General features: G+C 74.3%; 94 protein-coding genes (2 of these 94 cut by a window edge). 50 read left to right on the top strand and 44 right to left on the bottom strand.

Annotated elements, in window-relative coordinates; translation table 11 throughout:
- The 3 genes from H7H31_RS31685 to H7H31_RS31695 all read right to left on the bottom strand — a co-directional run.
- Positions 1-445, bottom strand: the 5' portion of a protein-coding gene (locus H7H31_RS31685) for an Lrp/AsnC family transcriptional regulator (RefSeq protein ID WP_176160271.1). The gene continues 38 nt to the left of window position 1, outside the view; 445 of the gene's 483 nt are visible here — the first part of the coding sequence; the start codon lies at positions 443-445; its stop codon lies off the left edge, out of view.
- A gap of 130 nt (positions 446-575) precedes the next feature.
- On the bottom strand, positions 576-1229 hold the full coding sequence (locus tag H7H31_RS31690) for a phosphoribosyltransferase (RefSeq protein WP_187062091.1): 654 nt from the start codon (positions 1227-1229) through the stop codon (positions 576-578).
- A 58-nt stretch (positions 1230-1287) separates the two neighbouring features.
- Positions 1288-1959 carry a dienelactone hydrolase family protein gene (locus H7H31_RS31695; RefSeq protein ID WP_187062092.1) on the bottom strand — a complete coding sequence of 224 codons (672 nt, stop codon included), beginning with the start codon at positions 1957-1959 and terminating at the stop codon, positions 1288-1290.
- A 675-nt stretch (positions 1960-2634) separates the two neighbouring features.
- On the opposite strand from H7H31_RS31695, the gene H7H31_RS31700 reads away from it, so the two are divergent.
- Positions 2635-4149 (top strand): FUSC family protein, encoded by a 1515-nt coding sequence (locus H7H31_RS31700; protein ID WP_187062093.1) that lies wholly within the window; start codon positions 2635-2637, stop codon positions 4147-4149.
- A gap of 101 nt (positions 4150-4250) precedes the next feature.
- Here H7H31_RS31700 and H7H31_RS31705 read toward each other — a convergent pair whose 3' ends face one another.
- Entirely contained in the window at positions 4251-4640 is a 390-nt protein-coding gene (locus H7H31_RS31705) for a YciI family protein (RefSeq protein ID WP_232110179.1), read from the bottom strand.
- 188 nt (positions 4641-4828) lie between these two features.
- On the opposite strand from H7H31_RS31705, the gene H7H31_RS31710 reads away from it, so the two are divergent.
- Entirely contained in the window at positions 4829-5944 is a 1116-nt protein-coding gene (locus H7H31_RS31710) for a lactonase family protein (RefSeq protein WP_187062094.1), read from the top strand.
- A 358-nt stretch (positions 5945-6302) separates the two neighbouring features.
- Here H7H31_RS31710 and H7H31_RS31715 read toward each other — a convergent pair whose 3' ends face one another.
- The 12 genes from H7H31_RS31715 to H7H31_RS31770 all read right to left on the bottom strand — a co-directional run bounded on the left by H7H31_RS31715 (position 6303) and on the right by H7H31_RS31770 (position 20785).
- Positions 6303-7292 carry a sirohydrochlorin chelatase gene (locus H7H31_RS31715; protein WP_187062095.1) on the bottom strand — a complete coding sequence of 330 codons (990 nt, stop codon included), beginning with the start codon at positions 7290-7292 and terminating at the stop codon, positions 6303-6305.
- Between the two features lie 181 nt (positions 7293-7473).
- Complete coding sequence (locus tag H7H31_RS31720) at positions 7474-8574, bottom strand: N-acetylglucosamine kinase (protein WP_187118184.1); 1101 nt, start codon at positions 8572-8574, stop codon at positions 7474-7476.
- 4 nt (positions 8575-8578) lie between these two features.
- Positions 8579-9397 carry a phospholipid scramblase-related protein gene (locus H7H31_RS31725; RefSeq protein ID WP_176160262.1) on the bottom strand — a complete coding sequence of 273 codons (819 nt, stop codon included), beginning with the start codon at positions 9395-9397 and terminating at the stop codon, positions 8579-8581.
- Between the two features lie 80 nt (positions 9398-9477).
- Positions 9478-10155 (bottom strand): uracil-DNA glycosylase, encoded by a 678-nt coding sequence (locus tag H7H31_RS31730; RefSeq protein WP_187059922.1) that lies wholly within the window; start codon positions 10153-10155, stop codon positions 9478-9480.
- A 346-nt stretch (positions 10156-10501) separates the two neighbouring features.
- Positions 10502-11620, bottom strand: a complete 1119-nt coding sequence (locus tag H7H31_RS31735) for an NADH:flavin oxidoreductase/NADH oxidase (RefSeq protein ID WP_187059921.1) — start codon at positions 11618-11620, stop codon at positions 10502-10504.
- A gap of 156 nt (positions 11621-11776) precedes the next feature.
- Positions 11777-12880, bottom strand: coding sequence for a lysophospholipid acyltransferase family protein (locus tag H7H31_RS31740; protein ID WP_187062685.1), 1104 nt, complete (start codon positions 12878-12880; stop codon positions 11777-11779).
- Entirely contained in the window at positions 12877-14454 is a 1578-nt protein-coding gene (locus H7H31_RS31745) for a lactate racemase domain-containing protein (protein WP_187062686.1), read from the bottom strand. The genes H7H31_RS31740 and H7H31_RS31745 overlap by 4 nt, the downstream gene beginning before the upstream one ends.
- Positions 14451-16766, bottom strand: coding sequence for an HAD-IB family hydrolase (locus tag H7H31_RS31750; protein WP_187062687.1), 2316 nt, complete (start codon positions 16764-16766; stop codon positions 14451-14453). Before H7H31_RS31750 ends, H7H31_RS31745 begins: the two co-directional genes overlap by 4 nt.
- Before the next feature lie 251 nt (positions 16767-17017).
- Complete coding sequence (gene larC / locus H7H31_RS31755) at positions 17018-18643, bottom strand: nickel pincer cofactor biosynthesis protein LarC (protein ID WP_232110180.1); 1626 nt, start codon at positions 18641-18643, stop codon at positions 17018-17020.
- Positions 18636-19325 (bottom strand): nickel pincer cofactor biosynthesis protein LarB, encoded by a 690-nt coding sequence (gene larB / locus H7H31_RS31760; protein WP_187062688.1) that lies wholly within the window; start codon positions 19323-19325, stop codon positions 18636-18638. Before larB ends, larC begins: the two co-directional genes overlap by 8 nt.
- Positions 19322-20341, bottom strand: coding sequence for an asparagine synthase-related protein (locus tag H7H31_RS31765; RefSeq protein WP_187062689.1), 1020 nt, complete (start codon positions 20339-20341; stop codon positions 19322-19324). Before H7H31_RS31765 ends, larB begins: the two co-directional genes overlap by 4 nt.
- Positions 20342-20527: 186 nt before the next feature.
- The gene (locus H7H31_RS31770; protein WP_176160256.1) at positions 20528-20785 is read right to left on the bottom strand and encodes an acyl carrier protein; all 258 of its coding nucleotides are present in this window, start codon (positions 20783-20785) and stop codon (positions 20528-20530) included.
- Between the two features lie 335 nt (positions 20786-21120).
- Between H7H31_RS31770 and H7H31_RS31775 the strand changes: the two genes are divergently transcribed.
- Complete coding sequence (locus H7H31_RS31775; RefSeq protein WP_232110181.1) at positions 21121-21483, top strand: ArsR/SmtB family transcription factor; 363 nt, start codon at positions 21121-21123, stop codon at positions 21481-21483.
- Positions 21484-21535: 52 nt separating this feature from the next.
- Here H7H31_RS31775 and H7H31_RS31780 read toward each other — a convergent pair whose 3' ends face one another.
- Together H7H31_RS31780 and H7H31_RS31785 are read right to left on the bottom strand one after the other, a co-directional pair.
- Positions 21536-22942: an FAD-dependent oxidoreductase gene (locus tag H7H31_RS31780; protein ID WP_187062690.1), complete on the bottom strand. Its 1407-nt coding sequence runs from the start codon at positions 22940-22942 to the stop codon at positions 21536-21538.
- 192 nt (positions 22943-23134) lie between these two features.
- A complete protein-coding gene (locus H7H31_RS31785) occupies positions 23135-23893 on the bottom strand; it encodes a TetR/AcrR family transcriptional regulator (RefSeq protein ID WP_187062691.1) in 759 nt (252 codons plus the stop codon).
- A 413-nt stretch (positions 23894-24306) separates the two neighbouring features.
- Between H7H31_RS31785 and H7H31_RS31790 the strand changes: the two genes are divergently transcribed.
- Positions 24307-24564, top strand: coding sequence for a hypothetical protein (locus H7H31_RS31790; RefSeq protein ID WP_187062692.1), 258 nt, complete (start codon positions 24307-24309; stop codon positions 24562-24564).
- 150 nt (positions 24565-24714) lie between these two features.
- Here H7H31_RS31790 and H7H31_RS31795 read toward each other — a convergent pair whose 3' ends face one another.
- Complete coding sequence (locus tag H7H31_RS31795) at positions 24715-25410, bottom strand: HAD family hydrolase (RefSeq protein WP_187062693.1); 696 nt, start codon at positions 25408-25410, stop codon at positions 24715-24717.
- Positions 25411-25585: 175 nt separating this feature from the next.
- Between H7H31_RS31795 and H7H31_RS31800 the strand changes: the two genes are divergently transcribed.
- The gene (locus tag H7H31_RS31800; protein WP_187062694.1) at positions 25586-26224 is read left to right on the top strand and encodes a TetR/AcrR family transcriptional regulator; all 639 of its coding nucleotides are present in this window, start codon (positions 25586-25588) and stop codon (positions 26222-26224) included.
- 119 nt (positions 26225-26343) lie between these two features.
- Complete coding sequence (locus H7H31_RS31805; RefSeq protein WP_187062695.1) at positions 26344-27579, top strand: FAD-dependent oxidoreductase; 1236 nt, start codon at positions 26344-26346, stop codon at positions 27577-27579.
- Positions 27580-27708: 129 nt separating this feature from the next.
- Here H7H31_RS31805 and H7H31_RS31810 read toward each other — a convergent pair whose 3' ends face one another.
- Entirely contained in the window at positions 27709-28509 is an 801-nt protein-coding gene (locus H7H31_RS31810) for an SAM-dependent methyltransferase (protein WP_187062696.1), read from the bottom strand.
- Positions 28510-29444: 935 nt separating this feature from the next.
- Positions 29445-29741, bottom strand: coding sequence for a hypothetical protein (locus H7H31_RS31815; protein WP_187118185.1), 297 nt, complete (start codon positions 29739-29741; stop codon positions 29445-29447).
- Between the two features lie 615 nt (positions 29742-30356).
- On the opposite strand from H7H31_RS31815, the gene H7H31_RS31820 reads away from it, so the two are divergent.
- Together H7H31_RS31820 and H7H31_RS31825 are read left to right on the top strand one after the other, a co-directional pair.
- Positions 30357-31223 carry a helix-turn-helix domain-containing protein gene (locus tag H7H31_RS31820; RefSeq protein ID WP_232110182.1) on the top strand — a complete coding sequence of 289 codons (867 nt, stop codon included), beginning with the start codon at positions 30357-30359 and terminating at the stop codon, positions 31221-31223.
- Complete coding sequence (locus H7H31_RS31825) at positions 31220-32062, top strand: SAM-dependent methyltransferase (RefSeq protein ID WP_187063430.1); 843 nt, start codon at positions 31220-31222, stop codon at positions 32060-32062. The genes H7H31_RS31820 and H7H31_RS31825 overlap by 4 nt, the downstream gene beginning before the upstream one ends.
- Before the next feature lie 64 nt (positions 32063-32126).
- Here the strand turns inward: H7H31_RS31825 and H7H31_RS31830 are convergent, their stop codons facing one another.
- Together H7H31_RS31830 and H7H31_RS31835 are read right to left on the bottom strand one after the other, a co-directional pair.
- Positions 32127-32780 carry a response regulator transcription factor gene (locus H7H31_RS31830; protein WP_187063431.1) on the bottom strand — a complete coding sequence of 218 codons (654 nt, stop codon included), beginning with the start codon at positions 32778-32780 and terminating at the stop codon, positions 32127-32129.
- Positions 32781-32929: 149 nt separating this feature from the next.
- Complete coding sequence (locus H7H31_RS31835) at positions 32930-34594, bottom strand: sensor histidine kinase (protein ID WP_187063443.1); 1665 nt, start codon at positions 34592-34594, stop codon at positions 32930-32932.
- Positions 34595-35662: 1068 nt separating this feature from the next.
- Between H7H31_RS31835 and H7H31_RS31840 the strand changes: the two genes are divergently transcribed.
- The 7 genes from H7H31_RS31840 (at position 35663) to H7H31_RS31870 (ending at position 43067) form a co-directional block, all read left to right on the top strand.
- The gene (locus tag H7H31_RS31840) at positions 35663-36361 is read left to right on the top strand and encodes a helix-turn-helix transcriptional regulator (RefSeq protein ID WP_187063432.1); all 699 of its coding nucleotides are present in this window, start codon (positions 35663-35665) and stop codon (positions 36359-36361) included.
- Positions 36362-37212: 851 nt separating this feature from the next.
- Positions 37213-38715 (top strand): MFS transporter, encoded by a 1503-nt coding sequence (locus H7H31_RS31845; RefSeq protein ID WP_197995980.1) that lies wholly within the window; start codon positions 37213-37215, stop codon positions 38713-38715.
- Positions 38712-39905: a ferritin-like domain-containing protein gene (locus tag H7H31_RS31850; protein ID WP_187063433.1), complete on the top strand. Its 1194-nt coding sequence runs from the start codon at positions 38712-38714 to the stop codon at positions 39903-39905. Before H7H31_RS31845 ends, H7H31_RS31850 begins: the two co-directional genes overlap by 4 nt.
- Before the next feature lie 132 nt (positions 39906-40037).
- On the top strand, positions 40038-40544 hold the full coding sequence (locus tag H7H31_RS31855) for a PaaI family thioesterase (protein ID WP_187063434.1): 507 nt from the start codon (positions 40038-40040) through the stop codon (positions 40542-40544).
- Positions 40541-40798: an acyl carrier protein gene (locus H7H31_RS31860; protein WP_187063435.1), complete on the top strand. Its 258-nt coding sequence runs from the start codon at positions 40541-40543 to the stop codon at positions 40796-40798. The genes H7H31_RS31855 and H7H31_RS31860 overlap by 4 nt, the downstream gene beginning before the upstream one ends.
- On the top strand, positions 40795-42510 hold the full coding sequence (locus tag H7H31_RS31865) for a fatty acyl-AMP ligase (RefSeq protein WP_187063436.1): 1716 nt from the start codon (positions 40795-40797) through the stop codon (positions 42508-42510). Before H7H31_RS31860 ends, H7H31_RS31865 begins: the two co-directional genes overlap by 4 nt.
- A gap of 29 nt (positions 42511-42539) precedes the next feature.
- Positions 42540-43067 (top strand): DUF6125 family protein, encoded by a 528-nt coding sequence (locus H7H31_RS31870; protein WP_187063437.1) that lies wholly within the window; start codon positions 42540-42542, stop codon positions 43065-43067.
- 146 nt (positions 43068-43213) lie between these two features.
- On the opposite strand, the gene H7H31_RS31875 is transcribed toward H7H31_RS31870, so the two are convergent.
- Positions 43214-43876, bottom strand: a complete 663-nt coding sequence (locus H7H31_RS31875) for a response regulator transcription factor (RefSeq protein WP_187063438.1) — start codon at positions 43874-43876, stop codon at positions 43214-43216.
- A gap of 3 nt (positions 43877-43879) precedes the next feature.
- A complete protein-coding gene (locus H7H31_RS31880) occupies positions 43880-44965 on the bottom strand; it encodes a sensor histidine kinase (protein WP_187063439.1) in 1086 nt (361 codons plus the stop codon).
- A gap of 423 nt (positions 44966-45388) precedes the next feature.
- Between H7H31_RS31880 and H7H31_RS31885 the strand changes: the two genes are divergently transcribed.
- Together H7H31_RS31885 and H7H31_RS31890 are read left to right on the top strand one after the other, a co-directional pair.
- A complete protein-coding gene (locus H7H31_RS31885; RefSeq protein ID WP_187063440.1) occupies positions 45389-45793 on the top strand; it encodes a type II toxin-antitoxin system PemK/MazF family toxin in 405 nt (134 codons plus the stop codon).
- A gap of 292 nt (positions 45794-46085) precedes the next feature.
- Positions 46086-49838 (top strand): nSTAND1 domain-containing NTPase, encoded by a 3753-nt coding sequence (locus H7H31_RS31890; protein ID WP_187063441.1) that lies wholly within the window; start codon positions 46086-46088, stop codon positions 49836-49838.
- Between the two features lie 58 nt (positions 49839-49896).
- Here the strand turns inward: H7H31_RS31890 and H7H31_RS31895 are convergent, their stop codons facing one another.
- Positions 49897-50904, bottom strand: a complete 1008-nt coding sequence (locus H7H31_RS31895; RefSeq protein ID WP_187063442.1) for a glycoside hydrolase family 16 protein — start codon at positions 50902-50904, stop codon at positions 49897-49899.
- 453 nt (positions 50905-51357) lie between these two features.
- On the opposite strand from H7H31_RS31895, the gene H7H31_RS31900 reads away from it, so the two are divergent.
- From H7H31_RS31900 to H7H31_RS31925, 6 genes are all read left to right on the top strand, one after another.
- Positions 51358-52743 (top strand): MFS transporter, encoded by a 1386-nt coding sequence (locus tag H7H31_RS31900; RefSeq protein ID WP_187060043.1) that lies wholly within the window; start codon positions 51358-51360, stop codon positions 52741-52743.
- 501 nt (positions 52744-53244) lie between these two features.
- Positions 53245-53634: a GntR family transcriptional regulator gene (locus H7H31_RS31905; protein WP_187060044.1), complete on the top strand. Its 390-nt coding sequence runs from the start codon at positions 53245-53247 to the stop codon at positions 53632-53634.
- Between the two features lie 354 nt (positions 53635-53988).
- On the top strand, positions 53989-54975 hold the full coding sequence (locus tag H7H31_RS31910) for an abortive phage infection protein (protein ID WP_232110183.1): 987 nt from the start codon (positions 53989-53991) through the stop codon (positions 54973-54975).
- A gap of 445 nt (positions 54976-55420) precedes the next feature.
- Complete coding sequence (locus H7H31_RS31915; RefSeq protein ID WP_187064637.1) at positions 55421-59119, top strand: hypothetical protein; 3699 nt, start codon at positions 55421-55423, stop codon at positions 59117-59119.
- Between the two features lie 3 nt (positions 59120-59122).
- The gene (locus H7H31_RS31920) at positions 59123-63364 is read left to right on the top strand and encodes a hypothetical protein (protein ID WP_187064638.1); all 4242 of its coding nucleotides are present in this window, start codon (positions 59123-59125) and stop codon (positions 63362-63364) included.
- A gap of 681 nt (positions 63365-64045) precedes the next feature.
- Entirely contained in the window at positions 64046-65263 is a 1218-nt protein-coding gene (locus H7H31_RS31925) for a S8 family peptidase (protein WP_232110184.1), read from the top strand.
- A 350-nt stretch (positions 65264-65613) separates the two neighbouring features.
- On the opposite strand, the gene H7H31_RS31930 is transcribed toward H7H31_RS31925, so the two are convergent.
- Positions 65614-66189 carry a zinc ribbon domain-containing protein gene (locus H7H31_RS31930; RefSeq protein WP_187064660.1) on the bottom strand — a complete coding sequence of 192 codons (576 nt, stop codon included), beginning with the start codon at positions 66187-66189 and terminating at the stop codon, positions 65614-65616.
- Positions 66190-66812: 623 nt separating this feature from the next.
- Here H7H31_RS31930 and H7H31_RS34710 point away from each other — a divergent pair.
- Together H7H31_RS34710 and H7H31_RS31935 are read left to right on the top strand one after the other, a co-directional pair.
- Complete coding sequence (locus tag H7H31_RS34710; protein ID WP_261905869.1) at positions 66813-66944, top strand: hypothetical protein; 132 nt, start codon at positions 66813-66815, stop codon at positions 66942-66944.
- Positions 66937-68277 carry an SGNH/GDSL hydrolase family protein gene (locus H7H31_RS31935; RefSeq protein WP_232110185.1) on the top strand — a complete coding sequence of 447 codons (1341 nt, stop codon included), beginning with the start codon at positions 66937-66939 and terminating at the stop codon, positions 68275-68277. The genes H7H31_RS34710 and H7H31_RS31935 overlap by 8 nt, the downstream gene beginning before the upstream one ends.
- Before the next feature lie 405 nt (positions 68278-68682).
- Here H7H31_RS31935 and H7H31_RS31940 read toward each other — a convergent pair whose 3' ends face one another.
- Both H7H31_RS31940 and H7H31_RS31945 read right to left on the bottom strand, forming a co-directional pair.
- A complete protein-coding gene (locus tag H7H31_RS31940) occupies positions 68683-69330 on the bottom strand; it encodes a phosphoribosyltransferase (RefSeq protein ID WP_187064639.1) in 648 nt (215 codons plus the stop codon).
- A gap of 286 nt (positions 69331-69616) precedes the next feature.
- Positions 69617-69991: an RNA-binding S4 domain-containing protein gene (locus H7H31_RS31945; protein WP_187064640.1), complete on the bottom strand. Its 375-nt coding sequence runs from the start codon at positions 69989-69991 to the stop codon at positions 69617-69619.
- Positions 69992-70254: 263 nt separating this feature from the next.
- Here H7H31_RS31945 and H7H31_RS31950 point away from each other — a divergent pair, with 263 nt between their 5' ends.
- Positions 70255-70845: an Rv1733c family protein gene (locus tag H7H31_RS31950; RefSeq protein ID WP_187064641.1), complete on the top strand. Its 591-nt coding sequence runs from the start codon at positions 70255-70257 to the stop codon at positions 70843-70845.
- Positions 70846-70959: 114 nt separating this feature from the next.
- Here H7H31_RS31950 and H7H31_RS31955 read toward each other — a convergent pair whose 3' ends face one another.
- The gene (locus tag H7H31_RS31955; protein ID WP_187064642.1) at positions 70960-72207 is read right to left on the bottom strand and encodes a multidrug effflux MFS transporter; all 1248 of its coding nucleotides are present in this window, start codon (positions 72205-72207) and stop codon (positions 70960-70962) included.
- A 72-nt stretch (positions 72208-72279) separates the two neighbouring features.
- Here H7H31_RS31955 and H7H31_RS31960 point away from each other — a divergent pair, with 72 nt between their 5' ends.
- On the top strand, positions 72280-72768 hold the full coding sequence (locus H7H31_RS31960) for a MarR family winged helix-turn-helix transcriptional regulator (RefSeq protein WP_187064643.1): 489 nt from the start codon (positions 72280-72282) through the stop codon (positions 72766-72768).
- A gap of 233 nt (positions 72769-73001) precedes the next feature.
- Here the strand turns inward: H7H31_RS31960 and H7H31_RS31965 are convergent, their stop codons facing one another.
- Positions 73002-74381 (bottom strand): CAP domain-containing protein, encoded by a 1380-nt coding sequence (locus H7H31_RS31965; protein WP_187064644.1) that lies wholly within the window; start codon positions 74379-74381, stop codon positions 73002-73004.
- A gap of 296 nt (positions 74382-74677) precedes the next feature.
- On the opposite strand from H7H31_RS31965, the gene H7H31_RS31970 reads away from it, so the two are divergent.
- From H7H31_RS31970 to H7H31_RS31980, 3 genes are all read left to right on the top strand, one after another.
- The gene (locus H7H31_RS31970; RefSeq protein WP_187064662.1) at positions 74678-77002 is read left to right on the top strand and encodes a glycoside hydrolase family 3 N-terminal domain-containing protein; all 2325 of its coding nucleotides are present in this window, start codon (positions 74678-74680) and stop codon (positions 77000-77002) included.
- 190 nt (positions 77003-77192) lie between these two features.
- A complete protein-coding gene (locus H7H31_RS31975; RefSeq protein ID WP_187064645.1) occupies positions 77193-77423 on the top strand; it encodes a hypothetical protein in 231 nt (76 codons plus the stop codon).
- 600 nt (positions 77424-78023) lie between these two features.
- Positions 78024-78998 carry a TIGR03557 family F420-dependent LLM class oxidoreductase gene (locus H7H31_RS31980; protein ID WP_187064646.1) on the top strand — a complete coding sequence of 325 codons (975 nt, stop codon included), beginning with the start codon at positions 78024-78026 and terminating at the stop codon, positions 78996-78998.
- Between the two features lie 25 nt (positions 78999-79023).
- Here H7H31_RS31980 and H7H31_RS31985 read toward each other — a convergent pair whose 3' ends face one another.
- The 3 genes from H7H31_RS31985 to H7H31_RS31995 all read right to left on the bottom strand — a co-directional run bounded on the left by H7H31_RS31985 (position 79024) and on the right by H7H31_RS31995 (position 82509).
- On the bottom strand, positions 79024-79905 hold the full coding sequence (locus H7H31_RS31985) for a GNAT family N-acetyltransferase (protein WP_187064647.1): 882 nt from the start codon (positions 79903-79905) through the stop codon (positions 79024-79026).
- 73 nt (positions 79906-79978) lie between these two features.
- Positions 79979-81037: a 2-dehydropantoate 2-reductase gene (locus tag H7H31_RS31990; RefSeq protein WP_187064648.1), complete on the bottom strand. Its 1059-nt coding sequence runs from the start codon at positions 81035-81037 to the stop codon at positions 79979-79981.
- A 443-nt stretch (positions 81038-81480) separates the two neighbouring features.
- On the bottom strand, positions 81481-82509 hold the full coding sequence (locus tag H7H31_RS31995; protein ID WP_187064649.1) for a sulfotransferase family protein: 1029 nt from the start codon (positions 82507-82509) through the stop codon (positions 81481-81483).
- A 409-nt stretch (positions 82510-82918) separates the two neighbouring features.
- Between H7H31_RS31995 and H7H31_RS32000 the strand changes: the two genes are divergently transcribed.
- Positions 82919-83122 (top strand): cold-shock protein, encoded by a 204-nt coding sequence (locus H7H31_RS32000; protein WP_176160216.1) that lies wholly within the window; start codon positions 82919-82921, stop codon positions 83120-83122.
- Between the two features lie 342 nt (positions 83123-83464).
- A complete protein-coding gene (locus H7H31_RS32005) occupies positions 83465-85075 on the top strand; it encodes a DEAD/DEAH box helicase (protein WP_187064650.1) in 1611 nt (536 codons plus the stop codon).
- 170 nt (positions 85076-85245) lie between these two features.
- Here the strand turns inward: H7H31_RS32005 and H7H31_RS32010 are convergent, their stop codons facing one another.
- Together H7H31_RS32010 and H7H31_RS32015 are read right to left on the bottom strand one after the other, a co-directional pair.
- Complete coding sequence (locus H7H31_RS32010) at positions 85246-85734, bottom strand: RrF2 family transcriptional regulator (RefSeq protein WP_187064651.1); 489 nt, start codon at positions 85732-85734, stop codon at positions 85246-85248.
- A gap of 102 nt (positions 85735-85836) precedes the next feature.
- The gene (locus H7H31_RS32015) at positions 85837-86586 is read right to left on the bottom strand and encodes an AraC family transcriptional regulator (RefSeq protein WP_187064652.1); all 750 of its coding nucleotides are present in this window, start codon (positions 86584-86586) and stop codon (positions 85837-85839) included.
- Between the two features lie 53 nt (positions 86587-86639).
- Here H7H31_RS32015 and H7H31_RS32020 point away from each other — a divergent pair, with 53 nt between their 5' ends.
- Both H7H31_RS32020 and snpA read left to right on the top strand, forming a co-directional pair.
- Positions 86640-87839 (top strand): MFS transporter, encoded by a 1200-nt coding sequence (locus H7H31_RS32020; RefSeq protein ID WP_187064653.1) that lies wholly within the window; start codon positions 86640-86642, stop codon positions 87837-87839.
- Positions 87840-88098: 259 nt separating this feature from the next.
- Positions 88099-88776 (top strand): snapalysin, encoded by a 678-nt coding sequence (gene snpA, locus H7H31_RS32025; protein ID WP_187064654.1) that lies wholly within the window; start codon positions 88099-88101, stop codon positions 88774-88776.
- A gap of 136 nt (positions 88777-88912) precedes the next feature.
- Here snpA and H7H31_RS32030 read toward each other — a convergent pair whose 3' ends face one another.
- Positions 88913-91426 carry a heavy metal translocating P-type ATPase gene (locus H7H31_RS32030; protein ID WP_187064655.1) on the bottom strand — a complete coding sequence of 838 codons (2514 nt, stop codon included), beginning with the start codon at positions 91424-91426 and terminating at the stop codon, positions 88913-88915.
- 95 nt (positions 91427-91521) lie between these two features.
- Here H7H31_RS32030 and H7H31_RS32035 point away from each other — a divergent pair, with 95 nt between their 5' ends.
- From H7H31_RS32035 to H7H31_RS32055, 5 genes are all read left to right on the top strand, one after another.
- Positions 91522-91875 carry an ArsR/SmtB family transcription factor gene (locus H7H31_RS32035; protein WP_187064656.1) on the top strand — a complete coding sequence of 118 codons (354 nt, stop codon included), beginning with the start codon at positions 91522-91524 and terminating at the stop codon, positions 91873-91875.
- 727 nt (positions 91876-92602) lie between these two features.
- Entirely contained in the window at positions 92603-93631 is a 1029-nt protein-coding gene (locus H7H31_RS32040) for an SGNH/GDSL hydrolase family protein (protein ID WP_217202160.1), read from the top strand.
- 320 nt (positions 93632-93951) lie between these two features.
- Positions 93952-95115, top strand: coding sequence for an isoaspartyl peptidase/L-asparaginase family protein (locus tag H7H31_RS32045; RefSeq protein ID WP_232110186.1), 1164 nt, complete (start codon positions 93952-93954; stop codon positions 95113-95115).
- Between the two features lie 452 nt (positions 95116-95567).
- Positions 95568-96326: a GNAT family N-acetyltransferase gene (locus tag H7H31_RS32050; RefSeq protein WP_176160206.1), complete on the top strand. Its 759-nt coding sequence runs from the start codon at positions 95568-95570 to the stop codon at positions 96324-96326.
- Positions 96323-97405, top strand: coding sequence for a lysophospholipid acyltransferase family protein (locus H7H31_RS32055; protein ID WP_232110187.1), 1083 nt, complete (start codon positions 96323-96325; stop codon positions 97403-97405). Before H7H31_RS32050 ends, H7H31_RS32055 begins: the two co-directional genes overlap by 4 nt.
- A gap of 112 nt (positions 97406-97517) precedes the next feature.
- On the opposite strand, the gene H7H31_RS32060 is transcribed toward H7H31_RS32055, so the two are convergent.
- Complete coding sequence (locus H7H31_RS32060; protein WP_187064658.1) at positions 97518-98096, bottom strand: TetR/AcrR family transcriptional regulator; 579 nt, start codon at positions 98094-98096, stop codon at positions 97518-97520.
- A gap of 298 nt (positions 98097-98394) precedes the next feature.
- Between H7H31_RS32060 and H7H31_RS32065 the strand changes: the two genes are divergently transcribed.
- From H7H31_RS32065 to H7H31_RS32075, 3 genes are all read left to right on the top strand, one after another.
- The gene (locus H7H31_RS32065; protein ID WP_187060809.1) at positions 98395-99222 is read left to right on the top strand and encodes an alpha/beta fold hydrolase; all 828 of its coding nucleotides are present in this window, start codon (positions 98395-98397) and stop codon (positions 99220-99222) included.
- A 36-nt stretch (positions 99223-99258) separates the two neighbouring features.
- Positions 99259-99498 (top strand): DUF2277 domain-containing protein, encoded by a 240-nt coding sequence (locus H7H31_RS32070; protein ID WP_187060810.1) that lies wholly within the window; start codon positions 99259-99261, stop codon positions 99496-99498.
- Between the two features lie 111 nt (positions 99499-99609).
- On the top strand, positions 99610-100197 hold the full coding sequence (locus H7H31_RS32075; protein ID WP_187060811.1) for a TetR family transcriptional regulator: 588 nt from the start codon (positions 99610-99612) through the stop codon (positions 100195-100197).
- A gap of 76 nt (positions 100198-100273) precedes the next feature.
- On the opposite strand, the gene H7H31_RS32080 is transcribed toward H7H31_RS32075, so the two are convergent.
- The 4 genes from H7H31_RS32080 to H7H31_RS32095 form a co-directional block, all read right to left on the bottom strand.
- Entirely contained in the window at positions 100274-100825 is a 552-nt protein-coding gene (locus H7H31_RS32080) for a thioesterase family protein (RefSeq protein WP_187060812.1), read from the bottom strand.
- A complete protein-coding gene (locus H7H31_RS32085) occupies positions 100822-101787 on the bottom strand; it encodes a 3-hydroxyacyl-CoA dehydrogenase NAD-binding domain-containing protein (protein WP_187060813.1) in 966 nt (321 codons plus the stop codon). The genes H7H31_RS32080 and H7H31_RS32085 overlap by 4 nt, the downstream gene beginning before the upstream one ends.
- Positions 101788-101842: 55 nt before the next feature.
- The gene (locus H7H31_RS32090) at positions 101843-102730 is read right to left on the bottom strand and encodes a BKACE family enzyme (protein WP_187060814.1); all 888 of its coding nucleotides are present in this window, start codon (positions 102728-102730) and stop codon (positions 101843-101845) included.
- 178 nt (positions 102731-102908) lie between these two features.
- Positions 102909-103862: a TetR/AcrR family transcriptional regulator gene (locus tag H7H31_RS32095; protein ID WP_187060815.1), complete on the bottom strand. Its 954-nt coding sequence runs from the start codon at positions 103860-103862 to the stop codon at positions 102909-102911.
- 481 nt (positions 103863-104343) lie between these two features.
- On the opposite strand from H7H31_RS32095, the gene H7H31_RS32100 reads away from it, so the two are divergent.
- From H7H31_RS32100 to H7H31_RS32125, 6 genes are all read left to right on the top strand, one after another.
- A complete protein-coding gene (locus H7H31_RS32100; RefSeq protein ID WP_187060816.1) occupies positions 104344-105468 on the top strand; it encodes a Gfo/Idh/MocA family protein in 1125 nt (374 codons plus the stop codon).
- Between the two features lie 160 nt (positions 105469-105628).
- Positions 105629-106843: a dihydrodipicolinate synthase family protein gene (locus H7H31_RS32105; RefSeq protein WP_187063059.1), complete on the top strand. Its 1215-nt coding sequence runs from the start codon at positions 105629-105631 to the stop codon at positions 106841-106843.
- Entirely contained in the window at positions 106840-107763 is a 924-nt protein-coding gene (locus H7H31_RS32110; RefSeq protein WP_187063060.1) for a sugar phosphate isomerase/epimerase family protein, read from the top strand. Before H7H31_RS32105 ends, H7H31_RS32110 begins: the two co-directional genes overlap by 4 nt.
- Before the next feature lie 236 nt (positions 107764-107999).
- The gene (locus H7H31_RS32115) at positions 108000-109589 is read left to right on the top strand and encodes a DNA-3-methyladenine glycosylase 2 family protein (RefSeq protein ID WP_187063061.1); all 1590 of its coding nucleotides are present in this window, start codon (positions 108000-108002) and stop codon (positions 109587-109589) included.
- Positions 109590-109795: 206 nt separating this feature from the next.
- The gene (locus H7H31_RS32120) at positions 109796-110515 is read left to right on the top strand and encodes a 2OG-Fe(II) oxygenase (protein WP_187063062.1); all 720 of its coding nucleotides are present in this window, start codon (positions 109796-109798) and stop codon (positions 110513-110515) included.
- 4 nt (positions 110516-110519) lie between these two features.
- The gene (locus tag H7H31_RS32125; RefSeq protein WP_187063063.1) at positions 110520-111254 is read left to right on the top strand and encodes a histone deacetylase; all 735 of its coding nucleotides are present in this window, start codon (positions 110520-110522) and stop codon (positions 111252-111254) included.
- Between the two features lie 179 nt (positions 111255-111433).
- Here the strand turns inward: H7H31_RS32125 and H7H31_RS32130 are convergent, their stop codons facing one another.
- The gene (locus H7H31_RS32130) at positions 111434-112759 is read right to left on the bottom strand and encodes a 6-phospho-beta-glucosidase (protein WP_187063064.1); all 1326 of its coding nucleotides are present in this window, start codon (positions 112757-112759) and stop codon (positions 111434-111436) included.
- Positions 112756-113517 (bottom strand): DeoR/GlpR family DNA-binding transcription regulator, encoded by a 762-nt coding sequence (locus H7H31_RS32135; RefSeq protein WP_187063072.1) that lies wholly within the window; start codon positions 113515-113517, stop codon positions 112756-112758. Before H7H31_RS32135 ends, H7H31_RS32130 begins: the two co-directional genes overlap by 4 nt.
- Positions 113518-113923: 406 nt before the next feature.
- Between H7H31_RS32135 and H7H31_RS32140 the strand changes: the two genes are divergently transcribed.
- Entirely contained in the window at positions 113924-114985 is a 1062-nt protein-coding gene (locus H7H31_RS32140) for a carbohydrate kinase family protein (protein WP_232110398.1), read from the top strand.
- 74 nt (positions 114986-115059) lie between these two features.
- A protein-coding gene (locus H7H31_RS32145; protein WP_232110188.1) for an extracellular solute-binding protein crosses the window boundary here: on the top strand, positions 115060-115343 show its 5' portion. It continues 1156 nt past the right edge of the window; the window shows 284 of its 1440 coding nt (coding positions 1-284); its start codon is at positions 115060-115062; its stop codon lies off the right edge, out of view.

Here is a 115343-nt window from a genome sequence, read left to right on the forward strand (position 1 = left end):
CCAGCGGCAACATCCGGTACGGCACCCGCTGGCGCAACGCGATCTCGGTGCGGGTGCGGACCACGCCGGGAAGCTGGATCAGGCGCTGGACGACGTCCTCCAGGTGGCCCGCGTCTCGCGCCACCACCCGCGTCATGAGGTCGCCGCCGCCGGTGATCGAGAACGCCTCGATGATCTCCGGCACCTCGGCGAGCGCATCCCCCACGTCGTCCAGGTGGCCCTGGGTGACCTCGACGTGCACGAAGGCCAGCACCGGGTGGCCCAGGGCGGCGGCCGACAGGCGCGGCCCGGTGCCGGTGATCACGCCGTCGCGCTCCAGCCGGTCGAGCCGCGCCTGCAGGGTGCCACGGGCGACGCCGAGCAGCCGGGCGTACTCCCGCACGCTGGTGCGCGGCTGCTCCAGGAGCAGCCGCAGGATCTTCGCGTCGAGGGCGTCCACGGCCACGGGCCACCGGCTCCTGTTCGTCGTTGCTCGTCCCGCTCGTCCGCACGGGCCCAGAAGGTCCCGTATGCGGCCTGGTGACTGTACCAACGGCCCGGCGTCCGCCCTCGGCCCGCGCGGGGTCAGCCGCCCGTCACCCGGGGGCGTGGGCGGCCCGCAGGGTGTCGATCACCTCGTCGTCGCTGACCTGCTCGAAGTCCGCGTACCACTGGCCGACCGAACCGAAGGGCCGCGGCCGGTGCGCGCACACCACGTCGTCGGCCTCGGCGCCGAGCGCGGTGGCGGCCTCCACGGAGCAGACCGGGGCCGCGAGCACCACCCGGGCCGGCTCCCCGCGGCGCACCGCCCGCAGCGCGGCGTGGGCCGTGACACCGGTGGCGAGCCCGTCGTCCACCAGGACGACCGTCCGGCCGCGCAGGTCGGGCGCCGGACGCCCGCCCCGGTACAGGTCCTCCCGGCGGTGCAGCTCGGTGCGCGCCCGCGCGACCTGCGGGCCCAGCCGGTCCGCCGTCAGGTCCAGCATGGCCAACGCCCGCTCGTCGAACAGCGGCGGGTCCTCACCGGTCAGGGCCCCGACGCCGAGTTCGGGGTTGAACGGTGGGCCGATCTTGCGGACCACCAGGACGTCCAGCGGCGCGTGCAGCACCCTGGCCACCTCGTCGGCCACCGGCACCCCACCGCGCGGCAGGGCCAGCACGAAGGGGCTGGCGACCTCGGAGTGGAGTGCGCGGTCGGCGAGCTGAGCGGCCAGTCCACGGCCGGCCGCCCGGCGATCGGAGAAGAGCATGGCGGTTTCTCCCTTCCGCCCGCACGGTGCCCGGCTGTCCGGCGCCGCACGGGCACGGTCATCGGTCGTCCTCGCGGCGCATGCCGAGGAACCAGTCCCGGGCGGCGTGCGCGACGGCCTCCAACGCCCCCGGCTCCGCGAAGAGGTGCCCGGCGCCCGGCACGACGCGCAGGCTCCACGGGGCGGTCAGACGCTCGGCCGCCTCCTCGTTCAGGCGCAGCACCCGGGGGTCCCCGCCGCCGACGACGAGCAGCACCGGCGCCCGCACGGCGGTCAACGCCGGGCCCGCCAGGTCCGGGCGCCCGCCACGGGAGACCACGGCGGCCACCCGGTCGGCCCGCTCGGCCGCCGCGACGAGCGCCGCCGCGGCCCCGGTGCTGGCGCCGAAGAGGCCCACCGGGACCTCGCGCGTCGCGGGCCGGCGGTCGAGCCAGTCCACGACCGCCGCGACGCGTCGGGCCAGCATCGGAATGTCGAACCGCGGCTCGGCCGTCACCTGGTCGACGCGCTCCTCCTCCGGGTCGAGCAGGTCGATGAGTACGGTGCCGAGCCCGGCCTCGTGCAGCGTCTCGGCCACCGCACGGTTGCGCGGGCTGTGCCGCGAGCTGCCGCTGCCGTGGGCGAAGGCGACCACGCCGAGCGGTTCGGCGGGCAGCGTGAGGTCGCCCGGCAGCGTGACGTCGTCGACGTCCACGCTGATGGCCTGTGTCCTGGTGGCTGTCGTCCCCATGCTGGGTGCCTCCCACCCCGCCCGACCGCCCGCCGGGAGAGACCTCCGGACGGTCCGGCGTGTGCTGCTGTCGCGTCTGGCTCCGTGGCTACCGACCCCCGCCCGTACCGGCTGGCCGGTGCGGTCTCGGATGCCTCATGTCGGTTCTTCGCTGTCGGGTACGGGATGTCGCCGGCCGACCCGCGACGGGTCGGCGTCCGACGCCGGGCCCGCGACCCGGCCGGCCACGCCCCCGACCGGCGCCAGGGCCGGCGCGCCCGCTGGCGCCGGGGCGTGCCCGCTGGCCGGGTACCCCCGCTCGCCGGGTGCACCACCCCTCGGCCCGGCGAATCCGCCGGGCCCGCGCGGGCAGCCAGCCCAGTGGTGCGGCGCGGGCGGCGTGGGCCGGTCGCGCGAGGGAGTGCCGATGGTGCGCGCCGGGGCGCACCCGGTGCGAGCGTGGCCCGGTGGGGTGGTCCGTTGGCCCGCCCCTGGCCCGGTCGGAGCGGTCGCGGGTGGGCCAATGGCCCAGTCATGACGGGGTGTGTTGAGCCAACGGGGACGTCAATGCTGTGATGGTCCTGTCGATGGCGCTGCGGAACCCTCCGCGGCGTCATTTTTCGTGTCGACGCGCGCGGATCGTGGGGATGCGCGCCGTCCGCTGTTCGTACTGGACGACAGAAGGGGTGGGAAACCGTGCTCAAGAGGATGTTCGTGGCTCCGGACCCGGGGCGGCTGCGCCTGCGCAGCGCGGCCCGGTCCGTCCTCGGCATCGGTTTGGCGGTCGCCGTGTGCGGCCTCGCCGGCCACTCGCTCGTGGCCGCCATCACCGGCGGGCTCGCCGCCCTGCTCGCACTCTTCACGGTCCTCGACACCACGGTGCGCGGGCAGGCCATCACCACCGCGCTGCTGCCCGCGGCCGGCTTCCCCGTGCTGGCCCTCGCCGCCGGGCTGCACGACTATCCGCTGGCCCGCGACGCCGCCTTCCTGGCCGTCGTCGGGGCGGGCGTGTACGCGCGCCGCTGGGGCCCGCGCGGCCACTCCCTCGGCGTGTTCGCGTTCATGACCTTCTTCGCGACGCAGTTCCTGCACACGGTGCCGGGACAACTGCCGGAGCTGTACGCGGCGGTCACACTGTCCCTGCTCTCCGCCTCCCTCGTCCGCTTCGGCCTGTGGTGCTACGAGCGGCGCCTGCCGCCCGCCGCCCCCGCCCCCGCGCCGCCCGAGGGCCGGGGCCTGGCCCGGGTCACCACCCGGCAGGCGATCCAGGCGACCGCCGGCGGGGCGTTCGCGCTCATCGTGGGCCAGGTCCTCTCGCACGAACGCTGGTACTGGGCCGTCGGCGCCACCTGGTGGGTGTTCGTGAACACCGCCTCGCGGGGCGAGACCCTGGTCCGCGGCTTCCGCCGGGCGCTCGGCACCGTCATCGGCGTCGCCCTCGGCCTGGTGATCGCCGTCCCGCTGGACGGAGCCCCCGTCCCCACCGCGATCCTGGTCGCCGTCTGCGTGTTCGGCATCTTCTACACGGCCGCCGTCTCCTACACCTGGATGATGCTCGCGGTGACGCTCATGGCGGGGCTCCTCTACGGGTCGCTGGGCGTGCTGGACCCGGGGCTGCTCGGGCTGCGGGTGACCGAGACCGCCGTGGGCGCGCTCGGCGCCGCGCTGGCCGTGCTGTTCGTGCTGCCCGTCACCACGCACGCCACCACCGACGCCTGGGTCCAGCGGGCCCTGCGCTGCGTACACGCCTGCACCGCCGAGGCGGCGGCGCGGCTGGCCGGCTCCGCCACCGCCGACCCCGCGCCGCGCGTCGCCGAGCTGGAGGTGCTGCTCGGCAGGGTGCGGCTGTCGCTCGCCCCGCTGGTGCACCCGCTGAGCCCGCTGCGCGCCCGCAAGGCGCGCGCCCGACAGGTGCTCGCTCTGCTCGACGACTGCGCCCGCGAGGTGCGCGGGCTCGCCTCCATCGCCGCCGACCCGGAGGCGTCCCACGACGCCCGGCTCACCGCCGCCTGCCAGCGCGTCGAGGCCGCCGTCGAGTCGCTGACCACCCCGGACCGGGTCCGCGAGGTCGCGTCGGCGGCCCCGGCCACCGCGGCGCAACCGGCCGCGACGGAGCCCGCGCTGGCCCACCTGCACGGCCTGGAGCGGGCACTGACCGAGCTGGCCGCCCCGTTGCGCAGCTCCCCGCGCGCGCCCCTGGCCGACGCCTGACCGGCTGCTCCGGCGCGCGCCGGCCGCCCCTCGCGGGCCGCGGGCCCGTACTCGGCAGGTACCGAGTACGGGCCCGTGCGCGTACGTGCCGCCCGGCGCCGTCAGCGCGGCAGGTCCGTGGGCAGTTCGTGCACCTCCACGGGGAAGTTGTGCGAGTCGCCGGGGCCGGGCGCGGCGGACGCCCGGGCGGCGATCTCGATCGCCCGGTCGAGGCCGGCCACGTCCACCACCCAGTAGCCGGCCAGCAGCTTCTCCCGCCCGTCGTGCGTGCCGTCGCTCACCCGTGGGGGCCCGTCGTCCCTGGCCCACACGCTGGTCACCAGCGCCGGACCGCCGAGGCCGCGCGCCTCCACCAACTCGCCGGAGGCGGCCAGCTCCTCGTTGAGCCGCCCCATGTGCTCGACCATCGCCTGGAACTCCTCGGGCGAGTACGCGGCGATCTCCTCGTCCCACCGCGTGGCACTGCCGAACAACTGCACCATGTACAGCATCGTTGACGCCTCCTCGGGTCTCAGCAGACCTCCCCCCGAGGCTTTTCCGCCCATCCGCCGCTCCCCTCCGTGCTACCCGATGTCCGTCGTGGTCGCATGCATCTAGAGCCGTGCGGGTGAACCGGGCATCCTGGTCCGGACCTACGGCTACGGCCCGCCCTCACCCGGCGGATCGAGAAAGGTGCGACATGGCGAGCGCCACGAGCGATGAGAGCAAGACCGGCGACGGGGCGACCCACGGTGACCAGCGGGCGTACATCGGCTCGTTCACCTCGGCGGGAGGCTGGGGCGTCAGCGTCGCCACGGTCGAACCGGACAGCGGGGCCCTGACCGTCAAGTACTCGACCGACATCGTGGAGAACCCCTCCTACCTGGCCTTCTCACGAGAGCAGGGGGTGTTGTACGCGGTGAGCGAGACGCCCGACGGCTATGGCGCGGCCTTCTCCCTGGGCGACCCCGACCGGCCGGCCCCCCTCGGCCTGCCGGCGGCCGTCGGCGGCGACGATCCCACGCACCTGTCGCTGACCGAGGGCCACGTGCTGACCGCCCACTACTCGTCGGGCACCATCAGCGTCCTGCCCTACCTCCTGGACCCGGAGGGGCACGGCACCTGGTGTGGCCTGGCCCGGCCCACCGACGTACGACAGCACGAGGGGTCGGGCCCCGACCCGGAGCGGCAGCGCGGACCGCACGCGCACGCCGTGCTGCCCGACCCGTCCGGGCGCTGGGTGCTCGCCGTGGACCTGGGCACGGACACGGTCCACTGCTACGAGATGGACGCCGAGCGGGGCACCCTGCGCCCGCACCACGCCGCCCACCTCACCCCGGGCGCCGGCCCGCGCAGCCTGGCCTTCCATCCGGGCGGGGAGTGGGCCTACGTCACCAACGAACTGGACTCCACGGTCACCGTCTGCCGCTGGGACGCCGCCACGGGCGAGCTGACCCCCGGCGCGACGGTCAGCGTGCTGCCCCCACGGGAGGGCGACGACCTGCCGCGCAACTACCCGTCCGAGCTGGTCGTCGCGCCCGACGGGCGGTTCGTGTGGGTCGCCAACCGTGGCCACGACAGCATCGCCGTCCTCGCGCTCAACACCACGGGCGACCAGCTTGAGCTGCGCACCACGGTGGACTGCGGCGGCCACTGGCCCCGGCACCTCGCGCTGTCCGCGACGGGGGAGCGGCTGTACGTGGCCAACGAACGCTCCGGCGGCGTCGCCTGGTTCACCCTCGACGCCGAGACGGGAGTCCCGACCTGGTCGGGCTCGGTCGACGCCCCCGCGGCGTCCTGCGTGGTCCTCGCCTGACACCGACCGCGCGCCGACCGCCGACGTGCACCACGCCCCCGACGTGGGGTGTGGCGCCCGTCCGCCGCCAGCACGCGTCCGGCGGGAGGACAGCGAAGGACCCGGCTCGTACCGCCCCCACCGGGGCATCGAGCCGGGTCCTTCCACGCGCCCTGAGGCCCGGGCCGTGTTCGGGCGAGCCGCGCGCGGCCGGGCGTACGAACAGCGCCCGGTGAGGCGCCGTCATCCGTGCTGCCACGCCCACGCTGCCACGCCCGCTACCGCTGGCGGCAGGGGCCGTGGGGCCCTCCGCGTCGGCCCGCCGTTCGGGCCCGGGCGCCGCCCGGGGGCGCCGGCCACGGCCTGGGCGGCCGGCGGGCTAACGGTTGGGCGCGCCGGGGAGCGTGAGGCCCAGCGCCGCGGCGTACGCGGACAGCACCAGGCGGCCCACGGCCGGGTAGGCGCCCAGCGGCTCGGCCGCCGCGCAACCCGCCTCGTTGGCCGCCGTCTCGATCAGCTCGGCGGACACCTCGGGGCCGATCAGGTACGGGGCCAGCGCGAGGCGCTGCGACCCGGCGCCGAGCAACTGCTCGGCGGTGCGGGCCACGGCGCCCTTCTCGTCGAGCGGCGCGGCCAGCACCGGCACGGCGAGGCGCGCCGAGAGCAGCATGCCGGTGATGCCCGCCGCCTGCACGGCCTCCGGTCCGCCGACGGTGGCCAGGATGATGCCGTCGGCCGCGGTGGCCACCGTGAAGAGGCGGGCGCGGTCGGCGCGGGCGAGCCCGGCCTCCGAGAGCCGCACGTGCAGCGCCTCGGCGAGCAGCGGGTGCGGGCCGAGCGGGTCGGTGAACAGGGCGGCGCAGCCGCTGCCCTCGACGGCCTGCCGCGCGCGGGCCAGCAACTCGCTGTCGGGGCCGGCGAGGAGCGGCACCACCACGGCCGCCGGTCCGTCCGCGTCGATCACGGCCTGCTGCCGCGCGGCGTACGCGGCCTCCTGGGCCGCGGCGTCGGGCGCGTCCCCCGCCGCGTCGCCCGGCTGGCCGGCGGCGTCGGCCCGCGCGGCGGCGAGCAGGGCCGCGCGGTCGCGCGCGGCCTGAGCCAGCGTGTCCTCCAGGGCCGGGGCCTGCTCGTCGGCGCCGCCGACGTAGCCGACCCGGGCGTCGAGGCCGGGCAGCTCGGAGCGCGCGATGCTCAGCACCTCGTCGACCACCGCGCGCGTCACGGGATCGGGAGCCCCGGGCACGGCGAGCACCAGCGGCGGCGCGCCGACGGGAGCCGCGGCGGGCTCGGGCCGCCGGTGCCGTCCGGACTGGCGAGGTCGTGGCATTCGTACAGGCAGGCCGGACGCGGGCCCGGTGGGGGAACTCATGGCGCCGCATGTTAGCCGTTTGACGAGCAGCGCTGTTCAGGTGGGTATAACTAGGCCGAATCCGTCCCGTTTTATCCGGCGTTTTGGGCCGTGTGTGACGCGCTACCCGATATGCAGCGGTGACTACGGGCCGACCCCCGGGCGGCCGTGGCCCTCGCGCCCCGGCCGCCGCGCGGGGCGCCTAGAGCACCTGGAGCAGTTCCCCGTCCACCGGTAGCCGCAGGGCGTCCGCCGCGAGCGCCGATGCCACGCGCAGCGCCCCCGCCAGCGGATCGCCGGCCGCCTCGGTGACCGGCACCCCGGGCAGCCGGCGGGCCAGCTCCCGCCGTACCGGGTCCACCAGCGGCGGCCCCATCCGGAAGAGCCCGCCGGTCAGCGCCAGCGCCCCGGCGTCGTCGCCGTGTGCCGCCTGGCCCGTGGTGGGCGGGTGGGGGAAGGCCGCCTGCGCGGCGCGTGCGATGTGGTCCGCCGCCTCGTGCAGGATGGCGGCGGCCACCGGGTCGGTGGCCGCGCACCGGCCGACCTCGGGGGCGAAGGAGGCCAGTACGGCCGGCCGGTCGGAGCGCGGGTAGAGCAGTCCCGGCAGGTGTTCCGGCGGCCCGAACGTCGCCTCAAGTCGGGACAGCAGCGGCTGCGAGCCGCCCGTCCGCCCGTCGTGGGCGCGCATGGCCGCCTCAAGCCCGGCCCGGCCGATCCAGGCGCCGCCGCCGCAGTCGCCCAGCAGGTGGCCCCAGCCGTCCACGCGTCGCCAGCCACCGTGCGGATCGTCGCCGGGGCCGGTGCCAAGGCCGGTGCCGAGGGCGATCATGCCGGTGCCCGCCGCCACGACGGCGCCCGGGCGCTGGCCGAGCGCCCCCACGTACGCCGTGACGCCGTCGGCCGCCAGGGCCAGCCGTCGCGGGCCGAGGGCGTCGGCGAGCGCGGTGGGCAGGTGGGCCCGCAGGTCGTCGCCGAGGCTGGCCATGCCGGCCGCACCCACGCACACGGCGGCCACCCGCTCGGTGCCCGCCTGGCGCAGCAGGCGCTGGGCCGCCGGCAGCACCTGGCCGAGCAGCCCGGCCGCGTCGATGCCGCGCTCTCCGACGAGGGCGGGAGTGGGGGAGTGCCAGGTCAGCGGCTCGGCGGCGGGGGCGCCTCGCGGTCCGACGGGGCCTAGGGCGATGCGTACGCCCGAGCCGCCGGAGTCGATGCCCAGCGCGTAGTGGACGGCGGGGGCGCGCGGGTCGGGCTCGGGGGCGCGGCTGGCGGCGGGCGGGGCCGGCTGGGGGTCGGGGGCGCTCATCGGCTCATCCGAACCCGCGGGCGTCCTGCTTCAGCGCCGTGTCCACGGTCAGCGCCGTCGCCACCACGAGGCTGAGCAGCGGCTCGGGGAGCTGCTGGTGGATCTGCAGCACGTAGTTGTCCGCGGTGGTGAACATGGTCTTGGCGAGGCCCTCCCAGGTCTTGGTGATACGGGCGATCTCGCGGTCGGTGTGGTCGACGATGGCGAAGTTCCAGGCGCGCCAGTTCTCCGCCTTGATGGCGCCGACCTGCTGCCCCTGCGCCATGATCGCGAAGTTGATCTTGCCGATGACGTTCTGCTGGTGGATCTCGCCGACCGGCTGGCCGTCCGGGCGGGTGACCAAAACCTTGGACTTCATGAACTTCGCCGGCCTGGTCATCACCAGGTGCGGCTGCCCGTGGGCGTCCCGGATCTCCAGCCGGTGGGTCATGAACTGGTCAAAGCTGGCGACGAAGCGCGCCACCTTCTTCAGCGCGCTCTGGCCCACCTGGACCACCGAGCCGATGGTCCGGCCGTGCTGGTCGAAGACGCTGTACTCGTTGGTCAGCTCGATGAGCTTGGCCTTCTGGTTCACCACCAGCACCGGCTCGGTGAACAGTGTCCCGCCGCCCTGCGGGGTCGAGGTGCCGAGCCCGGCCTGCTGCTGGACCTGGCGCTGGATCTTCTCCGGCGGCGGTCCGGCGGCCGGCTGCTGGGCGGCCTGGCCGGGCTGCCCCGGGTGCGTGTGCTGGGTCCACTGAGCGCCGTCCCACCAGCGCAGCAGGTGAGGGGTGCCCTGGGGGTCGGCGTACCAGCCAGCGGGCGTGGCGTTGTGCGTTGTCATGCCCCGACACTATCGCTCGTACTTCCGAACGCCGCCGGTCAGGCGGCAGGCGGTACGGCGCGCGGGCGGGCGGGCCGGGCTCAGGGCAGTCGCCACTCCACCGGCTGCGCCCCCTGCCGCTCCAGCAGGTCGTTGGCCCGGCTGAACGGGCGCGAGCCGAAGAATCCGCGGTCGGCCGACATGGGCGAGGGGTGGGCTGACTCGACGGCGGGCAGGCTGCCGAGCAGCGGGCGCAGGTTGCGCGCGTCACGCCCCCACAGGATCGACACCAGCGGCTTGCCGCGCCCGACCAGCGCCCGGATGGCCTGCTCGGTGACCTCTTCCCAGCCCTTGCCCCGGTGCGCCGCCGGCTTGCGTGGGGCGGTGGTGAGCGCCCTGTTGAGCAGCAGCACGCCCTGCTCGGTCCAGGGGGTCAAGTCCCCGTTGGAGGGCCGGGGATGGCCGAGGTCGGTGTGCAACTCCTGGAAGATGTTCTGCAGGCTGCCGGGCAGCGGACGCACCTCGGGGGCGACCGCGAAGCTGAGCCCCACGGCATGTCCCGGGGTGGGGTACGGGTCCTGTCCGACGATCAGCACCCGGACGTCGTCGAAGGGTTGTTGGAAGGCGCGTAGTACGTGCTGCCCCGCCGGGAGGTACGTACGTCCTGCCGCGATCTCGGCGCGCAGGAAGGTCCCCATCGCCGTGATGCGTTCGGCTACGGGCTCAAGTGCCTTGGCCCAGCCGGGTTCCACGATTTCGTTCAACGGTCGTCCAGCCACGGCCGTCACTCTACTGGCCCACGAGGGGCCCCCTCGCCCGACCGTGACCGCCCGTACGCACAGCACGTCCGGCAGGTGGCGGGCGCGCTGGCGCCAGGCGTCGCCGTCCGTGGCCCGTAAGACCCCGGCGGTCGAGACGGCGACCGTCACCCCGGCCGCCACCGCGCCCGCGGCCCGGAACAGGCCCTCGCGGGTGCCCACGGCCAGCAGCGCTTCCGTCATGCCGATCACCTCCCGGGACGCCGTTGTCCCAGCCGTCGCTTACTGTCGCCAGTGTGCGGCCGGCCACTGACAACGGCGTCCCCGGAGCGTGTTCGCGCAGGTCGGCGTGGTCGCGGGGTGGAGGTCAGGCGGCCCAGGAGTACGGGTTGGGGTAGTCCGGGGTGCGTCCGAGGGCGCGCGCCGCGCGGTGCGCCCAGTACGGGTCGCGCAGCAGCTCCCGGCCGAGCAGCACCGCGTCCGCCTCGCCGGACTGGAGGATCTTCTCGGCCTGCTCCGGCTCGGTGATCTTGCCGACGGCCGCGACCGGAAGGTCGGTCTCCGTCTTCACCCGGGCCGCGAAGGGGACCTGGTAGCCGGGGCCGGTGGGGATGCGGACGCCGGTGGCGTTGCCGCCGGTGGAGACGTCGAGCAGGTCCACGCCGTGGGCGTGCAGGTCGCGCGCGAAGCGCACCGTGTCGTCGGCCGTCCAGCCGAGCGGGCCGTCGGCCGCCGAGTCGTCCGCCCGCGCGGTCTCCTGCAACCAGTCGGTCGCCGAGATCCGGAAGAAGACCGGCAACTCCCGTGGCCACACCGCGCGTACCGCGTCCACGACCCGGAGCGCGAAGCGGGTGCGGTTCTCGTACGAGCCGCCGTACGCGTCCGTGCGGTGGTTGCTGTGCGGGGAGAGGAACTCGCCGATCAGGTACCCGTGCGCGCCGTGCACCTCGATGACCTCGAAGCCGGCGGCGAGCGCGCGCCGGGCCGCGTCCGCGAACTGGCCGACGATCTCGTCTATCCGCTCCTCCGTCAGCTCGTCGGGGACCGGGTGGTCGGCGTCGAAGGCGATCGGGCTCGGCCCGACCGGCTGCCAGCCGTGCTGCGCGGGGTCGGTGATCGGGGCGCCGCCGCGCCAGGGGCGGTCGGTGCTCGCCTTGCGCCCGGCGTGGGCGATCTGGATTCCCGGGACGGTGCCGTGCTCCTTGAGTGACGTGGTGATCCGGCGCAGCGCCTCGACCTGGGTGTCGTTCCAGATGCCCAGGTCGGCGGGGCTGATCCGGCCCTCGGGGGAGACGGCGGTGGCCTCGACCAGGATGAGGCCGGCGCCGCCGACGGCCCGCGAGGTGTAGTGCGTGTGGTGCCAGTCGCCCGCCACACCGGCGTTCGGCCCGAAGACCTCGGCGGAGTACTGGCACATCGGGGCCATCCAGATGCGGTTCGGGATGGTCAGCGTCCGCAGGGTGTACGGCTCGAACAGGGCGCTCACGACTACTCCACTTCGCGGGGCGATGGGGTGCGGGTTTGTACGGTGCTGATCGTAGTACGTCGCTCATCAAATTACGAGACCCCTCGTACAAACGCTGCGGGGCGGGGCGGCGGCCCCACGCCTCCACCCCGCCCCGCCCGCCCCGGGCGCGCGCCACTACGACCGCCGCGCCCCGCCCCGCGCCCCGTCGGCCGCGCCGCTGCCCGCACCCCGCTGCCGGGGCCAGGTCGGCGCCGGGCCGCCCCACACGCGGCGCCGCCCCGGCCGCTCCGTGGGGCGCGTGGACTCCCAGACCCGCCGCCACCGCGCCGCCCGCCGGACCCCGTCCGCCGGCGGCGCCGCGGCCGGGGTGGGCGGCGTGTCGGCGGCCTCCACCGCTCCGCGCAGCGCCCCGTACCAGCCCACGTCCGACTCCGCCCACAACGCGTTGACCTCGCGCATCATGCGATCGCGGAACGCCGGCGCCGTCTCGTCCGGGCGCGCCACGACCGGCCGGCCGAAGCGCACGCTGATCGGAGCGGGGTCGCGCCGGGGCAGCGCGTCGCCCGGCGGCAACGCCGCGAACGTGCCCCGCACCGCCACCGGCACGGCCGGCACCCCGGCATCCAGGCACAGCCGCGCGGCGCCCAGCCGGAACCAACCCATCCAGCCGTCACGGGAGCGCGACCCCTCGGGGAACAGCAACACGCTCCAACCGCTGTCGATCAACCGCGTCGCCAACCCGGCACCGTGGCCGCGCCGCCCGGTCTCGCGGTCGCCGCGCCGGTCCACCGGGAAGGCGTTGAACAGCAACGCCGTCGTCACCCCGGTCAGCCGCGAGGCGAAGAAGTGGTCGGCCGCCGCGCCCACCGTCGTCCGGGCCGCGACGGGCCCCGGCAGCGCCCCCAGGATCAACGGCGTGTCGAGGTGGCTGGCGTGGTTGGCCACGAACACCACCGGGCCCCGCAGCCCCGCCAGGTGCTCGCGCCCCGTCACCACGGGCCGGGCGTGCGCCCACAGCAGCGGCTTCAGCACGCCGGTACGCAGCGCGTCGCGGGCCAGCGCGGCCGGTGCCGACCGGGCCCAGGCGGTACGGAACGGTGCCCGCGCCGCGTCCTGCTCGGCCGGCAGTCCGCGCGGCGGTCTGGCCCGCCCCCGCCAGTCGCGTCCCTGGCGCACCAGGGCCAGGTCGCGACGGAGGCTCCCACCGCTCCCGCGCGCCGCGCCGCCGAGCCACCGGGCGGCCCGGTTGCCGGGTCCGCTGTCCTGGCCGCCCGTCACGAGACGTCCGCCAGGGTCAGCGGCGGGGCGTGCAGGTAGGTGATCTCCGGGCTGCCGCCCACCGTGTGTGACGCCAACTGGAGGGCGTCGGCCAGCGTGCTGGCCGCGCGGAACCCGAGGCGGGAGGCGACCGCCGGATCGGCGCCGACGAAGATGACGTCGCCCAGGTGCTCCCTGGCGTGCGCGCACCAGTACCACATGTAGAACGGGTGCACCCCGTGGTACGCGTAGCTCCTGCGGTACAGGTGGACGTACCACGGGTCGGTCGCGAACTGCTCCTCGAACTTGCTCTCCACCACGGCCGGGTCGGTCGACTGCGTCAGCACGTCCTCGTAGAAGTCGAGGTAGCTCGGGTGGTGCACGGTGTGGAACTCGTTCGGCAGCGGGTGGTAGAAGATGCCCACGCCGCCGCGCCGGACGATGGGCTTGTTCAGGTACATGTTGAACAGGTAGCCGAGCCCCATCGAGGCGACCAGGATCGGGTTCATCACCGAGTTGACGTTGTACGGGCACAGGTACGGCACCCCGAACACCCCCACGTCCGCCTGCCCCGACACCGGCGTGACCTGCTGCCGGTGCACGTGCCGCAGCGTGATGGGGTGCACCGCGCTCGGCGCGCCCGCGGCGACGCTGGTCACGCCCCAGGGCGCGGCCACCCGGTGGAAGGCGCGCCGGCGCAGCGCGGGCGACAGCAGCCGGGAGCCGCGCCGCGCCCCGATGAACGCCGCCTGGTCCGCCGCGTTCCACTCCCACTCGCGCTTGCTGAGGAAGCCCAGTGGCTGGGGGAAGGCGTCGTTGTTCAGCGCGGTCTCGATCGTGAACACCCTGACCTGACCGCCGATCAGGTCCTGCATGCGGTCGTAGGAGTGGTGCATGGCCGAGCGGGCCGGGTCGTTGAAGGAGCGCGAGCCGCGCAGGGTGTCCACGTTGTGGTGGTGGCGCAGGCTGCGGTAGCTGGCCAGGCCCACCGACACCGACTTGGACCCGCCGTTCATCGCCACCAGCGTGATGTTCACGTACACGATCAGGTCGCTCTCCGCCGCCCGGCGGTTGATCTCCACGTCCTCGCCGTGTCCGGTCTGGCCGAGGTGGAGCAGGTTCTCCTGGTCCTCCGCGTCGTGGTTGCGCAGGTGCCGGGGGAAGAACGAGCGGAAGACCCGGTCGCCCACCACGTGCCGCAGTTCGGCCGGCGTCATGCGGCGGTGCAGCGCGTTGGCCGCGATCAGCTCCACGTCGTCCACCCGGTGCGCGGCGGCCAGCTCCAGCACGTGCTCGATGATCCGCTGCCGGATGTCCGGGCTGCGCATGGGCGGCAGTGGCAGCGACAGGTCGTCGAAGACGATGGTCAGCCGCATGCCGGGGCGCAGCAGCGCGGGCAGCGGATCGCTGCCGTGCGGCTGGTGCAGCGCCCGGGTGATCGCCGCGTCCAGGTCCCGGATGCCGGGCAGGCACGCGGGCGGGTAGACGACCCGGGCGCCGTGCGGCAACTGCTCGAGTCGGAAGCCCTCCCCCTCGCACACCAGCAACGGCGGTGTCCGCTCGTCGACTTCGAGGACCAGTCCGGGTCTGCTCACGCGTAGCTCCTTGTCGCTGTGCTGGCATCGCCGGCCCGCACCGTCTCGGTCAGCGCCTCCCACCGGGTGCCCGCGTGCGCGCCCCAGCGCACGACGGGCCAGTGCCGGCGCGCGGCGTACCGGTAGAGCCGCAGGTCGGGGTTGACCGCGCAGGGCCGGCCGACCGAGGCCAGGAAGGGCCGGTCGGAGTAGCTGTCGGCGTACGCGTACGAACGTCGCAGGGACAGCCCGTGCTCGCGCGCGTACTCGCGCAGCCACGCGGCGCGCGCCTCGCCGACCACCGGCGGGGCGACCAGCCGGCCGGAGAGCACGCCGCCCCGGCTCTCCATCCGGCAGGCCACGATGTCGTCGAAGAGCGGGCGCAGCGGCTCGACCAGCAGGTCCAGGCTGCCGGTGACCAGGACGGTGCGGTGCCCGGCGGCGCGGTGCTCGCGCGCCCGGCGCACCGCCTCCGGCAGCACCCGCCGCAGCAGCGCGTCCGCCAGCGCGTCCCGCACCAGGTTCCGCAGCGCGGCGGCGTCGGCGCCCTGGTAGCGGCGCAGGAAGGCGCGGACGAACGCCGCCCGGTCGGCGCGCTCCGCGCGCAGGTAGCGGGGCACCGCGCGGGCCAGATCGAGCAGCTCGGCCGCGTGGCCGGGCAGCGAGCCGGAGCCGAGGCGGGCCCACAGGTAGGACTCGACCATGTCGGCGGCCACGACGGTGCCGTCGAGGTCGAACACGGCGGCGACGTCGCCCGCCGGCGGCAGCGCGCGGGGCGCCGCGCGCCCCCGACCGGCCGCCGCCCCGCGCGACCCCATGGCGTCGCGCAGCCGCCGGGTGACCGCCGGGCAGTGCACCTCCTCCAGGTAGCCGCGCCAGTCAAGGCCGCGCGCATCGAAGCCGCGCTCGGCCGCCAGCTCCGGCGGCAGCGAGCGGTGCAGGGCCATCAACTCCCGGTCGTCGTAGCGGCCCTGCGCGCCGGTGTACGGCTGATACACCTCGAAGTAGTGCCGCTGGCGGGCGAGTTCGCCGCGCCGGTGGCGCAGCGCGCGATCCCGCTCCTGGACCCGCTCGCCGCCGGGCAGCCACTCCAGCGCGCTCCCGGCCGCCGCGACGACCCGGTCGGCGAGGTCGAGCGCCGTCCGCACCCGCGCCGGGCTCTGGAACCGCCACCGGGCGTGCCGCAGATGGCCGCGCCCGGACGGATCGGGCAGCGGATGCCGGGTGAAGTACGCGTCCAGGTGGTCGTGGAACGCCCCGTAGGTCAGCGGGTTGCCGGCCCCGGAGCCGACGTGGAAGTAGTGCGGGGCGTCCGCCGGCGGTGTCGCCGCGGCAGCGGCCAGGATCGCGTTGACCACCAGGTCCGCCGGGATGACGTCCAGGACGGCGTCCGGATCGCCCGGCAGGTCCCACATGGCCCCCGTCCCGTAGTCGATGATCAGCGGGTCGAGCATCTTGTGCCCGTCGATCCAGCCCGGGTACGGGTGGTGCAGCGCGCTCTCGACGATGGCCGGCCGCAGCACGGTCAGGGGCCGCCCGGCCCAGCTCTCCTCGGTGGCGCGTTCGGCCAGCGCCTTGGTGCAGGTGTACACGTCCGTCCACCCCAGCGCGTTGGCCCGGGCCCGCCCGTAGGCGACCAGCCGCCGCGCCACCCACGCCCGCCTGGCCTCCTCGGCGTGCCCGGCCACCACCTGGTTGCCGCACGGCGCGTGCGCCCGGTCCGCCTCCCGCAGCAGCCGGCGCAGCACCTCCGGGCGCCGCGAGTCCCGCTCGACCTCCGCGCGTACGGTCTGGCTGGCGGCCAACTCCTGCCGCCAGTCCACCGTGTGCCGCAGCGGCTCCTCGCGCACCGTGCCGTGGCCGGGTGCCGACACGTAGGCGGTGGAGACGTAGACCAGGTGCGGCGGGACGGGCTGGCGGGCCAACTGCTCGCACAGTCGGACGGCCCCGGCGACGTTGGAGCCGAACGCCTCGTCGATGGGCGGGTCGAAGGTGACCGCCGACGCGCAGTGGATGACCGTGTCCAGGTCGTCCGGCAGCCCCGTCACACTCTCCAGATCGCCCTCGACGACCTGGACACGGCGCGCCGCGTCGGCCAACTCGTCGTCGCCGCCCGGCCGTTCGTGCCACCGCCGAAACACGTCCTTGCGCAGCAGCCGCACCAGACGGTCACGGCCCCCACACCCGCCCCGGCCGCGCAACAGGAGGCTGACGCGGGTGTCGGGGTGATCGGCGAGCAGCCGCTCCAGCACGGCCTGCCCGATGAATCCGGTGGCCCCGGTGAGGAGGACGTGCGCCCCCTTCAGGCTGGTGACGGCGTAGGTGCGCGGCATGGCTTCCTCTGGGTCGGCGACGACGGGGGACGGGGGAGGGGGATGGAGGCACGGCACGGTGAGCGGGCGGACGGATGGGCGCCACGGTGGCGGCGCGAGCGCCGGCCGCAGGCTGCCGGGCCGCCGGGCCGCCGACGGGAGGCGGTCGTGGGGGAGCGGTCCGACGGCGGTGGTCGCGTGCCGCCGCCGGGCCGGCGGGCCGGCCGGCGGCGTACGCCCCGGTGCGGGGGAGACGAGGGAGCGGCGGGCGATCAGGTGTGGCCCGGGGGCTGGCGCGGGACCGCGCGGGCGGGGGGCTCGCGCAGGTAGTTGCTGATGGCCGCCGCGCAGACCTGCCGGACCGGCCACCCCAGGGCCCGCGCGGCACGCTCCGCGTCGGCCAGCTCCGGCTGCACCGTGACCTCACCGCCCGGCACGTCGGCGATCTTGACCGGCACGTACTGCTCCCGCCCGGGCGGGCCGACGGCCACCGTCACCACCCGGCGCGGCAGCGTAGTGCGCCGCTGTACGGACCAGCGCACGCCCAACGTCGTGGTGTGCCGCAGCAGTACGTCGGTGACGGCGGGCCGCACCTCGGCCGCGCACAGTGCCGTGACCAGCCGACCCGGCCGACCACGGCGGCCGACGGTACCGATCGTCCAGCAGTCCCACGCCCCGGCCGCGCGCAGCGCGTCGAGCACCGACGGCCACAACCGGGGGTCCAGGTCGTCCACGGTGCTCTCGACCACCACGACCTCGCCCGAGACCGCGGCCGACGGCACGTCAAGGGCCTCGCCCAGCACGACGCGCGTGATGTTGGGCCCCTCAGCGGTGTCCCGGCTGCCCCCGCCGACACCGACCGCGCGCACCGTCATCGCGGCCATGGGCCCCGGCGTGGCGACCGCCGCCACCAGCGCGGCCCCGGTCGGCGTCGTACGCTCCCCGGTCAGCTCGCCCGCGACCAGCGCGAGCCCGTGCCGCGCGGCGATGCGGAGCACGGCGGGCACCGGCACCGGCAGTCGGCCGTGGGCGCTGTCGACGTGCCCGCTGCCCGCGGCCAGCGCGGAACAGGTGACCTGGGCGCCCGCGGCCAGCAACCCCAGGTCGGCCAGAGCCGCCGCGCAACCCACCACGTCCGCCAGCGCGTCGTGCGCCCCGACCTCGTGGAAGTGCACCTGCTCCGGCGCCGTGCCGTGCACCAGCGCCTCGGCCTCGGCGAGCAGCTCGAAGACCCGGCGCGCGAAGCGGGCGACGTCAGGCGCCAGGCGCGCGGCGGCGAGCAGCGCGAGCACCTGCGGCAGGCGCCGGGCGTGGTCGGGGACGGACGGCCGCTCCACGTGGGCCCGTAGGCAGGCGAACCCACCGCGCCGCGCGGGCCGGGTGCGCACCGCGAGGCCGGGCACGTCGAGGGCGGCCACCGCGTCGGCCACCACGCGCGGGTCGGCCCCCGCGTCCACCAGCGCGGCCAGCAGCATGTCGCCCGCGACGCCGGCGGTGCAGTCCAGGTGGGCCGCCCGCACCGGCGCGCCGCCCACGCCCGCCGGCGCCGGCGCGCCCGGGGCCGCCTGGCTGCCCGACGGTCCCTGCGGCTCGGCCGTGTCGCAGGGCTCCGGGGCGGCGGGCACGGCCGGCGGCGCGGCGCCCTGCCGGGGCTCGGCCACCGGACGGGACCCGGCGTGCGGGGAAGGCGGCTGCGGCGCGGCGGGGGCCGGTCGCTCCGTGGGCGTGGTCGAGGCCGGCCCCGCCTCGGGGGGTTCGCTCATCGCGTGCGTCTCCATGTCGTGTCGCGGCCCGCTCTCCATGCGGGCCAGTGGCGCCTGGTACGCCTCGTCCGTCCCGGGCCGAGCGGGCGCCGCACCCGGCGGCTGCGCGCCGCTGAGCGGCTTCGGCTCAGTCACCGTGCACCGCGTTGATCACCTTCGCCGCGTGGACCGCGGCCCCGAAGCCGTTGTCGATGTTGACGACCGTCAGGCCGGGCGCGCAGGCGGCGAGCATCGAGCCCAGGGCGGTGACGCCACCCGACGCCACCCCGTACCCCACGCTCGTGGGCACCCCGACCACCGGCGCGCGCAACAGGCCGGCCACCACGCTGGGCAGGGCGCCGTCCATGCCGGCCACGACGAGCGCGCAGTCGACGTCGTGCAACCGCGGCAACTGCGCGAACAGCCGGCCGATGCCCGCGACGCCCACGTCGTCCACCAGCGTCGCTCCCACCCCCAGCGCCGCCAGCGTGGCCAGGCACTCGCGTGCCACCGGCAGGTCGCAGGTCCCGGCCGTCAGCACGCCGACCCTCCCGCGCGGCGGTGGCAGCGGGCCCACCGTGACCGTCCGCGCCACCTCGTCGACGCACACGGGGTCGGTGCCGAACGCGGTGGGCGCGGCGGCCAGCACCTCATCCGGGCACCGGGTCGCCAGGGCCGGCGCGCCCGGGTCGCCCGCGCGCAGCTCGGCCAGCAGCCGCAGCGTCTGGGCCACCGTCTTGGCCTGCGCGAACACCACCTCCGGCACCCCGGTCCGGTCGCGTCGCGCGATGTCGAGCCGGGCGTAGTCGGCCACCCGCAGGGCCTCGGTCTCGCTCACGAGGCGCCCTCGACCACCGCGCGCGAGGCGCCGTCCCCTCGCGGGCCAACGGGCCGCGGCACGAGGGGGCCAGCGCGCCCCGTACGACACTGTCCACGACCCGGACCCGGACCAGGACCAGCGGCCGGCCCGGGCCCCGTGCTCACGGCTCCGGAGCGGTAGCGGGCCACCGTCCCCGGGCCGAGCCGCGTCGCCGCCGCCACGCGGCGCAGCAACGCGCCGGCCCGCTCCGGCCGCCCGCCGAGCCAGTCGTACGCGGGCGGCCCCAGCTCGATGCGGAAGTCTGCCGCCAGGAGCCGCACCCGTACGTCGGTGACCGGGACGCGGCCCGCCGCCGGCTCCGCGCGAACCAACTCCTCGGCCCGCTCCACCAGTGCGAGCCGCTCCCGCGTCACCGGCACCCCGACCGCCACCCGCGACGAGAGGCAGGGCGTGCCCGGCTTCTCCGCGACCGACAGCCCCCACGCGGCGGCCACGGCGCGCACCTCGCGCTTGCCCAGGCCGGCGTCGGCCAGCGGCTCGGCGACGCCGAGTTCCGCCGCCGCGCGCAGCCCCGGCCGGTGCGCGGCCCGTCGGTCGTCGCGGTGCGTGCCCGTCGCGACGCCGTGGAACCCGCGCTCGGCCGCCACCTCGGCCACCCGCGCCAGCACGGTGCGCTTGCAGAAGTAGCAGCGGTCCCCGGAATTCTCCCGGTAGCCGGGGACCGTCCATTCGTCGGTAGCCACCACGACCAGCTCGGCGCCGATCTCCGCCGCCGTGCGCCGTGCACCGTACAGTTCGTCTCTGGCCAACGCCGGGGAATCCGCGACGACCGCGAGTGTGCCCGTACGGCCCCACGTCCGTACCGCGGCGGCGAGGACCACGGCGGAATCGACACCGCCGGAGAACGCGACGGCCAGGGGCGCGTGTGCGGACAGGGTCGAAAGCAGGGCGGACGAATCGGGAACGCGCCCGGTTCGCTGCTCGCTTTCGCTTTCGTTTTCTCTCTCGCCGAGCGTCGTGCTCTTGCGCGCCAAGAATCCGCGCCTTTCTCCTCAGGAGTGATCGGTGGCACGTTCGGCGGCGACTCGGGCCGCGTGGGGCGCACCGTGCGGGACGGGTGTCGACGCGGGCCGCGCGCCCGCCGCCGGGCGGCCACGCGGCTCAGCTACGTGGCGCGCCCGCCGTGCGCCGCCCGCCGGCCGTCGATCGTGCGCGTCCCGTCAGGTCCGCAGCCCGGCCTCGGCGAGGTCGCGGCCGGTCTCGATCCATTCCGCGATCTGCCGCAGGGTGAGGTCGCGGGTGACGTCCTCGTCACTGACCCGCAGGCCGGTGCGTTCCGCGAGCACCAGGGAGAATTCCAGGAGGGCGAGCGAGTCCAGCTCCAACTCCTCGAGCGTGGTTTCCGGGCGCAGTACGGCCTGGTCGACCTCGAACTGTTCGGCCAGAATTTCCGTGATGACGCCAAGGGCATCGCTCATCGATGTGCACTCCTCGCCTGGTGGTGCCGCGCATTTTCAGGGCGCTGTGCGCGCGGCCTCAAGTGTCGCGACAGGCGCGGGACATGAACAAACCGGCCGGCGATGTTTCACTCATTTGCAGTCGCGGCCCGGGGCCGCGAAAAAGAAAAGCATATCGAGCGACTTTCCCACGCGACCGTCGGTGGCGGCGAGCGGCGCGGACGCCCGTATCGGACACGGAAGGCCCTTCGCGTTTCCGGGCCCGTGTTGTACGATTTCCGTCGTAGTACGGTGGATGGCAGAATTCGGCGCGCCCCTGCCGTGCCCCGCCGTTCGGAGCAGCGTGAGGAGCAGCCGTGGCAACTCAGCAGGCCCCCGCCCCGTCGGGCCGGGTACTCGACCATCCGGACACCGACGACATCCGCCTCGAACACGTGCTGCACGCGCTGTCCGACCCCATGCGACTGCGCATCGTGTGCCGGCTCGCCACCGACGGCGGCGAACTGGCCTGCTCCGTCTTCGACCTGCCGGTGAGCAAGTCCACCTGTACCCACCACTTCCGCGTGCTGCGCGAGAGCGGCGTCATCCAGCAGATCTACCGTGGCACCGCCAAGATGAGCCTGCTGCGCACGGAGGAGTTGGAGCGCCTGTTCCCCGGCTTGTTGGACAGCGTGCTGACCGCCGCCCACCACCAGGAACAACGCCTGGCCGGGCAGTGATCCGCCAGCCCCCGCCGCGGCCGGCCGAGCCGGCGGCGGGGGCCCCGTGGCCTCAGGGCCGGGCGCGGGCCGCGTCCAACAGCCCCTCCCAGTCGGGGATCTTGACCTGCGTACGCCCCAACTCCCGTCCCAGCGCGGCCTCCGCCTCCTCGATCCGCAACCAGCCGGGCCACTCCACCGGCTCCTGACCCAGCCCGCGCAGCGCCGCCAGCGGATCGGCGGCCACCTCCCGCGAGGCGAGCCGTGGCGCGTCGGCGAGCAGCGAGTTGACGGTCTCCTTCGCGCAGGGCCGGTTGGTGCCGATCACGCCCGTGGGCCCGCGCTTGATCCAGCCCGCCACGTACTCGCCCGGTGCCGGCGCCCCCTCCCGCAGCACCCGGCCCGCCCGGTGGGGCACCGTGCCGCGCTCCGCGTCGAACGGCAGGCCCGGCAGCGGCACCCCGCGGTACCCGACCGAGCGCAGCACCAGGCGCGCGTCGATGTCCTCATACCTACCGGTGCCCACCACGCCGCCGCGCCCGTCGGACGCCGTGCGCTCGAAGCGCACCGCCCGCACCCCGACGCCGGCCGCCCCGGGCCAGGCGGCCTGACCCGCCGCGCCGGCGTCAGCGGGCGGCGCGCTCCCATGGCCGAGGAGTGCCACGGGGCGCAGGAAGAAGCGCAGGTGGATGCGGCGTGGCCGGTCGGCCGGCGGCTGCGCGGCCCACGTACGCAGCACGTCCACGTTGCGCCGGTTCACGGCGGGCAGGCCGGACGGGTCGACGAACCCCGGGTCGAGCGTCAACTCCTCGGGGCGCACCCGCACGCTCGCCCCGGGCAGCGCGCCCAGCTCGCGCAACTCCTTGGTGGTGAACTTGGCCTGCGAGGGGCCGCGCCGGCCCACCATGTGGATGTCGCGCACCCGGCTGCGGCCGAGCGCGGTGAGCGCGCCCGCGGGCACGTCGGTGGAACGCAGCTCCGCCGCGTCCTTGGCGAGCACGCGGGCCACGTCCACCGCCACGTTGCCGACCCCGATCACCACGGCGGACGGGGTGGCGAGCGCGAAGTCGTCCGCCTCGGCGTCCGGGTGGGCGCTGTACCAGGAGACGAAGTCGGTGGCCGAACGGCTCCCCGGTAGCTCCTCGCCCGGCACTCCGAGGTGGCGGTCGGCGGCGGCCCCCACGCAGTACACCACCGCGTGGTAGAGCTCGCGCAGCCGCTGCGGCGAGAGGCCGGTATCACCGACGCGCACGTTGCCGAGGAAGGTGACCCGGGGGTCCTCAAGGACGGTGCGCAGGTTGCCCTGGAGCGACTTGATCTTCTCGTGGTCGGGAGCCACCCCGTATCGGACCAGCCCGAAGGGGCAGGGCAGTCGGTCGAGGACGTGCACGACGACGTCGGGCACGAGGGACTGTTGGAGGAGGGCCTGCGCGGTGTACACACCGCTGGGACCCGAACCGACGACGGCGACGCGGAGCACGGCGGAACTCCTTCCCGCTGGGCCTCCAGCATGGCACCGGCGCGGGCCCGGCGGGAGGCGTGCGCCGACAGTCGCCGACACCCCCCGCCGCCGGCCCGACCGTGGCTCGGGCGGAGACCGACCCCGCCGCCGGGCCCACCCGGACCCACGGGGCGTCGCTCGGAGCGCGCGCCGGCGCGCGCTCCCCGGCGGTCAGGTGCGGGAGACGGCGGGTCCGTCGGTATCGGCGTCGGCGTCTTCATCGGGTACGGGCTCTGACCCCGCCCGACCGGCCGGCGGGGCCGACGCCGGCGGGGCGGGCGTCGGTCGCGGGGCGCCGGCGGTGGGCGGCTCCGGCGCGTCCTCCGAACTCGGCGGCGGGTCGCCCAGCTCCCAGTCGAGGCCGTAGCGGTGGAAGAGTTCCGCGCGCAGCCGCGCGGTCGGCATCGGCGCACCGGGCAGCAGGACGGCCACGACGGCGCCCATCAGGAGGGCGCGCAGCAGCCGGTAGTCGGTGTCGGGGTCGTCGCTGCCGTACGCGACCACCGTCTCCCGGAGCAGCTCGGCCAGCCGTTGCTGCTCGGCGCACTGGATGAAGCCCTCCGCCTGCAGGATGCCCGCCATGTGCGTACGCATCAGCCGGGGCCGGTCCCGGGCGAGGCCGAGGATCGCGTCGATGGCCCGGGCCAGCAGCTCGCGCCCGGCGTCGTCGCCGGTCGGCACGGGTTCGCGGGCCAGCGCCGCCGCCAGTTCGGTGTGCATCAGGCGGTGCACGGCGGACTGGAGGAGCTGGCGCTTCCCGGGAAAGTAGTACGACACCAGGCCGCGTGCGGCGCCCGCGCGATCGGCGATGCTCGCGAGCGTCGTGGCCTCGTAGCCGTACTCATCGACAAGATCGACGGTCGCCTGGAGCAGACGCTGTTGGGAGCGTCGGCGCAACTCCTCATTGACCGATGCGCTGCGCGGGGACATGCTGTAACTCCTGCGTTGACTGGCTCGAAGCCAATATACTCAGTGGGTCTCCGGTTGTCCGCCCCTTCTGAACAGGGCGAACACCGGTTTGGCCGCCGATTTCGGGCGACGCGGGGGATCGTCCGAAATCGGTGGTCGCAACGGGGGTGAGACGGCCAGCGACCGCGGTCGCCGGCGTGCGCGGAAGCGGGCTCGCGGTCGGCCCGGGGCTCTCGACCGGGCCACGGCGGCGGTGCCCGCCGGCCGGCGACCGGGTCGACATGACCGCGCTGTCGCACCGGCCCCGGTGGCCCCACTCCCGCGCACGCGCGCCCATCACGCACCTCCGCCACACGGCACTCACTCGCCCCGGGGAGCCCGGTTTACCCGCGGGTAGGCGTTCTGGCCCCGTGGGCCGCGGGAAGGCTGACCGCGTGAACGCATACGAGTGGGATCGCACGACGATGGCCATGATCGCTTGCGCACTCGCCAACGACAGCGACGGCGCGGGCGCCCTACTGGAGCCCCTGGACGAGCGTGATCTGCGCCACGTCGTCGTCCGGCTGGCCGCGATGGCCGCCGAGGCGCTCGTCACCGAGGCCGACCACGCGGGCTCCGACCGCGAGGAGGTCATCGCGCGCTGGCGGGCCAGCATCCTCGCCCACGAGGCCCGCCACGACGCCGCCGGCTGACCGCCCGTCGCCTCGGCTCCGTCGCGGCCGGCCCGGGTGCCGCCCCGGCCCGGCCGCCGCCCCGGGCCCGTACGCCCGGCGCGCGCCCGCGCGCCCCCGTCGGCGGCCACCTGGCCTGGGCCCGGGCGCCCGCCGTGACCGGCTCCGGCCTCAACCGGCGAGGTCGAGCACGGGCCGCAGGCCGTCGGGGCGCTGGTCCACCGGCAGGTGGTCCACGAAGTGCACCCGACAGCCGATCGCCGCCGCGCCGCCGTCCGCCCGCCGGCTGTCGCCGACCATGACCGTCTCGGGCGCGCTCGTCCCGAGGGTGGCGCAGGCCAGTTGGAACAGGGCGGGGTTCGGCTTCGTGATGCCGTGCTCGAAGGAGAGCAGGTAGGCGTCCACGAACCGGTCGAGCCCGTGCCGGTGGAAGACCGGGCGCAGGTCCCACCCGATGTTGCTCACCACGGCTATCCGCACCCCGCGCTCCCGCAGCCCGGCCAGCACCTCGGCGGCGTCCGGGTACGGCTCCCAGGCCACCGGGTCCTTGTGCCGCTCGTACAGCGCCTCGTGGAGTCCCGCGTACGGCAGGCTGACCTGGCGGGCCTGTGCGAGGTACGCGGCGCGGTGCTGGCTGCCGCTCAGGTCGCGCACGCGCCAACCGGCGGCCAGGTGGGCGGGCACCTCGCGCGGCGCGGTGCCCCCGGGTTGGGCGCCCACGGCCTGCAACTCCTCCAGCACGCGGGCGAACTCCGGTGGCGCCAGGTCGAGCCCCACCGCGTCCAGTCCGGCGCGCAGCCAGCGCTGGGCCGGCTCGGCGCGGAAGAGGGTTCCGGAGAAGTCGAAGAGTGTGCCCTTGGCCGTCATGGCGGCATGATGCCCGCCCGCGACGCTCCCGTGTTCCGTCTCCCGAACACGGCCGGATTCCGCTCGCCAAGCCGCGCCGCCGCGCCACGCCCCCGCACCACCCCGCGCGCCGGCGCGAGCCCGCCGTGGGGACCGCCGTTCGACAACGACTGAACAAGCGTTTAACGTATTGAACATGCGTTCAGCTTCGGAGGACAGGACCGCCCGGGCGACCATTCGGGACGAGGCGCTGCGGTTGTTCGCCGCACACGGCCCGGACAAGGTCACGGTGCGCCAGATCGCCACCGCGGCCGAGGTCTCGCCGGGCCTGGTCGTGCACCACTTCGGTTCCAAGGACGGGCTGCGCGCGGAGTGCGACCGCTGGGCGGTGGAGACCTTCGAGAACCTGCTCGGCGAGCTCACCCGCGAGGAGGGTGGGGCGACGTGGGCCCCGGAGCCGACCGGCTCGCTGCACGAGGCGCTCGTGCGCCACCTGCCCGCCGACTCGCCCCTGCCCGGGTACCTGCGCAGGTTGCTGCTGTCCGACGAGGAGGCCGGGCGGCTGCTGTTCCGGCGGCTGTACGAGGTGAGCCGGGCCGCCCTCGACGACCTGGCCCGCGCCGGGCGGGCCGAGCCGGGCCCCGATCCGGCGGTCCGCGCCGCGCTCCTCCTCGCCAACGACCTCGCCGTCCTGCTGTTGCGCGAGCACCTCGCCGACGTGCTGGGCGTCGATCCGCTGACGCGCGAGGGCATGGCCCGCTGGGCGCCGGAGGTGCTCGACCTCTACGCCGTCGGCCTGGGCGCGACGCCCCGCGCCCCGGAGGAGGGCGCCTGAGCTGTCTCCATCCCCGCACACCCCGGCGCGTCGACGGGGCGCCCGCCGGGCGCACGCGCGCCGTGGCGTGCCGAACCCCGCCGGCCGGGCCGTCGGCCGGAGCCCATCGGAGGTACACCATGCTTGAACACACGTCTCTGGAACGGCAGTTGGATGCCGTCGCGAGCGACCGGCTGCGCGTGCTGGTGGTCGGCGCCGGCGCCGCGGGGCTGACGCTGGCACAGCTCCTGCGCCGGCAGGGACTGCACCCCGTCCTGGTGGAGAAGGCCGCCCCGGACGCCGCCGCCGGCTACATGCTGGCCCTGATGCCGCTGGCCGACCCCGTACTCGACGCGCTCGGCGCCATGGACGCGTACCTGAGTCGCAGCACCCCGATGCGCCGCTACCGCATCCGTGGGCGGCACGGCCAGCCCCTGCGCGAGTACCCCATGGACCGCCTGCTGAGCGAGGCCGGCCACTACCGCGGCATCAGCCGGGGCGCGCTCATGGACGTGCTCGCCTCCCCGGGCGGCGCCGTCACCCACCACACCACCGTCACCGCCATCGAACAGACGCCGACCACGGCGCACGTCACCCTGGACGCGCGCGGGCAGTCGTACGCCGGCGCCTTCGACCTCGTCGTCGCCGCCGACGGCCTGCACTCCACCACGCGCCAACTCCTCCTCGCGCCCACGGAGGTGAGCACCTACGACACCGGCTGGGGCGGCTGGGTCGGCTGGGCGGAAGCGGACGCGGAGCCCGACCTGGGGTGGGAGATCTGGGGGACGGGGGCGTTCATCGGTACGTATCCGGTCAAGGGCCGGGTCGGCGTCATCGTGTGCGGGCCGCGCGACGCCACCCGGCACGGCCCCCGCCCCTTCGTCGCGCGCGCACGCGCCGGCCTCGACGGGGTGGACGCCCGCCTGGAGCGGGCCCTGCACCAGGTGGCGTACGGCGACGAGACCTACTTCTGGCCGCTGACCGACTGCCGCGCGGCCCGCTGGACGGACGGCAGGGTGATGCTGCTCGGCGACGCGGCGGCCGGGTTCCTGCCCACCGCGGGCATCGGGGCCTGCATGGCGATGGAGTCCGCCGGCGTGCTCGGCGCCCACCTCGCCGGCGCCACCCCCGACGAGGTGCCGCGCCGACTGCGCGGCTACGAGCGGGCCCAGCGCCCCCGCGTGGAGGCCGCGCAGACCAACTCGCGTGGCCTGGCCAAGCTCATGTTCCGCGGCAGCCACGCCTATTCCGTGGCCCGCGACCTCGCCTTCCGCCGCGTCCCCCTGGAGGTCGCGATCCGCCCGATCCGCCGGCTGCTGCGCACCCGGCCCAGCATCACGCCCGGCGTGCGCCAGGGCGACCGTACGCCTGGCTGACGCCCGCCCGCGCAACCCGCGCGCCCGCGCCGCGACCGGCCCAGGCCGGCGCGGCCCCCACTGGAACTGGCCCCGGCGCGCGGGGCCGGCGACCCACCCGCCGAGCGTCGTCGTGACCGCTGCGGCGCCCTACGGCTTGCGCCCGACGCCCGCGTACATGTTCACGGCCGCCGCCTCCGCCAACTCCTCGCCCGGCTCGGGCCGCCAGTGGTGCATGGGCACGACACCGGGGGACAGGAGTTCCAACCCCGCCCCCGCGAACAACTCCTCGACCTCGGAACGGGTACGGAGGTACATGGGGATGCCACGGCGCGTGTAGGTGGCGGCCAAGGCGGCGGACTCCGGGGCCAGTTCGGCGGTCGCGAGGGTGAGCGCGAGGTAGCTGCCGGACGCCAACGGCTCCAGCAGGCGTTGGATGAGCCCGTCGGCGTCCTCCACGAACTGCAACACGGCGATGATGGTGAGCGCGACCGGCCGGCTCAGGTCCAGCGTCTCGTGCAGCTCGGGGGCGGAGAGGATGTTGTCCGGCTCGCGCATGTCGGCCTCGATGTAGGCCGTGCGGCCCTCGGGCGTGCCGGTCAGCAGGGCGCGCGCGTGGGCCAGCACGATCGGGTCGTTGTCCACGTACACGACCCGCGCGTCGGGCGTCACACCCTGCACCACCTGGTGCAGGTTGGGAGCGGTGGGAATGCCCGTGCCGATGTCCAGGAACTGGTCGACCTTCGCCTCGGACGCCAGCCAGTTGGCCATCCGGTGCATCACCGCGCGGTTGATGTGCATGCTGGTCCGGAGCCCGGGCCAGGCTTCGAGCGCCGCGGCTGCCGCCGCCCGGTCGGCCTCGTAGTTGTCCTTGCCGCCCAGGATGAAGTCGTACACCCGCGCCGAATGTGCCCTGGAGAGGTCGATGCGCTCGGCGTTGTTGCCCGTCATGTCCGTCTGCCTTCCGATGTCTTCCGTGTTCCGTGGTGGGTGACCGACCCTGGGCACCCGGGGCTCTACCCCTTCGTCGGTTAGCTGATCCTCTTTTACCTTTCATATCTTTATACTTATTTTTAATTTATTACTATACTTATTTCTTTTTTAATTATTCTCTATTACTACTTTTTCCCCATTACAAAAATCCCTTTAATACATTATATTATACCCAAACACAAACACCTACTAACAAACACCAACAAAAACCATAAAAAAAATCACTAAAAAAACAAACACTCTATTCTTTCCTAACCCCTTCCTTCTTCCCATCACCCCATACAATACTTACTCCAAATTATCAAATTCCCCAAATTACCATCCCCCCCCTCTTATAGATATAGATATAGACTCCTATTACCCCTTCCCCCTTTTACTCTCCCCTTCTCCTTCTCCTTCTCCTCACTCCTCTTCTTATTCCTTTCCTCCCCCAGAATTTACCACTTACCTTCTCAATATTAACTATGCCCTCTTCCTTATCAATCAACCCAATCCCCCTCCCCCACCTCTCTCTCACCCTCCCCCACAACTCTCTCCCTTTCTCTTATCCCAGAACCCCCCACTGCTATCCTCCTAACTCTGCCTTTTTAGTTCCCTAAAACCTCCCACTCTCCCCCATTTCCACCAAATACTTATAAAAATAAAATAAATAATCTTTTATTCTCTTTTTAATCATAATTTGTGTGTTATGAGTGTGTATAGATATAATTATTTAGATAAAAAAAAAAAATAAATTTAAAAATATAAAATAATTTAAATAAAATAAATAATTATTTTATTTGTATGTTATTATTCAATAAGTGAAGTAGAGAAAATCTAAAGAAGATTTATTAATAACTAAAAAGAAAAGTGCTCTAACAATAAAATTACAACCATATAAAACAAAGGATATATTAAAGAAATTCTAATTTATATTTTTCCGGCGGGGTCCAGGCGTGTGGCCAGCGTACCCAGAGTCCCGGTTCGTGCGCGTCCGCGCTGGGTGGGGACCAGATCAGCGCCTCGCCGGGCAGCAGGACACCCATCTCGCCCCAACCGCCGATGGCGGGGGAGGGGGCACACCCGGTGGGGTCGCCGACCGGGTACGGGGCCTGGCCCAGGGCCTCCAGGCGGGAGAGCGCGTCCTGAAGGTCGCGTACGGCGCGCTCGATCTCGGCGGCGTGCACGTCGTGCCTGGGGTCGGGCGGCATGGGCGCTCCTCTTCGCGGCGGGTGGGGTGACAACTCGGCCCAGACCAGACGGTTGACGCGCACCGTCCGGGTCCCCCAGGCACGGGACATGGCCGCCACGATCAGCAGCCCGCGGCCGGACTCCGGCAACGCCCAGACCCCGCCCGTGGCGCCCTTGCAGGAGCGTCGAGATCTTGGGACGGTGGTGCCAGGTGGTCCCCACGCGCTCAACCACACCGTGCCGGACGCGCGTTGAATGTGGCACCGCACCATGCGCGGTGGGCTGTCCCGGTGGCGTCCGCCGTGCACGACCGCGTTGGCGACCAGATCGCTGACCGACAGGGACGCCCGCTCCACGCCGCGTGCTCGTCAAGCTGCCGGCGTCGCAGGGCACTTCGCGCGTGGTCGCGCGCGCTCGACGCTCCCCGGGCACGGCCGGAACCCAGCGCGAACAGCCGCCACCCTCGCCCCCGCGACGCCGTTGTCGGGCGCGGGGGGAGTCGGGAGTGGACGCCTCGTCAGCCATAGGCACCACCATGCGTGTGAATCACACGCCATGCAATTCACGCAGTACGATTCGCGATGATCGGTTTCCGTGGGGTGCGGACACCGGTCCGGCGAGCGTGGAGGAGTGACGTGAGCAGGCCACGGTCGGGGCCGACGGTGGAGCATCGGGTGCTCGCCGCACGGCTGCGGCTGCTGCGTGAGGTGGCCGGCAAGTCACTGGCCGACGCCGCCGCTGAACTGGGCAAGCACACCATGACCGTGCGACGCATCGAGGCCGCCGAAACCGCCCTGGACATCGGCCAGATCGAGACCCTGCTGCGGCTGTACCGCGTGCCACCCCGCGAGATCGACGCGACGCTGACGCAGGTCGCGGCGGCGAGCAGGGCGGGCTGGTGGCACCGCCACCGCGCGGCCCTGTCACCCGGCCAACACCGGTGGATCGGCGTCGAGTCCTCGGCCTCCCTCATCCGCGTCTGGCATCCCACCCTGGTGCCCGACGTGCTGCGCACCCCCCGCTACGCCGCCGCCCTGCACGCGCTGTGCCCCGGGCCCAGCACGGCGTCGACCGACGAGGTCGTCGCGTTCCTGCTGGCACGGCAGCGGCGGCTGCGCGAGCGCGGCGTACGCGTGTGGGCGCTGCTCGGCGAGGCGGCCCTGCATGCCGTGGTCGGCGACGCGGAGGTGATGGCCGAGCAGCGCCAGGCGTTGCGCGAGGCGGTCCGGTGCGCGGATAGCGCGGTGCAGGTCATGCCGCTGGCCGCGCCGCCCCACCCGCTCAGCGAGGCGCCGCCACTGCGGCTGTTGCGCATCCCGGCGCCCGAGATCGACGACCACGCGGTGTGGCAGGCACCCGGCGGGAACGAGGAGGTCACCGACGCGCCGAGCATCGTGGGCGCGTTGCGCCAGCGCCTGGACGCCGCCTGTGCCGCGGCCCCGCCCCCCACGACCCAGCTTCCCACCCTCGAAGGATTCGAAGGAAAGGCTGCACAGCGATGACACCCGTCGCCCCGGCCCAGCCGGCCGAGCCGCACCAGCCAGCGCCCTCCGACCGTCACGTGCCCACCGGCGTGGACCCCTCCGTACCGCACTCGGCACGCGTCTGGGACTGCCTGTTGGGCGGCAAGAACCACTACGCCGCCGACCGGCGGGCAGCCGCCGCCTTCGAGGCGGCGATACCCAAGGTCCGCGCCTACGCCAGGTCCGGGCGCGCGTTCCTCACGCGCAGCGTGCGCTACCTCGCGGCGGAAGCGGGGGTGCGCCAGTTCCTCGACGTCGGCGCCGGCCTGCCCACCGCGTACAACACGCACGAGATCGCGCAGAGCCTCGCCCCACAGTCCCGCGTCGTCTACGTCGATCACGACCCGATGGTCCTGCTGCACGTCGGCGCGCTGCTGACCAGCACCCCCGAGGGCGCCACGGCGTACGTCGAGGCCGACATGCGCGACACCACCACCGTCATCGAGGCCGCGGGCCGCACCCTCGACCTGAGCCGCCCCGTCGCCCTGGTCCTCTCCGACGTGCTCGGCCACATCGTCGCGGACGACGAGGCACGCGCCGTCGTACGCCGCCTCGCCACCGCCCTGCCCACCGGCAGCTACCTCGCCCTCAGTCACGCCGCGCCCGGCGACCCCGCCGCCGTCGCGGCCCAGGAGGCGTACAACGAGAGCGGCGCGATCCCCTACGTCCTGCGGGACCGGGAGACCATCGCGCGCTTCTTCGAGGGGTGGGAACTGGTCGAACCCGGGCTGGTCACCTGGCCCCGGTGGCGCCCCGACGCCGCGACCGAACAGCACGAGCACGTCCCCGGCTACGCCGCCGTCGCCCGCGTTTCCTGAGGCGCCGCTGCCCGCGGCGGGCGCGTCGAGCCCGTGGGCCGGGCGCGCCCGTCGTGGGTGAACGTCACACGCCCAGGCCCGCGTCCCGGGCCAGCAGCGCGGCCTGTACCCGGTTCTCGCAGCCCAGCTTGGCCAGGATGCGGCTCACGTACGTCTTCACCGTCGCCTCGCTCATGTGCAGCCGCTGTCCGGCGTCCGCGTTCGACAGGCCCTCGCCGAGCAGCGCGAGGACTTCGCCCTCGCGGGCGGACAGCGCCTCCAGACGGCGGCGGGCCTGCTCGGCGCGGAGCACGTTCTGACCCGAGGCCAGCGAGTTCACGACGTGCCGGGTGGCGGCGGGGGACAGGTAGGCGTCGCCGGCCGCCGCGGCCCGTACCGCGCCGATGAGCTCGGCCGGCGCCGAGTCCTTCAGCAGGAACCCCGCGCTGCCCTCCGCCAGCGTACGCAGCACGTTCCGCTGCTCGCCGAACGTGGTGAGGACCAGCACGTTCGTCTCCGGCACGGTCCGTCGCAGCTCGGCCAGGGCGGTCAGGCCGTCCATCACCGGCATCTGGAGGTCGAGCAGGACGACGTCCACGCGACCGGACTGGGCCCGCTGGACGGCCTCGCGCCCGTTCGCCGCCTCGCCGACGACGTCGATGTCGTCCGCCGAAGCCAGGATCATCCTGATGCCCGCCCGTATGAGCGGCTCGTCATCCGTGACGAGAACCTTGATCACGACTCTCCCGGGCTGTCTCGAAGCGATCATCCGTCTGACCAGGGGACATCATCCCCGATCAGGGCACCGGGCCGGTCAGGCGCCCGGCGAAGCCCCCGTACGTACCGGCACCCGGGCACCGACACCCGGGCACCGACACCCGCACCGACTCACGTCTCGACGTCGAAGGACTTCTTCTCGATCAGCTTGCCGTCCCTGAAACAGAACCGGAACACCGGCTCGGTGTCCCAGCCGCCGATCTCCGTGGACATCAGGGTCAGGCACGTCGAGCCGGCCGGCTCGGGCGGCGCGCCCTTGGTCAGGTCCCCGGCCAGGAACGACTCCCCGTCGGGCAACCGGTCACGGACCTCGGCCTCGGACTGGCCCACCCGTACCGCGTCGAACTCCCCGCGATCGATCATGGCCTTCTCGGCCTCCTGCGCCAGGAACCACAAGCCCACTCCCGCGGCGACCATGAGCAGCAGTCCGACCCCGACCGCCACCCCGCAGCCGACCGCCAGGCCACTGCGTCGCCTGCTCTCCCTCATCGCCTGCACCAGCTCCTTCGGCAGTCCGTCCCCGTCGATGACCGGACCACCTTCACCGCCAGGGCCGGCCGGGAACTGCCGCCGAACGTCGTCCGACGCGTCGACGAAGGTCGCCGTCGCACCCCGCGCCGCGCGCACCGGGGCGGCGCTCTCCGCCGGGGTGTACGGCAGGACCCCGGCCAGCCGGAATCCGCCGCTCGCCGTCGGGCCCGCGTGCACCATGCCGCCGACCAGCCGCGTGCGTTCGCCGAGCCCGGTGAGCCCCTGCCCGCCGCTGACCACGCCGTGAGCGGCCTGTGTCGTCGCGGGGCCGTTGGCGACCTCGACGATCAGGGAGTCCGGCTCGTAGCGCAGGGCCACGGTGATCGCGGCGCCCGGGGCGTGCTTGTGCGCGTTGGTCAGCCCCTCCTGGGCCACCCGGTACGCCGCGTGGTCGACGGCCGGCGCCAGCGGGCGGGGCTTGCCGGAGCTCCGCAGCTCCACCGTGGTGCCGGCCCGCCGGGACGCGGCCACCAGGTCCTCGACGCCGGCCACACCGCGCGTCGCCGCCTCGGTCTCCTCCGGCGACTCGGGGACCGGCGTGCCGTCCCGGAGCAGCCCGACCACCTCGCGCAGCTCCCGCATCGCCGCCACCGACGCCTCGCGCAGCACGCGCACGGCCTCGCGCTGCCGGCCCGTCAGCTCCCGGTCCACCTCGAGCGCGCCGCTGTGCACGGACATCAACACGAGTTGGTGGCCGAGGCTGTCGTGCATGTCCTGGGCGATGCGCTGGCGTTCGCGCAGCCGCGCCTGCTCCGCGGTCATCTCGCGTTCGCGCAGCAACTGGGCGTTGTACTCCCGGAAGGTGTCCACCAGCGCGCGGCGCTGTGCGGAGTAACGGCCGACGAGGCCGGGCAGCACGACGAAGACCAGCAGCAGGAGGGCCGCGAACAGCCAGGCCGCCGGCGACCGGGGCAGGTCGGTCACCAGCATCGGGACGAGGCCGGTGAGGTAGGCGGCGGCGAAGGTGCCGACGGCCGCGCCGATACCGGCGATCCGCCGCCCCGCCGACCACGCGAGCACGGGCACCAGCAGGGCCAGCCCGGAGAACTCGGCCGAGGCCGCGACGACCACCAGCAGGACCGTCGCGGGCAGCACCCGGCGCAACGGCGCGACGACCGCCGTGGCCAGCGTCACCGCGGCCACCCGCGGGACGCCGCTGTGCACCGCCATCTCCGTACCGGCCACCAGCGGCGTCACCACCACCGTCAGCAGGATCTCGCCGACCACGCGTCGGGGCGGCCACATGCCCCGGGTGAACAGCCGCCGCACGGGCCCGGCCAGCCACCTGGCCGCCCCGCTCCATCCTGTCGCCCCAGCTTGTCGGGCCTGCGCCACACCCTGCACACGAGTCACCCGGTCACGTTAGACACACCCCCGTGCCGGCCACGATCGCCGTTCGGCGTGCCGCCGCACGACGAAAGTCGTAGGGCGGGAGCCGAGCGCGCCGGCCGGTCGGCGCACCGTGGCTCGAATCAGCCCGCTGCGACCCACGGGGATCGTGGGGCTCGGATGCTCGTGAGTACGGGCGGCTATCGCGGGCACTCGCGGCGGGGGAGCGGTACGACGGGGTGGCGGGGCGGCCGGTGCCGGCCGAGTGCCCGGCGTGCCCGACCGCCGCACCCGATCGCGACCGCGGGGGGCGCGAGCGGGCCCAGTCGTGGTCGCCGCACACCCGTGCGCTGGGGTATATCCAGCCAAGTTGTCTTGTTCGCATAGGGTGAGTGAGCGCTCGTGGAGTGAGGGACATCTCACATGATCACCGAAGAAACTCGATGGTCAGGCCGCTGATCAGCTACGGAGCAAGTTGCTCCGGTAGGTGTGGACGGCTCGGAGGGCGTCTTCGCGGGGTATGGGAGGAGACGTGACCGAAGCGGTCACGGATCGGGCACAGATAGACGAGAAACGGGCACGATATATCGTTGACGTACCCACGCGCCCCATGCTGGGGGCGAGGTCGCGATATGACGAATTGATTGAATTGCTTATGCAATCTATGCGGCACTTCGCCAGGTAGCGGCCACATGCATGCTTTGCTCTAGTGAATAGTTGGACATTCGCGCCATAGTGTCTCGCCGCATAACACACCCCTTGTGAATCCTCTGGCAAAACGGCAAATGCCCACAGCAGGTCGGGGTGGAACGGGCCTTGCGGCTGGGGCTAACGTCGGACCGAATCGAACAACGCAGTACCGCAATCCCCAGCCCACTTGATATGTCCGCGTCGGAATAGGCCATTCCGGGCGTCGCTCCATCGGCTTTACGGCCGATCCGCATGGCACTGCTCAGAGGCCACGCGAAGGGATGACAAAGGCTAGTGACACAAGAGGTAAGTTTCCGCACTTCCGAGCTGACGCACTCGGCGAACAGAGGGGGGTCGAGCAGGGCCGTCGACTACGCCCAGGTCGGGCACGCCATCCTGCAGTACTCCGGCCTATGCATCGCGAACCTGGACCCCGAGTTGCGGCTCCTGGAGGCCAACCGGGAATTCATCTACCACTTCTCTGGTGCCGCCACCAGCTATTCCGGGAAGAGTTTTCTCGCATTTCTCAACCCTGGCACGCAGGAGCGGGCCCGCCGTCACTTCGGTCGGCTCGCCAGTGGTCACCGCTCCGCCTTCACCGACTACCTGGTGGGCATCGATCCCGAAGGTGGCCAGTTCACCGGCCATCTGACCGCCATAGCCACACACTCCGACACCGGCACGATGAGCGGTGTGACCGTCATCGTGCGGCCGGACGCCGTCACCACGCAGCCCACCAGGCCGGTGCGTGAGACTCGGGCACTCGCCCCGCTCGACGCTCGGATACTGGAAGGCATCGCGGCCGGTGCATCCACCATTCAGCTCGCGGCCAGACTGCATTTGAGTCGTCAGGGAATCGAGTACCGCGTCTCGTCGCTGTTGCGCAAACACCGCGTCCCCAACCGCGCGGCTCTCGTTTCGCGCGCCTACTCCACCGGTGTTCTCACCATCGGCGCCTGGCCCCCCGTGGTGCGGCCGGAGCTGATCGAGTAACCCCGTGACCGGCTCGCCGGTCGGCAGGCATCGACGCATTCTCCGACACGCGTTCGATGTCGTCGGCCGGCGGGCCGACCGTGTTCCCGCCTCCGCTGGCCACGTGCCACCGCGGGGGCGCACGCATCGCGTTAACGGCGCGTAAGAAAAAGCAATCCACTGGAACCGGCGCCCTGAAATTCGACTCTTCCAGCATTGCGGCGCGGCCACCGTCCCTCCACAATGCCCGAGTCTGCCCGTTCAGGGCCCCTGCCTGCCCGGTCTCGACGCGTGTTCGGGTGTCCCGCCGAGGCTCTGCACACCGTACGCACGCGACGCCGCCGCCGCCACGATTCCCGCCTCGACCAGCGGAAGACTAGTAATTTCCGCACTTCCCAGTCGATGGAAATGTCCTGTTAGGCCAGGAATCTGCGTGTGGCTCGGCTGGTGACGAATCCAGGCCAACCGCCGTACGGACGGGACGCGGAAGGCTGTGGGGCACCACGCGCGACGACGCGGGGTCATCGTCGGACTCGCCCGCCGACTGCCGGGGTCGCCGATCCGGCGAGCTTCTGGCGGCTCCCGGCGGACCGAGCTCACGGGCTCGACCCGGCGCCTGACGACCGCTGGGACCCGGCCGACTCCGGCGACGACCTGCCGCCCGGCCGGCCAGCGAGGCTGGCCTGACGTGGAGCGGGGACTACTACCAAGGTGGTAAGCCCCGCTCCCACCAAGGGCGCTTTCGGGTGGCGGTAGGGACCGACCCTGTCGCGGGCCGTTGCGGGAGACGTCCGCCTCGCATGGGCTGGGGGCGCACGCGGCGGGTGGCGTAGGGGCCCGCCGACCACCCCGCGCCCCGGGAGCCGCTCGTCGTGTCGACCCAGACCGGTCCAGAACAGCCGAGGCCGCCCGAGGCGCGCTCGCTGCCGCGGGCGCGGTCGCTGGCGGTCGCGCCGCAGCGGCTCGGCCTGTCGCTGACCGTGCTGTCGGTGGCGGCCTTCGTGGCCGGGCTCGACCTGTTCATCGTCAACGTGGCCTTCGACGCCATCAGTCAGGACTTCGGCGGTGCCGCGTTGGCGGACCTCTCCTGGGTGCTCAACGGATACGCGATCGTCTTCGCCGCCCTGTTGGTCCCCCTCGGCCGGCTGTCGGACCGCCTGGGTCGCAAGCGCGTCTTCGTGCTGGGCCTCGCGCTGTTCACCGCCGCGTCGGCCGCCTGTGCCCTGGCGGGCGGGCTGTGGACCCTGGTCGTCTGCCGGGTGCTCCAGGCCGTGGGCGCCGCCGCCCTGACCCCCGCCAGCCTCGGCCTGCTGCTGTCGGTCTTCCCGGCGGAGCGGCGGCAGGCGGCGGTGCGCGTCTGGTCGGCCAGCGCGGCGTTGGCCGCCGCTGCCGGTCCCGTCTTCGGGGGCCTGTTGGTCAGCGCGTCCTGGCGGTGGGTGTTCCTGGTCAACATTCCCGTTGGCGTGCTGGCCCTGCTGGTGGCCGTACGGGTGTTGCCCGAATCGCGCGAGGCCACCGCGCGCCACCTGCCCGACCTGGCCGGGACCTGCCTGCTGACCGGCTCGATCGGGCTGCTGGCCCTGGGCCTCGTCAAGGTCAACGACTGGTCCGCCGGCCTCACCTCGACGCTGGTGGTCGCCGCCGCCGCCGGCGGCGCGGCGTTCTGGCGGCGCTCGCTCCGCCATCCCGCGCCCGTCATCGAGCCGGCCCTGTTGCGCGTACGGGCCTTCGCCTGGTCGAACGTCACGGCGCTGGTCTTCACCGCGGCCTTCGCGGCCAACCTGCTGACCGCCATCCTGTGGATGCAGCAGGTCTGGGACTACTCGGCCCTGCGCACCGGGCTCGGCGTCGCGCCGGGCCCGCTGATGGTGCCCGTCGCGGCGCTCGTCGCCGGCAGGCTGGCGCCGCGGTTCACGCCCGGGGCGCTGACGGCGGTGGGCTGCCTCCTGTGCGCCGTCGGCGCCGCGACGCTGGCGCTCAGCATCGGGCGCACCCCGCACTACGCCACCGAACTGCTGCCCGGCTGGCTGATCGGCGGCGCGGGCGGGGGGCTCGCGCTTCCCACGATCCTGGCTTCGGCCACCGCGGACCTGCCCGAAGCCCGGTTCTCCACGGGCAGCGCGGTGGTCAACATGAGCCGGCAGATCGGCAGCGTGCTCGGCATCAGCCTGTTGATCGCGATCCTCGGCACCCCGCACACCTACGACGCGACGCACCGGGCCTTCGTCCACGCCTGGGTCGCCATCGGGGCGCTCATGCTGCTCGGTGCCGTGGCCGCCCTCGGCATGGCACCGCGTCCCACCGCCGCCGGGCGACTGCCCGCCGGGCCCGTCGAGGAGCGCCCAGCACATCCACTCCGAAGGGAAAACCCATGAGCACGACACGCATCGTCTTCGTCGACTGCCTGCCCGGCACCACGCTCGCCGAGCAGCTCTCCCTGGCCCGCTTCGGCGAGATCGGTCTCGACCGCTCACAGCCGGACACCTTCGAGCGCTACCTGCACGAGCTGGAGCCGGGCACCGAACTCGCCGTGGCGTACGTCGGCGGCAACGGCACCTCCATACCGTCGGCGGTACGCACGCTGCGCGGCAAGGCGGAGTTCACCAAGACCCGGGTGTTCGTCGTCGGCGAGGCCGCGGGCGGGCCCGTGCCCGGCTGGGCCGAGGCGTTGGACGTCGAGGACATCGTGGCCCCCTCCGCCCTGGAGGGGTTCGGGTTCACCGACACGGTCGAGATCGGCCTGCGGGCGTACAACTCGCTGGTCCTGGACCCGCTGTTCACCGACTTCTACCTCGACATGACGTGGAACAAGATCTTCGACTGGTTCGAGACCACCCGCTGGGACTGGCGCGAGCTCGACCTCGACCGGCTCGACCCGCGCCTGATGAGCCCGGAGGAGGTCGACTTCCTCACCGAGGCCGCCATCATCGAGTTCGGCACCCTGCCCGGCGCGCACAACTTCCTGCGCGAGTGGCAGGGCGAGACCAGCTTCTCGTCCTGGGCGCTGAGCTGGGGCGCGGAGGAGGCCAGGCACTCCCTGGTGCAGGCCCGCTGCCTGGACAAGCTGGGCATCAAGGTGCGCTCCAAGCACGCGCTGTACAAGCGCGAGCCGTACCCGATCGGCGACACCCGCACCGGCACCCTCATGATGAACATCATCTCCGAGGCCCGCGCGGCCGAGCTGTACCGGTGCCTCGCCGCCGAGACCAAGGAACCCGTGGTCCGCAACATCTGGAAGCTGCTCGGGCGGGACGAGTCGCGGCACGCCCGCGCCTTCTTCGTCTTCGCCCAGGAGCTGTGCGACGACAACCGCGCGAGCCAGATCGCCGCGCTCAAGATGGCGTACGTCTGGCTGGCCGACCGCAGCGAGGGGCTCAAGCACCCGGCCGGCCACTTCTACCCGCACTCCACCTCGGCCAAGGGCATCCGACGCATCGAGTCGGTCAAGCAGGAGGCCACCGACTCCGCCGACGGCAAGGTGCTGCAGATGTTGCGGCGCCTGGTCGAGGACGACTCGATCGAATCGTCGCGGGACATCAAGCGCAAGCTGCGCTCGCTCATCTGACCCCACCGGCCCACGCCGGCCCACCCCACAGGCCGGCGCACCCGCTGACCCGGGCCCCGGGCCGGCCGGGCACAGGCCGGGGCCACGCCCCGGGCCGGCCCGTACCACCCACCCTGACGAGGAGTGAGTCGCTTGCCGGAGTCAGCCTCCTTCGACCCACGGACCGACAACCCGTCCAACTGCTTCGGCTGTGCCCAGCACAACCCCATCGGCCTACGACTCCTCTTCGACGCCGACGGCGACGGCTTCAGCACCCGGTTCACGCTCGGCTCCGACTACGAGTCCTTCCCCGGCGTCATCCACGGCGGCATCGTCGCCACCATCCTGGACGAGACCCTGGCGCAGGCCGTCTACCGGGCCGGCTGGATCTCGGCGTTCACCACCGGCCTGCGCGTGCGCTACGGCAAGCCCATGGAGACCGGCGTCGAGTACACCGCACGCGCCGAGATCACCCGGCGCGACGAGCACGCCGTACGGGCCAGCGGCGAACTGCTGCACGGCCGGGACCTCGTCGCCGCGGCCGACGGCACCTTCCGCCTGCTCACCGAACAGGTCCTGACCGAACAGGGCCGGCACCTGCCGAGCCGGCTCGTCACCGCGCTACGTACCGCCAACCAACCAGCCAACCAGGGGGAATGAACCAGATGGACGTCCACGAGAAGGTCCTTGAGATCATCGCCCAGGAGATCGACGTGCCGGTCACCGACCTGTCGGGCGACCAGCACTTCCGGGCTCTGCCCAACGTCGACTCGATGCGAGTGCTCCAGGTCATCCTGAAGACGGAGAAAGCCTTCGACATCGAGATCGAGGACGACGTCACCTTCCGCATCCAGACCGTCGGCGAGTTCCAGAAGCTGGTCGCCGAGCTGTACCGGCAGCGAGCCGCCGCGTGAGCCTGGTCCGAGCGCTGGCCGAGGTGGCGGGCCGGGACACCGGGCACGGCATCCGACTCTTCCGAGGCGACACGGAAGCCGAGCACGTCACCTACGACCAGTTGTACGAGGAGGCGGGGCGGCTGGCCCAGGGGCTGCTGGAGCGCGGGGTGCGGCGGGGCGAGCGGGTGGCCATCGCCCTGCCCACCTCGGTCGACTTCGCCCGGGCCCTGTTCGGCGTGTGGGCCGCGGGCGCGGTGGCCGTCCCGCTGCCGCCGCCCGTACGGTTCGCGTCGCTGGACATCCACCTGCGCCGGATCGCCCTGGCCATGCGGCAGTCTCAGGTGCGCGTGGTGCTCTCCGACGCCACGCTGGGCCGACTGATCGGTCCCGAACTCGGCGGCCCGGGCGGCGAGTTCGAGGTGCTCGACGTGGCGCGTACCGCAGCCGCCACGGCCCACCACCTGGAGGTGTCCGACCAGGAGCCCGGGCTCGTCCAGTACACCTCCGGGACCAGCGCGCACCCCAAGGGCGTGGTGCTCAGCCACGCCAACCTGCTGGCCAACGTCACGGCCATCGGCAAGGCGCTCGGCGTCACCGAGGCAGAGGTGTCCTGTAGCTGGCTGCCCCTCTTCCACGACATGGGGCTGATCGGCATGCTGCTCACCCCCGCGCTGCACGGCGCGCAGACCCTGCTGCTGCCACCCGAGGACTTCCTGCGCGACCCCGGCCGCTGGCTGCGCCTGATCAGCCGCCACCGGGCGACCGCCGCCACCGCCCCCAACTCCGGCTACCTGTACGCGATGCGCAAGGTGCCCCCGTCCGAGGTGCGCGGGCTCGACCTGTCGTCCTGGCGGGTCGCCCTGAACGGGGCGGAGGCCATCGACCCGGACATGCTCCGCCGGTTCTCCGCGCACTTCGCCCCGGCCGGCTTCCGCCCCACGGCCTTCCTGCCGGTGTACGGCCTGGCCGAGGGCAGCCTCGCGGTCACCTTCCCGCCGCTGGGACGCCCGGTGCGCAGCCTGTGGGTACGCCGCGGGCCGCTCGCCGACGGAGTGGTGGAGCCGGTGCCCGAGCAGACCGCTGCGAACGCCGGTACCGGTGGGGTGGATGTGGGCGGCGTGGGCGCCGGCGGTGCCGCGACGGCCAGGGAACTGGTCTCGGTCGGGCATCCGGTGGCCGACACGGAGGTACGGCTCGTCGCCGGCCCGGGGGGCGAACCCGCCGGTGAGGGGCGGGTTGGTGAGGTCCAGATCCGGGGCGCCGCGGTGATGAGCACGTACGAGGCGGGCGAGGCCGCCAACCGCGGCGTGGTGCACGCGGACGGGTGGGTGTCCACCGGGGACCTCGGGCTGCGGCACGACGGCGAACTCTTCATCGTGGGCCGCACGAAGGAAGTGATCATCGTCTTCGGGCAGAACTACCACGCCAGCGACATCGAGTCGGTCGCCGGCCGGGTACCCGGGGTGGCGAACCACGCGGTTCTGGCCACGTCCCTCGCCACGCCCGACGGCGAGGGGCTTGCACTGGTGGCCGAGACCAAGGAGTCTGATCCGGCGGTACGGGCCGAACTCGTCAGCCAGCTCAGGCACGCCGTCTCCGACGCGGTCGGCATCTCGCCGCGGAAGGTCGTCCTGGCTCGCAGGGGCGCCCTGCCGCGTACCTCCAGCGGAAAGCTGCAACGACACGGCATCGGGGCCCTGTTGGATGCCGAGGAGCGGGCCGGCGAGTGACGCGGGCCCACGGACCGGAGGAAGAGATCATGACCGACGCGGCACAGTCACCGGAGCACCTCACGGCCACGGAGCGCGAGGAACTCCTGCGCCGCTCGTGGATGGCCACCGACGGACTCTGGTACTACCAGACCGCCACCCAGCGCGGCATCGACGGGGCCAACGAGGCGAACATCCAGGTGGTGCGCGAGTTCGGGCGCCAGGAGATGGTGCGGCTGATGCGCAGCCTCGGCGTCGAGAAGGTCGAGACCGTCGAGCAGTACCGCCGCCTGTTCCAGACGGCGGTGGAGCTCTATCTGGGCTCGCTGTTCGCGGCGCGGGAGTCGTACGCCGACGGCGTCCAACACCTGGAGGTGTCCACCTGCTTCGCGTACAAGGGGGTCAAGCGCGCCGGGATCGAGAAGGTCTACCACTGCGGCCCGGGCGAGCGCCTCACCGGCTGGTTGCAGGCCATGGACCTGCCCGCCGAGATCGACCCCGGCGTCGGCCTGTGCCAACTGGCCCACACCGGCGCGTGCAACTACCGGCTCACCGTCGCCCTCCCGCACGGGTCCTGAGCGTGGCGGCCGGAACCCGGTCCGCGGCGCGCGGCGCGGCTCGGCGCCCCGCGGACCACGGCGGCGCGGCGCGCCAGGCCCCGCGCCGCCCCGGCGACCGTGGGGGAGCGAGGCTTCTCCGCGCCGCCGGGCGGGCGCGGGGGTGGTTACGGGTAGGGCTCCAGGATCCCCGCCTCGTGGGCGCGGCGAATGGCGTCGACCCGCGAGGTGGCCCCCAACTTGCGGTAGATGTTGGTCAGGTGCCGCTTGACGGTCGTCTCGGCCAGGAACAGCGCCGCCGCGACCTCCGCGTTGCTGTGCGCCTGGGCGACGTGGCGCAGGATCTCCGTCTCCCGTGGGGACAGCGGCGAGGTGCCGCCGCCCGGCGAGTCGAACGCCTTGATCATGGCGCGCGAGATGGAGAGGTGGATGCGGTCCGGTGCGGTGATCACCGAGCGGATGGAGGCGAGCAACTCCCGGCTGGAGACGGACTTCAACAAGTAGGCGGCGGCACCGGCGTCGATCAGGCTCCTGAGGAGCGCCGGGTCGTCGCGCATCGTCAGCACGACGCAGTGGGTCTGCGGGCAGTGCCGGTGGATCTCCAGGACGGTGGTGCGAATGCCAGGGCCCGGCATCTGCACGTCCAGCAGCGCGATGTCCGGCCGGTGCTGCCGGGCCAGGGCCACGGCGGCCGGGCCGCTGTCCCCCTGGGCCACCACGTCGAGCCAGGGTTCCTGGGCGAGGAGGCCGGCCAGCAACTCCCGGAAGAGCGTGTGGTCGTCGACCACGATGGCCCTCGTCCGGTCGGTGGGGTCCGTGGATGCGGTCATCGGTCACCAGTTGACCAGGGGAATGGACACGCCGACGGTGGTGCCGCGCCCCACCGAGCTGTGCACCCGCGCCTTTCCGCCGAGCAGTTCGCTCCGTTCGCGGATGGAGGTGAGTCCGTCGTGCCGCGCCCGCGAGGCCGTCCGTACGTCGAATCCCCTGCCGTCGTCGGAGACCAGGGCCCGCACGAGCAATCCGGACACGCGCAGCGTGATCCGGATGTGGCGCGGGGCGGAATGTCGCAGCGCGTTTCTGATCGCCTCGCGCAGCATGTAGTACAACTCTTCCGCCACCGGTGCGGGCAGTCCGCCAATGTCTCCGGTCGCCGCGAAATCGACCCGCACGTCCTGCGGAATCGCGGATTCGAGAAATTGCTTGAGCGAGCGTTCCAAGTCCGTGTTCGTCATCGAATCGCGGAGCTCACCGGAGAGTTCGCTGATCACTTGCAGCGCCTCGCGGAGCGCCTGTTCGGTCGATTTGAGTCGGGTGCGGGCGAGTTCCGGATCGCGGGTCAGCGCCCCGTCGCACAGTTCGGTGCTGAGCAGCGCCACCAGGATCTCGTGCGAGACCCGGTCGTGCAGGTCCCGGGCGATGCGACGCCGCTCGTCGCGGTGCGAGCTGTGGATCTTCTCGCGCAGGAACGTGATGTACCCGACGCAGCCGAGCGCGATCTGCGTCATCACCGCGTCGTGCAGGTCCAGTGCCAGGTCGAGCACCGCGTCGGGCGTGGCCCCCTCGCCCAGCGTCTCGCGGATCAGCACGGGCAGCGTCAGCTCGTAGAAGAGGCCGGCGGCGCGTACGGTCTCGGTCGGGTGGATCTCGAGAGAGGCGCGTCTTCGGCTGAATTCGGCCGCACCCCGCAGCGATTCCTCGCTCGGCTGTGAACGGCGCCCGTTCCCGGTCGCGTCACCGCGACCGAGATCGTTCAGGAGTAGCTGGACCTGCCTGCTCAGCAATTCGCTGAGTGACGCCTCGCTGACCAGGGGGCTGCCGACGCTCCCCAGTCGTCGAAAGAATTGCTCCGCCACTTCGGCCCGGGCCGCCGGCGATAACTCGGCCCTCGTCTTCCAGTCCGCCGCGTTGGACACCATAGTCATTCCCCCGCCTTCGTAACCCTGCAGCGTACTCGTGGTGCCGTAGTCCCCGCGCTTTATGCGGCCCAGGCTACCGCCGCCGGGCCGAAACTCGACAGAGCGAGGAACTGCGTCCGATCTTGCGGGAGTTGGTACTCCGGCCGTAGATGGTGGTTCTTGTGGGTGAAGGGCGGCTTGGTGGCGGTGGTGACGGCGGCGGGCGCGAGCTGGGCCGAGCCTGGTGCCGGGCGTCGGGGGTGAGCCCGCGCGAAGCGGGCCCGCTATCCGCTGCGTCAGGCCCTCCCATGACTCCCGCCAACGGACGCGGCCTACGCTGTGACCTGCGGCCACCGCGTGCTCTCCAGCCCGCACACCGATGGTCAACGGTGGCCGCACCCGTTTTCACCGGCGCCCGCACCGCAGAACGTGCCAGGAGGACCCATGCGACACGGTGAAGTCTGGTGGGTCGAGTTCGACGAGCGACGGCCGGTCGTGCTGCTGCCGGGAGGTGAGGCGTCCGGGCTCCGGGCGATGCAGGTCGTCCCTCCGGCGGGCGTCGACATCAGCGGTCTGGGCGTGGAAGTGGCCGTGGGCGCCACGGAAGGACTGCCCTTCGAAGGCGTGTTGCGGTTCGCGTTCCCGCGCCCGGGCCTCACCCCGTGCACGTGGCTGACCACCGTGTCCCGCGACGACCTGGTCGAGCGGGTTGGTGTGCTCTCCCGCGCGAAGCTCGGCGAGATCGAGGACGCCCTCCGTGTTGCTGGACAGCCACGGGAGTGGACCGAGACGGCAGCCGCGAAGCTCAGCGAGATGAAGGACACCCTCCGCCTCGGTGGACCGGAGTGAACGGGCAGGGGGCGGACGCCACCGACGGTGTGGGCGATCTCGTCCAGGTGACCAGTGCTGGCCGTCTCCGCGGCGTCCCACACCGGGAGCGCGCGCACGCGCTCGCGCCAGGGCGCGGCCGTGGACCAGGGCCCGACGCCCGCCCGAAACCCCTCGGTCCGGGGGCGCTCGGAGCGTGAGTGCTCGGTTGCACAGCGCGCTGGCGGCTGCCTACCGTAAGAGCCGTCCGGTGCGTCCGCGCGGCACAAACGGCGGACGTGCGTGCGGAGTTGGCAGCGGTGGGGCGGGCAGCGTGGGACGTCGTGAGATTCCGTTGGACCCCGGTGCCGGCCCGGTGCAGGGGTTCGCGCACGCGCTGCGCGAGCTGCGGCGCGGGGCGGGGAACCCCACCTACCGGACCATGGCGCAGCGCGCCGGCTACTCGGTCACCGCCCTGTCGCAGGCCGCCGCGGGGGAGAAGCTGCCGTCGCTGGCGGTCACGCTCGCCTACGTACGGGCCTGTGCGGCGGACCCCGCCGAGTGGGAGGAGCGCTGGCGCCGGGTCGACCAGGCCGTGCCGCGCCCGGCGGAGCAGGGCGAGAGCGTCGCACCGTACCGGGGGCTCGCCCGCTTCGACGTGGCCGACGCCGACGTGTTCTTCGGCCGCGAGGCGCTCACCGAACGCCTGGCGAACCTCGTGCGCGAGCACCGCTTCATCGCCGTCTTCGGGCCGTCTGGCAGTGGCAAGTCGTCGCTGCTGCGGGCCGGCCTCGTACCCCGGCTGCGCGCGGGCGACGACGCACGGCGCCCGGTGGCCGCGATCCGTATCCTCACCCCCGGCGCCCACCCGCTGCGTACGCACGCCGCGCGCCTGGAGGCCGCCGAGGGCACGGGCGACACCTGGTTGCTGGTCGACCAGTTCGAGGAACTGTTCACGCTGTGCGAGGACCCGGCCGAGCGCTCCGCGTTCCTGGACCGCCTGTTGGCAGCGCGCGAGCCGCGACACCGGCTGGGCGTGGTGATCACCGTGCGGGCCGACTTCCTCGACCCGTGCACCGAGCACCCAGGGCTGACCGCCGCCATGCAGGACGCCACCGTACTGGTGGGGCCGATGAGCGACGCGGAGCTGCGGGAGGCGATCACCAGGCCCGCCCGCAGCCGGGGCCTGGTCGTCCAACGCTCCCTGACCGACCGCATCCTGGCCGAGGTCCAGGGCGAGCCGGGCGGCCTGCCGCTCATGTCGCACGCCCTCCTGGAGACCTGGCTCCGGCGCAAGGGCGCGACGCTCAACGAGGCCGCCTACGAGGTCGCTGGGGGACTGCGCGGCGCCATCGCGCGCACCGCGGAGGACGCCTACGGGCGCTTCACCCCGGCCCAGGCCGACCTGGCCCGGCAGATCCTGCTCCGCATGGTCACCCCGGGGCGGGGCACGGCGGCCACCCGCCGACCCATCGACTGGGGCGAACTCGACTTCGAGGCGGCCGAGAACGCCACCGCCGTGGTGGAACGGCTGGCCGCCGCCCGGCTGCTCGTCATCGACGGCGACACCGTCGAGCTGGCCCACGAGGCCCTGATCAGCTCCTGGCCCCGGCTGCGCCGCTGGGTGGAGGCCGAACGCGATCGGCTGCGCCTGCACCGCAGACTCACCGACGCGGCCCGCGCCTGGCACGACCTGGACCGCGACCCGGGCAGCCTGTACCGGGGCAGCCGGCTGGCCGCCGCCACCGAGGCGTTCCCGGCGGGCGGCCAGCGCGAACTCACCGCGCTGGAACAGTCCTTCCTCGCCGCTTCGGTGCGCCACCGCCGGCGCACCCTGCGGCTGCGCCGCTCGGCCATCGCCGGCCTCGCCGCCCTGGCCCTGGTGGCCACCGGCGCCGCGGTCGTCGCCGTCCAACAGCGCGGCACGGCACGCTCCGAGCGCGACACCGCCGTCTTCCACCAGATCACCGCCGAGGCCGACGCGCTGCGCGGCTCGCGGACCTCGCTGGCAGCCCAACTCGACGCGACCGCCTACCACCGGCGCGCGAGCGACGGGCTCTACACGCGCCTGGTCGCCGACGCGCACGGCCCGCTGTCCGCACCGCTCACGGGCCACCGGGGATTCATCCCGGCAGTGGCCTTCAGCGCCGACGGGCGGCTGCTGGCCAGCGCCAGCCGGGACCGTACGATCCGGCTCTGGGACGTCTCCGGCGGACGGCGCGGGCCCGTGGGACGGCCGCTGACCGCGCACGGCGACGAGGGGCCGCGCGCCCTGGCGTTCAGCCCCGCCCACGCGCTGCTGGCCAGCGCCGGGCACGACGGTTCCGTGCGACTGTGGGACGTCTCCGACCCGGCCCGCGCGGTCCCGGTGGGCCGGCCGCTCCGAGGGCACGAGGACGGCGTCATCACGCTCGCGTTCTCCCCCGACGGGCGGACCCTGGCCAGCGGCAGCGATGACAGCACCGTCCGGCGCTGGGACCTGAGCCGGCCGCAGCGGGTCCGCCCGCTCGGCAAGCCCCTGGTCGCCGACGGCGCCGACGGCGTGCGCTCCGTGGCCTTCAGCCCGGACGGGGCGACGCTGGCCACCGCCGGCTTCGACGAGACCGTACGCCTGTGGGACTTGACCGACCCCGCCCGGCCCACCCCGCGCGGCCGTCCGCTCACCGGGCACCAGGAGCCGGTGTGGGCGCTGGCGTTCAGCCCAGACGGGCGCACGCTGGCCAGCGCCGGCTACGACCGGAGTGTCCGGCTGTGGAACGTGACCGACCCGGCCCGCCCGCGACCGAGGGGCGAGCCGTTGACGGGCCACGACGACGCCGTCTGGTCCCTCGCCTTCAGCCCGGACGGCCACACCCTGGCCAGCGCCGGGCTCGATGACACCGTGCGGCTGTGGTACGTGAAGAACCCGGACTACCCGCGCGTGCTGGGCCGGCCGCTGACCGACCACACCGACGGCGTGTGGACGGTCGCCTTCGCCCCCGACGGCCGCACCCTGGCCAGCGCGGGCCGGGACCAGACCGTACGGCTGTGGCGCCTGCCCGACACGCTGCTGACCGGGCACACCCAACCCGTCAACACGGTCGCCTTCCACCCCCGGGGAGGGTTGCTGGCCAGCGCCGGCACGGGCGGCGACATCCGGCTGTGGGACACCTCCCGACCGGCCCGGCCGCGCAGGGGAGCCGACCTCGTCGGGCACGACGGCGCGGTGTCCTCCCTCGCCTTCAGCCCCGACGGCCGCTACCTGGCCAGCGCCGGCGAGGACGAGACGGTGCGGCTGTGGAACGTGGCCGACCCGGCCCACCCGCGACCGCTGGGTGAGCCGCTCGCCGACCACCACGCCCCCGTCACCGGCCTGGCCTTCCGGCCGGACGGCCGCCTGTTGGCCAGCGCCGGCGACGACGACGCCATCCGCCTGTGGAGCCTGGCCGACCCACGCCACCCGCGACGCACCGGGCGCTCGCTCACCGGCCACCGGGACATGCCGACCTCCGTGGCCTTCAGCCCCGACGGACACACCCTCGCCAGCGGCGCCGAGGACAACACCGCGCGGCTGTGGGACGTGGCCGAGCCGGGCCACCCCCGCCCGCTGGGCGAGCCCCTGGCCGACCACGACGGCTTCGTCACCGCCGTGGCGTTCAGCCCGGACGGCGCGACGCTCGCCACCGGCAGCGCCGACCGCAGGGTCCGCCTGTGGAACGTCACCGACCGCCGGCGGCCAACGCCGGCCGGAAAGCCCCTGACCGGGCACGAGGAAACCGTGCACGCCCTGGCCTTCCGGCCCGACGGGCGCCAACTGACCAGCGCCGCCAGCGACAACGCCGTACGGCTGTGGGACACCAGCCGACCGGCCGCCGCCCGCCCCGTGGGTGACGGGATCACCGGCCACAACGACTCCGTGACCTCCCTCGCCTACCACCCGAGCGGGACCGCCCTGGCCACCGGCAGCTACGACGCCACCACCCGCGTGTGGCTGCTCCCCGTCGCCCACGCGCTCGCCCGCACGTGCGCCGCCTCCGGCGCCACCCTCACCCGCGCCGCCTGGCGGCGCCACGTCCACCACCTGCCCTACGACCCACCCTGCCGCTGACCGGACGCCCCCGCGCCGGTCGCCGACAGCCCTGGGCGGATCAGGAACGGCCAGGGCGTCAGGGCGAGTCGGGGGAGTACGGGTAGACCCGCGCCCAGTCCACCTCGTAGACCGCGCCCTGGAGGTCGGAGCCGTAGAAGTTGTCGAGCTGGATCGTCTGGTGCATGGACGGGGCGCACTGGATGCACTCGCGGTCGGCGTTCGCGCCACCGGAGAAGCTGTACCACTGGACGCCGTCGACGAAGCCGCGCACGTGGTCGGGCGTCCACTCGATGGCGATGTTGTGCCACGCCGACAGGTCCACGCCGCACTTCCGCGCGAACTTCTGTTGCACCGGCACGTCCGGGTCGTGCGGGTAGTGGATGAACGCCTCCGCGCACTCCTCGCCCGGCGCGCCGTTCTCCAGGTAGTCGTACTCCCCGTCCTGCGGCCACCGCTCCGAGTCCGGCCACAGGATCAACAGTGGGTGGTACTGCCGGCCGTTGTTCTCGCCGACGCCCTCGGAGCGGACCCGCGCCTCCCAGCGGCCGTAGCGCTGCCCGTACCGCGAGGCGAGCCAGCCGCTGTCGCCGTTCGCCTCGCCGGTCTGGCGCAACACCCCGCCGTACACCCGAGTGTTCTTGTCGCACCGCCTGCCGTTGCCCGCGTGCCCGGGCCAACACCTGGCGACCCCGCCGCCCGCCGGCTTCCACTTGTCCGGGTCGGGCACGGCCGGCTTGCTGGCCGAGCCGTAGTCGAACTCGTCTGACCACCTGCGCAGCGGCGGGCCCCAGCCGTGGCGCTCCGCCGCCGTGCGGGCCGCCTCCGCGAGTGCCGGCCCGGCACCGGCGGTCGGCCCCTGCGCCGCGCCCTGGCCGCCCTCGGTCGGCGCGCACGCGGCGGCGTCCGCCACGGGCTCCACGTCGTACGCGCCGGGTATTCGGCCCGCCGCGCAGTGCGGCTGCGCCTCCCAGGGGGTGGCCGGCGCCGCGAGGCCGCGATCCGCCGGCACCGCCACCGCGAGCGCCGCCATCGAGGCGGCGGCCACCAACCCCCGGGCCGTGCCCGAACTGCCCTTCTTCCGCATGCTCAGATCCCCTCTCGGCGGTGCGCAGAACACCGCGCGCGACGCTGTGGACTGACGGGGCGGGCCTGTTCCCACCCCGCCTACCGGGCCCCTCCCAGGCGCCCCGGAGCCAGCGGCGTCGGGTGCCCTGCCCACCCCGGAAGTCGCCGGCCCGCCCAGGTCAGCGGCGCGCGGATTGTTCAGCAAGCCGCTCCGCGACCACTGAACAACGCGGGCTTGGCCAGCGTGCTCCGCCGGCGCTCCCGCCCCACAAATCGATCGACGCCCCCGGGTCCACTGGCTAGGGTCCCGCTGTGACTGACGCCCACCACGGCCTCGGGTGCCCCCACCCCGACGCCGCCCTCCGCCCTGCCACCGCGCCGGCCGACCCGCGCCCGAGGTGCTTCGAGGCGCGTCCCGTCGGCGCCCGCCACCAGGGCTCCGAGGTCGGCGGCAGCCGGCGTGCGGGTAGCGATGACTGACCGCGCGCTGGCCCCGGCCGAAGCCACCGACGAGGGCCTGTTCTCCCGGACGTACGCCACCGCCACCGCCAGCTTCGCCGCGGTGATGTTCCTGACCGGGCTGGCCGCGCTGGCCGTGGTCCCCACCCTGCCGACCGCGGCCCGGGCCCTGGACGGAGTGACCCTCTACCCCCTGGTCGCCGGGTGCTTCGTGGCCGCCAGCCTGCTCGGCGGCGTGCTGGGCGGGCACTGGGCCGACCGCGCCGGGGCGCACCGCCCGCTGGCCGTCGGCCTGGTGCTGGCCGTGGTCACCCTCCTCGTCTCCGGCGCCAGCACCACGATCTGGCAACTGGCCGCCGGACGCTTCCTGGACGGCGTGGCCGGCGGCATGGTCGCGGTGGCGATCAACACCGCCATCGGCCAGGCGTACCCCGAGTCCCTGCGCCCGCGCGCGCTCGCGCTGATGAGCGCCTGCTGGATCGTTCCGTCGCTGGTCGGCCCGCCGCTCGCCGGCCTGGTGACCGCATGGTGGTCCTGGCGCGCCGTGTTCTTCGGCCTCGCCGGCCTCACCCTGCTGCCCACGCTGGTCGTCATGGCGGCGCTGCGCGCCCACTCCCGCCCGCGCCCCGCCGAGCCGGCCGCCGACCAACCCGCGCGCCCCGCCCTGCTGGTCGCCCTGGGGGTGAGCGTGGGCGCGGCGCTCGCCCAGTACGGCGTCTCGGCCTGGGACCCGCGCCACCTGCTGTTCGCGGCGGGCGGGACCGCGCTCCTCGTCGTCTTCGCCCCCAGGCTGTTGCCGCCGGGCACCTGGCGCGCGGCGCGCGGCCTGCCGGCCACCGTGTTGCTGTGCGGCCTGGGCTCTGGCGTCTTCTTCACGCTGGAGGCGTTCGTTCCGCTGCTGCTGGTCACCGAACGCGACGCGCCCCCCGTGGTGATCGGCCTGGCCTTCACCGGAGCCGCCCTGGCCTGGGCCGCCTCCTCCTGGGTACAGGGCCACCTGCTCCCGCGCTGCCCCCGCCACCGGCTGGTGGTGGCCGGCGCGTTGGTGCAGATGGCGGCCGTGGTGATCGCCGCCGTGGGGACGCTCGCGTCGGTGCCCGCGTACACGGCGGCGGCGGCCATGCCTGTCGCGGCCGTCGGCATGGGCATGTACGCCCCGTCCCTCACCGTGCTCTCGCTCGCCCACAGCCCGCCCGACCGGCAGGGCTACGCCAGCAGCGCGATGCAGACCAACCAGAACCTGGGCCAGATCAGCGTCCTCGGCCTCACCGCCGCCCTGTTCAACGCCTGCCTGGGTGTCGGCTCCCCGGACCCGGCCGGGTACGCCGCCGCCTTCGCGCTGCTCCTCCTGCCGACCGCCCTGGCCGCCGCGCTGGCCGTACGCGCACGCCGCGCGTGAGCCGGCCGCACGCCACGCCACGGTTCCCACCCGCCGTGGCCCGGGTGCACGCCATGCCAAGGAACCGTGCACGCTGAGCCCATGACGGGCCGACCGCCCGCGCGGCACAGTGGACCGTGAACGGGGAGCGGGACACGTCGCCAGGGCACCACCTCCGGCTCGCCGTTCAGCAGGGGGCCGCACGGCCCGGAGCACGGGGGGAACCGCCTGGTCGCGTCGTCCGCAGACGCGACGCGACCAGGACGCCACGCCCGGCCAGCCCTCCGCGCCGGCGCCACCGGGACCGCGGACATGACGAGCGGCACGGCCCGCGCCACCGCTGCCTGGGGAAGCCGCAGCCTGGAGAGGCCACTGTCCGGCCGCGCCAAGCACGCCCGAGGGGGGTTGCGCGGACGGCGGCGGCTGCTCCACCCCACGGCGCCCTCGCCCCGCGCCCGCGGCCGACCCGCACGCGCCCGCACGGGCGACCCGGCGAGGGGCTACGTTCGGAGCATGGACCGGATGCGAAAGCTACTGAGGTCGGACGAGGTCGTGGCGCGGGTGCGGCGCGACATCGCCGACGGCGTCTACCAGCCCGGTGACGCCCTGCCGGAACCCGAGGCTCTGGCCAACGAGTTGGGCGTGCTCACCAAGGCGGTCGCCGCCGCCTACCAGCGGCTCGCCGAGGACGGGGTGCTCCTGGAGAACCTGCTCACGCCGGGGGTCGTGGTCGCCGATCCGGAGCTGGACCCCACGGTCCGCTCCCTGGTGCACGCCGTCGCCGGGATGCGGCGCCACCTGGAGCGTTTGGACGAGCGGCTCGACGACCTCACCGAGCGCGTGGACACCGTGGGCCGCAGCGTGCGCGAGTCCCGCCTGGAGGTGCGACGCGACCAGACCCGCCTGACCTGAGCGCCACCTGACCGACTTAAGTAGCCGACCCCCGCCGCCCGTTCATCCCTTGGTCGCCACCCCCTGGCCCGAGGGATGACGCGGGGGCGTACCCGTGCTTCCCACACTGGAGCGACGCCCGGCGCGTACGGGCGCGGACCGACCACGGGACGACACGGAGGAGGCGCGGTGCGCAGCGACGGGATCAGCCGGGCAAGGTTCCTGGCCCTGGCGGGGGCCGCCGGGGGCGCGGCGGCGGGGACGCTGTTGGGCGCGGGCCCAGCGGCAGCCACGGGACGGGGAGCGACACCGGCGTCGGGCGCGGGGCGCCCCACGGCCGGGGCGCGACGAGGAGGCGGGCTCACCCACCGGGGCGTGTGCTACGAGGTCGGCGAGGAGGCCGTCGACGCGGGGTGGACCCCGGCCAGGATGCGCGCGGACATCCGGGCCATCAAGGACGACCTGCACGCGAGCACCGTCTCCGTCTGGGGCGACGGCATCGACCACCTGGCGGCCACCTCGTCGGAGGCGGCTGAGCGCGGCCTGCACGTCTGGCTCCAACCCCGGCTGGCGGACCGCCCCGAACGAGAGATCCTGGACCACCTCGCGGAGGCCGGCCGACACGCCGAGCGGCTGCGCCGCGGCGGCGCCGAGGTCCACCTCAGCGTCGGCTGCGAGTTCGTCCTCTACGTGCCCGGCATCGTTCCGGGCGACAACGTGCTGGAGCGCGTCGAGAACCTGCTGAACGGGACGTACGACCCCTGGCAACTGGCCCGCCGGCTGCGCTCGTTCACCGCCCGCGCGGCAGCGGTGGGCAGGTCCGTCTTCCGGGGCGCGCTGACCTACGGCGCGGCGGCCGACGAGGAGGTGGACTGGAGCCTCTTCGACATCGTCAGTGTCAACTACTACGGACACCACGAGCGCCACGCCGACTACGTCCGCGAGTTGCGCACCTTCCAGCGCTGGGGGAAGCCGGTGGCGATCGCGGAGTGCGGCACCTGCACCTTCGTCGGCGCCCCCGACCACGGTGGCATGGGCTGGAACGTCGTCGACTACGACGTGCAGCCGCCGCGTATCAAGGGTGGCCTCGTGCGCAGCGAACGCACCCAGGCGGCCTACCTGAGCGAGGTGTTCGGCGTCTTCGAGTCGATGGACCTGTACGCGGCCATGGCGTACAGCTTCGTCAGCCCGGACTCGCCGCACGTCGCCGACCCGCTGTACGACCTCGACATGGCGAGCTACAGCATCGTCAAGACCATCAGGGCGCGGCCCGACGACCCCACGTCCGACTGGCACTGGGAGCCCAAGGAGTCCTTCCACACCCTGGCCCAACACTTCGGGCGCGCGCGGCGCGTGTGCTGAACCCGCCAGAACCTCCTCGCGCTCCACTTCTCACCCTCTCCCCGCCGCGCGTCCCCGCCCGTTCCCGCGCCCCGTCCCCGCTCGTCCCCGCGCGTTCGCCCCGTCCCCCGTCCGTTCGTCCCTCCCGCGTGCCTGGCCGCACCCTTCACGTGCCGGGCGCGCGCCGGCGCTCGGGCGGGGAGCGGGGCCGCGTCGTGCCGGCGACGGCCACGTCAGCGGGGTGTGCCGGATGGGTGTACGGACCCCCCTCGCATGGTGCGGCGGGTCGCGGGGCGCGCGGGGCGGGCTCCCGCATCACCCGTTCGGGTGCTACTGCGCTCGCGCCGTGCGCGGTAGATAAGCGCTAGATGCAGCATGTGCCTGCTCGCGGCGGTCGGACACCCGGGCAGGTGGCCGCTCTTGTTCCGCCTCCGCCCATCCCCGAGCGCACGGCCCGAGGGGCATCATGAGCTCACCGTCACCACTTCGCGTCCTACGCGGCACCGACCTGCTGGACCTCGCCTTCAGCTTCGTCGGCCTCGTGATCGAGAACCGGTTGGGACGCCGCTACCTGATCCGCGCCGACGCGGCCCGCGACGGCCTCCTCGTCGTCACCTTCGGCCCCCAGCACGTGCTGGAGGAGGTGTTCCAGGCAGAGAGCCCCACCCCACCGGCCGACCCACCCGTCGGCTCGCTGATCAGCGGGCGCAGCGTGCTGGTCTTCGAGGTGGGCCCCGACGACGCCGTCGAGTACGCCGAGGAGGGGCTGCTCGACGCCATGCGGACGCTGCCGCTGCGCGTCGTGGACGCGGCCCGCGAACCCGACTCCCCGGCCACCCTCCGTTTCACCGTCCCCGAACCGCTCACCCCGGGCGGTGACGGCGCCGACGCTGGTGCCGACCCCGCCCCGGACGCGGCGCTCCGGGCCACCGCGCTGGTGCGCCTGCTGCGCACCACCGCCGAACTCAGCGCCCGCTACGGCGCCGAGGCGACGCTCGCCGTGGCGACCGCCGCCGGCGCCGAGGTCGAGGCCGCCGCGCCCCAACCGGCCGCCGCCAGCGCGGCCGGGCGCGTACCGCAGGACCCGCTGGCCGACCCCGCCCGCCCGCACACCGGCATCGAACTGCCCTACCGACTGCTGCTCTCCCCCTCGCAGCGGGCGCGGTGGATTCACCGCGGGGCGATCGACCCGGAGCCGGGGGAGCGGGTCGAGCTGTGGCACACCCGGCTGACCCACCCGAGCGGGCGGCCCGCCGACCGGACCGTGCGCGCGGTGTGGAACCGGGACCGCGACCCCGATCCGGGCGCTCCCGAGACCTTCACCACCTCGATCAGCGGCCCGCAGCGCGGCGCCATCGTGGACCTGACCGCCAACGACGGCCTGACCACGCCCGAGGGACAGCCGTTCAAGCCGCTGCCGGTGGCGGTGGAGAACCTCATGCTGTCGGCCGTCGGCGGCTGGCTCGACAGCCTGGGCCAGTGGCAGGACCAGCGCCCCCAGGGCGTCACGCTCTCGGAGTGGCGACACCGCGCCACCATGGGCCGCGACCACTACGTGCGCCTGATGTTCTCCGGCTTCCTGTGCCCCTTCGGACACCGGGCTGACCTCATCCAGGTCACCGAGCGCACGTTCGACGACGCGCGCGCCGGCTACCTCCGCCAGCGCCGGTTCATCGTCGTACGCGAGCCGCTGCGCACCTACGACCCGAAACGCGACCTGCCGATCGGCGACCCGGCGACCGGCCCCCTGGCCAACGTGCGGTTCCCCTTCACCACCGTGCGCGTCGACACGCTGGTCACCCCCAACCTCACCAACGACATCCCCACCCCCGAGTCCTGCGACTTCTTCCCCACCACCCGCTCCGAGAGCCCCTTCCGGTTCAAGGTCACCGCCGTGGACCACGAGGGGCGGACCGTGGAGTTCCGTACGCCGCTGCTCTTCCTCACCGAGGACCGCGGCAGCCGGGACCAGCTCGCCGCCATCGTGGCCAGGTACAACGACCTGGGGCCGCTGCCGCCGGCCACGTCCGACGCCGCCTTCGAACCGGCCCCCGAGACCAAGGCCGACCTCCTCGGGCAGGCCGTGGCGCTCGCGCCCAGTGCCAAGCCGGACGACACCAGCCTGGACGTGGCCCACATGGTGTGGGGCGTGGCGGCCCCGCCCGGGCTCGCCAGCCCCTCGCCGCGGCAGGCCCAGTTCCTGCCACAGCTCCGCTGGGCCGCCGTCACCGTGCCCGCGGTCAGCCAGCTCAGCGGCAACGACCTGACCGTGCCGGTGACGTACGCCCAGCGCTACGCCCAGTCCGGCTTCCGCCAGGTCGACCAAGGGCTGCGCAAGGCCAACCTGGGCGAGGTCTTCCTCAACGTGCTGCCCGTGCTCGGCGCGCCGAACGTCCCGCTCACCATGAACTTCAGCGGGCGCAGTGACCGCTCCGGCGGGCTGGTCGCGCCCAGCTTCGACGTGGCCGGCCTCTCGCGCAAGACGGGGCCGGTCTCCGGGGTCGCCGCCGGCGGCGCGGACGCGCTGGAGACCATCGCCAACGGCGACTTCGAGCCGGCCGACTTCTTCCACGCGTCGGACGCCATCGGCGCCCTCGGCGCCAACCTGCTCGGCATCCTGCCACTGGCCGACCTGATCAAGGAAGCCGGGCTCGACCAGCCGCTCAAGGTACCCAACTTCTTCACCGAGACCATCAACGCCGTCACCGGCTTCCTCTCCGAACTGCGCCGCGTCCGCGACCTGATCCGCAACGAGGCCGAGCAGTACGCGGCGGCCGGCCGCCGCGTGGTGGAGACCGCCGAGGCGCTGGTCACGATCATCGGCGACTACCTCGCCCAGTCCCTGGCCGGCAGGCCGGGCCCCATCGAGCTGACCGACGTCGACAACGCCTTCGACGCCTTCGACGCCGCCCTCACCAACCTGCTGGGCACCCTGCCACCCGGCGCCGACCCGGGCGTGCGGGCCCTCCTGGAGCGGGTCCGGCAGACCGTCGCCACCTGGAACAACGGGGCCGGCCAGGTGCTGTCCCTGCGCCAGGCGCTGGAGAAGGCGGGGCGGGGCGCCAAGCTGCCCGAGACCCTCAACGCGCGCCTGGAGTGGAACCCGGAGATCAAACCCTTCCCCGCCGGCAACCCGGTCTTCGTCCCCCACGAGGACGACCAGGGCAGGACCACCGGGCGCTTCTCGCTCATCGTCGACCTGCGCGGGTCGCTGCGCTCCGACCTGACGGCCGGCGCCGACATCACCTGCAGCCTGGAGGAGTTCGACCTCGTCCTCATCCCCGACTTCAAGGCCATGCGGCTGGACTTCGAGCGCATCCGCTTCACCGCGCGGGCGGGCAAGAAGCTCGACGTCGACGTCGCCTTCCGCCGCGTGAAGTTCACCGGCCCGCTGTCCTTCGTGGAGACGCTGCGGCAGCTCATCCCCATCGACGGCTTCAGCGACCCGCCCGGCATCCAGGTCACCAGCAGCGGCATCGTCGCCTCGTACGCGCTGCCGCTGCCCAACCTCGCGGTCGGCGTGTTCAGCCTGGAGAACCTGCGCCTCGGCGCCTACCTCGACCTGCCGTTCGTCGGCAAGTCGCTGGAGGTCGGGTTCTCCTTCTGCACCCGACAGGCCCCCTTCCGGCTGACCGTCTCCATGCTGGGCGGCGGCGGGTTCTTCGGCATCGTGCTCACCCCCAAGCGGGTCGCCGTCCTGGAAGCGGCCCTGGAGTTCGGCGCCGCGGTCTCCATGAACTTCGGCGTGGCCAGCGGCAGCCTCTCGGTGATGGCCGGCATCTACTTCCGGCTGGAGCTCGACACCGGAGAGGCCCGGCTCAGCGGCTACTTCCGGGCCCGCGGCGAGGTCGACGTGCTCGGCATCGTGTCCGCCTCCATCGAGCTGTACCTCGAACTGACCTGGCAACCCGGCCGCGTGTCGGGCCGGGCCAGGATCTCGATCAGCATCCATATCGGCTTCTGGTCGCAGTCGGTCACCATCGAGTGCGAGAAGACCTTCGTGGGCGGTGGCGGCGACAGCCTGGCCGCGCTCGGCGGTACGGCGACGGACGCGGTACGGCCACCCACCTTCGCCGAGATGATGAGCCCCTACCCCGACCCGGTCACCGGCGTCCAGCGCGTGCCCGTCGACGAGTACTGCACCGCCTTCGCGGAAGTGAGCTGACCCATGCCCGAGTCGATCCGGTGGACCGTCCTGCCCGACGGGCTCACCACCGATGCCCAGCTCCGCCTGACGGTGCTGGTCACCCCCCGCCTGACCGGCGGGACCACACTGGGTGCCTTCACCCACTTCGTCGACTGGCCCCAGACCCTGGCCCGTTACGCCGACGCCCTCCGGGTGGAGTTCCGGGCGGCGCCGGGCGGGGCGAGCGCCACGGCCCCCACCGCCCCGCAGCCCGACCGCTACTCGCCGCCCGACAGCACCCTGTGGCGCGAGCTGTTCCCCACCGACACCAGGGTCACCGTGCCCACGGCCGCGCTCCTCGCGGCCGACGCCGAGCCGATCACCCTCCGGTCCTTCCCGAGCCGGGCCGTACACGCCCAGGTCACGACGTTGTACGAGAACGCCGCGACCGCCACCGCCGTCCGCCGGGCCTTCCCCGACCCGGGCGGCGAGGGCGTGGCGACCCCCGGCGGCGCGCCGAGGGTGCCGCCGCAGCCGCCGCCCAGTTGGGACCACCCCCACACGGACGACCTGACGACGCCGCTGACCGAGCCCGTCCGCGACCTCGCCCGCTCCGTCGGGGCCTCCTACCAGCGGCTCGACCGACTCATCGGGCGCGCCCCGACGGAGGGCCCGGGCGAACCGGCCGCCGAGGCCGCCGCCAACCCGTACCGGCCCCGCTACATCGACCGCTCGCACCCCGACTACGCGCCCTTCCAGGCCGAACTCGGCCTCGCCGAGGCGTACCGCTTCTACGACCGGCGCCCCGCGCCTCCCGAGCCCGGCGCCGAACCCGACCCGCCGCCGCCCCCACCACAGGAGCCGGACCTCGACTTCCACGCTGCCTGCGCGCTCCTCGCCGACTACCCCGAACTGCTGCGACGCTTCGGCCTCGCCCTCGACCTGCTGGTCACCCCGCCGCCCGGGCTCGCCGACCAGTGGCAGGCCCGCGTCACCTTCGCCCCACCGCACGAGGGGCTGAACGCGGACGAGAGCCTGCGCCCGTGGACCCGGCTGCGCTACGTGGCGGGGCAGCGGTGCGAGGCGTACGCGGACGACGCCGGCCCGTACGGGCACCGCATGCTCGGCCTCGGCGACAGCCGCGTGCACGTCACCGACCTCGACGTGGACGGCGCGGCGATGAAGTTCGTCGAGTTCTCCCGGATCTTCGACCAACTCTTCGCCGACCCGTTGGAGCCCGCCGGCGCGATCGCGCCCGAGGCCACCGCGCCCCCCGCGCTGCACGGCGCGGGCCTGACCGTGCTCGTCGAGGGGCGGGACGCGGACCTCGCCGACCAACTGGAGGCCGACGCGCGCCACGTGGCCGGCGTCGACCAGAACGGCACCCCCGCCCCCACGGCCGTCCTGGACGCGGCGCACCTGGTCCGCGGCTACCGGGTGGACGTCGGCGTCGTGGACGACGCGACGGGCCAGGTGGCCCGCTGGTACCCGCTGTGCGCCCGCACCGGCAGCTACGCCATCCGACGGCCGGGCAAGCCCCCGGTCGCCATCCAGGCCGAACCCGACGAGGGGCACGTCAAGGCCAGCACGCTCACCCAGGACCGGACCGACGACCGCCACCACTACGTCCATCAGGCGCTGTTCGGCTGGCACGGCTGGAGCCTGGCCGCACCGCCGCCCGGCCGCACCATCGGCGAGGACAACCTGCCCCAGGTGCCCGAGCCCGACCTCTCCCCGGACTTCCCGCTCGACACCAGTTTCCGGCCGCGCCCCGGCAGCCTGCCCGCACTGCGCTACGGGCGCACCTACCGCCTGCGCGCCCGCCTCGTCGACCTCGCGGGCAACGGGCCCGGCCTCGACGCCGACACCCCGCCGAGCACCGTCACCCAGGCGCTGACCTACGGCCGGTGGGAGCCGGTGCCGCCGCCGGCGATCGTCCCCCGCTGGCCCTTCCTGGAGGGCGAGTCGGAGCCCCGGCTGGTGATCCGCAGCACGGTATCCGACGACGGAACGCCCCTGCCCGCCGACATGTGGGCCATCCAGCGCAACGCCGAAGTCCCCGACCACGAGGCCGAGACACCGGTGGACACGCTCGACCGGCGCTACCGCCCCTTCGACGAGCGACACGTCAGCCCGCCCAAGACCGCGCTCCAGATGGCCGAGCACCACGGCGTGTACGACGCGGCGTTCGGGCCCACCAGGCCCCCGGCGCAGCGGCGGCAGTTCTTCGCCGCGGCCTCTCGCGAGGCCGGCAGCTACCTGGACACCCGGGTCAGCCTCGCCGAGGACCCGGACCGCGTCGTCGACCTCAAGGCCGTCGGCGCCATCCACGTCGCCAAGCACAGCCCGCGCGACCCGGTGCCGCTCACCCCGCTACCGGTGGCCCGCGGCGCGGGCCTCGCGCCCGGCGAGTACGTCGTCCACGACGGCCGCGGGCTGCTCCTGCCGTACCTGCCCGACGTGCTCGCGCGCGGCGTCTCCTTCCGCGGGCTGCCCGGCGGCAAGCCCACCGAGACGTACGCCTTCCCCGGCCCGTGGCCGCAGGCCAGGCCGCTGCGGCTGAAGATCGAGGAGGGCAGCGGCCCACCCGTCTGGCGCGGGCTTCTCGACCGGGAGCTGACCGTCTTCCTGCCCAAGGCCACGTTCGCAACCGTCCGCATGAGCTGCCACGTGCACCGCGACGACCTGACCACCTTCCACCAGTGGCGGCTGCTGACCGGCTCGCCGCGGTGGAACGACCCGACGACCGGACTGCCGCCGGACAAGCGGGAGGAGTTGACGGTCGCCGCCGCCGACGGGGAGAACTGGTTGATCACCCCGTGGGTCGAACTCACCCTGGTGCACGCCGTGGAGAAGCCGCTGGAGCGGCCGGTCATCGGTGACCTCACCTTCCGCCGCAGGGCCGAGGAGACCTTCGCCGACCTGGGCGGCAGCGTACGCAACCACGCCGCGAGCACCGGCCGCGTCGACGTGGACGCGACCTGGCAGGAGTGGATCGACGACGTCACCCAGGACGCGCCGGAGCGCGTCACGGCGCACGCCCACGTCGGGGACGTCACGGTGGGCCCGGCGCAGGACGTCCGCTCGCTGTCCGGCGTGCGCCACGAGTTCCGCGACACCCGGCACCGCGACGTCACCTACACGCCGACCGCCACCACCCGGTTCCGCGAGTACTTCCACCCGGACATCACCCGGCGCACCGATCTCATCACCCGGCGCGGCCCGGACAACCCGGGCCCCTCCGGTCAGGGGTGGTCCGTGCCCAGCACCCGCCGGCCGGAGCCGCCGGAGCTGAGCCACCTGGTGCCCACCTTCACCTGGGAGCGCGAGGTGGACCACGCGCGGCACCGGGTGACGCGCACCCGCCACCGCGCCGGGGTGCGGGCCTATCTCAAGCGCCCCTGGTACTCGTCGGGCGACGACGAGATGCTGGCCGTCGTCCTCGACCCGGGCGCCACCCCGGGCCCCGACCTGCCCGACCACCTGGTGACCCGCTACGCCACCGACCCGCTGTGGTCGGACGCCACCACCTCACCCCTCCTCACGCCCGCCAACTTCCCCAACGCCACGGCCACCGCGACCCATCGGGCGCTGGCCGAGCTGGTCGACGGGCAGCAGGTGACGGCCGCCGTCGCGGCGTTCACACCGGAGTACGACGAGAGCCTGCGGCTGTGGTACTGCGACATCGACGTCACGCTGGGCGAACTGGCCGACGCCACCGCGTACTTCCCGTACCTGCGACTGGCCCTGGCGCGCTACCAGCCGCACTCCGTCGACCCGCTGCACCTGTCCAAGGTGACCACGGCGGAGTTCACCCAACTGGTGCCACGGCGCACGGCCACCGGGACCATGACCCCCGACGGCAGGATCCAACTGGAGCTGACCGGCCCGGTCGCGGCCAACTCGCTCGGCGAACGCGCCGGGGCGGGACTGCCCGGCATCGCGACCAGCCGGCGCGTGCGGGCCACCTTCCAGCGACGCGAGGTGACCGCCGGCGACCTGGCCTGGACCGACGTCGGGTCACCGGTGGAACTCGGCTGCGCGGCGCGCGGCGCGGGCTTCGTCTGGACCGGGCTGCTCACGCCCCCGTCCCCGCCCCTGACGCCGGTGACGGTGCACCGGCTGCGGATCGAGGAGCACGAGACGTACCTGACCGACGCGGCGACCGCCACCGACACGGTCACCGTGGGCGGCGGACCACTCCCGGTGGGCCGCCGGCTGGTCCACGCCGACCACTTCGCCCTCACGCGCACGCTGCTGGGCAAGCTCGTGCTCCAGGAGTGACGCGCCCGCGCGGGGTCACCCACCCGGGCTCACCCGAATGGCCCTGCGCCCAGGGGCGGGAGCGGCTCCCGCGACACAGGTGGGTGAAGCGGGTCGGCACGCGCTCGGGAGGGGGGCGGTGCACGGGCCGCGCGCCGCGGAGTGTTAACTGTTTGTTGCGCCATCCGGCGCTCCAACGGCCCCTCCGTGTGGCCCTGTTCACAACCACGCGCCTCGTTGTGAAACCCGCTTCGGCTTACGTCCACCGCGCCGACCACCGGAGTTCGCGCGGGAGACGCAGGTCCGCGCCCTGATGCGAGCCGGGGTGCGGCGCGTGGAGCGCGCGGCCGGCTCGCGTGAGCGTGCATCACTGTGGAAAATGGCCTTCAGTGCGCTCTTGTGTCATGTACGCGGGGTGCGCCAAGGTTCAGCCACGGCAGCCCGTCACCCACCTCGTACCGATCGCCTGTCTCGGCGCTCGCCCCCACGGGAGCGACGGCCTGCGCGCGCTGCCGCGACACCTCCGGTGGGGGGCGGCACACCTACCCCCACCACACCGCGACAGCACGGCTCGGCAACACGGTCCGTCCCAGGCACATCCCTCGGCCCCTCCGTCGCCGAGCCCGAAGAGAACCGCGCATGCACACCCTGCATCCCCCGCGCGCGTACCGCAGCGCGCCACGATGAGGAGGACCCCTCACCATGGCAATACCCATGCGCAAGTCCCGACTGGCCACGGCAGTCGCCGCGGTGGCCGCCGTCACCGCCCTCGGCGCGGTCTCCGCGCTCCCCGCCCAGGCCACCGAAGCCAAGGCGGCGGAGGGTCGGATCGTCGACGCGGGCACGGCCGGTGCCATCAAGGGCAGCTACATCGTCACCCTGAACAAGGCCGCCGGGATCGCCTCCACGTCGGGCGAGGGCAAGAGCCTGATCGCCGAGTACGGCGGCACCGTCAGACACACCTACACGGCCGCCCTCAACGGCTACTCCGCGCAGCTCAGCGAGCGCGAGGCGAAGAAGCTCGCCGCCGACCCGGCCGTCGACCAGGTCATCCAGGACACCACGGTGCACGCGACCGCCACCCAGAACAACCCGCCCAACTGGGGTCTGGACCGGATCGACCAGGCCAACCTGCCGCTGGACCAGAAGTACACCTACCCCGACAGCGCGGGCGGCGGCACCACCATCTACATCATCGACACCGGCGTGCGCGTCAGCCACCAGGACTTCGGCGGCCGGGCCGTCAACGGCTACGACGCGGTGGACAACGACAACGTCGCCCAGGACGGCAACGGCCACGGCACGCACGTCGCCTCGACCACGGCGGGCATCGCCCACGGCGTCGCCAAGAAGGCCAAGGTCGTGGCCGTCCGCGTGCTCAACGACCAGGGCTCGGGCACCACCGCGGGCGTGGTGGCCGGCATCGACTGGGTCACCAAGAACCACAGCGGCCCCTCGGTGGCCAACATGTCCCTCGGCGGCGGCGCCAGCTCCGCCCTGGACACGGCCGTGCGCAACTCCATCCGCGCGGGCGTCACCTACGCCGTCGCGGCCGGCAACGACAACCGGGACGCCCGCAACACCTCGCCCGCGCGCGTCGGCGAGGCGATCACGGTCGGCGCCACCACGCGCAGCGACTCCCGGTCGAGCTTCTCCAACTACGGCTCCATCGTGGACCTGTTCGCCCCGGGCTCCGACATCACCGCCGCCTGGCGGACCAGCGACACCGCCACCAACACCATCTCCGGCACCTCCATGGCCACCCCGCACGTAGCGGGCGCGGCCGCCGTCTACCTCGCCAACCACACCAGCGCCACCCCGGCCCAGGTGGCCACCGCCCTGGTGAACGGCGCCACCCCGGGCAAGGTGACCAACCCGGGCAGCGGCTCGCCCAACAAGCTGCTGCGCATCGTCCCGTAACCCACCGAACGGAGCCCCGCGGCGAGACGCGGGCCCCTCGGTAACACGGCCTGACACCACGCACCACACGCACCACACGGCGCACCGCCTCGGGGGTCACCCCGGCGCGGTGCGCCGCCACGCGTGCGCACGCCGACCGCCGGTCCGGGTCCGGGTCCGGGCCCGACCCCAAGCTCCGGTCAGCCCAGCCGTCGACCCGGGGCTCACTCAGCCCCAGCCAGCCCAGCCGTCGCGTCGGCGCGGAAAGGCGGCGACGTGGGATGGCGGCGCGCGCCGGTCGTACGCCGCGACCGGACCACCCGACCGAGCCACCCGGCCGGGCGGGGCCGCCGGCCGGGGCCCGCGAGGGCTCAGTGCTCGGGCAGGGCGGTGCCGCAGCGCCCGCAGTAGCGGGCATCGGTCTCGGGCGCGAGGCGCCCGCACTCGACGCAGACGCGGTGCAACAGACAGGCCGCCTCGCCACCGGCCCGCTCGACCGGGGCGGGAGCACCGATGCTCAGCCCGGGGCGGCGGCGGTGCACGGTGAGGTAGGTGAGGCCGGCGGCGCCGGCGGACAGCGCCCGCCGCGAGCCGTGCGGAAGCCATACGAGGGCACCCGGGCCGAGTGCCGCCTGAGCCTCGTTCACGTCGTCCGCCTCGTCCGCCTCGTCCGCCTCGTCCGCCTGGCCCGGCGGCCCGGCCGCACCGTCCTCCGGGGGCGCGTCGCCGCCGCCCGCCAAGTGCCCGCTGCCCTCGATGACGTACAGGAGCACGTCCAGCCGCGCCTCCAGGTGCGCGGCGACCCGGGCGCCCGGGGGCAGGCGTACGACGTTGGCGTCCAGTTGTCGCTGGTCGACGGCGAGCCGCCACAGGGCGCCGCGCTGCTCCCCGGACGCCCCCTCGGCCAGCTCGCTCACCTGGGCGACCACACGGGGCTCGGGAACCACTCCCACCTGGATCCCCTCTCTCGGCTCGGCTGTTTCGGCACAGTGTTCCGCATCGTACGAAACGAACGACGCGCCCCCTGACCGCGAACCGACCCCGCTGGCCCAGCGCGAACCGACCCCGGCCCAGCGTGCGCCGAGCCCGCGCCGCCCCGCGCCGAGCCCGGACAGCGGGCGGCTGGGTGGAGGCCCTGGGGCAGGGATGGGCGGCTAGCGGGACAGACGGGGACAGGGGGGCGCGGGAAGCGCCGATCGGTACCGGCCGTTCGGGCGCGGCGTCTCCCACGACGCCGCTTGGCGCGCTCACCACCGCGCACGCGCCGGGAGCGCCGCGCGGCGCGTCGGCGGCCCCGGAAGCGCCCCGCCATGTGCCGTGCCCAGGGCCGGGTCCGGCGCGCGTGCCGGTTCGCGGGCCGTGGCCAATTACCGATTCGCCCGCACGTCGGCCCCGTAGACGCCCGCACGGGGAGGTGGTGACGTAGAGCCTGAGCATCCACGGTGCGGTAGTCGGCTCGTGAGCGGGCCGGTACGTGAGCGGAGCAAGTGCCCCGGGTCGTGCGCGCGTCCCACGGTGACGCGTGTGCTCCCTGGTGTGCCCGTGCCGGCCGGGGCCGTCGAGGCTGGCGATGCGGAGTGAGACGAGCGAAGCCGGTGGCCAGGCCGCCGTGCGCACCAACGAACGGGAGAACCACAGCCACGAACGAGACGCGCGCGAGACCGCGCGAGACGAAGAAGAGAAGGAGCACATCCATGAGTGACCGGACACGACACACGCCGGCGAACCGGGGAGCGGACCTCGGCCCCCGGCGATTACGGGCGGCGGCCCGCCCCCTCGCGGTGCTGTTCTCGGCGGGGGTGCTGCTGGTGCTGCCCCCCGCGCCGATGTCGGTGGCCGACAGCGGCGCGCCGACCACCGCCGAGGCGGGCGGCGTCGAACGGCTCAACGGCAAGTCCTGGCAAGGCGGTTGGTCGACCTCCGTCCAGCAGCCCGGACGAGGGTTGTTCCCCAACTGGTCGCAGCAGGGCTTCAAGGAGCAGACGCTGCGTCAGGTGGTCCGGGTCAGCGTCGGGGGCACCAGCGCCCGCTTCAAGCTCTCCAACCGCTACGGCACCGCCCCGCTGAAAGTGACCGGGGCCACGGTCGGGCGTACGGACAAGGGCGCGGCGGTGCGCGAGGACACGAGCCGGCCGCTGGCCTTCGGGAAGAAGGAGTCGGTGACGATCCCGGCGGGTGGCGAGGTGTTCACCGACGCGGTGCCGCTGCGGGTCAGGGCGCTGGAGTCGCTGACCGTCACGCTGTACCTGCACGAGCCGACCGGCCCGGCCACCTACCACATGGCGGCCTCCGCCACGGCCTACCGGGCAACGGGCGACCAGCGGCCCGACGAGAGCGGCAAGCCCTTCACCGAGACCTCGGCGTCCTGGTACTACCTCGCCGACGTCGAGGTGCGGGGCAGGGGCGACGGGCGGCGCGACGGCGTGGTGACCTTCGGCGACTCGATCACCGACGGGATGGGCTCGACCATCGACGCCAACAACCGCTACCCGGACGACCTGGCGGAACGGTTCGTCCGGGAAGAGGGCCCGCGCAGCATCCTCAACCACGGGATCAGCGGCAACATGGTCACCGTCGGCACCCCCGGGACGGGTGAGAGCGGCGTGGACCGCTTCGCCAAGGACGTGCTCGCCGAGCCGGGCATCCGGACGGTCATCGTGCTGGAGGGCATCAACGACATCGGACTGGGCGGGATGGGACAGATCCCGGACGTGTCGGTCGAGCAGTTGATCGCCGGCCACCGCGACATCATCCGTCAGGCTCGCGCCAAGGGCCTCAAGGTGATCGGCTCGACCCTGGTCCCCTTCAAGGGCGCCGGCTACTACACCGATCGCGGCGAGACCAAGCGCGACGAACTGAACAAGTGGATACGCACCTCCGGCGCCTACGACGAGGTCGTCGACCTCGACAAGGTGCTGGCCGACCCCGCCGACGAGGACCGGCTGCTCCCCGCCTACGACAGCGGCGACCACCTGCACCCGAGCGACGCCGGCTACCACGCGATGGCCGAGGCCATCGACATCGACGAGCTCTGACCCCGCGCCCGGCCCCCGCCGACCAGTCGTAGCGGCGCAACTCCCGAACGGGCCGCTCTCGTTCGGCGCGGCGGGTCACGTCGGTGCCGCACCGCCGAGCCGCCGCCGGCCGGCGAGCGGCGTGCCGGTGTACGGGCGGGAGCGCGGGTGGGCCGCGCCGGGGGAGTGGCGGTCGTGTGTGGGGGCGCGACCTACGTCGGCCTCGGCCCGCCCGCGTACCACCGGCCCGCTTCCGGCGCGCCCGCCGGCCCCGTGGGACGGGTCGGCGGGCCGCGCGCGGGGGGGTGCTCGCCGGTCGTCCCGCGCCCCGTCCGGGCGACGGGACGACCGGTGCGGCCCGTGGAGCGGGAGCCCCGTCGGACCTGGCGGGCCCCGGGGGACGGGTGCAGGAGGCGAACGCGACCGTCAGGGGCGGTCGGCCCGCAGCACCCGGAGCACCTCCGCGTCCGTGAGCTGCGCGAAGTCCGCGTACCAGGCGCCGACCGCGTGGAAGGCCGGCGGCTGTTCCAGGCAGACGACCTCGTCGGCCTCCGGGCGCAGCAGGGCCACCGCGTCCGGCGCGCCCACCGGCGCCGCCATGACCAGGCGGGCCGGCCCGCGGGCGCGCGCGAAGCGCAGGGCGGCCCGGGCCGTCGAGCCGGTCGCCAGGCCGTCGTCCACCACGATCGCGGTGTGGCCGGCCAGCTCGGGTTCCGGCCTGCCCTGCCGGTACGCGGCGGTGCGCCGCCGCAACTCCTCCCGTTCGCGGTGCGCGATCGGCGCGAGGTCGTCCTCGGTCAGTCCGAGTTGCGCCAGCGCGGCCTCGTCGTACTGGGGCGGGTCGTCGCCGACCACCGCGCCGAGCCCGACCTCCGCGGCGAACGGCGCCCCGATCTTGCGTACGACGATGATGTCCAGCGGCGCGGCCAGCGCCCGGGCCACCTCGTCCGCGACCGGCAACCCTCCCCGAGGCAGCGCCAGCACCAGGGGATCGGGGTGCTGGCCGCCGGTGCGGTAGTGCGGTAGTCGCTCGGCCAGGGCGCGGCCCGCCGCGCGGCGGTCGGCGAAGCGCATCGGTGGCTCTCCTCTCCGCGACGGGGCGGGCTGCCCACGGGGCGGGGCAGCCACGGCGTGCGGCGCCGGGCGACGCCGCACGGCCGCGCCGGCGGGTCCGGCGCCCCGCGCCTACGATCCCTACCCGTCGCCGGCCGCCGGGCGAGCCCGCATCCGGGTGGTCCGCGCCGGGCCGCACACCCCGCCGGGCATCGCGGCACGGCAGGCGTGCACCCCGCCCGGCACCGCGCACGACAGCCGGGTGGCGCCCCAGGGTCGGGGAGCCACCCGGCTGTCGCTGTCGCGCTCAGTTGCCGCGCAGGCGCTCCATCTCGCGCCGGTCACGCTTGGTGGGCCGGCCCGCGCCGCGGTCCCGGACGCCGAGCAGCGCGACCTCCTCGCGCGGCGGCGGGGGCGGGCTGTTGTCCACGTAGCACTCGGCGGCGATCGCGGCGCCGACCCGCTTGCGCACCAGCTTCGAGACCACGACGACGCGCTCGCGTCCCGCGTGGAAGAGCCGCACCTGGTCCCCCGGCCGCACGGCCGCCGCGGGCTTGACCCGGTCGCCGTTGATGCGGACGTGGCCGCCCCGGCACGCCGTCGCGGCCGCGGAGCGGGTCTTGGTCAGCCGCACCGACCAGATCCAACTGTCGACTCGTACGGTCCCCTCGTCTGCCGTCATGGCACCGACTCTAGCGCCGTGCCGCCGATCACCGGGGTGGGTTTTCGCCCGGGCCGGGCCCCGTGCCCCGGTCGGGCGGCGCGCGGGAGACCGCCGCGCTCCCCGTCCGCGCGGCGGGCCGGCGTGGCAGGTGGCATGCATGCGATGGGGCGGGCACGGTACCCGACTGGCGACGGCTGTGATCCTCGGGTCACGGTCCGTAGCCCGCTCGACCCGCCGGGTGGCCGACCTGCTGGGCGGCACCGCACCGAGGGAGTGAGTCGATGAGCGCGAGAGCGACGCGGCGTGGCCTGGGCCGTCCGCTGTGGCGCTGGCGGCGCAACCCGTTGCGCCGCCGCACGGACGTGATCGAGGCGTGGTCGCTGCTGCTGGCGGCCGTGATCATGGTGGTGGGCGGGGTGACCCTCGGCGTCACGACGGCCCTGCTGGCGCGGGAGCCGCTCATGGAGCAGCACGAGAACCGGTACCAGACGCAGGCCGTACTCGTCAGGGACGTGCCGCAGCGACCCACGGAGCTGGGGGAGCCGGGAGCGAACCGGGTGCGGGCCACCGTCCGCTGGACGGACACCTCGGGCACCACGCACACCGGGCAGACGCGGGTGGACGAGGGGCGCGAGGCGGGCGAGCGGGTGACCATCTGGACCGACGAGCGCGGCGACCTGACCACCGCGCCGCTCAGCCCGGCGCAGGCGACCACCCGGGCGGGCGTGGTCGGTGCCATAGCGGCGACCGGCTTCTGCTGCCTGACCCTGAGCGCCCGCCGCCAGGTGCAGCGACGCCTCGACCGGGAGCGCGCCGCGCAGTGGGAGCGCGCCTGGGCCGAGGTCGGCCCGCGCTGGAGCGGGCGCGTGTGACCCGACACCGGGCCGGGCACGGGAGCGCCTCCACCGGCTTATGACGGCGGGCCCGGGGCGGCTGGGACGGCGGGCCCGGGCAGCGCGCTGAGTGGCCTCCTGACCCGGCTCGGTTCAGGTCGCGGTAGCCGCGTCACCGTGCCTGGTCAGCAGGAGGCCGAGTAGGGCGATCAACGCGCAGAGCGTCATGCCGAGGAAGAGGGGCACCACGGTGTGCCCGCCCGCGATGCCCATCAACGGTGCGACGGCGGCGCCGAGAGCGCTCTGCAGCGCACCGAGCACGGCCGAGCCGGTGCCTGCCGCGTACGACACGCGTTCGAGGGCGAGTGCGGTGGCGGTGGTGAAGACCTGACCGAGGCCGAGGAAACCGACGGCGACCAGGCCCAGCGCCCACACGCGGCTGAGCTGTCCGGCGACGGTGATGAGCAGGGCCAGGGCACTGGAGGCCAGAAGCAGGACCAACCCCACACGCAGGAGGAACCGGGGTGGGTAACGCCCCACGAGGCGAGCCGCCGCCGCGCTCGACAGGGTCGCGGTGAGGGCGCCGACCGAGAAGGCGACGGACGCCTCGCCGACGGTGAAGTTCAGAACGTTCTGCAACAGGAAGGGGGAAGCCGAGATGTAGCAGAACAAAGTGGCGCTGGCGAAGCAGAAGGCGAGGGTGTAGCCGAGATAGGAGCGGTCGGTCAGCACCGAGGCGGCGGCCTTCACCGTGCCGCCGACGCCGTCGGTGTGGCGACGATCAGCCGGCAGGCTCTCCGGCACCAGGAACAACGAGGTCAGGAACATGAGTACGGACGCGCCGGTCAGTACCCAGAACACCGCCCGCCAGCCACCAGGGCCTTCCACCACCACTCCGCCAACCAGTGGCGCCACGATGGGGGCGACACCGCCCAGAGCCATCAGCATGCCGAAGATCCGCGCCGCGGCGGTGCCCGAGGCGCGGTCCGAGACCACAGCCCTGCCCACGACGACGCCCGCGGCGCCGCTGAATCCCATGACGAACCGCAGCCCAGTCAGGGTCCCGAGGGAGGGCGCGACCGCGCACAGCGCGGTCGCCAGCGTGCATACGCCGGTCCCGACGAGGATCGGTTTCCTGCGCCCGTACCGGTCCGAGAGCGGCCCGAGCACCAGTTGACCGGTCGCGAGTCCGAAGAGGAAGGCGGTAAGGGTGAGTTGGACGCCCGCGGCGTCCGTGGACAGGTCCCGTGCCATCGCCGGGAAGCCCGGCAGGTACATGTCCGTGGACAAAGGGATCACGAAGGACAGCAGTGCGAGGGCCGTGATGAGGCCGCCCGGCGGTGACAGGGGTGGCGCCTCGGCTTCCGCTCGGACGGTGCGTATCGACGCGTGAGAGGTCATCGCTGCTCCTGACGAGAAGGGGACGCGGCGATACTATAGATATATAACTATAAGTAAAGCTAGGATGGGGCGATGACCGGTGATGCCGTACCTGACAACGAGGACCTGCTGCACAAGGCCAGGGAGCTGACCCCGGCGCTCTACGCCCTCGCCCGCGTCCTGCGACTACGCGGCGCAGCCGAGGCCGGCCTGCCCCCCCTGCCGCCCTCGGACCTGGATGTCCTGCGCTACGTGCTGGACCGGCCCGGGACGGGAACGAGTGCCCTCGCTCGCGAACTCGGGCTTCACGCGAGCAACGTCAGCACGACCGTGCGAGGTCTGGTCGCCCAGGGCCTGATCCGCCGGGAACCCGATCCGCACGACCGTCGAGCCGTACAGCTCCACCCGACGATCGACGCCGCCCACGGGATGGCGCGGATCGAAGACGCCTGGGCGGAGCTCTTCGCCGACGCCCTCGCCGCCCTGCCCTCCGACCAGCGCGGCGCCCTTGTCGACGCCACTCCCGCCCTGCGCGCGCTCGGCGCCACCCTGCGCCATCGCCGGGACGCCCACCCCGGCTGAGTCGACCATCACGGAACCGAGTGCTGGCCAACGATCCTTCGCCGAAGGGCGGGGGCACGTCCAACGCCGGTTTGCGGCGGCCCGCCCGGCCGGACCTCGCCCCGACCGAGGCGGCATCCAGGGCCCGGCCCTCATCGAGGAGCGGGCAGGCACCTTCAGCCGCGCTCCAACCGCTGTGCGGACGTTCCTCGGGGCCTGGTTACCGGACCGACGCCGCGTGGCGTGAGGTTCCGTCAGTGCCTGCCCGCCGTGCCGAAGAGTTGCGTCCAGTACGTGCCGGCCAGGCTGCCCGTGGCGTATCCGATGCCGATCTCGTCGAAGCCGGGGGAGAGGATGTTGGCCCGGTGGCCGGGGCTGTTCATCCAGCCGCGGACGACGTCGGCGGCGCTGCGCTGGCCGCAGGCGATGTTCTCGCCGATGCCGCGGTGTCGGCAGCCGGCCGCCGCCGCCCGGTCCCACGGCTGTCGCCCCTCGGGCGTGGTGTGGGCGTAGAAGTCGCGGGCCACCATGTCGGCGCTGTGCGCCTGGGCGGCCGTCGCCAGGCCGGGGTCGACGGCGAGCGGGCGCAGCCCGGCGGCCGAGCGCTCGGCGTTGGTGAGCGCCACCACCTCGGCCACCAGGCGCGCCAGGCCCGTGGTCGAGAACGGCGCGGCCCACAGCGCCGTCCAGTACACGTCGCCCGAGGCCGCGCCGACGGCGCGGCCGACGCCGGCGTGGGCGACCGACGGATCGAGCAGCGGCCCGCCGCGCGCGGCGTCGGACTGGCAGTAGTCCACCAACTCGGCGGCCGTGCGCGGCCCGGAGACCAGGTGCTCGGCGATGGTGAGGCAGACGTAGCCGGTTCGCCCGACCCGCTGGTAGACCGAGACGCCGTCCGGGGCCTGGACGCCCAGTCGCTCCTGCCCGGCCATCGCCGCGGCGTGCGCGTTGGCCGCGCTGGTCAGGCGTCCGTCGGGGGCGACGGGGCGGGCGCCGGCGCGCGAGCGCAGCGCGTTGACCCGGGCGAGAGCCTCGCCGGTCGCGTTCGCACCGGTCGCGCTCGGCGCCAACGGGCCGGGCCCGCCGGCCGGTGCGAGCGGCGCGCGGTGGGCGTCCGGCAACGGCGCGGGCGCGGGGGCCGGGGGAGGCGGAGCCTCGTCCAGCACGTCCACGCCGAAGTCGCGGGCCACCCCGGCCAACCCGTCGGCGTACCCCTGGCCCAGCGCCCGCACCTTCCACCGCGCGCCGCGCCGGTAGACCTCGGCGAGCAGCAGCACCGTCTCCGGGCCCGTGCTCCGCGGGGTGAAGCGGGTGACGAGCCCGCCGTCGGCTCGCGCGACACTCAGCGCGGGCGGCGGCAGCGCGCTGAGCGCCGTGCCGGGCTCGGCCGGGCTGACCACCACGGTGACCCGACTGGCGCCGGGGCGCAGGTGCTCGGGACGCAGCGTGAGCGCGTTCCCGTCGAGGCGTACGCCGGGCGCGCCGGGCTGGTTGAAGAAGACGAAGTCCGCGTCGCCGCCGACCCGTCCGCTCTCGTCGGTGATCAACGCCGACACGTCGAAGGGCCCGGGCACCCGAAGCGTCAGCGCGCCCGCGGGCAGGGCCTGGTTGGCACCGGGAACCAGCTCGTCCATCGTGCACCCCCGCTCGTCCACCTGGCCAACGCGCGCGCCCCGCGCCGGGTTCCCACGCTGTCGCGCCCCGCGCGCCCAGCGGGTTGGCCTGCGAACGGGTGGTCCTGCGCCGCCTCCCGCGCGTGGCGCGCGCGTTCGCCTCCCGTGCCCGGCCCGTACGGGGTTGGCTGCTGGACGGCGTGTCCCGACCCTTGACCCGCCCGGCACCGCAGGGCACAAGAAGAGACAGGAACGTCGGCACCTCGCACCGAGAACACGCCGCACACTCAGCCAACTTCGTTCAGAGGATGAAGAGCATGGACGGCATGCGCAGACGAACCCTGCTCGCGGCGATCGGCGGCACGGTCGCCGTGAGCGGCGCGACGGGAGCCCAGTTGGCCACGGGAGCGGCGGCCCAGGCCGCGGGAGGAGGCGACATGGCGGGCGCGGCGCAGCCGTCGGCGCACCGCGCCGGACCCCACGAGGACAAGATCCGGAAGCTGCTGGGGCGGATGACGGTCGAGGAGAAGCTCGGCCAACTCCAGCAACTGACCTGGAACGGTGACACCGGGCCCGGCGGTGGCCAGAACGAGGAGGTCGAGCGGGCCGCGCGCAGCGGCCGGGCCGGCTCCGTGCTCAACCTCCACGGAGCGGCGCACACCAACACCCTGCAACGGCTCGCCGTCGAGAAGTCCAGGCTCGGCATCCCCCTGCTGTTCGGCCTCGACGTCATCCACGGCTTCTGGACGACCTTCCCCATCCCGCTCGCCCAGGCGGCCAGCTTCGACCCGGCGGTGGCCGTCCGGGACGCCGAGGTGGCGTCGGTCGAAGCCCGGTCCAACGGGGTGCGGTGGACCTTCGCCCCCATGATGGACGTCACGCACGAGCCGCGCTGGGGGCGTATCGCCGAGGGGTCGGGCGAGGACCCGCACCTGGCCGAGCGGTTCGCGGCGGCCAAGGTCACCGGGCACCAGGGCCGGGCAGACGGCACCGACCTGGCGCGCGCGGACCGGATCGCCGCCTGCGCCAAGCACTTCGTCGCGTACGGCGGGGCCGAGGGCGGACGGGACTACAACACCGTCGACGTCTCGGAGGCGCGGCTGCGCAACCTCTACCTGCCGCCCTTCAAGGCGGCCGTGGACGCCGGGGTCGCCACCGTCATGGCCTCCTTCAACACCATCAACGGCGTGCCCGCGCACGCCAACCCCCACACCCTGACCGACGTGCTCAAGCGGGCGTGGGACTTCCCCGGCTTCGTGGTCAGCGACTACACCGGCGTGCAGGAGATGATCACGCACGGCTTCGCCGCCGACACCGCGGACGCGGCCCGGCTGGCGCTGACCGCCGGCGTGGACATGGAGATGGTCGGCACCACCATCCGCGACCACGGCGCGAAGCTGCTCGCCGCGGGCGACATCAGCCAACAGCGGCTGGACGACGCGGTGACCCGCATCCTGCGCGTGAAGTTCCAACTCGGCCTCTTCGACAACCCGTACGCCGACGAGGGCGCCGCCGTGACCGCCCCGACCCCGGCGGCCCGCAAGGCGGCCCGCGAGGTCGCCAGCCGCTGCCTGGTGCTGCTCAGGAACGAACGGAGAACGCTCCCGCTGCGCCGCGACACCGCCTCGATCGCGGTCGTGGGCCCCTTCGGCGACTCGCCCGACCTGCACGGGACCTGGGCCGGCCCGGGCGGGAAGAAGTTCCGCGCCACCACCGTTCTCGACGGGATCAGGAAGGCGGCTCCTGCGGCCAGGGTGAGCCACGCCCAGGGCGTACCCCCCGAGGGCGGGGACACCAGCGGGATCAAGGCGGCGACGGCCGCGGCCCGGGCGGCCGACGTGACGGTCGTCGTGGTCGGTGAACCCTCGGCGATCAGCGGCGAGGCCAGCTCGCGCAGCCAGCTCGGACTGCCCGGCGCGCAGGCCGAGTTGATCGCCGCCATCGCGAAGGTCGGCAGGCCCTTCGCCGTCGTCGTGGTGGGCGGTCGCCCGCTGACGATGGGCGACTGGCTGGCCTCCGCGCCCGCCGTGGTGATGGCCTGGCACCCGGGCATCGAGGGCGGGAACGCCATCGCCGACGTCCTGTTCGGCACCGTCAACCCCGGGGGCAAGCTCCCCGCGTCCTTCCCCCGGGCCGTCGGACAGATCCCCATCCACTACAACCACGAGAACACCGGACGCCCCTACAAGGCGGACGAGAAGTACACCTCGAAGTACCTCGACCTGCCGCCCGGGCCGCAGTTCCCGTTCGGGCACGGCCTGAGCTACACCACCTTCGAGATCACCCCACCCCGGCTCGGCGCGGACCGGATCGGCGCGGACGCGCTGCGCGCGGGCGACACCGTCGAGGTCACCACCACCGTCCGTAACACCGGCGACCGGGCGGGCGACGAGGTGGTGCAGCTCTACGTGCACGACCCGGTCGCGAGCATCGCGCAACCCGTGCGCCGACTGCGCGGCTTCCGCCGCGTCAGCCTCGACCCGGGCCAGAGCCGCACGGTGCGCTTCTCGCTCGGCGCCGACGACCTGGGCTTCTGGACCAACGACAGCGCGGGCCGCTTCGTCGTCGAGCCGGGCACCATCGAGGTGTACGTGGGCGGCGACTCCACGGCCCGCGACAAGGCCGTGCTGCGGGTCACCTGACGCCCACGGTCCCGCCGCGGGCGGCCCGGGCCCGTTCCCGGACCGCCCGCGTGCGGGGTGCGCGGGGGCCGGTAGCCGCACCGCCCCATGAGGCCAGGGGCGCCAGAGCGAGAGGGCTGGCCCCCCGCCCGGGCGCGCTTCGGCGGCGTGCGACAGTCTGTCTGTGCTGTCGCGATGGTTTTATGCCCTGTTGAGTCTTCTGTTCCTGCTGGTGTTCCTGGCCGGCGCCGGCGTGGCCGCCTGGGCCGAGGACGAGCGGATCACCTGGCTGAGCCAGGGCGGCATGGCCGTGGGCGGCGGCGCGGCGGGTTTGAGTCTCGTGATGGCCGGGCGGGCCGTCCTCTTCGGGCGCTTGCGCCGGGCCATGTTCCGCCTGCCGCCATCTCAGGGCCGGCACCGGCGCCCCGACGGGCCGGAGTGAAGGAGGCGGTGGGCCAGCGCGCTGCCAAGCCCCGCGCTCGCGTCTGCCTCGGTTACCCGGGGCCGGCGGGGCGCAGCCCTTCCCGGACGCGGAATTCGGCCAGGGCGGGGGAGCCCTTGGCGGCCGGCCGAACACGTCGCGTAGTTCATGTGGACACCCGCACGCTCACCCTCTGATCTCGCTTCGAAACCCCGCCTGACCGCCGACAGCGCTCGCGAACAGGGCGGACGGCTCCCTTCCGAGAACGGGGTTCCTACCGGGAACCAACTCCGTCCTGGGTGCGTACCTCACCCGCGCGCCACCGGCCCCCGAGCCAGGGAGCGACGCCCGCGCGCCCGGCCGCCGGCGCCGCCATGGCGCCTGGCCGGCCGGGTCACACGCGGTCCACGGGTTTAGTCGCGCCGCTCCCGTGGCACCCGAAGCCGCGCAGCCACCCCGCCGTGGGCCCGACATCCCCAGCTCACAGGCGTACGGCCGGGCGCGGCCGAGCCGCGGCGGGAAGGAACGTCGGCGCGACGCGTGTACCGCGAGTGCGGCCTCACGAAGCGCGCGCGGCGCCGCGTGGCGGGCAGACCAGCGATCGGCAGGGAGCGGAGGCACATGAAGATCGGGTACAAGCTGGCCGCCGAGGCGTTCGGGCCCGCGGAACTCGTCCGGCAGACCCAGCGGGCGGAGGCCGTCGGCTTCGACTTCGTGGAGATCAGCGACCACTTCCACCCCTGGCTGGACAACCAGGGCCACTCACCCTTCGCGTGGACCGTGCTCGGCGCGATCGCCGAGCGCACCGAACGCATCGGGCTCGCCACCGGCGTCACCTGCCCCACCGTGCGCTACCACCCGGCCGTCATCGCCCAGGCGGCGGCCACCCTCGCGCTGCTCTCCGAAGGCCGCTTCACGCTCGGCGTCGGCTCGGGCGAACGGCTTAACGAACACGTGGTGGGGCGGGAGTTCCCGGCCGTCCGCGCGCGGCACGCCATGCTGCGCGAGGCGCTGGAGATCATCCGACTGCTGTGGCGCGGCGGCTACCGCTCGTACGACGGCCGCTACCTGAGCCTGGAGGACGCCCGCGTCTTCGACCTGCCCGACGAGCCGCCGCCCATCGCCGTGGCCGCCAGCGGCCCGCCCTCCGCGCGCATCGCCGCCGAACTCGGCGACGGCCTGTTCGCCACGGAGGACAAGCCCGAGATCGTGCGGCGCTACGCCGAGGCCGGGGGCGCCGGCCCGAAGTACGCCGAGGTGCCGGTGGCCTGGGCGCCCGACGAGCACACCGCGGCCAAGGCCGCGCACGAGACCACCCGCTGGGCGCTGACCGGCTGGAAGGTGATGAGCGAACTGCCCAATCCGGTCAACTTCGCGGCCGCGACCACCACCGTCACCGAGCAGGACGTGGCCCAGAAGTTCGCCTGCGGCCCCGACCCGGCCCGCTATGTCGCGGCGGCCCGCAGCTTCGCCGACGGAGGATTCGACCACCTGGTCATGCAGAACGCCGGCCCCGACCCCGACGGCTTCCTGGACTTCTACGCGGCCGAACTCGCCGGACCGCTACGCGAGTTGACGCCGGGCACCCCGACGTGACCCGCCCGGCCCGACCGGGAGTCGGTCACGCGTGGCCGTCCGGTCGCGCGTGGGCCGGCGCCGGGTCGAGCGCGAGCGTCGCGTGGCTCCCGACGACCCGGTAGCCGAGCCGCTGGTAGAGCGCGTTGGACGTCGAATTGGCGACGTCGGCGAAGAGCAGCACCCGCGGTACCCCCGCGTCCAGCGCCTCCCGGGACACGGCGGTCACTACGGCGCCCGCGTACCCCTTCCCGCGCAGCGCGTCCGGCGTGTAGACGCCGTTGACGCGCACCATGCCCCCGTTGGCGCGGGTGACGCTGGCCATCGAGACCGGCACCCCGTCCACCTCCCACAGCGCGCAGCCGCCGTAGCCGAGCCGGTCGTCGAGCGCGCGCTCGCTGTCGGCCGGGTCCTCGCCGAGGTCACGGTGGTACGCCTCGAACCAGCCCAGCAGGAATTCGCGGTCCTCCCGCGTCGCCCGCCGCGCCCGGCCGGGCGGCATCGGCGAGGGCGGCACCAGTTCGCCCAGCCGGTACAGGCGCTGCCGCCCGGTCATCCGCCAGGCGCCGCCGGTGGCCCGCGCCCACCGCGCGGCGAACGCCTCGGCGGCGGCCTGCCGCCCGCCCACGCCGACGAGCTGTCCCGCGCCGTCCAGCAGGCGCGCCGCGAGTTCCGCCGCGACCGCGGGCGCCATCGGCGAGAGCTGCACGGGATAGGGAGGCGTCCACACGAACGCCCCCGACACGGCCCCGTCCGGCCCACGCCACCACCCGTAGCGCGGCGGCTGGTCCCCGTACCGGTCGGGCCCGACGTCGTGCAGCGATGCGGCGAGCGAGATCAGGACCGTGTGCTCGTCGGGTCGCTCGCGCAGGAAGGGGCCCGCGGTCGCACGGAAGGCGCCGTTGTCATCGGTCGTCGTCCACGTCATGCCACAGCCTCTCCCCACGGACGGACCGGGCGCACGCGAATTTCGGCGCCCCGACGGGTCCACGGGGCGGCCGTCAGCGGATCGTGGTCACCTTGGCCAGCAACTCGCCGCCCGACCAGCGCCGGGCCGCGCCGGGGCCGGCCGCCTCCATGCGCCGTACCAGCGAGATCAGCTCGGCGTTCACGGGCGCGGGCAGCGCGTGCCGGGCCGCCAGCGCCACCACCTCTCCCTGCAGCGAGTCGATCTCGGTGGGCCGGCCCCGCTGGAGGTCCTCCCAGGTGGACGACCTGGCCTGGGCGTCGATGGCCAGCGTGGCGGCGGCCACCCGACGGAAGATCCCGTCCGGCAACCGCAGCAGCCGCGGGGTGAGCCGGGCCGGGATCGGGCCCAGCCGCGCCGGCTGTATTCCCTCGGCCTCGTACGCCGCGAGCGCCTCCGACTGGCTCAGCGCGAGGCACTCCCGGTACGCGCGCTGGCCGAGCTGGTCACGTAGCGGGAGCCCGGAGAGCGCGTTGATCGCGTTGTTGAGGTTCATCAGAAGCTTGGCGCACTGCACCTCGCGCATGTCGTGTCGCGCCTCGACGCGCAGCCCGGCCGTGGCCAGGGCCGCGATCAGCGGCTCGGCGCGCTCGGCGGCCTCCACCATGAGCGTCCCGCCCGACCCCTGGTGGAAGGCGCCGGGCGCGGTCCGCACCACGTTGTACGGGACCATCCCGGCGAGCACCGGGTGCTCGGCCAGGGCGGAGCGCAGGGCGTGCGTGTTCCGCAGCCCGTTCTGGAAGCTGACCACCACGGCGCCCGGCGCGAGCCGCGGGGCGAGTTGCCGCGCCGCCTCGGCGGTGCCCGCCGACTTGACGGTGACCAGCACGCAGTCCGCGTCGGCCGCCGCGTCCGGGCTGGTGGCCAGGCGCACCCCGGCGGGTCCGCCCGAGGTGGCCACGCGCAGCGCGGGGCGGCCGCCCCCGGTCAGGGACAGGCCGTGCTCGCGGAGCGTGTCCATGGCGGCGGGCCGGCCGATCAGGGTGACGTCCGCTATGCCGGCGAGACTGCCGCCGAGGTGACAGCCGATGCTGCCGGCGCCGAGCACGGCGATCCGTAGACGGTGATGGGGGAGGGGCGCGGGCTGTGACATGGGAGCCGGTCTCCTGGCGGTGTCGTGGCGGCCGTGACGCGGACGGGATGCCGACCCACGGCTCGTGACCGCCGACCACCCCACCACCCGCCGCGGTGCCGCCCGCCGGACCGGGATCGTGCGGCCCGTGCACGCCACACGGGGATGACCGCGGCCCGGAATCCAGGGGCCGATGGGGGCGGGGCGCGGGCCTGCCCAGCGCGGGCGAACAGCGCACCCTCGACTACGCTTCCGGCTTCAAACCTAACGCTCAGTGCGGAGGGCCGTCCAGATCCGGGCACGCCCGAGTGCGCGCCGGGGCACCCGCGGAGCGCGTAGCCGCGCAGCTCCGCACGGGCGCGGGCGCCGTACGCCCCCTCGCCCGGCCCCGCCCGTGCCTGGCTCGGCCGCGACGCGGCAACGTACCGCCGGACGGACGCGCCGGGCGTCGTGTGTCGCCCGCGCTACGCCCGGCCCAGGGCCCGGGTGCCCGGCGCGCAGCGCTCGCGCAGGGTCGCCAGCTCCGCGTCGGGCAGCCGCAGCGCGCTGCCCCGGCTGCCGTCGCGGAGTTCGGCGCGGCCGGCGGCCAGCCAGTCCGCGCGCGGCGTCACGCCGGCGAACTCGGCCAGCCGGGCCAACTCGCGCTCCGGCGCGTCCAACAGGTCCTCGTAGGCCAGCGTCATCCGGCGCTCCTCCGGCAGCTCGGCCAGTAGCCCGACGCCCTCCGTGACCAGCTCCGACCACAGCGCCCCGAACCCCTCGACCGGCATCTCCCGGTCCATGATCAGCCGCTGACCGTCGAACCGGTCACCGAGCAGCGCCGACAGGTCCGCCGGCAGCGCGCGGACGTGATCGGGCGTCAGCTCGGAGAGGTCCGTGACGTGCGAGCGCTCCATGACCTCCCGCAGCAGCGCGATCGCCCGGTACCCGCAGTGGCGGCTCATCGACAGCGCGCAGTCCGGGCCGTCGCGGAAGAGGTGGACGAAACGGGCGGTGGGGAAGGCCGTGCTCAGTCGGGGGAGCCAGCCGAGCGAGTACCCCGAGCGCTCGATCACGGCCGAGCGCCCGAACCGCGCGGCCAGCAACTCGAACAGGGCCACGTAGTGCCGCGCCACCGGCCGCGGCGGCCAGCCCGACACCTCGTCGGCCACCTCGTCGAGCAGGCCGTCGGGGTCGTCGGTGAGGTGGGGCAGCACCATCAGGGACAGCGCGGGAATGCCGGTCGTCTCGGCCGCGTAGCGGCCCGGGCGCCGGGTGTACAGGAACTCCGGGAGCGGCACCCCGCTGCGCGTCAGCGTGTCGAACACCGGGTTGGGGTCGGTGAGGATCCGACGGAACCGCGCCCCGGTGATCGGCTCGGCGGGGAAGGCGGTGGAGCCGAGCGAGGCGTACAGCTCGTTCAGGCTGAGGATGTCGGGGTGGCGGTTGACGATGCGGGACAGGGCGCTGGAGCCGCTGCGCCCGGTGCCCACGATGAACGTTAAGGACCGCATGTGCCTCTCCCAGCCGACGGCCGCGTGAACGATCACAGGGTACTGACGGGCCGGTCACCGGGCGAGGGGCGATGATCGGCCACGTTTCCGGGCGCCGCGAGGCCCAGCGGAGGTGGGCCTCGCCGGGGCGGGACAAGGGGAGTGGCGGCTCGCGGGCGCACGCGCGGTGTCACGGTCGGGCCGAGGTGTGACGGTGGTAACCATCGAAGATCACCCATCGCCCGATGGGGCGTGCTACCTTAGGACCAGTTGCAGTTGTGGTTCCCATAGACGTTGTGTGCGCCTGCTGGTTCTCGACCTTCAGGCGCATTTTTGTTTTCCGGTGTGTATTTTCTCCGGTCGGGTGATCAGCGCGACTACAGAGGCTCCGTAAGGTGCGGATTCTCGAATGACCCGTTAGGAGACGGATATGACGACCGGTACCGTGAAGTGGTTCAACAGCGAAAAGGGCTTTGGTTTCATCGCGCAGGACGGTGGCGGCCCCGACGTCTTCGCCCACTACTCGAACATCAACGCTCAGGGCTTCCGTGAGCTCGTTGAGGGCCAGCAGGTCCAGTTCGACGTGACGCAGGGCCCCAAGGGCCCGCAGGCGGAGAACATCCAGCCCGTCTGATCCGGCGCGGCCAGAGCGCCGCGCGGCTGGGCCCGCACCCCAGGGTGCGGGCCCAGCCCACGCCGCCGTCCCGATGACGTGACGGCGGTGTCTTGTGTTTGACCGGTGCCCGCCCGAATTCCCCGGACGGTTCCGCGGTGTGCGTGACGCTCTCCGTCACCGTGCGTCCTGGAAATCGTCGAAAAGAGTTCGACAAAGATACGGGCGTCGCCCCCAGATAGTGCGGGGCAGGATTCCTGCCGTGTTCTGTCATCACCCCTTCGGTTCGTTCTTGCGATTCCTGCGCGGCCAAGCCGCCGCCGGGACTTCCTCGATACGTGCCGTTTCGAGGAAAGGTTCCGCATGAACCGCTCCACCCGCTCCACCGAGCGTTCCCCCCGATCCGGTCAGGGCCAGTCCCGCGCCGGTCGCCCCCGCCCCCGCCCGCAGGGACAGGGCCGGCGCAAGCCCGCGCCCGCCGCCGGGCACGCCGAGTTCGCGCTGCCCGTCAGCACGACGCCCGCCCTGCCCGCCGTCGAGTCGTTCGCCGACCTGGACATGCCGGCCGCGCTGCTGACCGTGCTCGCCGAGAACGGGGTGAGCGCGCCGTTCCCGATCCAGGCCGCCACGCTGCCGAACTCGCTGGCCGGACGCGACGTCCTGGGCCGCGGCCGGACCGGCTCCGGCAAGACCCTCGCCTTCGGCCTCGCCCTCCTCGCCCGCACGGCGGGACAGCGTGCCGAGTCCCGGCAGCCGCTGGCCCTGGTCCTGGTCCCCACCCGGGAGCTGGCCCAGCAGGTCACCGACGCGCTGACGCCGTACGCCAAGGGCTTGCGGCTGCGCCTGGCCACCGTCGTCGGCGGGATGTCCATCTCCCGGCAGGCGAGCATGCTGCGCGGCGGTGCCGAGGTGGTCGTGGCCACCCCCGGGCGCCTCGCCGACCTGATCCAGCGCGGCGACTGCCGCCTCGACCAGGTGAGCATCACCGTGCTCGACGAGGCCGACCAGATGGCCGACATGGGCTTCATGCCGCAGGTGACCGCGCTCCTCGAGCAGGTGGCGCCGGGTGGGCAGCGGATGCTCTTCTCCGCCACGCTCGACCGCAACGTCGACAAGCTGGTGCGCCGCTACCTCACCGACCCGGTGGTGCACTCGGTCGACCCGTCGGCCGGGGCCGTGACCACGATGGAGCACCACGTGCTGCACGTGTCCGAGACCGACAAGCACACCGTGGCCACGCACATCGCCGCCCGCGACGGGCGAGTGATCATGTTCATGGACACCAAGCACGCCGTGGACCGGATGGCCAAGCGCCTGCTGGCCAGCGGCGTACGGGCGGCGGCGCTGCACGGCGGCAAGTCGCAGCCGCAGCGCAACCGCACCCTGGACCAGTTCAAGAACGGCGGCGTCACCGCGCTGATCGCCACCAACGTGGCGGCCCGCGGCATCCACGTGGACGGCCTGGACCTGGTCGTGAACATCGACCCGCCCACCGACCACAAGGACTACCTGCACCGGGGCGGTCGCACCGCCCGCGCGGGGGAGTCCGGCAGCGTCGTGACGCTGGTCCTGCCCGAGCAGCGGCGCGAGATGACCCGCCTCATGCACGCGGCCGGCATCACGCCGCGCAGCGTGCAGACGCGCCCCGGCGACGTGGAGCTGGTCCGGGTGACCGGCGCCCAGGAGCCGTCCGGCGTCCCCGTCACCATCGCGCCGCCCCCGAGCGCCGCGCCCGCGCCGCGCGGTGGCAGCAGCGCCTCCTCGCGGGGGCGCCGTAGCCGCGCCGCCCGCGCCCGACGCGGCGGTGCCCCGCACGGCGAGGCCGGCCAGCGTAGCGAGGCCGGCCAGCGCGGCGGCGGCATGGGCCAGCGGAGCGCGGGCCAGGGCGGCGGCGCCGGCCGGGGCCGTGCGAGTGGCCGCAGCGGCGGTGGGCAGCAGGGCCGGGGCGGTCTCGGACGCGGCTCGGCGGCGTAACGGCGCCGTGGCGCGGGAGCGGCGATCCGCCGCCCCCGTCGCCAGGGCCGGATGACCGGTGGGGCGGGCCGTGCTTACGGCCCGACCCACCGGTCTTTGCTTGCCCGCGGGTCGCACCCGGCCGCCCTCGGCGCCGCCGGCTGCCGAGCCGAAGGCACCAGCCCGGCGGGTCAGGTGGCGGTGGCGCTGAGCCGGGCGTAGTAGCGGCGGACGCGGTCGGCCGACGCCGGCGGCGTGGCCGCCATGAGGTCGGCGAGCGACTGGGCCGCCAGCTCACGCCGCCAGGCCAGCTCGGCCCGGCGCATCGCGGTGGCGATGCCGCAGGGCTGGGCGAACTCGCCCGGCTCGGCGTCCGCGCCGGCGCCGTGCTGGCGGATCTCCGTACAGCGGAACGGGTCGTCCGGCCCCTCGATGGCCACCACCACGTCCATCAGCGTGATCCGCTCGGGCGCCCGGGCGAGCCGGAAGCCGCCCCGGACGCCGGGGGACGAGCTGAGGATGCCGGCCCGCACCAGAGCCTGCAGGCGCTTGTTCAGGTACGGCGGCGGGAGGTCGAAGATCGCGGCCAACCTGGCCGTCGGCACCGGCTCGGCGTCCCCGAGCCACGCCAGCGCCAGACAGCAGTGCAGTCCCCACTCCACGCCCTTGGCCAGTTGCATTATCGAGATGCTACACGTCCAGGTTTCCCCGAACCCGCCCTGCGCCGTGGCGAGGTGGAGGCGTCAGGGGCGAGTCGCGCCGGCGCGTGCGCGGTGCGCCGGTCAGTCGTACGGGAGCTTCCGCGCGCCCGGGGTATGGCCAAGGGTCCGCCGGAAGACGTCGATGAAGGCGCTCGCGGTGGCCCAGCCGCACCGGTGTGCCACCGCCGTCACCGGCATGCCCTCCGCGAGCAGCAACAGCGCGCGGTGCAGGCGGAGTTGGGTGCGCCACTGCGGGAAGGTCATGCCCATCTCCGCGCGGAACAGCCGGGCCAGCGTGCGGTCGCTCGCCCCCACCGCCGCTCCCAGCGCGGTCAGCGTGCGGCCGTCGGACGGGTCGTCGGCCAGCAGCGCACACACCGCGGCCAGCCGGGGGTCGCGCGCCGTCGGCAGGTGGATGGGGCGCCGCGGCGAGTGCCGGAGCTGGTCGAGCAGGACGCGCAGCAGGCGCCGCCGCTCCGGGCCGCCGTCGGCCGGGTCGCGCGTGTACTCCAGGATCAGCTCACGCAGCAGCGGCCCGACGGCGATCACGGCGGGTCGGTCGAGGCGTAGCGGGTTCACCGTGGCGGGCAGCCCCACCGTGTGCAGATCGGTCTCGCCCCAGGCGCGGGGCTCGTGCACGGTGCCGGCCGGGACCCACAACGCGCTGGTCGCCGGGGCGACCCAACTGCCCGCGTCGGTCGTCACGGACAGTACGCCGCGCCCCGCGTAGATGATCTGGTGGTCGTCGTGGTGGTGCGCCCCGACGCCGAACCCGGGCGGGAGCCTGCGCACCGCGGTGGAGGCGCGGGGGGTGTGGCGGATCTCCGACATTGGTTGGCATTTTATCGGAAGCAGGCCACCTCTTGCCCATCGATGATCGATCCATGACACGTCTCCCGCGCACCGGTCGACGCCCGTCGGCCATTGGCCTGCTTGCCGTGGCGCACGCTTGCAACGACGTCTACCAAGGCGCCGTGCTCGCCCTGGTGCCCTTCCTGGTGGCCGAGCGCCACTACGGGTACGTGGGGGTCTCGGGCATCGTGCTCGCCGCCACGCTGCTGTCCTCCGTGGTCCAACCCGCCTTCGGGGCCCTGACCGACCGCAGGCCCATGCCGTGGCTGATCCCGGGCGGCATCGCGGCGGCCGGGCTCGGCATCGCCCTGTCCGGGCTCACCGACGTGTACGCCCTGACCTGGATCGCGGTCGCGCTCTCCGGCCTCGGTGTGGCCGCGTACCACCCCGAGGCCGCCCGGATGGCGCGCGCGGTGACGGCGGGCAGCCACATCGGCATGAGCTGGTTCTCGCTCGGCGGCAACATCGGCTGGGCGCTCGCCCCCGTCCTCGTGACCCCCGTACTGGCCGTCGGCGGGCTTTCGGCCACGCCGCTGTTGATCGTCCCCGCGGTCGTCGGCGTCGCCCTGGTGCTGTGGACCCGCGGCCGGGCCGGCTGGGACGGCGCCGGTTCCGGCGCGGCTAAGGAGCGGGCGGGCGAGGACGACTGGCCGCTGTTCCTGCGCCTTTCGGCGGTCGTGATCTGCCGGTCGATCGCGTACGTGGGGTTGAGCGCGTTCATCTCGCTGTACGTGCGCCACCACCTGGACGCCGGCGACACGGCCGGCGCGGCGGCCCTGTTCATCCTCTTCGGCGGTGGCGCGATCGGCACCCTGCTCGGCGGCCGGCTGGCCGCGCGCTGGGGCCGGGTGCGGACGCTGCGCGTCGCGTACGCGGTGGCCGTCCCGTCCGTGGCGGGCATCCCCTTCGCGCCCGGGCCGCTGGTGTATGCCTTCGTCGCGGCGACCGCCGTCGCGCTCTACGTGCCCTTCTCGCTGCACGTCACCCTGGGGCAGGACTACCTCCCGCGCCGGGTCGGCACCGCGAGCGGCGTCACGCTCGGGCTCGCCGTGAGCATCGGTGGCATCGCCAGCCCGCTGGTCGGCGCCCTGGCCGAGGCCACCTCGCTGCGCTGGGCGCTCGCCTCGCTGGTGTCGATGCCCATCGCCTGTTGGGTCCTGTCGTACACGCTCACCGAACCGGCGGCCATGGAGAGCCGGTCGGCCAAGCCGAAGGCTGGCGTCGCGGAGTGAACCCGCGACGTCGACCGCCGTACGCCGCCGCCAGCCGGTGACCGCTCGCGGGTGGGGTACGGCCGTGTCACCCCATGCCAGCACTTGTCCGTGTGTGCCGCCTATGCGGTCCATTACATCGCGCTATCGGCAAGTGACATGCTCCACGCGCGCGGGATTCTCCCCGAGACTCAGGGCCACAACTGAGCTGTATCCGGAGCGCTTTCACCGCTATCCGAGCGGTTGGTCTGCGCTTCGGGTCGGAAATGGAGTACCCCCCATGCAACGCTCCAGGATATTTCTGACGGCTTCGCTGGGCCTCGGCCTGGCCACCGCGGTCGCCACCCTGCCGGCCACCGCATCGGCCTCGCCCGCTAAGGCGGAGTCGCAGGTCAGCACCGCCGCGAGCATCGCGGCGTACGAGGGTTCGGGCGAGGACCGGGCGGCGACGAAGGCGTTCTTCGAGGCCGTCATGAAGTCGGCCAAGGCCAAGCAGGCCAAGACCGGCGCCGCCGCCGTCACCGTGACGTACAGCGCGAGACGAGCTCCCACCTTCGCCTCCCAGATCGCCCGCAGCACCCAGATCTGGAACAGCGCCGTGCGCAACGTGCAGTTGCGCGAGGGCTCGGGCAGCTACGACTTCGAGTACCGCGAGGGCAACGACCCGCGCGGCTCGTACGCCAGCACCAACGGCCACGGTCGCGGCTACATCTTCCTCGACTACCGGCAGAACCAGCAGTACGACTCGACCCGCGTCACCTCGCACGAGACCGGCCACGTGCTCGGCCTGCCGGACCACTACTCGGGTCCGTGCAGCGAGCTGATGTCCGGTGGCGGCCCCGGCCCCTCGTGCCGGAACCCCAACCCGAACGCGCAGGAGTCGGCCCGCGTCAACCAGTTGTGGGCCAACGGCCTCACGGCCTTCGACAAGGGCTCGTTCCTCAAGGCGGCGCGCTGAACCCGTAGCGCCCTGACCACGGGACGCGCCTGACCCCGCGTGGCGCGGTGCGGTGGCCCGGCTCCGAACCCGGAGTCGGGCCACCGTCGCGCGCTGTCGCCCGTCGCCCGCTGGGCGACCGGCTCGGCGTGCGGCGTCAGGCGTGCTCCGGGTAGCGCAACAGCCGCAGCGCGTTGGCGACCACGAGCAGTGTGGAGCCCTCATGGACCAGGACGGCTGGCCCGATGCCCAGGCCGAGCACCGTGGCGGGCACCAGGACCGCGACGATGCCGAGGCTCAACAGCAGGTTCTGCCTGATCACCGCGCTGGTGCGCCGGCTGAGGCCGGTGGCCAGCGGCAACTTGTCCAACCCGTCCGACATCAGGGCGATGTCCGCGCTCTCCAGGGCCACCGCGGAGCCGGCCGCGCCCATCGCGATGCCCACCGTCGCGTGGGCCATCGCCGGCGCGTCGTTGACGCCGTCGCCGACCATGGCGGTGCGGTGCTCGTCGGCGCGCAGCCGCCGGACCGCCGCCACCTTGTCCGCCGGCAGCAGGTCGCCCCAGGCGTCGTCGAGGCCCACCCGTGCCGCCACCGCGTCGGCCACCCGCTGGTTGTCCCCGGAGATCAGCACGGCGCGCCGGATGCCGAGCCCGCGCAGCCGCGCCACGACGTCCGCCGCCTCGGGCCGCGGGGTGTCCATGACGCCGATGACCCCCAGGTAGCGCGCGCCGTGCCGCACAACCATCGTCGTACGCCCCGCCGCCTCCAACTCCTCTGCTTTGGCGCGGAGTTCGATGGGCATGGACGGCCCGGACGGCTCCGCCGGCTCCTGGCGCGCCCGCCCGCCCGCGGGGAAGAACGCCGGGCTGCCGATCGCCACCGGCACGCCGCCCAGGCGCGCGAGGACGCCACGCCCGGTCACCGCCCGCAGGGAGTGGGCGGCCGGCACGGGCGCGTCGCCGAGCCGGGCGTCGAGATCGCGCACGATCGCCCGAGCCAGCGGGTGGTCGCTGAGCCGCTCCACGGACAGCGTTGTGGTGAGCAACTCGCGCTCCGACACGCCGCGCGCCGGGGCCACGTCCGTCAGGCGCGGGCGGCCCTCGGTGAGGGTGCCCGTCTTGTCGAACGCGACGGCCGTCAGCCTTCCCAACTCCTCCAGCGGCCCGCCCCCCTTGATCAACACACCGCTGCGGGCCGCCCGGGCCACGGCGCTGAGCACGGCGGCCGGCGTGGCGATGGCCAGCGCGCAGGGGCTGGCCGCGACCAGCACGGCCATCGCGCGGTAGAGCGAGGCGGTGAACGGCTCGTCCACCACCAGGCCGGCGCCGAGCAGCGCGAGCACGGTGCCGATCACGGCGGGCACGAAGATCCGCTGGAAGCGCGCGGTGAACGCCTGCGTCGGCGACTGCCGGCTCTCCGCGTCCCGCACCATCGCCACCACACGGGCCAGCGTGTTGTCCTCGGCCCGACTGGTGACGGTCACCTCCAACGCGCCCGCGCCGTTGACGGTCCCGGCGAAGACCCGGCTGTCCGGGGCGATGGCGGCCGGGTCGCGCAGCGCCGCCAGCGGGTCGGCGACGGGCACCTTGTCGGCGGGCAGGCTCTCGCCGGTGACCGCGGCCTGGTCCACGGCGCCCTCGCCATCGCGGACGAAGCCGTCGGCCGGCACCCTGGTGTGCGGCCTGACCAGCACCGTGTCGCCCGGCAGCAGGCGCTCGACGGGCACCTCGGTGACACGCTCGCCCGAACGCAACAGCGCCGTGGCCGGGGTGAGGTCGGCCAGCGCCTCGATGGAGCGCCGGGCGCGCCCCATCGCGTACTCCTCCAGCGCGTGCCCGAGGCTGAACAGGAACAGCAGCACCGCGCCCTCGGCCCACCTGCCGATCGCCCCGGCGCCCACGGCGGCCACCAGCATCAGGAAGTCGACCTCGAACCGGCCGGCCCTGATGGTGCTGACCGCCTCGCGCACCGTGAAGAACCCGCCGAAGGCGTAGGCGGCGAGATAACAGGCGAGGGGGGCCGGCTCCGGCGCGTCGGTGGCGAGCCCGAGCAGCAGCCCGGTCAGATAGGCCACGCCGGACAGGAGCGCGAAGACCAACTCGGCACGCTCACCGAACGGGCCGTGGTCGTGGCTGTGCTGGTGATCCCGCCGGTGCGCCCGGGTACCGCCGTGCGCCGGGTCCTGGTCGTGCGGCCTGGCGGGGGCTTCGCCGGGGGCCTCGACCGCGCCTTCGGCGGGGGGTTCGGCGTGCGACACGCCGGGCGGTGTCGTGGCGAGCGCGTCGGCCTCGGTCGGGGGCCGCGCGGCCACGGCCGTGGCACGCGCGCCGTCGAGGTCCGCTGCCGGGGGCGGCGGAGGCCCCTCGGCGGCGCGCCGGCCCGCCGGGCCGCGGTCGCCGTGCGCGCACCCGGCGCGGGCGCCGACCGTACGCGCCGCCTGGCGTACCTCCTCGGCGCCGAGGGCGGCGGCGTCGAAGTGCACGCACACCGTCCCGGCCGCGCGGGCGTCACGGGGAGCCCGGTGCGCGGTGTCGATGGCCTTGCTCCGCCCGAGTGAGATGACGACGCGCTCGACGCACGGCTCACAGGCTGCGGGCGGGCCGGGGATTAGATCGGTGATGTCGAGGCGCAGCGTGTCCGCGCCGGCACAATCGTCCCTCGAAATCATGAGTTCAAAATATCATGACTTCGTGATGTATCGCGGATGGATTCGGCCACGATCGGCCCCGGGCCAGTCACATGATTACCGGTACCATTTGCGTTATGGGACGAGGGAACGCAGGCGAACTGATCTCTCAGGAACAGGCTTTCGCCGTGGCCGAAGTCATGCAGGCGCTGGCCTCGCCCGCGCGCGTACAGATCCTGGACCGGCTGCTGCGTTCCTCCTGCCCGGTCGGCGAACTCGCCGCCGAAGTCGGTATGGAGCAGAACACCGTCTCCAACCACCTGCGCATGCTGCGCCACCTCGGGCTCGTCGCCGGGCACCGTGAGGGACGCCGGGTCCTGTACTCCCTCCACGACGACCACGTGGCCACGCTCATCGAGCAGGCCCTCACCCACGTCGGACACCACCGCCCGGCCGTGGCCAGCGGCGCGATGACCCGCCGCGCCGGCTAGCGCCGAGCGCGCCCACTCCTCCCGACCGCCTCGCCGCCCCTGCCACCCGTTCCCGTTGCCGCTCTCGGCCGTCCGCCGGTGCTCCGTCGCCGGTCGCGGCGGGCCGTCACGGCATGTGCCCGATATCGGCGTGGAATCCGCACAGCCGAGGCCACGTCGGACTGTTGCTGCCTCGTCGAAAGCGGGCACCTCTGTGAGGGATGGTTCCCCGCGTGGGGCCCCGGGCGGGGGGTGCGCCGCGCGCGCCAGCGCGTACGACGGCACGCACCACGAGGCACCGCCCGTACCGCATCGGCGCGCCGCCACCGGCCACCCCCGTGGCGACCGGAGGGCGCGGCGGGCCCATCCGCACCTCCCGCACCGCGCACTTCCGTAGCTCGACACCGGCACTCCCTACGTCAGCTCGACACCGGCACTCCCCGCGTCGAGGCGGGCGGCATGAGACGAGGACCAGGGCACCGGCGCCGCCGGCCGCCACCGGTCGATCGGCGCGCGCCCGGCCGGGCGCCGGTGCGCCGGGACCCACCGCGCGACCGGGCCGCCTCGCTCGCCGACCCGTCCCGCACGGGTCCCGGTGCTCCGTACCGGCCACGTCAACTCGGGTGAGGTCACCATGGTTCTACGGCACGTACGGCAAGACCGCGCAGCGCGCTCGGCCCGTCCCCGTCCCCGTCTCCGTCGCCCCGCCGGTGCTTCCGGCGCCTTCGGCGCGCGGCGCTCCGGTCGCGTGGGGGTCGTCCCGTGGGGCGGGATCGGCCGGCTGCTGCCCGGGCGCGGGAGCCCGGCGTCGGGCGGCGCCGAGGGCCGGCCGGGCCCTGCGCGGCGTGCCGTGCTCGCGGTCGCCGGCGCGCTGACCGCCACCTGCGCCCTCACCCTCGCACCCGGCACCGCGTCGGCGGTCCCCGACGGGCCGGCCACGGCGCCCGCCGGTGACCGCGACGCGCGCTACAGCCGCTACGTGGCGCTCGGCGACTCCTACGTCTCCGGGCCGCTCATCCCCCTCATGCGGCTGGACCCGCCCGGCTGCTTCCGGTCCACCGCCAACTACCCCGCGCTGCTCGCCCGCGACCTGCGCGTCCGCTCGTTCACGGACATGAGCTGCGGCGGCGCCGACACCACGCACATGACCCGGCCGCAGGCCGTGCCGCTGGGCGGCGTCAACCCGCCGCAGCTCGACCCGCTGACCCGACAGACCGACCTGGTCACCCTCAGCATCGGCGGCAACGACTTCGGCATCTTCGGCGAACTCACCAGGACCTGCCCCGAACTGCGCCCGCAGGACCCCACCGGCAACCCGTGCCAGCGGCACTACACGGTGGACGGCGTGGACACCCTGATCGACCACGCGCGCCGGGTCTCGGAGCGGGTCTCGACCATCCTGCGGGCCGTCCACGAGCGCGCGCCGCGGGCGCACGTGGTGCTCGTCGGCTATCCGCGCATCGCGCCACCGAGCGGCGCCTGCCCCGCGATCCTGCCGTTCGCCGACGGGGACCTGCGCTGGCTCGACGCCGTCGAACGGGCGCTGAACACCTCGATGGCGGACGCCGCCGAGCGGGACGGGACGGCCCGGTACGTCGACACGTACGGCACCTCGCTCGGCCACGACGCCTGCGCGCCCGGTGACCAGGCGTGGATTCAGGGCAAGGACACCGACCCGCTCGCCGCCGCCTCCTACCACCCGCGCCGCGGCGCCATGGTGGGCGTCGCGGAACAGGTGCGGCGCGCGCTGGCGGACGGCGCGCACGCCCGTCCCTGACGCCCGCGCGCGGGCGCTGGCGCGCGGCACGTCGCGCCGCGCGCGCTCGGTCGGGCCCCGGCGGGCCAGCGGCGCGTGCCGGGACCCGCCGCGAACGCCGCCGGCCGTGCCGCTCGACGTACGGCGCGTCGCCGTGCCGCCCCATGCGCCGTCGCCCGACTCGTCCGGGCTCACCCGCGTCCCGCGCTCTCGCGGGGGAGCCGAGGGGACAACGGGGGCGGGGGTGGGCAGAGCTGAGGGAACATCCGTGGCGCGCCAGTGCGCCGGTCCCGCTCGGCGCGCCGGCCGCGGCCCACGGCCTTGCGACGAGAGGACAGGCAATGCGTTTGCGATCCCTGCGGAGGCGACTTCCCTCGCGGGTGCGGATGACGACCGTGTTCGCCGCGGCCGTCGCGCTCACCGCCTCGCTCACCAGCGCCGTGCCCAGTTCGGCGGGGACGTCCGCGCCCGCGGCCGAGCGGGTCGCCGCCCGCTCCGCCGAACGCGGCGGACCCGGGCAGCCCGAGGCGCACGACGTCGTGCTCGCCGTCCACGGCGGCGCCGGCACCGCCCTCGACCCCGACCACACCAGCCCCACCGAGGAGCGCGCCTACCGCGCCGGCCTCACCGACGCGCTCCGCGCCGGCCAGCGCGTCCTGCGCCGGGGCGGCGACAGCGTGGCGGCGGTCGAGGCCGCCGTACGCGTCCTTGAGGACAACGAGTTGTTCAACGCCGGCAAGGGGGCGGTGTTCACCGCGGACGCCGGACACGAGTTGGACGCCTCCATCATGCGCGGCTCCGACCAGGCCGCGGGCGCCGTCGCCGGCGTACGCAGCGTGCGCAACCCCATCTCGGCCGCCCGTCTGGTCATGGACAGGACCCGGCACGTGCTGCTCGCCGGCGAGGGCGCCGACGACTTCGCCGCCCGAGCCGGCCTGCCCACCGTCACCCAGGACTACTACTGGACGCAGCGCCGCTGGGACCAGCTCATGGCCGCCAAGGAGAAGGAACGGGGCGCGCGCGACGGTCGGGGCGGCGACGAGGGCGCCGGGGCGAAGGGCGCCGACTCGCCCAAGGGCACCGTCGGCGCCGTGGCCCTGGACGGCCGGCGCCACCTGGCCGCCGCGACCTCCACGGGAGGCATGACCAACAAGATGCCGGGCCGGGTCGGCGACTCGCCACTGATCGGCGCCGGCACGTACGCGAAGGACGGCACGGTCGCGGCGAGCGCGACCGGGCACGGCGAGGTGTTCATCCGTGGCGCGGCCACCGCCACCATCGCCCACCTCATGGAATACAGCCGGCTGGGCGTGGCCCAGGCCGCGCACCAGGTACTGATCAAGCAATTGCCCCAACTCGGCGGCGACGGCGGCGTGATCGCCCTGGACGGTAAGGGCACATTCGACGCCCCGCACAGCAGTCCCGGGATGCTCTACGGTTACCTCACCCGCGACGGGAGGATCATTACCAAGATATTCCCCAGCGAATCGCCGGCCAATGAATGAGTGGCCGCCGATGCGGGAAGCGGTGACATTTCCTCGGTAAACGGGAGTTCGGCCGCGCAGGAGCCCACGATGTGCGCGAGTTCGCTTCTCCGCCGCCTTGGAGCACGGCGATTACGCGTTCCGCTACGCTGCTGACGCAGCGGGCGACATGCGGGGGAATACGCCCTTTCGTGGGGCTCGGGCCACACCTCGCCGGCGGCGGGGTGTGGCCCCTGGCGTTCCGTCTTCGTCATCACTTGGCAGCATGCGAATCACCGCACGGACACTGCGACTTTCGCGTTCATCGGAATACTGGCGAGCGCCAGAGAAATGCCTGCCCAAGGTCGTCACCCGGGCCGCCGGCGAGCGGGGCATTCTGCCGACGCGCGAGAGAACGATACATAGCCGGGCAGCAAACGATTGCCGACCGAGACTGCCGACGCTGCTGAATTCCCCCTGAACGGAGACCAGGAATGCCTACGCTCTCGACGTCCACCGTAACGGCGGCCACCGACTCCTACATCACCGCCATCGCGGACACGCGGCAGCAGATCGAGGCCGCACAGCGGCTGCGCTACCAGGTCTTCGGCGAGGAGAAGGGCGCCAAGCTCGCGTCGCACGCCGCCGGGCTCGACGTCGACGAGTTCGACGCCGTGATGGACCACCTGATCGTCAGCGACAAGGCCACCGGTGAGATCGTCGGCACCTACCGGCTGCTGCCGCCCGGGCGCACCGAACGACTCTTCTCGGAGGGCGAGTTCGACCTGCGCGGACTGCCGCTGGACGTGCGCTCCTCGCTGGTCGAGGCGGGCCGGGCCTGCGTGCACCCCGACCACCGCTCCGGCGCGGTGATCAACCTGATGTGGGCCGGACTCGCCCGCTACGTGCTGCTCTCCGGACACCGCTACCTCGCGGGCTGCGCCTCCGTCTCGCTCGCCGACGGCGGCGGAGCCGCCAGCAACGCCTGGCTGCTCGGCACCGCCCGGCACACCGCGCCGCCCGAGCTGCGCGTCCAGCCGCGCGACCCGTGGACGCCCCCCGCGGCCCTGAACACCAAGCCCAGCTACGCCGACCTGCCGCCCCTGCTCCGCGGCTACCTGCGGGTCGGCGCGTGGATGTGCGGCGCCCCGCACCACGAGCGTGACTTCGACGACGCCGACTTCTTCGTCGTCCTGGACACCGAGCAGATGAACGACCGGTACCGCCGCTACTTCCTCGGCGACGCTCAGTGAACGCCTGGGCCCCCAGCTCGCCCTGTGACCAGCGCTGCGTCGCCCACGCCGCGGCCCGGGTCACGGCGGCGCGCGCCACCCGCCGCTCGATGGCCTTCGCGCGCCGCGTGCTCAGCGCCCTGGCGGCGGGCGAGGCCCTGGCCGACCCGGCCGTCGTACGCGCCCACGCCCAGTCCATCCTGGCGGCCATCGGCGTCCGCGTGGAACACCTCGGCGGACCGCTGAGCGCACCGACCGCGTCGACCGGGCCGACCGTCTCGACCGGGCCGACCGCGTCGACCGGGCCGACCGCCGCGGCTGGTGCGGGCGGTGTGGGGACGCTGGTCGTGGCCAACCACATCTCCTGGCTCGACGTCATCGCCCTGCTCGCGGTGGAGCCGGTGACCATGCTGGCCAAGCGCGAGGTCGGCGACTGGCCGCTGGTCGGCACCCTGACCAGGCGCGCCGGCACCCGGTTCATCGACCGCGACAGCATGCGTGGACTGCCCCGAACGGTGGACGAGATCGCCGGGTTGCTGCGCGGCGGACGCTCGGTCATGGTCTTCCCGCAGGGCGCCACCTGGTGCGCCGGGACGACCGGCGACTTCCGCCGGGCCACCTTCCAGGCGGCGATCGACGCCGGCGCCCCGGTGCGCCCGGTGACCCTGGGCTACTTCCAACACCACGCCCTGAGCACGGTGGCCGCCTTCGTCGGCGACGACGACTTCGGCAGCTCGCTACGCCGTGTCATGAGCGCCGACGGCGTCACGGCCCGGGTCCAGGTCCATCCGGCGATCCCGGCCTCGGCGGCGCGCGACCGTCGGGAGCTGGCCGCGCTCGCCCGCGAGGCCGTGCGCGACGCGGCCCCGACCACCACCAACCGGCCACGGGCCGAGGCCGACGCGACGGGCGTACGGGACGCGGCCTGTGGGCGTGGCCTGCCGGTGCTTCCCGCCGCCGGGTGGGGCGTCGACATCGGCTGCGGCGCGGACGCGGTGGCCGGCGCGGAGCGCGGGTCCGTGCCCGTCGTACGTCGGCCGCGCAGGCCGCTCGCGGAGCGGGAGGCGTCCTCGGTCCGCGGCGGCCGACAGCGCCGCTGAGCCCGCGTACGCCGGTGGGCCGGGGCCGCGCCGACGCGGCCCCGGCCCGCCCGGCGTGCGCCGTCCCCTGGCTGTCTCCGCCCGCTGCCGCAGCGGGCGGAGGCGGTCGGCGTCAGGGGCGGGTCCAGGCGTCGGCCAGCGCGATCAGGTCCTCCAGGGCCGCCCGCACGCGCGTCTCGTCGCCGGTGGTGAGGTAGTCGATCTGGAGCCCCGCGTACGCGGCGTTCAGGAGGGTGGCGCGCCGCTCCGCGGTCTCCGTCGGAACGCCGTGCGCCCGCAGCGCGTCGGCCACGAACAGCGTCCGCTGGGTGAGCATCGCCGGCACCTGGGAGCCGGGCAGTCGGCCGCCCGCCGCCAGGCCCTCGATCTCGTGCAGCAGACGGATCACCGGCAGGTAGTCGTCCGTGAGGTGCCAGTCCCAGGAAGCCCGGACGACGGCGCCCAGGCTGCGCCCCTCCGCCCAGCCGGGAAAGGCGCTGAGCCGGTCGCGCTGGCGCTCGTCGAGCCGGGTCAGGACGGCGTTGACGAGGTCGTCCTTGTCCCGGAAGTGGTGGGTGAGGACCCGGGTGCTGTGCCCGAGCGCCTGCGCCAGCGGGCGCATGGACAGGCCGACGAGGCCGTGCTCGGCCAGGTACTCGATGATCGCGTCCAGCAACTCGGTGCGGCGCTGGGGGTCGCGCGGCCTGGCCATGCGCGGTGCTCCTCGGGTGGCTCGGTCGGCTGGGCGGTAGCCGCGTCGGCCGCCGGTGGTCGGCGGCCGGTGGGCCGGGCGGGGCTGGGAGCCACCCTAGGCCGGCGCGAGGCCGGCCAGCGGCGCTGGCCTGCGCGGGAGCGGCGCGGAGAGCGGGGGAGCGGGGCGAGGGGTGAGCGGTGACGGGCGCGCGTTGCGCGTTAGGGAAACGAACGTTACGTTAACGGTCTGGCGCTCACGCCGCCCACCCCACCCCTCGCCCTAAGGGCCCACGCCGGGCCCGCACCAGGAGGCCGTCATGCCCACCGAGCGGATCGCCGACGTCCGCGGTCGCGCGCTGCGCTACCTCGACCCCGGCGGCCCCGGCCGCCCCGTACTCGCGCTGCACGGCCACTTCGGCCGGGCGCGGGCGTACGCCGGGCTGATCGTCGCGCTGGCCCCGCGCTACCGGGTCATCGCCCTCGAACAGCGCGGGCACGGTCGCAGCGCCGACCCGCGCGCCGACGCGGGCGACTTCACGCGCGAGGCGTACGTCGCCGACGCCGCGGCCTTCCTGCGCGCGCTCGACCTGGGCCGGGTGCCGGTCGTCGGGCACTCGGCGGGAGGCGTCACCGCCTTCCAACTCGCCGCCCGTGAAACCGAGTTGGTCGGCGCGCTCATCGTGGAGGAGGGCGGCGCGGACAACCGGCGGCCCCGTGTCCCGCACCCCGTGCTCGACGTGCGCGCGTGGCCGCGCCGCGCGCCCACGCTGGCCGCCCTCGGCGAGCGGGTGCGCGAGCGGGGCATCCCGGACGCCGGCTACTTCCTGGAGAGCGCCGTGGAGTACCCGGACGGCTGGGGCTTCCTCTTCGACCTCGACGCCATGATGGCCTCGCAGCGGGCGGCGGTCGGCGACTGGTGGCCGGACTGGCTCGGCTCCGCGTGCCCGGCCCTCCTCCTCCACGGGGGCCGGAGCTTCGTGCTGCCGACCGACCTGGCCCGGGAGATGGCCGACCGGCGCCCAGGCACCACGCTGCGCACCTTCCCCGACTGCGGGCACTGGGTGCACGACGACGACCCGGCCGGCTTCGCCAGCGTCGTCGGCGGCTTCCTCGACGCGCTGCCCGAGGCGGCGTGGGCCGGCTGAACGGGCGCTGTCACACCCCCGGCCTACGCTGGACGCATGTGCCGAAGCATCAAGACACTCCGCCCCCCGGTCATGCCCGAGGTGAGCGAAGAAGACATCCAGGCAGCCGCCCTGCAGTACGTCCGCAAGGTTTCCGGATTCCGGGCGCCGGCCGCGCACAACCGGGTCGCGTTCGACGAGGCCGTCGCCGCGGTGACGGACGCGACCAGGCAGTTGCTCGGCAGCCTGGAGGTGCGGGGCGCCGGCGCCCGCCGCGCGGACGCCGCGCTCGGCTGAGCGCGCCGCGCACGCCGCGCGCGGGGCGGACCACTCCGCGCGCCGGCACAGTGGGTCACGAGTCGCTCGCCCACCGTGCCCTCGCGGTGGCGGCTTCCCTATGGTGGGGGAATGCCGCCGGATTCCACGGCCACGAAGGCCCGCCTGCTCGCCGCCGCCCGTGCCGAGTTCGCCCGGCACGGGGTCGCGGGTGCGCGGGTGGATCGAATCGCGGCGGCGGCGAAGGCCAACAAGCGCCTGCTCTACGTGTACTTCGGCAACAAGTGTGAGCTGTTCGACCGCGTGGTCGCCGAGGCGTTCGGGCAACTGGCCGACGCGGTGCCCTTCACCGCCGACGACCTGCCCGGCTACGCCGGCGCGCTCTTCGACCACCTGACGGCGCACCCGGCGCTGCTGCGGCTCATCGCCTGGGCGCTGCTGGAACGCCCAGGGCCCACGGCGGCCCGGATCGCCGACTGCCACCCCGCGGCCGAGGCCGTCGCCGACGCGCAGGCGCGCGGAGTGCTGACGGCCGCGCTGGAGCCGGCGGACGTGCTGGCGCTGACCGTCGGCCTGGCCGGCGCGTGGTCGCACACGGCCGCGCCACTGGGCCGGCGCGACCCGGACGGCGCGCGGCGCGCCCCGGCGCACCCGGACTCGCGCAGGGCCCAGCGGCGCGCCGCGCTGACCCGGGCGATGGACGCGGCCACCGCGCCCTGACGGCCATGGGTATCGCGGTCACGGACGCCGCCGGCGCGCCCCGTCCGACGCGATCACGCCCCCGAGCGCCAGCCCCTCAGCGGTCCGACGCCACTGCCGGGCCGCCCGCCACCGGCCGGATGCCCCGCCCCGCCCACGGTGGAGCCGCTTCGACGCGGGCCGCGAGTTCGTGCCGGGCGCGGTCGGGCAGGAGAGCGGAACGCCCCGTGTGCTGGTCGACGTGGAGGGCGAAGAGTTCCTCCGTCGCCACGAGTTCCCCCTCCGGAGCCGTCCCCGCCGACCCGGGGGCGGTGGTCCCGGCCTCGGGGGAGGTGCCGGCCGGGGCGGCGTACATCTCGTGGACGAACCGCACCTTGCCGGCATCGACCCCCAACGGCCGGGTCCGCACCGTGAGTTCGCTGCCCGTGCTCACCTCGCGCAGGTACCGCACGTGCGCCTCGACCGTGTACAGCGAACACCCGGTGCGCTGCCGGTAGGCCGCGTCCAACCCGATCCCGTCCATGAGCGCGTCCGTCGCGTGCCCGAAGACCAGCACGTAGTACGCCTCGCTGAGGTGCCCGTTGTAGTCGATCCACTCGGCGCGGACCGGCTCGCGGTGCGGTGGGAGCGGGCCCGGCGCCCCGCTCACGCCCGCTCCCCGGCGAGCCGGGGCAGCCGGCCGGTGGCCCGCAGCACGTTGATGACGCCCTGGTCGCGCTCGGCCACCAGGTCGGCGTGGCTGCGCTCGCCCGCGGCGTCGGCACAGCCGTCCACCATCGCCGACCGCAGCGCGTCATCCAGCTCGGGCGCGGCAAGCCGCGTCCACGGCGCCTTCAGCGACGGACCGAAGTGGTCGAGCATGTGCGCCATGCCGCCCTCGCCGCCCGCGAGGGCGAAGGTGAGGCAGGGGCCCATGAACGCCCAGCGCAGCCCCGGGCCCTCGGTGATGGACGCGTCGATGTCGGCGACCGTCGCCTCGCCCGCGGCCACCATGTGCAGGGCCTCGCGCCACAGGGCCTCCTGGAGCCGGTTGGCGATGAAGCCGGGCAGCTCGCGCTCCATGGTGATCACGGACTTGCCCGCCGCCGTGTAGAACGCGGACGCCCAGTCCACGGCCCAGCGCTCGGTGGCCTCGCCGCCGACGACCTCCACCAGCGGGATCAGGTACGGCGGGTTGAAGGGATGCCCGACCACGAGGCGCCCCGGGCGCGCCGCCGTGGTCTGCATGTCGGTCATCGGGTAGCCGGAGGTGGAGGAGGCGATGACCACGTCGGGGGCGGTGGCCGCGTCCAGCTCGGCCAGCAGGTCCCGCTTCAGCTCCAGCTTCTCCGGCGCGCTCTCCTGGACGAACTGCGCCTCGGCCACGGCCTCTTCGAGCGTGTCGGTCACGGTCAGCCGGTCCGGCGACGCGCCGTCGGCCAGTCCGAGCTGCTCCACGGCGGGCCAGGCCGCGGTGATGAGCCGGCGCAGCCGGGCCTCGGCGTCCGGGGCGGGGTCCCAGGCGGTGACGTCGTAGCCACGGGCCAGGAAGTGGGCGGCCCAGCCGCCGCCGATGACTCCCGCGCCGACGCAGGCGACGCGGCGGACGCTCTCGGGTGCGATGGGTGACATGACGGGCTCCTCACGGACGGGGACGGTAGTGGGGGAGGGGCGAAGACGGTCGCGGCTAGGCACGGGGGGCGAGGCCGAGGCGGGCGCGGGCCTGGTCGGGCGTGGCCACGCGGGCGCCGAGCAGTTCGGTGATGCTGACGGCCCGCTCCACGAGCTGACCGTTGGTGGCCTTGACCCCCTTGCTCAGGTACAGGTTGTCCTCAAGCCCGACCCGTACGTTGCCGCCGAGCAGAATGGCCTGCGCCACCCACGGCATCTGCATCCGACCCAGCGCGAAGCTGGCCCACTGGGCACCGGCGGGCAGCATGTTGACCATCGAGGCCAGCACGCCCGCGTCGGCGGGGGCGCCCCACGGGATGCCCATGCACAGTTGGAAGACCGTCGGGTCGTCGAGCAGGCCCTCCGCGTGCAACTGCTTGGCGAACCACAGCTGCCCGGTGTCGAAGATCTCCAACTCCGGCCGTACGCCCAGTTCCTGGATGCGCTTGGCGCCGGCGCGCAGCATGTCGGGCGTGGAGACGTAGAGGTTGCTGCCGTCGCCGAAGTTCAGCGAACCGCAGTCGAGCGTGCAGATGTCCGGGAGCAGTTGCTCCACGTGCGGCAGCCGGTCCAGGCCGCTGACCAGGTCGGTGCCCGGCAACTGCCGTAGCGGCTGCTCCGGGTCGAGCACCAGGTCGCCACCCATCCCCGCGGTGAGGTTGATGATGACGTCGGTGCCGGTCCCCTGGATCCGCTCGACCACCTCGGCGTAGAGCCGCGGGTCGCGCGAGGGCGCGCCGCTCTCCGGGTCGCGTACGTGGACGTGGACCACGGCCGCGCCGGCCTCCGCCGCCTCGACCGCCGACGCGGCGATCTGCCGCGGGGTGACCGGCACGTGCGGGCTACGGCCCACGGTGTCGCCCGCGCCGGTGAGCGCGCAGGTGATGATGACCTCTTCGTTCACGGGGTGTTGTCCCTTCGTGAGTGGGGCGGCGGCCCCGGGTACGGGTGTGGGTGCGTGCGTGTGGTTCACGCGCGGGCGCTGTGCGGTCGCGCGGGGGCGTACGTCGGTGCGCCGGGCGTACGGGTGTGAGTACGGGGAGTGTGTCGGGCGTACGCGAGGGTGCGTCGGGTGTCGCGGCTCAGGTGGCGGTCAGTTCGGCGTCGACGAACGCGGTCAGCACCGCGTGCATGGTGTCGGGCGTGGTGCCCTCCGGCGCGCTGGCCAGGACCTGGGTGGCGAGCCCGTCGATGAGGGCGGCCAGCCGCAGGGCGGCGGCGTCCGGGTCCAGGTCCGGTCGGAAGGCGCCCTGGGCACGGCCGCGCCGCAGGACGTCAGCGAGGGTGGACCGCCACTGGCGGTAGAAGTCGGCGTGCAGGCGGCCGATCTCGGTCGAGCGCGCCGCCTCCGCCCACAGGTCCAGCCACACCAGCCACTGGCTGCGCTGCTGCGCCGTGCGCGGCGTCTGGAGCGCGATCAACCGCAGCAACTCCGTGCGCGCGTCCGCGCTTTCGGACGATTCGGCGGCCCGCCGAGCGATGTCCTCGTCCATGCACCACCGCACGGCGGCCTCGAGCAGTTCGTCCCGTCCGGGGTAGTGGTAGTGGATGGCGGCCGTGCTGGTGCCGCAGGCCGCGGCGATGTCGCTGACCCGTACGGCGTGGAAGCCGTGCTCGGCGATCAGCCGCACCGTCTCCCGGACGATCTGCGACGGACGGCCCTCGGGTGGCGCGGTCGCGCGCGTCGTGCGCGCGGCGGGACGCTCGACGGCCGCCCCGCGTGCGGGCGCCCGCCCCGGGCCGCCGAGCAGCCAGCCCGGGTCGACGCCGCCCGCGTCGGCGATCCGGACGACCTCGGCGATGGTGAACCGGCGCGTGCCGCCCAGCGAGCGGGACAGCTTGGACGGATCCATGACGATCCGGCGGGCGAACTCCCTGCGGCTGCACCCGAGCCCGTCGATCACCTCGGCGACGCGCGCCCGCACGGTATGGCCGTCGGTCGCGCTCACCGCCTCGGTCGACGCGCCGGCCGTGGCGGCCGGGTCGATCGCGGTGTCCACGGTGTGGTCGCCGCGCTGTGCTGGGGGTTCCTCCATGGCCGACGACCGTAGCAGCGTGTTGAGAACACCACAACGCGGCAACCTGGGAGAGTGGGCTAAATGTGAGGTGAATGGCTGGTTCGCGGGCTTGCTGGAAACTGATGAGTGAGTCAGATGGTGGGGTGGGGGCTGAGGCGGGCGCGAAGGCAGGGGTGCCCCGGCGGCCTGCCGGGGTGTGCGTCGCGGCCTGTCGTCGCGGTGGGTGAGCTACCGTGCTGTGGAAAGCGCTTGCTGCCGTAGGTGGCGGGGGCGGGAGGCGCCTGCCGCGGCGCGGCCGTCCGCCCCGTGCCCGTTGCCCGCGGCGCAGCCGGAAGGAGGACGGATGACCGCTGCCCACCCTCAGCCCGAAACCCACCCTCGGCCCGCGCCCCAACCCCAGCCCACACCTCAACCCCAGCCCGCCACCCAGTCCGCGCCCCACTCCGTGCCCCGGTCCGGGTCCGACGCCGCCGGCCGGCGCCGCACGGTGCGGATCGCGATGAACGGGGTGACCGGGCGCATGGGCTACCGCCAACACCTCGTCCGCTCCCTCCTCGCCCTCCGCGAGCAGGGCGGCCTGGAACTGGGGGACGGCACCGTGCTCTGGCCGGAACCGATCCTCGTCGGCCGCTCCGAACAGGCCCTGCGGGCGCTGGCCGAGCGGCACGGCCTCGACCGGTGGTCCACGCGCCTTGACGACGTGCTCGCCGACCCGAGCGTGGACATCTACTTCGACGCGCAGCTCACCTCGGCCCGCGCCGACGCCCTGCGGCGGGCCATCGCCGCCGGGAAGCACGTCTACTGCGAGAAGCCCACGGCGGCCGGCCTCGACGACGCGCTCGACGTCGCCCGGCTCGCCACCGCCGCCGGCGTCAAGCACGGCGTGGTGCAGGACAAGCTGTTCCTGCCCGGGCTGCGCAAGCTGCGCCGACTGCTGGACGGCGGCTTCTTCGGCCGCGTCCTGTCGGTGCGCGGGGAGTTCGGCTACTGGGTCTTCGAGGGCGACTGGCAGGCGGCGCAGCGCCCCTCGTGGAACTACCGCACCGCGGACGGCGGTGGCATCGTGCGGGACATGTTCCCGCACTGGGAGTACGTGCTGCGCGAACTGTTCGGCCCCGTACGCACCGTGCAGGCGCAGGTCGCCACGCACCTGCCGCACCGCGTGGACGAGCACGGCCGGCCGTACGAGGCCACGGCGGACGACGCGGCGTACGGCGTCTTCCAGCTCGACGGGGGGATCGTCGCGCAGATCAACTCCTCCTGGGCGGTGCGCGTGGACCGCCCGGAGCTGGTGGAGTTCCAGGTCGACGGGGTCGAGGGCTCGGCCGTCGCCGGACTGCGCGGCTGCCGGGTGCAACACCGGTCCGTCACCCCGCGGCCCGTGTGGAACCCGGACGTCCCGATCGCCGCGCCGTTCCGCGAGCAGTGGCAGGAGGTACCGGACAACGAGGTGTTCGACAACGGGTTCAAGGTGCAGTGGGAGCTGTTTCTGCGACACGTGGTGCTGGACGAGCCCTGGCGGTGGGACCTCTTGTCGGGCGCGCGCGGGGTGCAACTCGCCGAACTCGGGCTGCGCTCATCGGCCGAGGGGCGCCGGCTGACCGTCCCGGAGCTGGAGCTGTGACCCTCCGCCGCCCCGGCCCGGCCCACCCGCCGCCGGCTCACCACGCCGCGCCTGACCGGCCAACCCCACCACACCGGCCGGGTCCGCCCCACCCGGCAGTGTCCGATCGCGCGGCCCGCGCCCCCCGGCTCGTCGGCCGCCCGCCCCTGCGAGGTGCGCGGTGATCCGACTCCCGGGCCCCGACGGCGCGTTGCGGCCCTACACCCCGTGCGCCACGCCCGCGCCCTCCGTCACCGCCGGCGGTCACACCGGCGGTCAGCGAGGGCACGCGGGTGGCGCGCCGGGGCGGCGGCGGGATCGACCGTCGGCCCGTGCCGTCTTCGCCGCCGCGCACGTGGTCGCCGATCCGCTCGCCGCCGGCGCGGGCGCGCCGGGCGCCGTGGACTGGGAGGCCACGCTGGCCTTCCGGCGCCACCTGTGGTCGCACGGCCTCGGGGTGGCCGAGGCCATGGACACGGCGCAACGCGGCATGGGCCTGGGATGGCCCGAGGCCGCCGCGCTCATCCGCCGCTCAGCCGCCGAGGCCCGCGCCGTGGGCGGCGTGATCGCCTGCGGCGTGGGGACCGACCACCTGACCGCCCCCGCGCGCTCGCTGGACGAGGTGGTGGCCGCGTACGAGGAGCAGCTCGCCGTGGTGGAGGCGGCGGGGTCGCGTGCCGTCGTGATGGCCTCGCGGGCGCTGGCCGGGCTGGCGCGTGGCGCGGACGACTACCTGCGGGTGTACGCGCGCGTGCTGGCCCAGGCCGCCGAGCCGGTGATCCTGCACTGGCTGGGCCCGATGTTCGACCCGGCGCTCGACGGTTACTGGGGCAGCGCCGACCTCGACCGGGCGAGCGAGACGTTCCTTGAGGTCATCGCCGCCCACCCGGACCGGGTCGACGGCGTCAAGGTCTCGCTGCTCGACGCCGCGCGCGAGGTGGCGCTGCGCCGCCGGCTGCCGGCCGGCGTGCGCTGCTACACCGGCGACGACTTCCACTACCCGGAGCTGATCGCCGGGGACGCGCACGGGCACAGCGACGCGCTGCTCGGGGTCTTCGACCCGCTGGCGCCGCTGGCCGCCGACGCGGTGCGGGCGCTGGACGCCGGACCCACGGGGCGCAAGCGCTTTCGCGACCGCCTCGACCCGACCGTCGACCTGGCCCGCCACCTCTTCCAGCCGCCCACCCGCCACTACAAGACCGGCGTGGTGCTGCTCGCCTGGCTCGCCGGCCACCAGCGGCACTTCGCGATGCTGGGCGGCCACCAGTCGGCGCGCTCGCTGCCCCACCTCGCGCGGGCCTACGAACTCGCCGACCGCCTCGGCCTGTTCCCCGACCCACCGCTCGCCGAGGCCCGCATGCGCCATCTGCTCGCCGTCTACGGAGTGGACTCATGACCGCGCGACCCGCCGCCGACGACCCCCGGCCCCCCACCGCCCGAGTGCACGACCCCACCGAGGCCCCGGCCCCGCGAGGGACCCCGGACCCGGTTGAACTGCGCCGGCTGAGCCTGAACCAGCAGACCATCCGCCAGTGGTCGCTGCCCGAACTGGTCGAGGGCTGCGTGGCGGCGGACGTGCCGGGCGTGGGGCTGTGGCGCGCGCCGGTCCAGGAGTACGGGCTGGGCCAGGCGGCCCGACTCGTGCGCGCCGCCGGCCTCGCGGTGACCAGCCTGTGCCGGGGCGGCTTCTTCACCTCGGCGGAGCCGGCCGAGCGCGCGGCGGCGCTCGCCGACAACCGGCTGGCCATCGACGAGGCCGCGACCCTCGGCACCCGGACGCTGGTGCTGGTCTCCGGCGGCCTGCCGGCCGGCAGCCGCGACCTGCCCGGCGCGCGCGAACGGGTCGCCGACGCGTTGGCCGACCTCGCGCCGTACGCGGCCGAACGCGGGGTGCGGCTCGCGGTCGAGCCGCTGCACCCGATGTACGCGGCGGACCGCTGCGTCGTCTCCACGCTCGCCCAGGCGCTCGACCTCGCCGAACGCTTCCCCGCCGACCAGGTGGGGGTCGTGGTGGACACCTACCACCTGTGGTGGGACGACACGGTGGACGCCCAGCTCGCCCGCGCCGGGAAAGGCGGGCGCATCGCGGCCTTCCAGGTCGCCGACTGGGTCACGCCGCTGCCCGCCGGCGTGCTGCTCGGCCGCGGCCAACTGGGCGACGGCTGCGTACCGCTGCGCCACTTCCGCGAGGTGGTCGACGCGGCCGGGTACCGCGGGCCGATCGAGGTGGAGATCTTCAACCCCGCGCTGTGGGAGCGCTCGGGCGCCGAGGTGCTGGCGGAGACGGTGCGGCGGTACCGGGCCCACGTGCTGTGACCCCCATGGCCCCGCGCGACGGCCGGCGCCCGGCCGTCGCGCGGGGCCGGGCGGATCGACCGGCCCCCGCCGCCCGCGCGCCCGACGTACGGTTACGGGCCCCGAGCCCGCGCCGGGCCGCCCCGCCGCGCCGTACCCCGCCCCAACGCGTTGTCCACCGCTGTGCCCCGCCCCGAAACGCGACGTCCGATTTCCGCCAGCCCGGCGCGCGGCCGGCGCGCATAGTGGAGGGCGTGATGAACGAGGACAGCAGGTACGAAGCGGTGTGCAGCCGGGACGCGCGGTTCGACGGCCAGTTCTTCTTCGCCGTGACGACCACGGGCATCTACTGCCGCCCGAGCTGTCCCGCGGTCACGCCGAAGCGCAAGAACGTGCGGTTCTTCGCGACGGCCGCCGCCGCGCAGGGCGCCGGCTTCCGGGCGTGCCGGCGCTGCCGCCCCGACGCCGTGCCCGGCTCGGCCGAGTGGAACGCCCGCGCCGACGTCGTCGGCCGCGCCATGCGTCTGATCGGCGACGGCGTCGTGGACCGGGAGGGCGTGGCGGGGCTCGCCGTGCGCCTCGGCTACAGCGCCCGCCAGGTGCAGCGCCAGCTCAACGCGGAACTGGGCGCGGGCCCGGTCGCCCTGGCCCGCGCGCAGCGCGCCCACACGGCCCGGGTCCTGCTCCAGACGACGCACATGCAGGCGGCCGACATCGCCTTCGCGGCCGGCTTCGCCAGCGTGCGGCAGTTCAACGACACCATCCGCGAGATCTACGCCAGCACGCCCACCGCCCTGCGCCTGGCCCGCCCGGGCGCCACGGCGCGCTACGGCTCGGTGGCGCGCGAGGACGCCTGGAGCGGCGGGGACGGGGCCACCGACGCGGTCCGCTCCGGGCGGGCGCCGCTCGCGGCCGGCGCCGGGAAGGCCGTCTTCGCGGCGCCGGCCGGACCGGTGCCCGGGACGCCGCGCGGCATCCCCCTACGACTGGCCTACCGGGGCGCGTACGCGGGCCGGGAGATCTTCGACTACCTCCAGCGGTGGCACATCCCCGGCGTCGAGGAGGTGACGGGCGAACCCGGCGCCCGGCTGTACCGGCGCACGCTCCGGCTGCCGGGCGGGGGCGGCATCGCCGAGGTGCGCGAGTCGGCCGTCGACCAGGGCTGGTTGGAATGCCGGCTCCACCTGTGCGAACTGCGCGACCTCACGACGGCCAGCCAACGGATGCGGCGGCTGTTCGACCTGGACGCCGACCCGTACGCCGTCGCCGAGCGGCTCGGCGGCTGCCCACGGCTCGGCCCACTGGTCACCGCCCGCCCCGGGCTGCGCGCGCCCGGCTCGGTCGACCCGCACGAACTCGCCGTGCGCGCCGTCATCGGCCAGGGCGCGACGCCGCGGCGAGCGCGTCGGGCGGGGGAGGCGCTGGTCGCGGCGTACGGTGAGGCGCTTCCGACGGCCAGCGGCGGGTTGACCCACTTCTTCCCCCGCGCCGAGGCGTTGGCCGACGCCCCGCTGGACGACCTGGAGCTGTCGCCGGAAGGGCGCGGCGCGCTGCGGGCCCTTGCCACCGCCCTGGCGGACGGCGGCCTGAGCCTGGACCCGGGCGCCGACCGCGTCGAGGCCGAGCGGAGCCTGCGCGCCCTGCCCGGCATCGACCCCAGGACCGCGGGCTATATCCGCATGCGGGCCCTCGGCGACCCCGACGTGCTGCTGGCCGACGCCGACGCCGACGAGGACCACAGCGCCGGCGTGGGAGTGGCGCCCGAGGCCGGGCGGGACGCCTGGCGCCCGTGGCGGTCGTACGCGACCCACTACCTGTGGGCGGCGCGGCAACCCTCCCACGCCTGACCGCACCACCTGGTGGCCTCCATGGCTCGTTCCGACCCAACCACCCCACTCCCGCCCCGTGGCCCGATCCCGCTCCTGTCCGTGATCACGCCCCCGACCTGCCCGTATGCTGCCCGGCCAGCCCACACCCGTACGACCCGCCAGGCACCTTCGGCGGTCCGCGCCGCGCCGCGCACCACAGCCCGACCCCGACGTCCGGAGCACCGATGACCAGCACGACACCCCTCACCGCCGCCGTCCACGACGCCGACTGGGACGCGCTCGCCGAGGAGATGAACGCCCACGGCAGCGCCCTGACCCCGCGCCTCCTCGACCGCGACCAGTGCCGGGAGATCGCCGCGTGGTACGACGAGCCGGAGCGGTTCAGGTCCACGATCGACATGGGCCGCTACGGGTTCGGCTTCGGCCAGTACCGGTACTTCGACCACCCGATACCCGAGCCCGTCGCCGCGCTGCGCGCCGCGTTCTACCCGTACCTGCTGCGCATCGCGCGGGACTGGGCGACCAAGCTGCGCCGCACCGCCCCCTGGCCCGAGACCCTCGACGCCTGGCTCGACGCCTGCCACGCGGCCGGCCAGACCAAGCCCACGCCCATCCTGCTGCGGTACGGCAAGGGCGGCTGGAACGCGCTCCACCGCGACCTGTACGGCGATCTCGTCTTCCCGCTCCAGGTCGTCATCGGCCTCGACGAGCCGGGCACCGACTACACCGGCGGCGAGTTCCTGCTGGTCGAGCAGCGGCCCCGGGCCCAGTCCCGTGGCACGGCGACGCTGCTGCCGCAGGGCCACGGGTTGATCTTCACCACGCGGGACCGTCCGGTGCGCTCCACCCGGGGCTTCGCCACCGCACCGATGCGGCACGGGGTGAGCCTGGTGCGTTCGGGCCACCGGCACACGCTCGGGCTGGTCTTCCACGACGCGGCCTGATGGGATGGGCGGGGTGAGCACCCCGCGCCGCCCGGACCGCGCGGCCGGCCCCACCCTCACCGGGGACCTGCTGTGGTACGTGGCCTACGGCTCCAACCTGCACGCCGCACGGCTGGCCTGCTACCTCGCCGGCGGCGTGCCGCCGGGTGGGACCGTGGCGCACGCCGGCTGTCGCGATCCAAGCCCGCCCCGGCGCAGCCTGCCGGTCCTGCTGCCCGGCTGCCTCTACTTCGCGACGAGATCGCCCCGCTGGGGCGGCGGCCGGGCCTTCCACGACCCGGACGCCGCCGGCGAGACCGCCGCCCGCGCCTACCTGCTGACCCGCTCGCAGTTCTCCGACATCGCGGCCCAGGAGATGTACCGCGCCCCCGGCGGCGCCCGCGATCTGGACCTGACCGAGGTGGTGGCCGCCGGACGGGCCAGCGTGGGGCCCGGCCGGTACGAGACGCTGGTGTGCCCGGGCACGCTGGACGGCCTGCCCCTGGTGACCTTCACCGCCCCGTGGCGCGTTGGCGAACTGCCGCCGCTGGCGCCCTCCGGGCCGTACCTGCGCCACCTGGCCGCCGGCCTGCGGGAGGCGCACGGTTGGAGCGTGGCCCGCGTGGCGCGCTACCTGGCCGCTTGCTCCGGCGCGGCCGGCCACTGGACCGAGCCGGACGTCGCCGCCCTGCTCGCCACGCCCGGGGAGGCAGGCGCCGGGCCGGCACCGGCGGCCGACGCGGGCCCGCTGCCGCGCTGAACGCCGAGCCGCCACCGCACACCGCCGCCGGCCCGCGCGCCACCTCGGTGCCGCCCGACCACACGATCTCGGCCAACCCGCCAGCGCGCCCGACCGCTGGCCGCGTCAGGAGCCGGGGCTACCGCTGGCCACGTCACGGGCCGGGGGCGGCGGTCCGAGGCCCGGTCCCCGACCCCGGGTCACCCTCCCGCCTCCGCGGCCTGGAGCACGCGGCGCGCGACGTTGACCGAGTCCACCAGCGGGTGCAGCGCCACGGCGCGCAGCGCCGCCTGGTGGGAGCCGCTCGCCGCCGCCTCGATGGCGGCCCGTTCCACCTCCTTGAGGGTGAGCATCAGGCCGAGTTGGCCGGGGGCCACCGGGCCGACGGCCAGCGGGTGCGCCCCGTTGGCGTCGACGGCGCAGGGCACCTCCACGACCGCGTCCGCGTCCAGGGCCGGGACGGCCGTGCGGTTGCGCACGTTGAGGATGAGCGTGGTGCGCTCGTCCCGGGCGATGGCGCGCATCAGGGCCAGGGCGACCCGGTCGTAGCCGCCGCCCTCCAGGTCGCAGGCGTCGCGCTGCCAGCCGCCGGTGGCCTCCCGGTTCTCGGCCAGGTACGTCTCCTCGCGCTCCAGGCGGGTGCGCTCCCAGGCCGCCAGCGCGCCCTCGGGCCGGGCGGTGGCCTCCTCGTAGAACGCCGCCTGCTGGGCGCGCAGGAACTCGCCACGGGTGTGCGGCGCGTCCCGGACGGCGGCGACCGACTCCCGGTTGAAGTAGTAGTAGTGCAGGTACTCGTTGGGCAGCGCGCCGAGCGTGCGCAGCCACTCGGAGCCGAAGAGCTTGCCCTCCTCGAAGGAGGTGAGCGCCGCCTCGTCCGCCAGGAGATCGGGCAGTACGTCCCGGCCTTCGACGGTGATCCGGCGCAGCCAGCCCAGGTGGTTGAGCCCGACGTAGTCGTAGCTGGCCCGGCTCGGGTCGACGCCGGCGGCGCGCGCCGCGCGCCGGCACAGGCCCACCGGCGAGTCGCAGATGCCGATGACCCGGTCGCCCAGGACGCGCTGCATGGCCTCGGTGACCATCCCGGCCGGGTTGGTGAAGTTGATGACCCAGGCGTCGGGCGCCAGCGCCGCGACGCGCTCGGCGATCCGCACCGCCACCGGCAGCGTGCGCAGCCCGTACAGCACGCCGCCCGCGCCGACCGTCTCCTGCCCGAGCACGCCCTCGGCCAGCGGCAGGCGCTCGTCGCGGGCCCGGCCGGCGAGGCCGCCGACCCGGATGGCGGAGAAGACGAAGTCGGCCCCGCGCAACGCCTCGTCCAGGTCGGTGGTCAGCCGCACGGCCGGCACGTCGGCGCGCCCCGCGGCCTGCGCGGCGATGACCGCGCCGATCGCGTCAAGGCGTCGCCGCTCGGTGTCGTACAGCGTGATCTCGGTGCGGCGCCCGGCGGCGGAGTCCTGGTCGTGCATCAGCGCCCGGTACACCAGCGGCATCCGGAATCCGCCGCCACCCAACACGGTCAGCCTCATACGGTCAGTACCTCCACATCGGCCTCGCGGAACACGGCGAGCGTCGCCGGGTCCGAGGTGTCGTTCGTGATCAGGGTGTCGATGTCACGGGGCCCGCAGACGCGCGCCAGACCGGTCGCGCCGGGGAACTTGTTGCCGGTGGCCAGGAGCACCACGTGCTGGGCCGCGGCCAGCATGGCCCGCTTGACCGGCACCTCCACCGCGGTGCTGTCGAGCACGCCACCGTCCGGCAGGACGCCGCTGGTGCCGAGGAAGAGGCGGCCGACGTGGAGTTGGCGCAGGTTGGACTCGGTCAGGAAGCCGACGAGGGAGCGGTAGTTGCGCCGCACCTGGCCGCCGAGCAGGATCAGCGTCACCCGCGGGTCCTCGCGCAACTCGTCGAAGACCGCCAGGCTGCTGGTCACCACGGTCACCTCACGCCCCTTGAGTTGCTTGGCGAGTTGGAGCGTGGTGGTGCCGATGTCCAGGAGCAGTACGTCGCCGTCCGCGACGAGTTCGGCCGCGCGGCGGGCCACGGCGGTCTTCTCGGCCAGGTCGTCGACCGCGACGTCGGCGAAGGGGCGCTCGTCGCCGCAGCGCCCGCTGGCCAGCGCGCCGCCGTAGACCCGGGTCAGGTGTCCGGCCCGGCCGAGCGCGTCCAGGTCGCGACGGGCCGTCGCCTCGCTGACCGCCAGCCGCTGGGCGATCTCCCGGACCGGCAGCACCCCTTCCGCGCCGAGGAGGCTCAGCAGCTTCTCGTGGCGGGCCTTTCGCAGCATGCCCGCAACGTACTGCATGTGAGCGAGTCTGCGCGAGTGTGACGGAACTCTTGCAAAAGCAGGGCGACGCAGTGCAAGGTTTCCGTCACATGAAGCGGTGGACACGTCGGATTGACGCCCCGTGGCAGTCGGCCGTGCCGGCGCGCCGACCCGAAGCCCGGGCGGCACCCGCCCGCGGGCGGCGCCCGCCGTTCGCCGCACGCCGTCGTGGACGCCGCACGGAACAGGAGGGGCACGCCAGGTGAGTGCCGCCAAGGACGCCAAGGCCAAGGACGCCGAGCAGGTCACCGGGGTCATCGAAGGCGCGGGACCGCCCGCGGCGGACCGCGACCCGGACGCCGCGGTCCAGCCCCGTGAACCGGAGCGCCCGAGGGACGCGCACTGCCGCGCCGTCCCCGTCGACCCGCTGGCGGCGGTGCGCGGCCCCGGCGACCCCGCCTACGACGTGTACCTGACCGGCACCGTCTTCCTGGACATCGTCTTCACCGGACTCGACCACGCCCCGGTGCGCGGCACCGAGTCGTGGGCGCGCGGCATGGGCCAGAGCCCCGGCGGCATCGCCAACATGGCCACCGCGCTCGCCCGGCTCGGCCTGCGCACCACGCTGGCCGCCGCCTTCGGCACCGACATCTACGGCGACTACTGCTGGGACGCCCTCGCCGACGGGGAGGGCGTGGACCTCGCCGCCTCGCGCCGGGTGCCCGGCTGGCACTCGCCGGTCACCGTCTCCATGGCGTACGAGGGCGAGCGCACCATGGTCACCCACGAGCACCCGGCGCCGGCCGCCGCCGGCCGCTCGCTGCCGCGCTCGCGCGCCTGCGTCGCGGCCTTCGAGCCCGGCCGCCACGAGGAGTGGGTGCGCGCGGCGCACGCCCGCGGCAGCAAGGTCTTCGCCGACGTGGGCTGGGACGAGAGCGGGCGCTGGGACCCCGCGGCCCTGCCCGACCTGCCCTACTGCCACGCCTTCCTGCCCAACGCGACCGAGGCCCAGCGCTACACCCGCACCGACAGCCCCGAGCAGGCCGTACGCGCCCTCGCGGACCTGGTGCCCATCGCCGTGGTCACCAAGGGCCCGGGCGGCGCGGTGGCCGTGGACTCGCTCACCGGCGAGTACGCGGACGTGCCCGCGCTCCCCGTGGAGGCACTCGACCCGACGGGCGCGGGCGATGTGTTCGTCGCCGGCTTCATGACCGGCACCCTCGCCGGCTGGCCGCTCGCCGACCGGCTGGCCTTCGCCAACCTGACCGCTGGCCTCTCGGTCCAGCACTTCGGCGGCTCGCTCTCCGCCCCCGGCTGGCCGGAGGTCGCCGCCTGGTGGGCATGGGCCAGCCAGCGGCCCGCCGGCCCGGGCGCCCCGGACGCGGAGGCCGTGCGCCGCTATCGCTTCCTCGACAAGCTGCTCCCCACCGGGATGCGCGACTGGCCCCGGCTGCGGGCCCTGCCCACCATCGGCTTCCGCGGCGCGTGAGCGCGCGCGGCGGGCACACCCCCGCCCGGCGTCCCCCGCACCCCCGCGCGCCGGCCCCGACGAAGGAGACCCCGATGCCGAAACGAGCGGCGAGGACGCACCACCCCCGTGGCACGGCCCCCGTCGTGGCGCTCGCCGCCCTGGCGCTGCTCGCCGCCGGCTGCGTACCCGGCACGGACGGCTCCGCCGCGGGCGGTGGCACGGCGGGCGGTGCCACCGCCATCCCCGACCCGGCCAAGGCCGGCAAGGTCACCCTGACCGTGTGGGACCAGGAGATCCGGGGCGGGACCAACGCCGAGGTGGAGCAGCTCAACAAGGAGTTCCAGCGCGCCTACCCGAACGTGCGCGTCAAGCGGGT

The sequence above is a fragment of the Streptomyces buecherae genome, from assembly GCF_014295035.1.
GTDB classification, from domain to species: Bacteria; Actinomycetota; Actinomycetes; order Streptomycetales; family Streptomycetaceae; genus Streptomyces; species Streptomyces youssoufiensis.

What these genes read in the sequence shown, in the direction of transcription:
- H7H31_RS31850 (WP_187063433.1), top strand. Translation starts at nt 38,712, where the DNA reads ATGAGCACGACACGCATCGTCTTCGTCGACTGCCTGCCCGGCACCACG.
- H7H31_RS31805 (WP_187062695.1), top strand. Translation starts at nt 26,344, where the DNA reads ATGCTTGAACACACGTCTCTGGAACGGCAGTTGGATGCCGTCGCGAGC.
- H7H31_RS31880 (WP_187063439.1), bottom strand. Translation starts at nt 44,965, where the DNA reads ATGGTGTCCAACGCGGCGGACTGGAAGACGAGGGCCGAGTTATCGCCG.
- H7H31_RS31900 (WP_187060043.1), top strand. Translation starts at nt 51,358, where the DNA reads ATGACTGACCGCGCGCTGGCCCCGGCCGAAGCCACCGACGAGGGCCTG.
- H7H31_RS31995 (WP_187064649.1), bottom strand. Translation starts at nt 82,509, where the DNA reads ATGCGGTCCTTAACGTTCATCGTGGGCACCGGGCGCAGCGGCTCCAGC.
- snpA (WP_187064654.1), top strand. Translation starts at nt 88,099, where the DNA reads ATGCAACGCTCCAGGATATTTCTGACGGCTTCGCTGGGCCTCGGCCTG.
- H7H31_RS32000 (WP_176160216.1), top strand. Translation starts at nt 82,919, where the DNA reads ATGACGACCGGTACCGTGAAGTGGTTCAACAGCGAAAAGGGCTTTGGT.
- H7H31_RS31920 (WP_187064638.1), top strand. Translation starts at nt 59,123, where the DNA reads ATGCCCGAGTCGATCCGGTGGACCGTCCTGCCCGACGGGCTCACCACC.
- H7H31_RS31715 (WP_187062095.1), bottom strand. Translation starts at nt 7,292, where the DNA reads ATGAGTTCCCCCACCGGGCCCGCGTCCGGCCTGCCTGTACGAATGCCA.
- H7H31_RS31725 (WP_176160262.1), bottom strand. Translation starts at nt 9,397, where the DNA reads ATGACAACGCACAACGCCACGCCCGCTGGCTGGTACGCCGACCCCCAG.
- H7H31_RS31885 (WP_187063440.1), top strand. Translation starts at nt 45,389, where the DNA reads ATGCGACACGGTGAAGTCTGGTGGGTCGAGTTCGACGAGCGACGGCCG.
- H7H31_RS31785 (WP_187062691.1), bottom strand. Translation starts at nt 23,893, where the DNA reads ATGTCCCCGCGCAGCGCATCGGTCAATGAGGAGTTGCGCCGACGCTCC.
- H7H31_RS31980 (WP_187064646.1), top strand. Translation starts at nt 78,024, where the DNA reads ATGAAGATCGGGTACAAGCTGGCCGCCGAGGCGTTCGGGCCCGCGGAA.
- H7H31_RS31960 (WP_187064643.1), top strand. Translation starts at nt 72,280, where the DNA reads ATGACCGGTGATGCCGTACCTGACAACGAGGACCTGCTGCACAAGGCC.
- H7H31_RS31870 (WP_187063437.1), top strand. Translation starts at nt 42,540, where the DNA reads ATGACCGACGCGGCACAGTCACCGGAGCACCTCACGGCCACGGAGCGC.
- H7H31_RS34710 (WP_261905869.1), top strand. Translation starts at nt 66,813, where the DNA reads ATGCGGAGTGAGACGAGCGAAGCCGGTGGCCAGGCCGCCGTGCGCACC.
- H7H31_RS31875 (WP_187063438.1), bottom strand. Translation starts at nt 43,876, where the DNA reads ATGACCGCATCCACGGACCCCACCGACCGGACGAGGGCCATCGTGGTC.
- H7H31_RS32070 (WP_187060810.1), top strand. Translation starts at nt 99,259, where the DNA reads ATGTGCCGAAGCATCAAGACACTCCGCCCCCCGGTCATGCCCGAGGTG.
- H7H31_RS32035 (WP_187064656.1), top strand. Translation starts at nt 91,522, where the DNA reads ATGGGACGAGGGAACGCAGGCGAACTGATCTCTCAGGAACAGGCTTTC.
- H7H31_RS32010 (WP_187064651.1), bottom strand. Translation starts at nt 85,734, where the DNA reads ATGCAACTGGCCAAGGGCGTGGAGTGGGGACTGCACTGCTGTCTGGCG.
- H7H31_RS32030 (WP_187064655.1), bottom strand. Translation starts at nt 91,426, where the DNA reads ATGATTTCGAGGGACGATTGTGCCGGCGCGGACACGCTGCGCCTCGAC.
- H7H31_RS31950 (WP_187064641.1), top strand. Translation starts at nt 70,255, where the DNA reads ATGAGCGCGAGAGCGACGCGGCGTGGCCTGGGCCGTCCGCTGTGGCGC.
- H7H31_RS31915 (WP_187064637.1), top strand. Translation starts at nt 55,421, where the DNA reads ATGAGCTCACCGTCACCACTTCGCGTCCTACGCGGCACCGACCTGCTG.
- H7H31_RS31925 (WP_232110184.1), top strand. Translation starts at nt 64,046, where the DNA reads ATGGCAATACCCATGCGCAAGTCCCGACTGGCCACGGCAGTCGCCGCG.
- H7H31_RS31970 (WP_187064662.1), top strand. Translation starts at nt 74,678, where the DNA reads ATGGACGGCATGCGCAGACGAACCCTGCTCGCGGCGATCGGCGGCACG.
- H7H31_RS32075 (WP_187060811.1), top strand. Translation starts at nt 99,610, where the DNA reads ATGCCGCCGGATTCCACGGCCACGAAGGCCCGCCTGCTCGCCGCCGCC.
- H7H31_RS31895 (WP_187063442.1), bottom strand. Translation starts at nt 50,904, where the DNA reads ATGCGGAAGAAGGGCAGTTCGGGCACGGCCCGGGGGTTGGTGGCCGCC.
- H7H31_RS31750 (WP_187062687.1), bottom strand. Translation starts at nt 16,766, where the DNA reads ATGCCGCGCACCTACGCCGTCACCAGCCTGAAGGGGGCGCACGTCCTC.
- H7H31_RS32095 (WP_187060815.1), bottom strand. Translation starts at nt 103,862, where the DNA reads ATGGAGGAACCCCCAGCACAGCGCGGCGACCACACCGTGGACACCGCG.
- H7H31_RS31795 (WP_187062693.1), bottom strand. Translation starts at nt 25,410, where the DNA reads ATGACGGCCAAGGGCACACTCTTCGACTTCTCCGGAACCCTCTTCCGC.
- H7H31_RS32020 (WP_187064653.1), top strand. Translation starts at nt 86,640, where the DNA reads ATGACACGTCTCCCGCGCACCGGTCGACGCCCGTCGGCCATTGGCCTG.
- H7H31_RS31695 (WP_187062092.1), bottom strand. Translation starts at nt 1,959, where the DNA reads ATGGGGACGACAGCCACCAGGACACAGGCCATCAGCGTGGACGTCGAC.
- H7H31_RS32050 (WP_176160206.1), top strand. Translation starts at nt 95,568, where the DNA reads ATGCCTACGCTCTCGACGTCCACCGTAACGGCGGCCACCGACTCCTAC.
- H7H31_RS31955 (WP_187064642.1), bottom strand. Translation starts at nt 72,207, where the DNA reads ATGACCTCTCACGCGTCGATACGCACCGTCCGAGCGGAAGCCGAGGCG.
- H7H31_RS31905 (WP_187060044.1), top strand. Translation starts at nt 53,245, where the DNA reads ATGCGAAAGCTACTGAGGTCGGACGAGGTCGTGGCGCGGGTGCGGCGC.
- H7H31_RS31990 (WP_187064648.1), bottom strand. Translation starts at nt 81,037, where the DNA reads ATGTCACAGCCCGCGCCCCTCCCCCATCACCGTCTACGGATCGCCGTG.
- H7H31_RS31860 (WP_187063435.1), top strand. Translation starts at nt 40,541, where the DNA reads ATGAACCAGATGGACGTCCACGAGAAGGTCCTTGAGATCATCGCCCAG.
- H7H31_RS31835 (WP_187063443.1), bottom strand. Translation starts at nt 34,594, where the DNA reads ATGTGGCCGCCCCGACGCGTGGTCGGCGAGATCCTGCTGACGGTGGTG.
- H7H31_RS31800 (WP_187062694.1), top strand. Translation starts at nt 25,586, where the DNA reads ATGCGTTCAGCTTCGGAGGACAGGACCGCCCGGGCGACCATTCGGGAC.
- H7H31_RS31985 (WP_187064647.1), bottom strand. Translation starts at nt 79,905, where the DNA reads ATGACGTGGACGACGACCGATGACAACGGCGCCTTCCGTGCGACCGCG.
- H7H31_RS31690 (WP_187062091.1), bottom strand. Translation starts at nt 1,229, where the DNA reads ATGCTCTTCTCCGATCGCCGGGCGGCCGGCCGTGGACTGGCCGCTCAG.
- H7H31_RS31710 (WP_187062094.1), top strand. Translation starts at nt 4,829, where the DNA reads ATGGCGAGCGCCACGAGCGATGAGAGCAAGACCGGCGACGGGGCGACC.
- H7H31_RS32120 (WP_187063062.1), top strand. Translation starts at nt 109,796, where the DNA reads ATGACCAGCACGACACCCCTCACCGCCGCCGTCCACGACGCCGACTGG.
- H7H31_RS32100 (WP_187060816.1), top strand. Translation starts at nt 104,344, where the DNA reads ATGAACGGGGTGACCGGGCGCATGGGCTACCGCCAACACCTCGTCCGC.
- H7H31_RS32115 (WP_187063061.1), top strand. Translation starts at nt 108,000, where the DNA reads ATGAACGAGGACAGCAGGTACGAAGCGGTGTGCAGCCGGGACGCGCGG.
- H7H31_RS32065 (WP_187060809.1), top strand. Translation starts at nt 98,395, where the DNA reads ATGCCCACCGAGCGGATCGCCGACGTCCGCGGTCGCGCGCTGCGCTAC.
- H7H31_RS32060 (WP_187064658.1), bottom strand. Translation starts at nt 98,096, where the DNA reads ATGGCCAGGCCGCGCGACCCCCAGCGCCGCACCGAGTTGCTGGACGCG.
- H7H31_RS31720 (WP_187118184.1), bottom strand. Translation starts at nt 8,574, where the DNA reads ATGAGCGCCCCCGACCCCCAGCCGGCCCCGCCCGCCGCCAGCCGCGCC.
- H7H31_RS31945 (WP_187064640.1), bottom strand. Translation starts at nt 69,991, where the DNA reads ATGACGGCAGACGAGGGGACCGTACGAGTCGACAGTTGGATCTGGTCG.
- H7H31_RS32110 (WP_187063060.1), top strand. Translation starts at nt 106,840, where the DNA reads ATGACCGCGCGACCCGCCGCCGACGACCCCCGGCCCCCCACCGCCCGA.
- H7H31_RS32005 (WP_187064650.1), top strand. Translation starts at nt 83,465, where the DNA reads ATGAACCGCTCCACCCGCTCCACCGAGCGTTCCCCCCGATCCGGTCAG.
- H7H31_RS31965 (WP_187064644.1), bottom strand. Translation starts at nt 74,381, where the DNA reads ATGGACGAGCTGGTTCCCGGTGCCAACCAGGCCCTGCCCGCGGGCGCG.
- H7H31_RS31705 (WP_232110179.1), bottom strand. Translation starts at nt 4,640, where the DNA reads ATGCTGTACATGGTGCAGTTGTTCGGCAGTGCCACGCGGTGGGACGAG.
- H7H31_RS32125 (WP_187063063.1), top strand. Translation starts at nt 110,520, where the DNA reads ATGGGCGGGGTGAGCACCCCGCGCCGCCCGGACCGCGCGGCCGGCCCC.
- H7H31_RS31940 (WP_187064639.1), bottom strand. Translation starts at nt 69,330, where the DNA reads ATGCGCTTCGCCGACCGCCGCGCGGCGGGCCGCGCCCTGGCCGAGCGA.
- H7H31_RS32015 (WP_187064652.1), bottom strand. Translation starts at nt 86,586, where the DNA reads ATGTCGGAGATCCGCCACACCCCCCGCGCCTCCACCGCGGTGCGCAGG.
- H7H31_RS31770 (WP_176160256.1), bottom strand. Translation starts at nt 20,785, where the DNA reads ATGAGCGATGCCCTTGGCGTCATCACGGAAATTCTGGCCGAACAGTTC.
- H7H31_RS31935 (WP_232110185.1), top strand. Translation starts at nt 66,937, where the DNA reads ATGAGTGACCGGACACGACACACGCCGGCGAACCGGGGAGCGGACCTC.
- H7H31_RS31815 (WP_187118185.1), bottom strand. Translation starts at nt 29,741, where the DNA reads ATGCCGCCCGACCCCAGGCACGACGTGCACGCCGCCGAGATCGAGCGC.
- H7H31_RS31810 (WP_187062696.1), bottom strand. Translation starts at nt 28,509, where the DNA reads ATGACGGGCAACAACGCCGAGCGCATCGACCTCTCCAGGGCACATTCG.
- H7H31_RS32135 (WP_187063072.1), bottom strand. Translation starts at nt 113,517, where the DNA reads ATGCTGCGAAAGGCCCGCCACGAGAAGCTGCTGAGCCTCCTCGGCGCG.
- H7H31_RS32085 (WP_187060813.1), bottom strand. Translation starts at nt 101,787, where the DNA reads ATGTCACCCATCGCACCCGAGAGCGTCCGCCGCGTCGCCTGCGTCGGC.
- H7H31_RS32045 (WP_232110186.1), top strand. Translation starts at nt 93,952, where the DNA reads ATGCGTTTGCGATCCCTGCGGAGGCGACTTCCCTCGCGGGTGCGGATG.
- H7H31_RS31825 (WP_187063430.1), top strand. Translation starts at nt 31,220, where the DNA reads ATGACACCCGTCGCCCCGGCCCAGCCGGCCGAGCCGCACCAGCCAGCG.
- H7H31_RS32130 (WP_187063064.1), bottom strand. Translation starts at nt 112,759, where the DNA reads ATGAGGCTGACCGTGTTGGGTGGCGGCGGATTCCGGATGCCGCTGGTG.